General features: G+C 63.7%; 115 protein-coding genes, 1 tRNA gene and 1 pseudogene (2 of these 117 cut by a window edge). 47 read left to right on the top strand and 70 right to left on the bottom strand.

Annotation, left to right across the window (positions count from 1 at the left end):
• Window positions 1-521, bottom strand: the 5' portion of a protein-coding gene (locus AC097O_RS14095) for a methyl-accepting chemotaxis protein (RefSeq protein WP_479593427.1). Its footprint begins 1,264 nt before the window's first position; only the first 521 of its 1,785 coding nucleotides appear in the window; its start codon is at window positions 519-521; its stop codon lies off the left edge, out of view.
• A gap of 239 nt (window positions 522-760) precedes the next feature.
• Between AC097O_RS14095 and AC097O_RS14100 the strand changes: the two genes are divergently transcribed.
• A complete protein-coding gene (locus tag AC097O_RS14100) occupies window positions 761-952 on the top strand; it encodes a hypothetical protein (protein WP_315188557.1) in 192 nt (63 codons plus the stop codon).
• Window positions 953-1,033: 81 nt separating this feature from the next.
• Here AC097O_RS14100 and AC097O_RS14105 read toward each other — a convergent pair whose 3' ends face one another.
• The 3 genes from AC097O_RS14105 to pyrF all read right to left on the bottom strand — a co-directional run bounded on the left by AC097O_RS14105 (window position 1,034) and on the right by pyrF (window position 5,435).
• Window positions 1,034-2,467 carry a DUF1501 domain-containing protein gene (locus tag AC097O_RS14105; protein WP_479593428.1) on the bottom strand — a complete coding sequence of 478 codons (1,434 nt, stop codon included), beginning with the start codon at window positions 2,465-2,467 and terminating at the stop codon, window positions 1,034-1,036.
• A gap of 10 nt (window positions 2,468-2,477) precedes the next feature.
• Window positions 2,478-4,475, bottom strand: a complete 1,998-nt coding sequence (locus tag AC097O_RS14110) for a DUF1800 domain-containing protein (protein WP_479593429.1) — start codon at window positions 4,473-4,475, stop codon at window positions 2,478-2,480.
• Window positions 4,476-4,607: 132 nt separating this feature from the next.
• On the bottom strand, window positions 4,608-5,435 hold the full coding sequence (pyrF, locus tag AC097O_RS14115) for an orotidine-5'-phosphate decarboxylase (protein WP_479593430.1): 828 nt from the start codon (window positions 5,433-5,435) through the stop codon (window positions 4,608-4,610).
• 83 nt (window positions 5,436-5,518) lie between these two features.
• Between pyrF and AC097O_RS14120 the strand changes: the two genes are divergently transcribed.
• On the top strand, window positions 5,519-6,544 hold the full coding sequence (locus tag AC097O_RS14120) for a pirin family protein (protein ID WP_479593431.1): 1,026 nt from the start codon (window positions 5,519-5,521) through the stop codon (window positions 6,542-6,544).
• Here AC097O_RS14120 and AC097O_RS14125 read toward each other — a convergent pair.
• Both AC097O_RS14125 and AC097O_RS14130 read right to left on the bottom strand, forming a co-directional pair.
• Entirely contained in the window at window positions 6,533-6,934 is a 402-nt protein-coding gene (locus AC097O_RS14125; RefSeq protein ID WP_479593432.1) for a Fic family protein, read from the bottom strand. The two genes, AC097O_RS14120 and AC097O_RS14125, sit on opposite strands and share 12 nt — an antisense overlap.
• 207 nt (window positions 6,935-7,141) lie before the next feature.
• The gene (locus AC097O_RS14130) at window positions 7,142-7,471 is read right to left on the bottom strand and encodes an antitoxin VbhA family protein (protein ID WP_479593433.1); all 330 of its coding nucleotides are present in this window, start codon (window positions 7,469-7,471) and stop codon (window positions 7,142-7,144) included.
• Window positions 7,472-7,586: 115 nt separating this feature from the next.
• Here AC097O_RS14130 and AC097O_RS14135 point away from each other — a divergent pair, with 115 nt between their 5' ends.
• The 4 genes from AC097O_RS14135 to slmA all read left to right on the top strand — a co-directional run bounded on the left by AC097O_RS14135 (window position 7,587) and on the right by slmA (window position 11,554).
• Entirely contained in the window at window positions 7,587-9,422 is a 1,836-nt protein-coding gene (locus AC097O_RS14135) for a DEAD/DEAH box helicase (protein ID WP_479593434.1), read from the top strand.
• Between the two features lie 125 nt (window positions 9,423-9,547).
• The gene (locus AC097O_RS14140) at window positions 9,548-10,024 is read left to right on the top strand and encodes a peptidylprolyl isomerase (protein WP_315225635.1); all 477 of its coding nucleotides are present in this window, start codon (window positions 9,548-9,550) and stop codon (window positions 10,022-10,024) included.
• Between the two features lie 18 nt (window positions 10,025-10,042).
• A complete protein-coding gene (gene argB, locus AC097O_RS14145; protein ID WP_479593435.1) occupies window positions 10,043-10,927 on the top strand; it encodes an acetylglutamate kinase in 885 nt (294 codons plus the stop codon).
• A 6-nt stretch (window positions 10,928-10,933) separates the two neighbouring features.
• Entirely contained in the window at window positions 10,934-11,554 is a 621-nt protein-coding gene (slmA, locus tag AC097O_RS14150) for a nucleoid occlusion factor SlmA (protein ID WP_479593436.1), read from the top strand.
• A gap of 45 nt (window positions 11,555-11,599) precedes the next feature.
• On the opposite strand, the gene AC097O_RS14155 is transcribed toward slmA, so the two are convergent.
• Window positions 11,600-12,016 carry a hypothetical protein gene (locus AC097O_RS14155; RefSeq protein ID WP_315188540.1) on the bottom strand — a complete coding sequence of 139 codons (417 nt, stop codon included), beginning with the start codon at window positions 12,014-12,016 and terminating at the stop codon, window positions 11,600-11,602.
• 160 nt (window positions 12,017-12,176) lie between these two features.
• Here AC097O_RS14155 and dbpA point away from each other — a divergent pair, with 160 nt between their 5' ends.
• Complete coding sequence (dbpA, locus tag AC097O_RS14160; RefSeq protein WP_479593437.1) at window positions 12,177-13,592, top strand: ATP-dependent RNA helicase DbpA; 1,416 nt, start codon at window positions 12,177-12,179, stop codon at window positions 13,590-13,592.
• A 171-nt stretch (window positions 13,593-13,763) separates the two neighbouring features.
• Here dbpA and AC097O_RS14165 read toward each other — a convergent pair whose 3' ends face one another.
• Window positions 13,764-14,291, bottom strand: a complete 528-nt coding sequence (locus tag AC097O_RS14165) for a hypothetical protein (protein ID WP_479593438.1) — start codon at window positions 14,289-14,291, stop codon at window positions 13,764-13,766.
• Between the two features lie 328 nt (window positions 14,292-14,619).
• A complete protein-coding gene (locus tag AC097O_RS14170; protein WP_479593439.1) occupies window positions 14,620-14,793 on the bottom strand; it encodes a GNAT family N-acetyltransferase in 174 nt (57 codons plus the stop codon).
• A gap of 36 nt (window positions 14,794-14,829) precedes the next feature.
• Between AC097O_RS14170 and AC097O_RS14175 the strand changes: the two are divergent.
• Window positions 14,830-15,366, top strand: a pseudogene (locus AC097O_RS14175) (DbpA RNA binding domain-containing protein); the annotation flags it as partial.
• Window positions 15,367-15,412: 46 nt separating this feature from the next.
• Here AC097O_RS14175 and AC097O_RS14180 read toward each other — a convergent pair.
• From AC097O_RS14180 to AC097O_RS14255, 16 genes are all read right to left on the bottom strand, one after another.
• A complete protein-coding gene (locus tag AC097O_RS14180; RefSeq protein WP_479593440.1) occupies window positions 15,413-15,829 on the bottom strand; it encodes a hypothetical protein in 417 nt (138 codons plus the stop codon).
• A gap of 21 nt (window positions 15,830-15,850) precedes the next feature.
• Complete coding sequence (locus AC097O_RS14185; RefSeq protein ID WP_479593441.1) at window positions 15,851-16,315, bottom strand: GNAT family N-acetyltransferase; 465 nt, start codon at window positions 16,313-16,315, stop codon at window positions 15,851-15,853.
• Window positions 16,316-16,443: 128 nt separating this feature from the next.
• A complete protein-coding gene (gene htpX / locus AC097O_RS14190; protein ID WP_479593442.1) occupies window positions 16,444-17,316 on the bottom strand; it encodes a protease HtpX in 873 nt (290 codons plus the stop codon).
• Between the two features lie 52 nt (window positions 17,317-17,368).
• Entirely contained in the window at window positions 17,369-18,112 is a 744-nt protein-coding gene (locus AC097O_RS14195) for a DUF3025 domain-containing protein (protein ID WP_479593443.1), read from the bottom strand.
• Window positions 18,109-18,924 carry an NYN domain-containing protein gene (locus AC097O_RS14200; RefSeq protein WP_479593444.1) on the bottom strand — a complete coding sequence of 272 codons (816 nt, stop codon included), beginning with the start codon at window positions 18,922-18,924 and terminating at the stop codon, window positions 18,109-18,111. Before AC097O_RS14200 ends, AC097O_RS14195 begins: the two co-directional genes overlap by 4 nt.
• An 18-nt stretch (window positions 18,925-18,942) precedes the next feature.
• Window positions 18,943-19,986, bottom strand: a complete 1,044-nt coding sequence (gene pyrC / locus AC097O_RS14205; protein ID WP_479593445.1) for a dihydroorotase — start codon at window positions 19,984-19,986, stop codon at window positions 18,943-18,945.
• Window positions 19,987-20,074: 88 nt separating this feature from the next.
• The gene (locus AC097O_RS14210; RefSeq protein WP_315188527.1) at window positions 20,075-20,812 is read right to left on the bottom strand and encodes an amino acid ABC transporter ATP-binding protein; all 738 of its coding nucleotides are present in this window, start codon (window positions 20,810-20,812) and stop codon (window positions 20,075-20,077) included.
• Between the two features lie 32 nt (window positions 20,813-20,844).
• A complete protein-coding gene (locus AC097O_RS14215) occupies window positions 20,845-21,513 on the bottom strand; it encodes an ABC transporter permease subunit (protein ID WP_315188525.1) in 669 nt (222 codons plus the stop codon).
• A gap of 1 nt (window position 21,514) precedes the next feature.
• On the bottom strand, window positions 21,515-22,231 hold the full coding sequence (locus AC097O_RS14220; protein WP_479593446.1) for an amino acid ABC transporter permease: 717 nt from the start codon (window positions 22,229-22,231) through the stop codon (window positions 21,515-21,517).
• Between the two features lie 130 nt (window positions 22,232-22,361).
• Window positions 22,362-23,261, bottom strand: a complete 900-nt coding sequence (locus tag AC097O_RS14225; RefSeq protein WP_315245587.1) for a transporter substrate-binding domain-containing protein — start codon at window positions 23,259-23,261, stop codon at window positions 22,362-22,364.
• 156 nt (window positions 23,262-23,417) lie between these two features.
• The gene (locus AC097O_RS14230) at window positions 23,418-24,311 is read right to left on the bottom strand and encodes an amino acid ABC transporter substrate-binding protein (protein ID WP_479593447.1); all 894 of its coding nucleotides are present in this window, start codon (window positions 24,309-24,311) and stop codon (window positions 23,418-23,420) included.
• Between the two features lie 11 nt (window positions 24,312-24,322).
• Complete coding sequence (locus tag AC097O_RS14235; RefSeq protein WP_479593448.1) at window positions 24,323-25,618, bottom strand: dicarboxylate/amino acid:cation symporter; 1,296 nt, start codon at window positions 25,616-25,618, stop codon at window positions 24,323-24,325.
• 128 nt (window positions 25,619-25,746) lie between these two features.
• On the bottom strand, window positions 25,747-27,165 hold the full coding sequence (locus AC097O_RS14240) for an aspartate ammonia-lyase (RefSeq protein WP_479593449.1): 1,419 nt from the start codon (window positions 27,163-27,165) through the stop codon (window positions 25,747-25,749).
• 141 nt (window positions 27,166-27,306) lie between these two features.
• Window positions 27,307-28,239: a LysR substrate-binding domain-containing protein gene (locus AC097O_RS14245; RefSeq protein WP_479593450.1), complete on the bottom strand. Its 933-nt coding sequence runs from the start codon at window positions 28,237-28,239 to the stop codon at window positions 27,307-27,309.
• A gap of 20 nt (window positions 28,240-28,259) precedes the next feature.
• Window positions 28,260-29,201 carry a 2-hydroxyacid dehydrogenase gene (locus AC097O_RS14250; protein ID WP_479589510.1) on the bottom strand — a complete coding sequence of 314 codons (942 nt, stop codon included), beginning with the start codon at window positions 29,199-29,201 and terminating at the stop codon, window positions 28,260-28,262.
• A gap of 82 nt (window positions 29,202-29,283) precedes the next feature.
• Window positions 29,284-31,122, bottom strand: coding sequence for an ABCB family ABC transporter ATP-binding protein/permease (locus AC097O_RS14255; RefSeq protein WP_479593451.1), 1,839 nt, complete (start codon window positions 31,120-31,122; stop codon window positions 29,284-29,286).
• Between the two features lie 38 nt (window positions 31,123-31,160).
• Here AC097O_RS14255 and AC097O_RS14260 point away from each other — a divergent pair, with 38 nt between their 5' ends.
• Together AC097O_RS14260 and AC097O_RS14265 are read left to right on the top strand one after the other, a co-directional pair.
• Entirely contained in the window at window positions 31,161-31,571 is a 411-nt protein-coding gene (locus AC097O_RS14260) for an acyl-CoA thioesterase (RefSeq protein WP_479593452.1), read from the top strand.
• Between the two features lie 9 nt (window positions 31,572-31,580).
• The gene (locus AC097O_RS14265; protein ID WP_479593453.1) at window positions 31,581-31,997 is read left to right on the top strand and encodes a hypothetical protein; all 417 of its coding nucleotides are present in this window, start codon (window positions 31,581-31,583) and stop codon (window positions 31,995-31,997) included.
• 143 nt (window positions 31,998-32,140) lie between these two features.
• Here AC097O_RS14265 and AC097O_RS14270 read toward each other — a convergent pair whose 3' ends face one another.
• Both AC097O_RS14270 and AC097O_RS14275 read right to left on the bottom strand, forming a co-directional pair.
• Complete coding sequence (locus AC097O_RS14270) at window positions 32,141-33,097, bottom strand: chemotaxis protein (RefSeq protein ID WP_479593454.1); 957 nt, start codon at window positions 33,095-33,097, stop codon at window positions 32,141-32,143.
• A 155-nt stretch (window positions 33,098-33,252) separates the two neighbouring features.
• Entirely contained in the window at window positions 33,253-33,837 is a 585-nt protein-coding gene (locus AC097O_RS14275; protein WP_479593455.1) for a chalcone isomerase family protein, read from the bottom strand.
• Between the two features lie 341 nt (window positions 33,838-34,178).
• Between AC097O_RS14275 and trpE the strand changes: the two genes are divergently transcribed.
• The 7 genes from trpE to AC097O_RS14310 all read left to right on the top strand — a co-directional run bounded on the left by trpE (window position 34,179) and on the right by AC097O_RS14310 (window position 40,599).
• Window positions 34,179-35,681, top strand: a complete 1,503-nt coding sequence (gene trpE / locus AC097O_RS14280) for an anthranilate synthase component I (protein WP_479593456.1) — start codon at window positions 34,179-34,181, stop codon at window positions 35,679-35,681.
• A 2-nt stretch (window positions 35,682-35,683) separates the two neighbouring features.
• Window positions 35,684-36,259: an aminodeoxychorismate/anthranilate synthase component II gene (locus AC097O_RS14285; protein WP_479593457.1), complete on the top strand. Its 576-nt coding sequence runs from the start codon at window positions 35,684-35,686 to the stop codon at window positions 36,257-36,259.
• Window positions 36,259-36,927 (top strand): LysE family translocator, encoded by a 669-nt coding sequence (locus tag AC097O_RS14290; protein WP_479593458.1) that lies wholly within the window; start codon window positions 36,259-36,261, stop codon window positions 36,925-36,927. The genes AC097O_RS14285 and AC097O_RS14290 overlap by 1 nt, the downstream gene beginning before the upstream one ends.
• Before the next feature lie 14 nt (window positions 36,928-36,941).
• Complete coding sequence (gene trpD / locus AC097O_RS14295) at window positions 36,942-37,973, top strand: anthranilate phosphoribosyltransferase (protein WP_479593459.1); 1,032 nt, start codon at window positions 36,942-36,944, stop codon at window positions 37,971-37,973.
• A gap of 122 nt (window positions 37,974-38,095) precedes the next feature.
• On the top strand, window positions 38,096-38,476 hold the full coding sequence (locus tag AC097O_RS14300) for a PIN domain-containing protein (protein WP_479593570.1): 381 nt from the start codon (window positions 38,096-38,098) through the stop codon (window positions 38,474-38,476).
• On the top strand, window positions 38,473-38,697 hold the full coding sequence (locus AC097O_RS14305) for a toxin-antitoxin system HicB family antitoxin (protein ID WP_479593460.1): 225 nt from the start codon (window positions 38,473-38,475) through the stop codon (window positions 38,695-38,697). The genes AC097O_RS14300 and AC097O_RS14305 overlap by 4 nt, the downstream gene beginning before the upstream one ends.
• Window positions 38,698-39,027: 330 nt before the next feature.
• Window positions 39,028-40,599 (top strand): methyl-accepting chemotaxis protein, encoded by a 1,572-nt coding sequence (locus AC097O_RS14310; RefSeq protein WP_479593461.1) that lies wholly within the window; start codon window positions 39,028-39,030, stop codon window positions 40,597-40,599.
• Between the two features lie 91 nt (window positions 40,600-40,690).
• Here the strand turns inward: AC097O_RS14310 and AC097O_RS14315 are convergent, their stop codons facing one another.
• The 8 genes from AC097O_RS14315 to AC097O_RS14350 form a co-directional block, all read right to left on the bottom strand.
• Complete coding sequence (locus tag AC097O_RS14315) at window positions 40,691-41,536, bottom strand: DUF2189 domain-containing protein (RefSeq protein WP_479593462.1); 846 nt, start codon at window positions 41,534-41,536, stop codon at window positions 40,691-40,693.
• Window positions 41,537-41,594: 58 nt separating this feature from the next.
• Window positions 41,595-42,071 carry a DoxX family protein gene (locus AC097O_RS14320; protein ID WP_479593463.1) on the bottom strand — a complete coding sequence of 159 codons (477 nt, stop codon included), beginning with the start codon at window positions 42,069-42,071 and terminating at the stop codon, window positions 41,595-41,597.
• Between the two features lie 4 nt (window positions 42,072-42,075).
• Complete coding sequence (locus AC097O_RS14325; protein WP_479593464.1) at window positions 42,076-42,822, bottom strand: HvfC/BufC N-terminal domain-containing protein; 747 nt, start codon at window positions 42,820-42,822, stop codon at window positions 42,076-42,078.
• The gene (bufB, locus tag AC097O_RS14330) at window positions 42,819-43,655 is read right to left on the bottom strand and encodes an MNIO family bufferin maturase (protein WP_479593465.1); all 837 of its coding nucleotides are present in this window, start codon (window positions 43,653-43,655) and stop codon (window positions 42,819-42,821) included. The genes AC097O_RS14325 and bufB overlap by 4 nt, the downstream gene beginning before the upstream one ends.
• An 8-nt stretch (window positions 43,656-43,663) precedes the next feature.
• Window positions 43,664-43,963 carry a BufA1 family periplasmic bufferin-type metallophore gene (locus AC097O_RS14335; RefSeq protein ID WP_479593466.1) on the bottom strand — a complete coding sequence of 100 codons (300 nt, stop codon included), beginning with the start codon at window positions 43,961-43,963 and terminating at the stop codon, window positions 43,664-43,666.
• Between the two features lie 106 nt (window positions 43,964-44,069).
• Window positions 44,070-47,312: an efflux RND transporter permease subunit gene (locus tag AC097O_RS14340; RefSeq protein ID WP_479593467.1), complete on the bottom strand. Its 3,243-nt coding sequence runs from the start codon at window positions 47,310-47,312 to the stop codon at window positions 44,070-44,072.
• Entirely contained in the window at window positions 47,309-47,950 is a 642-nt protein-coding gene (locus AC097O_RS14345; protein WP_479593468.1) for a permuted SH3 domain-containing protein, read from the bottom strand. Before AC097O_RS14345 ends, AC097O_RS14340 begins: the two co-directional genes overlap by 4 nt.
• A 90-nt stretch (window positions 47,951-48,040) precedes the next feature.
• Complete coding sequence (locus AC097O_RS14350; RefSeq protein WP_479593469.1) at window positions 48,041-48,433, bottom strand: hypothetical protein; 393 nt, start codon at window positions 48,431-48,433, stop codon at window positions 48,041-48,043.
• A 74-nt stretch (window positions 48,434-48,507) separates the two neighbouring features.
• Here AC097O_RS14350 and AC097O_RS14355 point away from each other — a divergent pair, with 74 nt between their 5' ends.
• From AC097O_RS14355 to AC097O_RS14370, 4 genes are all read left to right on the top strand, one after another.
• The gene (locus tag AC097O_RS14355) at window positions 48,508-49,539 is read left to right on the top strand and encodes an NAD(P)H-dependent flavin oxidoreductase (protein WP_479593470.1); all 1,032 of its coding nucleotides are present in this window, start codon (window positions 48,508-48,510) and stop codon (window positions 49,537-49,539) included.
• A 175-nt stretch (window positions 49,540-49,714) separates the two neighbouring features.
• Complete coding sequence (locus AC097O_RS14360; protein ID WP_479593471.1) at window positions 49,715-52,846, top strand: glycoside hydrolase family 3 protein; 3,132 nt, start codon at window positions 49,715-49,717, stop codon at window positions 52,844-52,846.
• Window positions 52,847-52,864: 18 nt separating this feature from the next.
• Window positions 52,865-53,530 (top strand): PEP-CTERM sorting domain-containing protein, encoded by a 666-nt coding sequence (locus tag AC097O_RS14365; protein ID WP_479589099.1) that lies wholly within the window; start codon window positions 52,865-52,867, stop codon window positions 53,528-53,530.
• Between the two features lie 71 nt (window positions 53,531-53,601).
• Window positions 53,602-54,600, top strand: a complete 999-nt coding sequence (locus AC097O_RS14370) for a LacI family DNA-binding transcriptional regulator (protein WP_479593472.1) — start codon at window positions 53,602-53,604, stop codon at window positions 54,598-54,600.
• Here the strand turns inward: AC097O_RS14370 and AC097O_RS14375 are convergent.
• From AC097O_RS14375 to AC097O_RS14400, 6 genes are all read right to left on the bottom strand, one after another.
• Window positions 54,597-55,793, bottom strand: coding sequence for a patatin-like phospholipase family protein (locus AC097O_RS14375; protein WP_479593473.1), 1,197 nt, complete (start codon window positions 55,791-55,793; stop codon window positions 54,597-54,599). The genes AC097O_RS14370 and AC097O_RS14375 overlap by 4 nt on opposite strands.
• 150 nt (window positions 55,794-55,943) lie before the next feature.
• Window positions 55,944-56,483: a pseudouridine synthase gene (locus tag AC097O_RS14380; protein WP_479593474.1), complete on the bottom strand. Its 540-nt coding sequence runs from the start codon at window positions 56,481-56,483 to the stop codon at window positions 55,944-55,946.
• Between the two features lie 98 nt (window positions 56,484-56,581).
• Complete coding sequence (locus AC097O_RS14385) at window positions 56,582-57,829, bottom strand: enolase C-terminal domain-like protein (RefSeq protein WP_479593475.1); 1,248 nt, start codon at window positions 57,827-57,829, stop codon at window positions 56,582-56,584.
• A 29-nt stretch (window positions 57,830-57,858) separates the two neighbouring features.
• Window positions 57,859-58,827, bottom strand: a complete 969-nt coding sequence (locus AC097O_RS14390) for a tripartite tricarboxylate transporter substrate binding protein (RefSeq protein ID WP_479593476.1) — start codon at window positions 58,825-58,827, stop codon at window positions 57,859-57,861.
• 45 nt (window positions 58,828-58,872) lie between these two features.
• A complete protein-coding gene (locus AC097O_RS14395) occupies window positions 58,873-59,796 on the bottom strand; it encodes a sugar kinase (RefSeq protein WP_479593477.1) in 924 nt (307 codons plus the stop codon).
• Window positions 59,796-60,566 carry an SDR family oxidoreductase gene (locus AC097O_RS14400; protein ID WP_479593478.1) on the bottom strand — a complete coding sequence of 257 codons (771 nt, stop codon included), beginning with the start codon at window positions 60,564-60,566 and terminating at the stop codon, window positions 59,796-59,798. The genes AC097O_RS14395 and AC097O_RS14400 overlap by 1 nt, the downstream gene beginning before the upstream one ends.
• Window positions 60,567-60,851: 285 nt before the next feature.
• Here AC097O_RS14400 and AC097O_RS14405 point away from each other — a divergent pair, with 285 nt between their 5' ends.
• On the top strand, window positions 60,852-61,649 hold the full coding sequence (locus tag AC097O_RS14405; protein ID WP_479593479.1) for a GntR family transcriptional regulator: 798 nt from the start codon (window positions 60,852-60,854) through the stop codon (window positions 61,647-61,649).
• Between the two features lie 15 nt (window positions 61,650-61,664).
• Here AC097O_RS14405 and AC097O_RS14410 read toward each other — a convergent pair whose 3' ends face one another.
• The 5 genes from AC097O_RS14410 to AC097O_RS14430 all read right to left on the bottom strand — a co-directional run bounded on the left by AC097O_RS14410 (window position 61,665) and on the right by AC097O_RS14430 (window position 68,575).
• Window positions 61,665-64,646 (bottom strand): L-glutamate gamma-semialdehyde dehydrogenase, encoded by a 2,982-nt coding sequence (locus AC097O_RS14410; protein ID WP_479593480.1) that lies wholly within the window; start codon window positions 64,644-64,646, stop codon window positions 61,665-61,667.
• Between the two features lie 109 nt (window positions 64,647-64,755).
• Window positions 64,756-65,361, bottom strand: a complete 606-nt coding sequence (locus AC097O_RS14415) for a MarC family protein (protein ID WP_479593481.1) — start codon at window positions 65,359-65,361, stop codon at window positions 64,756-64,758.
• Window positions 65,351-66,289: an arginase gene (gene rocF, locus AC097O_RS14420; RefSeq protein WP_479593482.1), complete on the bottom strand. Its 939-nt coding sequence runs from the start codon at window positions 66,287-66,289 to the stop codon at window positions 65,351-65,353. Before rocF ends, AC097O_RS14415 begins: the two co-directional genes overlap by 11 nt.
• Complete coding sequence (locus tag AC097O_RS14425) at window positions 66,286-67,374, bottom strand: ornithine cyclodeaminase (protein ID WP_479593483.1); 1,089 nt, start codon at window positions 67,372-67,374, stop codon at window positions 66,286-66,288. Before AC097O_RS14425 ends, rocF begins: the two co-directional genes overlap by 4 nt.
• Before the next feature lie 205 nt (window positions 67,375-67,579).
• Window positions 67,580-68,575: a porin gene (locus tag AC097O_RS14430; RefSeq protein WP_479593484.1), complete on the bottom strand. Its 996-nt coding sequence runs from the start codon at window positions 68,573-68,575 to the stop codon at window positions 67,580-67,582.
• A gap of 202 nt (window positions 68,576-68,777) precedes the next feature.
• Here AC097O_RS14430 and AC097O_RS14435 point away from each other — a divergent pair, with 202 nt between their 5' ends.
• The 5 genes from AC097O_RS14435 to yfiB are packed head-to-tail and all read left to right on the top strand — an operon-like array spanning window position 68,778 to window position 72,099.
• The gene (locus AC097O_RS14435; protein WP_315188452.1) at window positions 68,778-69,203 is read left to right on the top strand and encodes an Lrp/AsnC family transcriptional regulator; all 426 of its coding nucleotides are present in this window, start codon (window positions 68,778-68,780) and stop codon (window positions 69,201-69,203) included.
• A gap of 31 nt (window positions 69,204-69,234) precedes the next feature.
• Window positions 69,235-69,699, top strand: a complete 465-nt coding sequence (locus AC097O_RS14440; protein ID WP_315188616.1) for an Lrp/AsnC ligand binding domain-containing protein — start codon at window positions 69,235-69,237, stop codon at window positions 69,697-69,699.
• Entirely contained in the window at window positions 69,696-70,271 is a 576-nt protein-coding gene (yfiR, locus tag AC097O_RS14445) for a regulatory sequestration protein YfiR (protein WP_479593485.1), read from the top strand. The genes AC097O_RS14440 and yfiR overlap by 4 nt, the downstream gene beginning before the upstream one ends.
• Window positions 70,268-71,566 carry a diguanylate cyclase DgcN/YfiN gene (gene dgcN / locus AC097O_RS14450; protein WP_479593486.1) on the top strand — a complete coding sequence of 433 codons (1,299 nt, stop codon included), beginning with the start codon at window positions 70,268-70,270 and terminating at the stop codon, window positions 71,564-71,566. Before yfiR ends, dgcN begins: the two co-directional genes overlap by 4 nt.
• Window positions 71,566-72,099, top strand: coding sequence for an outer membrane lipoprotein YfiB (gene yfiB / locus AC097O_RS14455; RefSeq protein ID WP_479593487.1), 534 nt, complete (start codon window positions 71,566-71,568; stop codon window positions 72,097-72,099). Before dgcN ends, yfiB begins: the two co-directional genes overlap by 1 nt.
• Window positions 72,100-72,107: 8 nt before the next feature.
• On the opposite strand, the gene AC097O_RS14460 is transcribed toward yfiB, so the two are convergent.
• A complete protein-coding gene (locus AC097O_RS14460; protein WP_479593488.1) occupies window positions 72,108-72,800 on the bottom strand; it encodes a YggS family pyridoxal phosphate-dependent enzyme in 693 nt (230 codons plus the stop codon).
• 37 nt (window positions 72,801-72,837) lie between these two features.
• Here AC097O_RS14460 and AC097O_RS14465 point away from each other — a divergent pair, with 37 nt between their 5' ends.
• From AC097O_RS14465 to AC097O_RS14480, 4 genes are read left to right on the top strand one after another with little or no spacing between them, the layout of a single operon-like run.
• On the top strand, window positions 72,838-73,881 hold the full coding sequence (locus tag AC097O_RS14465) for a type IV pilus twitching motility protein PilT (protein ID WP_315188442.1): 1,044 nt from the start codon (window positions 72,838-72,840) through the stop codon (window positions 73,879-73,881).
• Between the two features lie 25 nt (window positions 73,882-73,906).
• On the top strand, window positions 73,907-74,539 hold the full coding sequence (locus AC097O_RS14470) for a cyclic nucleotide-binding domain-containing protein (RefSeq protein WP_315188440.1): 633 nt from the start codon (window positions 73,907-73,909) through the stop codon (window positions 74,537-74,539).
• 10 nt (window positions 74,540-74,549) lie between these two features.
• Window positions 74,550-75,686, top strand: coding sequence for a PilT/PilU family type 4a pilus ATPase (locus AC097O_RS14475; RefSeq protein WP_479593489.1), 1,137 nt, complete (start codon window positions 74,550-74,552; stop codon window positions 75,684-75,686).
• Between the two features lie 22 nt (window positions 75,687-75,708).
• Window positions 75,709-76,623 carry an NAD(P)-dependent oxidoreductase gene (locus AC097O_RS14480; protein WP_479589296.1) on the top strand — a complete coding sequence of 305 codons (915 nt, stop codon included), beginning with the start codon at window positions 75,709-75,711 and terminating at the stop codon, window positions 76,621-76,623.
• A gap of 135 nt (window positions 76,624-76,758) precedes the next feature.
• Here the strand turns inward: AC097O_RS14480 and AC097O_RS14485 are convergent, their stop codons facing one another.
• From AC097O_RS14485 to AC097O_RS14495, 3 genes are read right to left on the bottom strand one after another with little or no spacing between them, the layout of a single operon-like run.
• On the bottom strand, window positions 76,759-77,367 hold the full coding sequence (locus AC097O_RS14485; protein ID WP_479593490.1) for a BON domain-containing protein: 609 nt from the start codon (window positions 77,365-77,367) through the stop codon (window positions 76,759-76,761).
• A gap of 18 nt (window positions 77,368-77,385) precedes the next feature.
• Complete coding sequence (locus AC097O_RS14490; protein WP_479593491.1) at window positions 77,386-77,985, bottom strand: phosphoheptose isomerase; 600 nt, start codon at window positions 77,983-77,985, stop codon at window positions 77,386-77,388.
• A gap of 48 nt (window positions 77,986-78,033) precedes the next feature.
• A complete protein-coding gene (locus AC097O_RS14495; RefSeq protein ID WP_479593492.1) occupies window positions 78,034-78,426 on the bottom strand; it encodes a YraN family protein in 393 nt (130 codons plus the stop codon).
• Between AC097O_RS14495 and rsmI the strand changes: the two genes are divergently transcribed.
• Window positions 78,426-79,340, top strand: coding sequence for a 16S rRNA (cytidine(1402)-2'-O)-methyltransferase (rsmI, locus tag AC097O_RS14500; RefSeq protein ID WP_479593493.1), 915 nt, complete (start codon window positions 78,426-78,428; stop codon window positions 79,338-79,340). The genes AC097O_RS14495 and rsmI overlap by 1 nt on opposite strands.
• Before the next feature lie 45 nt (window positions 79,341-79,385).
• Here rsmI and AC097O_RS14505 read toward each other — a convergent pair whose 3' ends face one another.
• Window positions 79,386-81,362, bottom strand: coding sequence for a site-specific recombinase (locus tag AC097O_RS14505; protein WP_479593494.1), 1,977 nt, complete (start codon window positions 81,360-81,362; stop codon window positions 79,386-79,388).
• Between the two features lie 140 nt (window positions 81,363-81,502).
• Here AC097O_RS14505 and AC097O_RS14510 point away from each other — a divergent pair, with 140 nt between their 5' ends.
• Both AC097O_RS14510 and AC097O_RS14515 read left to right on the top strand, forming a co-directional pair.
• Window positions 81,503-81,799: a type II toxin-antitoxin system TacA family antitoxin gene (locus AC097O_RS14510; protein WP_479593495.1), complete on the top strand. Its 297-nt coding sequence runs from the start codon at window positions 81,503-81,505 to the stop codon at window positions 81,797-81,799.
• A gap of 2 nt (window positions 81,800-81,801) precedes the next feature.
• Window positions 81,802-82,308: a GNAT family N-acetyltransferase gene (locus tag AC097O_RS14515; protein ID WP_479593496.1), complete on the top strand. Its 507-nt coding sequence runs from the start codon at window positions 81,802-81,804 to the stop codon at window positions 82,306-82,308.
• Between the two features lie 26 nt (window positions 82,309-82,334).
• Here the strand turns inward: AC097O_RS14515 and AC097O_RS14520 are convergent.
• Window positions 82,335-82,410: transfer RNA gene (locus AC097O_RS14520), tRNA-Arg, on the bottom strand.
• A gap of 198 nt (window positions 82,411-82,608) precedes the next feature.
• Between AC097O_RS14520 and AC097O_RS14525 the strand changes: the two genes are divergently transcribed.
• Window positions 82,609-83,193, top strand: a complete 585-nt coding sequence (locus AC097O_RS14525; RefSeq protein WP_479593497.1) for a c-type cytochrome — start codon at window positions 82,609-82,611, stop codon at window positions 83,191-83,193.
• 92 nt (window positions 83,194-83,285) lie between these two features.
• Here AC097O_RS14525 and AC097O_RS14530 read toward each other — a convergent pair whose 3' ends face one another.
• Genes AC097O_RS14530 through AC097O_RS14540 form a run of 3 tightly spaced genes read right to left on the bottom strand, consistent with a single transcriptional unit; the run spans window position 83,286 to window position 85,322 of the window.
• On the bottom strand, window positions 83,286-83,828 hold the full coding sequence (locus tag AC097O_RS14530) for a DUF2946 family protein (protein WP_479593498.1): 543 nt from the start codon (window positions 83,826-83,828) through the stop codon (window positions 83,286-83,288).
• A gap of 6 nt (window positions 83,829-83,834) precedes the next feature.
• Window positions 83,835-84,830, bottom strand: a complete 996-nt coding sequence (locus tag AC097O_RS14535; RefSeq protein WP_479593499.1) for a YheT family hydrolase — start codon at window positions 84,828-84,830, stop codon at window positions 83,835-83,837.
• A 42-nt stretch (window positions 84,831-84,872) separates the two neighbouring features.
• Entirely contained in the window at window positions 84,873-85,322 is a 450-nt protein-coding gene (locus AC097O_RS14540; protein WP_315188413.1) for a YybH family protein, read from the bottom strand.
• 131 nt (window positions 85,323-85,453) lie between these two features.
• On the opposite strand from AC097O_RS14540, the gene AC097O_RS14545 reads away from it, so the two are divergent.
• From AC097O_RS14545 to AC097O_RS14555, 3 genes are read left to right on the top strand one after another with little or no spacing between them, the layout of a single operon-like run.
• Window positions 85,454-86,038 (top strand): LemA family protein, encoded by a 585-nt coding sequence (locus tag AC097O_RS14545; protein WP_479593500.1) that lies wholly within the window; start codon window positions 85,454-85,456, stop codon window positions 86,036-86,038.
• Window positions 86,039-86,944 carry a TPM domain-containing protein gene (locus AC097O_RS14550; protein ID WP_479593501.1) on the top strand — a complete coding sequence of 302 codons (906 nt, stop codon included), beginning with the start codon at window positions 86,039-86,041 and terminating at the stop codon, window positions 86,942-86,944.
• An 11-nt stretch (window positions 86,945-86,955) separates the two neighbouring features.
• Entirely contained in the window at window positions 86,956-87,462 is a 507-nt protein-coding gene (locus AC097O_RS14555) for a TPM domain-containing protein (protein WP_479589121.1), read from the top strand.
• Between the two features lie 174 nt (window positions 87,463-87,636).
• Here AC097O_RS14555 and AC097O_RS14560 read toward each other — a convergent pair whose 3' ends face one another.
• From AC097O_RS14560 to AC097O_RS14600, 9 genes are all read right to left on the bottom strand, one after another.
• Window positions 87,637-88,053, bottom strand: coding sequence for a F0F1 ATP synthase subunit epsilon (locus AC097O_RS14560; protein ID WP_315188406.1), 417 nt, complete (start codon window positions 88,051-88,053; stop codon window positions 87,637-87,639).
• A gap of 88 nt (window positions 88,054-88,141) precedes the next feature.
• A complete protein-coding gene (atpD, locus tag AC097O_RS14565; RefSeq protein ID WP_479593502.1) occupies window positions 88,142-89,569 on the bottom strand; it encodes a F0F1 ATP synthase subunit beta in 1,428 nt (475 codons plus the stop codon).
• A gap of 57 nt (window positions 89,570-89,626) precedes the next feature.
• Window positions 89,627-90,505, bottom strand: coding sequence for a F0F1 ATP synthase subunit gamma (atpG, locus tag AC097O_RS14570; protein WP_315188402.1), 879 nt, complete (start codon window positions 90,503-90,505; stop codon window positions 89,627-89,629).
• Between the two features lie 20 nt (window positions 90,506-90,525).
• Window positions 90,526-92,079, bottom strand: a complete 1,554-nt coding sequence (gene atpA, locus AC097O_RS14575) for a F0F1 ATP synthase subunit alpha (protein WP_479593503.1) — start codon at window positions 92,077-92,079, stop codon at window positions 90,526-90,528.
• 87 nt (window positions 92,080-92,166) lie between these two features.
• A complete protein-coding gene (locus AC097O_RS14580) occupies window positions 92,167-92,697 on the bottom strand; it encodes a F0F1 ATP synthase subunit delta (protein WP_315188398.1) in 531 nt (176 codons plus the stop codon).
• Between the two features lie 14 nt (window positions 92,698-92,711).
• Window positions 92,712-93,182 (bottom strand): F0F1 ATP synthase subunit B, encoded by a 471-nt coding sequence (locus AC097O_RS14585; protein ID WP_315188396.1) that lies wholly within the window; start codon window positions 93,180-93,182, stop codon window positions 92,712-92,714.
• Between the two features lie 38 nt (window positions 93,183-93,220).
• Complete coding sequence (gene atpE / locus AC097O_RS14590) at window positions 93,221-93,466, bottom strand: F0F1 ATP synthase subunit C (protein WP_076196444.1); 246 nt, start codon at window positions 93,464-93,466, stop codon at window positions 93,221-93,223.
• Between the two features lie 90 nt (window positions 93,467-93,556).
• Entirely contained in the window at window positions 93,557-94,468 is a 912-nt protein-coding gene (atpB, locus tag AC097O_RS14595; RefSeq protein ID WP_315188392.1) for a F0F1 ATP synthase subunit A, read from the bottom strand.
• 20 nt (window positions 94,469-94,488) lie between these two features.
• The gene (locus AC097O_RS14600; protein WP_479593571.1) at window positions 94,489-94,977 is read right to left on the bottom strand and encodes an ATP synthase subunit I; all 489 of its coding nucleotides are present in this window, start codon (window positions 94,975-94,977) and stop codon (window positions 94,489-94,491) included.
• Between the two features lie 237 nt (window positions 94,978-95,214).
• On the opposite strand from AC097O_RS14600, the gene AC097O_RS14605 reads away from it, so the two are divergent.
• The 4 genes from AC097O_RS14605 (at window position 95,215) to lipB (ending at window position 98,105) form a co-directional block, all read left to right on the top strand.
• Window positions 95,215-96,216 carry an MBL fold metallo-hydrolase gene (locus tag AC097O_RS14605; RefSeq protein ID WP_479593504.1) on the top strand — a complete coding sequence of 334 codons (1,002 nt, stop codon included), beginning with the start codon at window positions 95,215-95,217 and terminating at the stop codon, window positions 96,214-96,216.
• A 4-nt stretch (window positions 96,217-96,220) separates the two neighbouring features.
• Complete coding sequence (locus tag AC097O_RS14610; protein WP_479593505.1) at window positions 96,221-97,111, top strand: D-amino acid aminotransferase; 891 nt, start codon at window positions 96,221-96,223, stop codon at window positions 97,109-97,111.
• Between the two features lie 5 nt (window positions 97,112-97,116).
• Entirely contained in the window at window positions 97,117-97,410 is a 294-nt protein-coding gene (locus AC097O_RS14615; RefSeq protein ID WP_479593506.1) for a YbeD family protein, read from the top strand.
• 68 nt (window positions 97,411-97,478) lie between these two features.
• Window positions 97,479-98,105, top strand: coding sequence for a lipoyl(octanoyl) transferase LipB (gene lipB, locus AC097O_RS14620; protein WP_479593572.1), 627 nt, complete (start codon window positions 97,479-97,481; stop codon window positions 98,103-98,105).
• On the opposite strand, the gene AC097O_RS14625 is transcribed toward lipB, so the two are convergent.
• Window positions 98,090-98,665 carry a restriction endonuclease gene (locus AC097O_RS14625; RefSeq protein ID WP_479593507.1) on the bottom strand — a complete coding sequence of 192 codons (576 nt, stop codon included), beginning with the start codon at window positions 98,663-98,665 and terminating at the stop codon, window positions 98,090-98,092. The two genes, lipB and AC097O_RS14625, sit on opposite strands and share 16 nt — an antisense overlap.
• 20 nt (window positions 98,666-98,685) lie before the next feature.
• Window positions 98,686-99,276 (bottom strand): 3'-5' exonuclease, encoded by a 591-nt coding sequence (locus tag AC097O_RS14630; protein WP_479593508.1) that lies wholly within the window; start codon window positions 99,274-99,276, stop codon window positions 98,686-98,688.
• Window positions 99,277-99,357: 81 nt separating this feature from the next.
• On the opposite strand from AC097O_RS14630, the gene chvE reads away from it, so the two are divergent.
• The 3 genes from chvE (at window position 99,358) to AC097O_RS14645 (ending at window position 101,080) form a co-directional block, all read left to right on the top strand.
• A complete protein-coding gene (gene chvE / locus AC097O_RS14635) occupies window positions 99,358-100,434 on the top strand; it encodes a multiple monosaccharide ABC transporter substrate-binding protein (RefSeq protein WP_479593509.1) in 1,077 nt (358 codons plus the stop codon).
• Window positions 100,435-100,496: 62 nt separating this feature from the next.
• Window positions 100,497-100,706: a type II toxin-antitoxin system VapB family antitoxin gene (locus AC097O_RS14640; protein ID WP_479593510.1), complete on the top strand. Its 210-nt coding sequence runs from the start codon at window positions 100,497-100,499 to the stop codon at window positions 100,704-100,706.
• 5 nt (window positions 100,707-100,711) lie between these two features.
• Window positions 100,712-101,080, top strand: coding sequence for a type II toxin-antitoxin system VapC family toxin (locus AC097O_RS14645; RefSeq protein WP_479593511.1), 369 nt, complete (start codon window positions 100,712-100,714; stop codon window positions 101,078-101,080).
• A 302-nt stretch (window positions 101,081-101,382) separates the two neighbouring features.
• On the opposite strand, the gene AC097O_RS14650 is transcribed toward AC097O_RS14645, so the two are convergent.
• The 4 genes from AC097O_RS14650 to phaP form a co-directional block, all read right to left on the bottom strand.
• Window positions 101,383-104,091, bottom strand: coding sequence for an Hsp70 family protein (locus tag AC097O_RS14650; protein ID WP_479593512.1), 2,709 nt, complete (start codon window positions 104,089-104,091; stop codon window positions 101,383-101,385).
• A 58-nt stretch (window positions 104,092-104,149) separates the two neighbouring features.
• Window positions 104,150-105,973, bottom strand: coding sequence for an Hsp70 family protein (locus AC097O_RS14655; protein WP_479593513.1), 1,824 nt, complete (start codon window positions 105,971-105,973; stop codon window positions 104,150-104,152).
• The gene (locus AC097O_RS14660; protein ID WP_479593514.1) at window positions 105,970-106,509 is read right to left on the bottom strand and encodes a DUF2760 domain-containing protein; all 540 of its coding nucleotides are present in this window, start codon (window positions 106,507-106,509) and stop codon (window positions 105,970-105,972) included. Before AC097O_RS14660 ends, AC097O_RS14655 begins: the two co-directional genes overlap by 4 nt.
• A 211-nt stretch (window positions 106,510-106,720) precedes the next feature.
• The gene (phaP, locus tag AC097O_RS14665) at window positions 106,721-107,233 is read right to left on the bottom strand and encodes a TIGR01841 family phasin (protein ID WP_479593515.1); all 513 of its coding nucleotides are present in this window, start codon (window positions 107,231-107,233) and stop codon (window positions 106,721-106,723) included.
• Window positions 107,234-107,414: 181 nt separating this feature from the next.
• Here phaP and lipA point away from each other — a divergent pair, with 181 nt between their 5' ends.
• Together lipA and AC097O_RS14675 are read left to right on the top strand one after the other, a co-directional pair.
• Entirely contained in the window at window positions 107,415-108,413 is a 999-nt protein-coding gene (gene lipA / locus AC097O_RS14670) for a lipoyl synthase (protein WP_479593516.1), read from the top strand.
• Window positions 108,414-110,249, top strand: partial view of a DEAD/DEAH box helicase gene (locus AC097O_RS14675; RefSeq protein WP_479593517.1) — the 5' portion only. Its footprint extends 1,578 nt past the window's final position; the window shows 1,836 of its 3,414 coding nt (coding positions 1-1,836); the start codon lies at window positions 108,414-108,416; its stop codon lies off the right edge, out of view.

Below are 110,249 nucleotides of genomic sequence, written 5' to 3' on the forward strand. Positions count from 1 at the left end.
TCGCTGGCCAACAGGAAGTCGTCGGTGACTTTCAACAGCGCGGCCAGCAGGGGGCGGCAGTCCTGGTTGATTTTGGCAATGGCTTCGTCTTTTTTGCCGTCCAACGCCATCTGCACAATGGACAAGGCCACCGGGCCATACAGGGACTCGATGCGGTTGATCTCCGCCAGCATGATCCGGTCTTCGGCGTTGAGCGACCTGCTGGCCGCCGCATTGAGCTTGGCTAGACTGTCCTGGGTGTCTTTGTGGGCCCGCACCACCGCGGCATTTTCAGCATCCCGGTCGGCAGGCGTGCCCGCCTGCACCAGATTGCGCGCGGCAATCGCCCGGCGGTTCACCGCGCTCCGCACCGCGACCACCCGCCTTTCCTGGGCCACGTCTACGTCGTTGAAGTGCACGAAATCATCGTGTGCTTCATTCAGTGCGCTGATACCCACGGAGGACACCACCAACACCAAGGCCACCAACAGGCCAAAGGCCCATGTCAACTGGCTTCTCACCGTCATTTTTTTCAAGTTCATGGCGCGTTACCTGGTGGTTGAATCAAAAGATAAGAGAGGCGGAGTCGCTCACGCGCCACAGAACCTCATTCTGTAAATAAGTGTAAATTGGCAACCGATAATTGACTAGTCGGATTTTCCTTGCGCGCCAGGACGGCAGGCAGGGCCGCTAGAAATCCCCTCGCAGCGCCACTACACTGCGTTAAAGCGTATCTGCGGTCTCTTGGGGATTGCGGTCACGTTCTTACAAGGTGCGCACCATGAAAAAGCAACAGCCGGAACGGTTTTGGGAAGTCGACCTGGGCGCGCTGCTGCTGCTCTGGTGGAATGACATTTCCACGTTCGTCAAAACGGCCGTGATGTTTTGCGCCCTGTCGCTGCCGGTGGTGATTCCGGCGTTGATCATGTGGTTCATGCTGGTCAACAACATCAGCTTCGAGACAGTACCTTAGCGGCTGGCCACCCACCCATTCAAGGCAAAAACGCCTGTAGCGCTTATTCCACAAGCGTAACAAGCTACGCAATCTATAGCATCACGCCATAAATCCCAGGTTCACCGGATAGTCCGCCCGACCGGCTGCTGCGCCAAAGTGGGCGAGATTGGGCAAGATGCCCGCCAGCTCATTGGGCGCTACGCCAAACCAGGTGGCCAAGGTGGCGGCGTACTGGTCCACCGAGGTACTGGGTAGCAAGCGGCCTTGCCCCACGTGCCATTGGTCGTCAGCCGCGGCGGTGTCGCCCACGCTGATGGGCGGCGGCGACCCGTAAAACGCCTGGCCTTGCACCGCGCCGCCCACGATGAAGTGGTGGCTGCCCCAGCCGTGGTCCGAACCATTGCCGTTGCTCGTCAGGGTGCGGCCAAAGTCGGACGCGGTAAATGCCGTCACTTTGTCCGCCACGCCCAGCTCCACCGTCGCGGCGTAAAACGAAGCCAGGGCATCGCTGACCCGCCCCAGGAGCGTGGGATGCTGGGCGACCAGGTTGTCGTGCAGGTCAAACCCGCCCATGGACACAAAAAATACCTGCCGGGTGGTGCCCAGCGTGCCGCGCGCAGCCACCAGCCGGGCCACCATTTGCAGCTGGTCGGCCAGCGGATTGCCACTGGTGAAGGGCGTGGCCAGCGTGGCCCCGGCCAGCGCAGCGTTGATACGCGACTCGGCCCCCACGGCGCGCAAGGTCATGGCGGTGTAGGCGTTCTCCAGCAGGTGGCTGCGCGGTTGCTGGGTCAGCGTGGCCAGCGCCGTCTGCACCGCGCTGGAGCCATATACCCGTGCACCGATGCCGTTGATGGGCACGGCCCCGCCGGTGCTGACCTGGTATTGCAAGGCGGTGTCGCCCGACAAAAAAACCGTATTCCCCGACACCGACATACAGGAGAACAAGCTGTTGCCGTTGCCCGCCAGCGCCAGGTCGCCCAGGTTGCCCCCCCAGCCCACGGTGGAGCCCTCGGGCGAAGACGATTGCCAGATCGACTGCTGGTCGTTGTGCGAAAACAGCCGGGGCGGCACGGGGTACAGCGTGCGGCTGCCGCTGTCGTACTGGGTGCGCGTCAAGGGCACCACCAGCGGCCCCACGTTCAACTGCACCGCTGCTTTGCCCGCATTGAACAAACCCGCCAAGCCGGTCATGGCCGGGTGCAGCGCGTACTGGCGGCCCCCGGCCAGGGGCGTGCGGGGGGTGAGCCGCGTGGCCACCAGCGCGCTGTGGTCCAGCGCGATGCTGCTGCGCAGGGAGCTGTAGCGGCCATACTGCGCGCCGTCGTAGGGCACCACCGTGTTGGCATGGTCGTTGCCACCGTGCATGAACAGACACACCAGGGCTTTGTAGTCGGTGGCGTTGAAGGCGGCAGCTTCGCCCATCGCCGCCAGGTTCAGCGCCACCGGCAACGCCGTACCCGCCAATGCCAGCTGGCCCGAGCGGCGCAAAAAGGCCCGGCGGGAGTGTTTTTGAAGGTCCAGTAGGTGCATGGCAGGCCCCTTATTTTTGTACCAGGTATTCACTGGAGGCCATCACCAGCAGCACGGCGGCGGCCACCCGGTCGCGCCGGACACTGTCACTGCTGCTGGCGGTGACGGGGGTGGCGTTCAGCGCGTTGACCACCAGCGTCTGCGTGGCGGCGCTGAGCTGTCCGGCGCACAGCAGCAGGTTGAGCCGTGCGACCAGGGCGTTGGCATCGGCGGCCAGCGCCAGCTCGGCGGTGTAGCGGGCGGCGATGTCATAGCCGTTGGTGGCGCTATTGCTGGCCTCCTGCGGTTGCTCGGGTGCCTTGACGTAAATGCCCTTGCGCACGACCTCTTGCAAGTAGTTCAGATAGCCGCCCACACTGCTCTCATTCACCAGCTGAAACTCTGGCGCGACCGCACCGCTGGCGGCCAAAGGCGTGGCCGGGGGCACGTAACCGGGCCGAAAAAAGTTGAACACCGAGGGCGAGCGCAGCGGGCTTTGGCCTAGCTGGCTGGCCGGGTCAGTCAGCTCCCCGATCTTCCAGCTACCACGCGCCGATGCGATGCCAAACGTGCGCCCCCATTGCACCAGCCGCAGCATGGGCTCGCGCAGCTTGCCAAAGCCAGGGGCCGTCAAGCCCGCCGCGCCACGGGCTTCGTCGTCCAGCAAGATGGCCGACCACACGGCCCGCAGGTCGCCACGTACCCCGGCGGCATTCTGGTTGAAGGCTGCCGCCACCCGCGCCACATAGGCCGGACTGGGGTTGCTGGTGACCAGGCGCTGGATCATCTGGCGGCCAAAGAACGGGCCGACGTTGGGGTGGTTAAACAAGGTGTCCAGCGCGGTCTTCAGGGCCGGGGCCGCGCCGGTGTTGGCAGGCACCGTCACACCCAGAAACGTGGCGGCCAGCTCCGAATGGCGGCCGGGGATCTGCACCATGGGCTTGCGCGCATAGGCGTTGTTGCCCATCGTGCGGCTGGAGCCGGGCAGCGTCACCACCACGTCCTGGCTCTGGTCCAGGTCGTAGCCGGTAAAGACCCGCGCCAGATTGCTGACATCGGACTGGCTGTAGGTGGGAATGTCCTTGCCATTGGCATCCTTTTTCGGGCTTCCATCGGGGTTGAGCTGGACCAGGCCGATGGTCATCAACTGCATTACCTCGCGGGCGTAGTTCTCGTCCGGCTGGCGGCCGGTGCTGGTATTTTCCTTCTGGTTGCCACAGGTGTTGAGGTACATGCCCATCGCCGGGTTCAGGGTCACCGCCTCCAGCAGGCTGCGGAAGTTGCCAAATGCCTGCGCGGTCAGCAAATCCCAGTAGCTCGCTATCGCGTACGGCGACCAGAACAAGCCCAGCCCCGTGAGCGACACCACAAAGACCTCGCTCAAGGCCAGGGCCATGCGCTGGCGCATGCCGTCCGGTGCCGTCATGAGCTGGTTCCAAACCATGTAGTCGCCGGGGTAGCTGGCGTCGTAGAACCGGGTGGCGGTGCTGATGCTGTTGTAACCCCGGCTGTTCAGCCAGTTCCAGCCGGTAGGGCCGGGCGCGGTGGCATATTGGGTGGCCAGCCAGTCGGCGGCACCCGCTGCGCGGACTGCAGCCATCTCGGCATCCGATGCCGAGAGTTGGGCTTGCAGCAGAAACCGGGCGGCCTGGGTGTCGCTCAGCGGGATCGGTGCGGGGTTGGAAACCGACGCGCTATCGCCACTACCGCTACCACCGCTACCACTGGTGCCGCTAGTGCTGGTGCTAGTGGTGCCACCGCTGGTACCACTAGTGCCGGTGCCGGTGCCGGTGCCGGTGCCGGTGCCGGTGCTAGTGCCAGTGCTGGTGCTGGTGCTGGTGCTGGTGCTGGTGCTGGTGGTGCCAGTGTTGGTGGTGGTACCCCCGCTAATGCCACTGCTGCTATCGCTACCACCACCGCAAGCCACCAGCGTGCTGGCCGCAACCAGAGCCGCCAGCGAAGGTAATGCCACAGGGGCGGAGGTAGGGACCGTGGCGGGGACGGAACAGTCCAGGGCGGTGGCATCCATAGCGGGTTCCTGCGAACAGAAAGATCCACCCAGTGTAGCCACCCGCATCCCGCTGGCGGGCCACATCTCTGTATACAAAAATAGGCCCTAGCGCTCACCCTTCCTGCGCAAGAAGCTATCCAATTTATAGCACTAGAGCGTCCGGGCGGCCTGCAAGGTATCGCGCGTTTCCAGGGCCACGCGGCGGGCCGCATCGGCAAAGTCGTCGCCGCTGGAGGCATACAGAATCGCCCGCGACGAATTCACGACCAGCGGGCCGTTGGCCGTCCACCCGGCCTGCACCGTGGCGCGGGCATCGCCGCCTTGCGCACCCACGCCGGGCACCAGCAGCGGCACGGTGGGGGCCAGGGCGCGCACCCGGGCGATTTCTGCCGGGTAGGTGGCACCGACGACCAGGCCGAGCTGGCCATTCAGGTTCCACGGGCCCTGGGTGAGCTGGGCAATGTGTTCAAACAGCCGGGGTTGGCCGGGCACATCGGCCAGGCGCTGGGGCTGCAGGTCGTCACCGCCGGGGTTGGAGGTACGGCACAGCAAAAACGCGCCTTTGCCGGGGTACTTAAGATACGGCTGCACCGAGTCAAAGCCCATGAAGGGCGAGAGGGTGACGGCATCGGCCTGGTAGCGCTCGAATGCCTCGACGGCGTACTGCTCGGCGGTGGAGCCGATATCTCCACGCTTGGCATCCAGGATGATGGGCACGTGGGGCGCGACGCGGCGGATGTGGGCCACGATGCGCTCCAGCTGGTCCTCGGCGCGGTGGGCGGCAAAGTAGGCGATTTGCGGCTTGAAGGCGATGGCCAGGTCGGCCGTGGCATCGACGATGCGGGCACAGAAGTCGGCAATCTTGCTGCCATCACCGCGCCATGCGCCTGGGAATCGGGCCGGATCGGGGTCGAGCCCGACGCAGAGCATGGAGGCATTGCGCTGCCCGGCGGTGTGGAGCATGTCTAAAAAGGTCATGGGGCCAGATTTTACGGGCCGGGGTTGGTTGGCTTGCACAATGCGCAGCAGCCCCCATTTGTTGCTTTTACAGAAAGCCCCCTATGTCCGCCATCTTGCAAGTCCAGCCCCTGGGTTTCCCGTGGGCCACCATCGACCCGTTTTTGTTCTGCGCCTACCACGACGATGCCTACCCCCAAGCCAATGCGCAGATGGGCCCGGCCACCTCGCTGGCGGGCCGCGCCATCGGCCAGGACTTCAGCCGCAAGGACGGCTGGAGCATGTACCACGGCGACACCGTGCCCGGCTTTCCGCCGCATCCGCACCGGGGCTTTGAGACCGTCACCATCGTCCGCAAAGGCCTGGTGGACCACGCCGATTCGCTGGGGGCCCGCGCCCGCTACGGCGCAGGCGACGTGCAGTGGCTGACCACCGGGGCGGGCATCGTGCACGCCGAGATGTTTCCGCTGCTCCGCGAAAATGAGGCCAACCCCCTGGAACTGTTCCAGATCTGGCTCAACCTGCCCGCGCGCAACAAGATGGTGGAGCCGCACTTCACCATGTTCTGGCAGCACGAGGTGCCACGCACCACCTTCACCGACGCAGCGGGCCTGACCACCGAGGTGCTGGTCACAGCAGGTCGCCTGGCAGAAGCCACGCCCCCGGCCCCGCCGCCCGACTCCTGGGCCGCCCAGCCCGAGGCCGATGTCGCCATCTGGACCATCACCATGGCCCCCGGTGCCCGTTGGACCCTGCCTGCGGCCCTGGGAGCCGACACGCAGCGCCAGCTGTATTTCTTTAAAGGCCCGTCGGTGGTGGTGGACGGCCAAGCCGTGTCCAGCCACGCCGCCATTACCCTGGATGCCGGGGCGGACGTGGAGCTGGTCAACGGCCCGCTGGCGAGCGAATTCCTGCTGCTGCAAGGCCGCCCGCTGAACGAGCCCGTGGCCCAGTACGGCCCGTTCGTGATGAACACCCGCGCCGAAATCGAGCAGGCCATGGCCGACTACCGCCGCACCCAGTTCGGCGGCTGGCCCTGGGGCGATGCCGAGCCGGTGCACGGCAAAGACCCGGCGCGGTTTACGCAAATGGTGGGCGGTGAAAAGGTGTTGGCGGACTCAGCTGGCTAGCAGCGCAGGCAGGTCTTTGTAGACCTTCAGCGCGGCCAGGCTGGCGGCCACCCGGCGCATCGTTTGCTCCTGCTGGATCTGCGGCTGGGCGATGCGGTTGACGCTGATGTCGCGGGCGATATAAAGCGCATCGCGGTCAGCGGGGCTGTGGCTGAAGCGCTCCCAGTTGAGCACGCCCCCTGCCATTCGGGCCAGTTGCCGGGTGTAGGTGCGCAGGGTGCGGCTGTTGCCATCGCTGAATGGGTGGGCGTAATCCATGTCGGCATACAGCTGGGCGATGCAGGCGATGAACATGGCCGTATCCAAGCCCCGCAGGCGGTCGGGATGGGCGGCCTTCAAAGCCGCGTCCATCCCCGCCTGGGCCACCGCATCCATGCGCGAATAGGCCACGTACGCCCCTCTGGCACCTGGGGGCGGTAGCGGCCGGGCGTGACATCTGCGCACCCCACCCCGGGCAGGTCCTGGAAGATGCGCCGGTTGATTTCCCGCAAATGCGCCGCATCGAAGTCGCCGCGTACCGGGTCCAGCTCCAGCTCGACGATCCGGCGTTCGGTGTAAAAGCCTTCGAGTGCCTGGCGCTGCTCCGCCGGGTAGGGGCTACTGCCCGTGGACATCTTGGAAACGGGGGGCCAGGTAGGCCTGCAGATCGATTTCGCCGTTGATGAAGCGCTGCGCATGGGCCTGGGCTTCGGCACTGGGTGCAAATCCCTCCAACCCCACCGAGGCACGCGCAAACCGCACGGCATCGGCACGCGCCTGCTGGGTATCGGTAGAGATAGCTGCAGGCGGCAATCGCGCCTGGCCCACGTACGCACGCATCAACTCCCGCAGTACCTGGGCTGCAGGCCGGTGGTCCAGCTCGGCCGCTGCGGTGAAGCGGGCCCGCAGATCGGACTCCACCCGGAACGTCATTTGCACTTCTTTCATGGCCGCGCTTCTCGCTTCGATGGGGTAGGATGAATTGTATGTACATTGCGTAGGCAATGGCTGCTCCGTTCAGACTACGCCCCTTGGCCCAACCATCCTTATCCACCACCCGCCCATGGCCACCCTCATCCCCGCGCTCAGCACCTGCGTGGCCCGCATGACTTCGGGCGAGCGGCGGCTGGCCGAGCGGCTGGAGGCCAAGCTGGATGCCGACTACCTGCTGTGGTTTGACGTGCCCGTGGGGCCACGGCAAAGCCACCCCGACTTCGTGGTGCTGCACCCCCGGCGCGGCCTGCTCATTCTGGAGGTAAAAGACTGGCGGCTGGCCACCATAGCCCGGGCCGACAAGTCCACCTGGGACATCCTTCCCGGCGGCGAACCCAAAACCGTGGACAACCCCGCCGAGCAGGCCCGCCACTACGCGCTGCAGGTGGTCGATGCCTTGAAGCGCGACCCGCAACTGGTGCAACCCGATGGCCGCCACCAGGGCAAGCTGCGCTTTCCGTGGAGCCATGGCGTGGTGTTCAGCCACATCACGCGCAAGCAGTTCACCGATGCCGGGCTGGACCAGGCCATCGCCCCCAGCCGGGTGGTGTGCTCTGATGAGATGACCGAGGGCGTGGATCCGGAAGAATTCCAAAGCCGCCTGTGGGACATGTTTCCGTACGACATGCTGGGCGGCGTGCTGTCGCTGCCGCAGATCGACCGGGTGCGCTGGATTCTGTTCCCCGAGGTGCGCGTGCCAGCCCAGGGCACGCTCTTTGCCGACGACGATGCCGACCTGCCCGGCATCATGCGGGTGATGGACATCCAGCAAGAGCAGTTGGCCCGCAGCCTGGGCGACGGCCACCGGGTGATCCACGGCGTAGCGGGCTCGGGCAAAACCATGATTCTGGGCTACCGCGCCGAGTACCTGGCCCGCGCCGAAGCCGAGGGCAAGCCGGTGCTGGTGCTGTGCTACAACGAGCCGCTGGCGGGCAAGCTGGCCGCCGCCATGGAGGCCAAAGGCATTGCCGACCGGGTGCATGCCCGCCACTTCCACAAATGGTGCCGCGACCAGCTGGTGGCCTATGGCCAAAGCCTGCCGCAAGACGGCACCGGCTTCTCGGACGAGCTGGTGGACAAGCTCATCCGCGCGGTAGACCGCAAGCAAATCCCCGGCGGCCAGTACCGCGCCATCCTGATCGACGAGGGCCACGACTTCAAACCGGCATGGTTCAAGCTGGTCACCCAGATGGTGGACCCGCGCAGCAACAGCCTGCTGGTGCTGTACGACGACGCGCAAAACATCTACGAGCGCGCAAGCTCACGCGATGGCATCAAGAAGTTCAGCTTCAAAAGCGTGGGCATCCAGGCGCAGGGCCGCACCACGGTGCTGAAGATCAACTACCGCAACACCCAGCAAATCCTGCAGACCGCCAGCCTGATCGCCGTCGAGCTACTGTCCGCCCAGGACATGGACGACGACGGCATTCCCCTGGTGCGCCCGGTCAGCTGCGGGCGCGAAGGGCCGCCGCCGCAGATCATCCGCCTGCCCAGCCTGCGCGACGAGGCCTCGGCCATCGCCGACCAGCTCAGCGCCGCCCACCAGGAGGGCCACGCCTGGGGCGACATGGCGATTTTTTGCCGCCACCACTGGATGCTGGACGAACTGGCCCGCCCGCTCAAAATGCGCAAGCTGCCCTACCAGGTGCGCCGCGGCACCGGGCCGGGCAACTTCAACCCGCTGGCCGACAGCATCAAGCTGATGACCATGCACGCCTGCAAGGGGCTGGAATTTGCCGTGGTGGCCCTGCCCGGCATCGGCCAGATGCCCATGCGCAGCGCCGACGAAAGCGCCGAAGCCCGGCTGTTTTACGTGGCCGCCACCCGGGCCACGCAGCGGCTGGTGGTGACCGTGAGCGGCGAAGGCAGCTTTGGCCACCGGCTGGCTCCGGTAGACCCGCAATAGTTTTGATAGCTGCTCGTGCTTATCCCATAAGCGCTAGAGGCCGATTTGGCTTAAATGGATAGCCAGACACGCGGGTGCGCGAAAATACGCTCTACCTCTCCTCCCATGCCCTGACCGACTCCAATATGAAAATCGAAAAAAACACCGCCGTCACCCTGCGCTACAAGGTGGCGGATGCCAAAGGCCTGCTGATCGAAGCACCCAAAGACCCCATGGTCTACCTGCACGGCGGCTACAACAACACCCTGCCCAAAATCGAAGCCGCACTCGATGGCCGCGTGGCGGGCTACTCGGTCACGCTGGACCTGCAGCCCGAAGATGCGTTCGGCCTGCGCGACGAATCGCTGGCGCGCAGCATTCCCAAGAGCGAATTTCCGCCCGGCGTGAAGGTGGGCGGCCAGCTCAAGGGCATCAACGACAACGGTAGTGAGCAAATCTACAACGTCGTCAAGATCAAGGGCGACCAGGTGCTGCTGGACGGCAACCACGCGCTGGCGGGCAAGGCGCTGCGCTTTACCGTCACCGTCACCGGCGTGCGCGCGGCATCCGAAGAAGAAATCACCCACGGCCATGTCCATGGCGAGCACGGCCACCACCACTAAACCCCTAGGAATCCACCCATGACCAACCCCATCGCCCCCCGCGACAAGGCCGACATCCTGGCCCAGGCCCTGCCCTACATCCGCAAGTTCCATGGCAAGACCATGGTCATCAAGTACGGCGGCAACGCCATGACCGACCCGGCGCTGCAGCAGGCCTTTGCCGAAGACGTGGTGCTGCTCAAGCTGGTGGGCATCAACCCGGTGGTGGTGCACGGCGGCGGCCCGCAGATCGAGGCGGCACTGGGGCGGCTGGGCAAAAAGGGCCAGTTCATCCAGGGCATGCGCGTCACCGATGCCGAGACCATGGAAGTGGTGGAATGGGTGCTGGCCGGCCAGGTGCAGCAGGACATCGTGGGCCTGATCAACCAGGCCGGCGGCAAGGCCGTGGGCCTGACCGGGCGCGACGGCGGCATGATCCGCGCCAAGCAACTGCGCATGGCCGACAACACCGACCCCAGCGTGTTCCACGACATCGGCCAGGTGGGCGACATCGAAAGCATCGACCCCAGCGTGGTCAAGGCACTGCAAGACGATGCCTTCATCCCGGTGGTCAGCCCCATCGGCTTTGGCACCGACAACACCAGCTACAACATCAACGCCGACGTGGTGGCGGGCCGCCTGGCCATCGAGCTGCAGGCCGAAAAGCTGCTGATGCTGAGCAACATCCCCGGTGTGCTCAACAAGGCGGGCGAGCTGCTGCCCGACCTGACCGCCACCGACATCGACGCCCTGTTTGCCGACGGCACCCTGTCCGGCGGCATGCTGCCCAAGATCGCCGGTGCGCTGGATGCCGCCAAGAGCGGCGTGAAGGCGGTGCACATCATCGATGGCCGGGTGCCGCACGCGCTGCTGCTGGAGATCCTGACCGAGCAGGCCTTTGGCACCATGATCCGGTCGAGCTAAATGGCCATGGAGTCGCCAGAAGAGTTATCTGTAGAAGCCCCGCGCAAACGCCCCAAGCCGGGCGAGCGCCGGGTGCAGATTCTGCAGGCCCTGGCCACCATGCTGGAGCAGCCGGGCTCCGAGCGCATCACCACCGCCGCGCTGGCCGCCAGGCTGGAGGTGAGCGAGGCCGCGCTGTACCGGCACTTTGCCAGCAAGGCGCAGATGTTCGAGGGGCTGATCGAGTTCATCGAGCAGTCGGTGTTCTCGCTGGTAAACCAGATCGTGGCCACGGCGGGCGACGCACCGGGCCCGCTGCAGGCGCGCCGCATCGTCTCGGTGCTGCTGCAGTTTGGCGAAAAAAACCCGGGCATGGCCCGGGTGATGGTGGGCGATGCCCTGGTGTTTGAAAACGAGCGCCTGCAGCAGCGCATGAACCTGTTTTTCGACAAGATCGAAGCCACCCTGCGCCAGTGCCTGCGCCACAGCGACCCGGCCAGTGACACCCCCACGGTAGACGCGCAGGTGCAGGCGGCGGTGATTACGGCGTTTGCCGCGGGCAGCCTGCAGCGCTTTACCCGCTCGGGCTTCAAGCGGCTTCCCACGGAACAGCTGGAAGCCAGTTTGCGCGGCTTGCTATTTAAATAGTAGCTGCTCGTGCTTAACCCATAAGCACGAGAGACCGATTTGGCTCTAAACCGCGGCAGCCGCCTTGTACGGCTTGGGTTTATTGAACGGGCTGGTGTAAGGCTTGGTGTTGAACTTGCCGTGCGGCAGGCTGGCCAGGCGGGTGAACAGGCGGCTGCAGTAGCCGTCGATCCCCAGGCATTTGTTCAGCTCGTCCACCGGCAGCGGGCCGGAGACCACCACGATGTCGTTGGCATAGTCTTGCGCCCCGGCGGCCCGCAGCTTGCGCCGTGCGCCCATGGCCCAGGACTGGATGCGGGTGGGGTTGCCGTGCTGGTGCAGCTCGCCGGTGCTGATGTCAAACGCAATCGCCACCGTGTCGGTCTTCAAACGAAAGCGACGCTCCCCCGTGACCGCGCTCGGAGGCGTGTCCATGTCGTACAGGTAGTAGCTGCCGCCTTTGAGTTGGTATTGCAGTTCCATAGCAGTCGCCATTGTGGATGATATTTTTCACACCCAACGCATAAATTAGCCGCCAATCGCGGGTTAACTCGCTGCCCATGCGGGCTTTTACCGGCAGTTACAAGCAAGCCTGGCCCAGGCTCAAAAGCCCCGGCAACACCCGGCCCCCGATAATCGGGGGATGACTACACCGAATACGAACCCTTCTGCTACCGATTTCAGCAGCCTGCCCCTGGCCCCCGCCATGCTGGCCAACCTCACGCAGCTCGGCTATTTGCAGATGACCCCCATCCAGGCCGCCAGCCTGCCGCTGGCCTTGCTGGGGCAGGATTTGATCGCCCAGGCCATGACCGGCAGCGGCAAAACCGCCGCCTTCGCCCTGGCCCTGCTGGCCAACCTGAACGCCCGCCGCTTTGCCGTGCAGGCCATGGTGCTGTGCCCCACGCGCGAGCTGGCCGACCAGGTGAGCACCGAGATCCGCCGCCTGGCCCGCGCCGAAGAAAACATCAAGGTGGTGACCCTGTGCGGCGGCGTGGCCCTGCGCGGGCAGAACGCCAGCCTGGAGCACGGCGCGCACATCGTGGTGGGCACGCCGGGCCGCATCATGGACCACCTGGAACGCGGCCACCTGGACCTGTCGGCCCTGAACACCCTGGTGCTGGACGAGGCCGACCGCATGCTGGACATGGGCTTTTTTGAAGACATGGCCACCGTCATCAAGCAGTGCCCCAAAGAGCGCCAGACCCTGCTGTTCTCGGCCACCTACCCCGAGGGCATCGAGAAGCTGAGCCAGCAGTTCATGCGCCAGCCCAAGACCATCACCGTGCAGGCCCAGCACGCCACCAACAAAATCGCCCAGCGCTGGTACCAAGTGGAAAAGTCCGAGCGCCTGGCTACCGTGGGCCGGCTGCTGAACCACTTCCGCCCGGCCAGCACGCTGGCGTTTTGCAACACCAAGCTGCAATGCCGCGCCCTGGTCGCCGCCCTGCAGGCCGAAGGCTTCAGTGCGCTGGCGCTGTACGGCGAGCTGGAGCAGCGCGAGCGCGACCAGGTGCTGGTGCAGTTTGCCAACCGCAGTTGCAGCGTGCTGGTGGCCACCGACGTGGCCGCGCGCGGGCTGGACATTGCCGACCTGGCCGCCGTGATCAATGTGGACGTAACACCGGATTCCGAGGTGCACATCCACCGCATTGGCCGCACCGGCCGCGCCGGGGCCGAGGGCCTGGCCTTGAATCTGGCATCGATGAACGAGATGGGCTTTGTGGGCAAGATCGAGGTGCTGCAAAACCGCGAATCCGAATGGCACAAGCTCGAAGAGCTGACCCCCACCAGCAAAGAGCCGCTGCGTCCGCCCATGATGACGCTGCAAATTACCGGTGGCCGCAAGGAGAAGATCCGTGCAGGCGACGTGCTGGGCGCGCTGACCGGCGACGCAGGCTACACCCGCGAGCAAATCGGCAAGATCAATGTGAACGAATACTCGACCTACGTAGCGGTAGACCGCCGCATCGCCCATGAGGCCGAACGCAAGCTGAACGCGGGCAAGATCAAGGGCAAGAGCGTGCGGGTGCGCCTGATGACGGGCGAAGAGTTTTAAGCATCGAATAGGCTACCTGCGCATATTGAATAAGCGCTAGTAGCTATTAAATTTGAATTAATTTTCAGCACTACCGTACAGCACCGCCCCAGCAGTCCACCGAGCTATCGGAGTTATGTTCGGGTACGGACAGCGTAGATGCGTAGGGGTTTACTCAAACGCAACCCGCCGTTAAAGCCATCCAGCACTCTTTAGCTCTGCAGTTAGAGTATTTACAAATTTCTCAAGCAGGATTTCGTTTTTTTCCCCAATAGGACCAAATGCGTTGATGGTGACCGACCAAAGCTCGTTACCACCAACACTATCCTTGATGGCAGCGCGAACAATCAAACCGCGACCGCCATTGATAAATACGTTAGCAGTTGTTGGTTTTATTTCGAGAAATACACCTGACCCTACCGCAACATTATTTTGCATAAGTTGCCCTGTAACTTGTTGTGAGGCATTTTTGCGAAATACGACAAGCAAGTTATTGACGACCATATGCGCATAGGCTTTATCTGAGCCTTCGTTGATCGGTTGAGGCCCTTGTTTTGAAATCTTGTACGGCAACGACGGGCTATCAACCCAAGCGACCGTGGCGGACGTGAGTCGATAAGGTGCTTGAGTAGTTTTCTCTCGAGAAACCACAAATGTTCCCGCACAACCAACCAGCAGTAACCCCATAAGGGTGAAAAACAGCAATTTCAAACACTTCATGTTCCACTCCAATTTATTACAACGAAATACTCACGATACTTAGGAAATGATACTTCCCAGCAAATAGCGTTAATTCGCCGCAGCGAACGAATCACACCAATTACTCGACCAAGTACGGGAGTAGGTTCCTTATTTGCACCATAGCGTGCGCCACCACGATAGCCAGCACGCAGCATCTCCACGTGCGAAATGCCGTCTTCCAGGTACACATCCGACACCGTTACAAAACCACAGCCCTGGTAAAACTTCAGCAGGTATTCCTGGGCGCTGATGCGGTTGGGGCGGACCAGGTAGCCGCATAGCGCGCCAAGGCCTGGGCCAGCGGCAACTAGCCCGAGCCCTGGCCCCGAAAGTCGGGGGCAGCGAGCACCCGGCCCAGCGAGAGATCGGGGTATTTGCTGCAGAGGTCGATCAAGCGCAGGTAAGCCGCGAACTGGTCGTATCCATCGGCATCCGGATAGAGGCAGTTTTTCTCCACCACAAACACCGCCACGCGCTGCACTAGGCGGCTTGGACGTCTGGCACGCTCAAGTCCCCCAGGTTTGCCAACCGCAGTTGCAGCGTACTGGTGGCCACCGACGTGGCCGCGCGCGGGCTGGACATTGCCGACCTGGCCGCGGTGATCAACGTGGACGTGACACCCGATTCGGAAGTGCATATCCACCGCATTGGCCGCACGGGCCGCGCCGGGGCCGAGGGCCTGGCGTTGAACCTGGCATCGATGAACGAGATGGGTTTTGTGGGCAAGATCGAGGTGCTACAAAACCGCGAATCCGAGTGGCACAAGCTGGAAGAGCTCACCCCCACCAGCAAAGAGCCGCTGCGCCCGCCCATGATGACGCTGCAAATCACCGGCGGCCGCAAGGAAAAGATCCGCGCGGGCGACGTGCTGGGCGCGCTGACCGGCGATGCAGGCTATACCCGCGAGCAGATCGGCAAGATCAATGTGAACGAATACTCCACCTACGTGGCGGTAGACCGCCGCATCGCCCATGAGGCCGAGCGCAAGCTGAACGCGGGCAAGATCAAGGGCAAGAGCGTGCGTGTGCGCCTGATGACGGGCGAGGAGATTTAAGCATCAAATCGGCTTCCTGCGCTTATGAGATAAGCGTGGGCAGCTATCAAATTTGAGATTGCTTATCCGCACTGTCGGCTTGCGCCGGGGGTGCGACCATCCCTTGCAGCACGCCCCGAACGATCAGCGCGTACATGCCGTTGACCAAAGGGAACCCAAAGGCCGCCAAAAAAACAAAGTTCTCCTTTGGCCCCCAGAACAAAAGGGTCAACCACAGGAGGAAAAGAAAAGCCAAGGTACCCCAGCGCAGGCACTGCACTAAGGTATCCGCGCCCACGGCATCACGGGCTTTTTGCAACAACGCACGTTGCTCGTTGGGCGGCAGACGCGCAACTTCCGGACTGCGATAGGGGAATGGCACGCCGCGCGCGGCTACCTTGCGAATCAATGAGCCCGCTGTGCGTGCGCGCTCTTGCGCAATCAGTGCGTCTGCGGCTTGTTCCGAACTGTGTGTGATAGCCATGTCAACCTCCCGGTCAAGCCACTATAACGCCACCAGCCGCAGCATTTCCACGTGCGGAATGTCGTCTTCCAGGTACACCCCAGACACCGGCTCAAAGCCAAAGCCTTGGTAGAACTTCAGCAGGTACTGCTGGGCGCTGATGCGGTTGGGCTGGCCGGGCCAGGTGGCCGCACAGCGCACCAGAGCCTCGGCCAGCAGCAACTGCCCCAGACCCTGGCCCCGGAACGCGGGCGCGGTGAGTACCCGACCCAGCGAGGGCTCGGGGTATTTGCTGCCGGGGTCCGTCACCCGCAGGTAGGCGGCAAGCTGGTCACCCGACCAGGCCAGCAGGTGCCAGCATTGCAGGTCGTAAGCATCGGCATCCGGGTAGACGCAGTTTTGCTCGATCACAAACACCGATTCGCGCTGCACCATGGCGGCGTGGAAGTCTGGCGCGCTCAAATCCCCCAACCGCGCCCACTGGAAGCGCAACTTAACGGAAGGCATGGGCCACCAACTCAGTTTCAGCCCGAACGCACGCGCTCAGAGATACCGTGGAACCGGCTTTGCCGGGCCACTGGTATCGCCCCCTGCAAGGGGGTTGGCGTAGCGAAGCGCAGCCTGGGGGTGAGCCCTTATTTCGCATTCTGCAGGGCTGCGATGCGTTGCTCGATCGGTGGGTGGGTCGAGAACAACTGGCCAATGCCACCGGCAATGCCGAAAGCGGCCACGCTCTTGGGCAGCTCGCCCGTGTGCAGGCCGCCCAGGCGGGCCAGGGCGTTGATCATCGGCTGCTTGCGGCCCATCAGCTGCGAGGCACCGGCATCGGCGCGGTACTCGCGGTGGCGCGAAAACCAGGCCACGACGATGGCGGCGGCAAAGCCCAGCACGATGTCGAGCACGATGGTGGTGATCATGTAGCCAATGCCGGGGCCGCTGCTGCGGTCGTCGCCCTTGCGCAGGAAGCTGTCGACCGCGTAGCCGATCACGCGGCTCAGGAACACCACAAAAGTGTTCATCACGCCCTGGATCAGGGTCATGGTGACCATGTCGCCGTTGGCCACGTGGGCCACTTCGTGGGCCAGCACGGCTTCGATTTCTTCGTGCGTCATGCCTTGCAGCAGGCCGGTGGACACCGCTACCAGCGACGAGTTCTTGAACGCGCCAGTGGCAAAGGCGTTGGGGCCGCCTTCAAAGATGCCGACTTCGGGCATGCCGATTTTTGCCTTGTCGGCTAGGCGGCGCACGGTTTCCACGATCCAGGCCTCATCCGCGTTTTGCGGCTGGTCGATGACGCGCACGCCCGAGGTCCACTTGGCCATGGGCTTGCTGATCAGCAGCGAAATGATCGCGCCGCCAAAGCCCATGATCAGCGCAAAACCCAGCAGCGAGCCGAGGTTGAGGCCGTTGGGCGTGAGGTAGCGGTTGACCCCCAGCAGGCTGGCGACCACGCCCAACACGGCGACGACCATCACGTTGGTCAGGATGAAGAGAAGAATGCGTTTCATGGGGCTTTCCTGGGAATGAACTGGGGGTTAGATGGGGCGCGTGTAAAGAAGTTCAAGCCACAACCGTCCTAGAACGCGGTGGGCGGAAGACCTGGGTGTCAGCATAAAAGTCGGGATCGGCATTGTCGGCGCACCAGCCCGGCACGCCCAGCACCGGCAAAGGCAAAAAAGGTTTGCTGCCAAGGTAGTCGGCGCTGAGCTGCCCGGCGATGGCCGCATCCATGTTTACTACAGAATTAATAGCTACTTGCGCTGAGTAAATATGGGCTGTGATCGGTTTTCGCGGGTAAACCAGCTTTTCCAGCAATGCATGGCCAAACAACACCAGTTGGGCCTGCACCCACAGGGGCCGCAAGGTGACGAACAGCCGCTGCCAGTCCTGCGCCCGCAAGGCCTCCCACAGCGCAGGCGGTGCGATCAAAAAAGCCGCGTTCTCGTCAAACACCGTCAGCGCATCGCGCACCGGCCCGCGCAGGGACTGCACGCCATCGGCGGCAATCTGCGCCGCCTGCAGCTGGTTGAGCCGGGTTTTGGTCTGCGGAAAATGGTGCCAGCACAGGCCGTTGAAAAAGTCGTGCAGGTTGTCACGGCTGGGGCACTGGCGGGTGTGGAAGATGAAGTGCTCATACGCCTCGCCGGGCGGCAATGCGGACTGGGGTACGAACTGCACCGGGGCGGGCGCGGCAGCGTTCAGGGCGGCGGCAATGCCCCGGTGGGCCTGCGCCGCCACCGCCTGGCCCACCGTGCGGTACGGAGCCAGCCAGGGGGCGGACCAGTCAATATCCTGCAGGCTCATCCCGCCAGAAAGCGCAGCCGGGTGGGCTGGGTCTCGGGGCTGAGTTCAAAGTGTGCGGCGTATTTCTTGAAGAACTTGATGGAGGAGCCGTTTTTGCCGATCAGCTTGGCATCGTGCAGCAGCTTGACGGCATCGTTCAGGGCCACGGTTTGGCCGTCTTGCAAGCCTGGCACAACGGCCAGGATGGCAGCGACAGCCTCTGCCAGCGCGGGTTGGGCGGAGGATGCAACCGGTGCAGCAGCGGGTGTGGTCACTGGGGCAGGAGTGGGCGGGCGGGCCTTCGGCGCCGCTTTGGCACGCGGGGCCGTTTTTTTGGCAGCTGGAGCCTTGGCTTTGGCCTTGGGTGCGGGCTCCGTATCCGCGGCACTCTTGGCGCGCACGATGAACACCTGCTCGTAATAGGCGCGGATGTCGGGTGAGAGCTTGGTTTTTTGCGAGAAGCAGATCAGCCGCACGCCGCGTTCGCGCAGGCGCAGGGCCAGCGGGGCAAAGTCGGCATCGCCGGTGCCGATGGCGATCACCGCAGGGGCATATTCGTACCAAAGGTCGAGCGCATCCACGGCCAGCAGCATGTCGGTGGTGTTCTTGGTCAGCGGGTCGTGCACGACGGGGCGGATGGCCAGCTCCCGCATCACCGTGGCCAGGCCCTTGAGGTTGTCGGCACTGCCGTAGGCGCGGCGTATCGCCACCGGGCCGACCAGCTCGGTCAGGCGGCGCAAGGCCTCTTCCACCGATTCGGGCGAAGACAGGTTGTCGGCATCGATCAGCAGCGCAACGCCGCCACGGCCTTGCAGGGAAGAGCTTGCTTGCATGTTGAAAACTCCCGTGGGTTAAGCAACCAGCTTCCACGGCAAGGCTTCGCCCGCGCGCAGGGGTTTGAGTTGCGCCTCGCCAAAAGCAAAACTGTCCGGCGGCGTCCAGCTCTCGCGGGCCAGGATGATGGTGCCGGTGTTGCGCGGTAGGCTGTAGAAGGCGGGGCCGTTGAAGCTGGCGAAGGCTTCCAGCTTGTCTAAAGCACCGGCGTTGTCGAAAACTTCGGCGTACATCTCGATGGCGGCGTGCGCCGTGTAGCAACCGGCGCAGCCCGTGGCGTGCTCTTTGAGGTGGGTGGCGTGGGGGGCGCTGTCGGTACCCAGGAAGAACTTGGCACTGCCGCTGGTGGCCGCTTCGACCAGCGCCTGGCGGTGGGTTTCGCGTTTCAGCACCGGCAGGCAGTAGTAGTGCGGACGGATGCCACCGGTGAAGATGGCGTTGCGGTTGTACAGCAGGTGCTGGGCGGTGAGCGTGGCGGCGGTGAATGCATCGGCATCGCGCACGTACTGGGCGGCTTCGCGCGTGGTGATGTGCTCGAACACGATTTTCAGTTCGGGGAAGTCGCGGCGCAGCGGAATCAGGTGCTGGTCGATGAAGACGGCTTCGCGGTCGAACAGGTCGATGTCGGCACTGGTGACTTCTCCGTGCACCAGCAGCAGCATGTCGGCGCGCTGCATGGCTTCCAGCGTCTTGTAGATCTTGCGCAGATCGGTCACGCCTGCGTCGCTGTTGGTGGTGGCACCGGCGGGGTAGAGCTTGGCGGCGACGATGCCAGCGGCCTTGGCGCGGGCGATCTCGTCGGGGGGCAGGCTGTCGGTGAGGTAGAGGGTCATCAGCGGGTCAAAGGCCACACCCTCGGGCACTGCCGCCAGGATACGGTCGCGGTAGGCTAGCGCCTGGGCGGTGCTGGTGACCGGCGGACGCAGGTTGGGCATGATGACGGCGCGGCCAAACTGGGCGGCGGTGTGCGGCACCACGGTGTGCAGGGCCTCGCCGTCGCGCACGTGCAGGTGCCAGTCGTCGGGGCGGGTGATCGTGAGGGTGTTGGTGGCGGAGGTCATAGGCGGAATTGTCGCATTGCAGGTTTAGGGCAAAAAAAATCCCCCGAAACCGGCGATGGTTTCGGGGGATTCACAGGTGAGGCAGTGTTTAGTGCGCCAGGATCTTGTTCAGGAAATCTTTGGTGCGCGGCTGGCGGTTCTCGGGGTGGGTGAAGAACTCCTCCTTGGAGCAGTCTTCCAGAATCTTGCCGCCCACGTCGATGAAGATCACGCGGCTGGCCACCTTGCGGGCAAAGCCCATTTCGTGGGTCACGCACATCATGGTCATGCCTTCCTTGGCCAGGGTCACCATCACGTCCAGCACTTCGCCGACCATTTCGGGGTCGAGTGCCGAGGTGGGTTCGTCGAACAACATGACCATCGGGTCCATGCTCAGCGCCCGGGCAATCGCCACCCGCTGCTGCTGGCCGCCGGAGAGCTGGCCGGGGAACTTGTCCTTGTGCGCCATCAGGCCCACGCGGTCCAGCATCTTCAGGCCGCGCACCTTGGCATCGTCCGGGGTGCGGTTCAGCACCTTGATCTGGGCCAGGGTCAGGTTTTCGGTGACCGACAGGTGCGGGAACAGCTCAAAGTGCTGGAACACCATGCCGACGCGACTGCGCAGCTTGGGCAGGTCGGTCTTGGGGTCGTGCAGGGCAATGCCGTCCACAAACAGCTCGCCTTTCTGGAACGGCTCCAGCGCGTTGACGGTCTTGATCAGGGTGGATTTGCCCGAGCCCGACGGGCCGCACACCACCACTACATCGCCCTTTTTGATGCTGACGGTGCAGTTGTTCAGCACCTGCACAGGGCCATACCACTTGGATACGTTTTTAATTTCAATCATGTTTTAGTCCTCGGCTCGAATGACGGTGCGTGTTAGCGAATGATGGCAATCTTGGCTTGCAGCTTTTTGACCAGGTACGACAGGCCAAAACACAGGATGAAGTACACCACGGCGGCCAGCAGATAGGCTTCTTCCGGGCGGCCATAGATCTTGCCTGCGGTGGTGAAGCCCTTGAGCAGGTCGTAGGCGCCAATGGCGTACACCAGCGACGTATCCTGGAACAAGATGATGGTCTGGGTCAGCAGAATCGGCAACATGTTGCGAAACGCCTGCGGCAAGATGACCAGCTTCATGTTCTGCGCGTAGGTCATGCCCACGGCCTGGCCCGCATGCACCTGGCCACGCGGGATGGACTGGATACCAGCCCGCATGATCTCGCTGAAATACGCCGCTTCAAACGCGATGAACGTGATGATGGCCGACAGCTCCGCGCCGATGGGTCGCCCGATCATGAACGGAATCAGCAGGAAGAAGCCCAAAATCACCATCACCAGTGGCAGCGAACGCATGCCGTTGACGTAGAAGGTGGCTGGAATCATCAACACCTTGCGGCCCGACAGGCGCATCAGTGCCAGCAGGGTGCCGAAGAAAATGCCGCCCAAGGTGGCAATCGCCGTCAGCTGGATACTGAAGATGAAACCTTGCCGAACAAACTTGCTGACGATTTCCCAGTTGAAAAAACTTAAGTCTAGTCCGCCCATATCAATGCCCTCCGCCTGTTCCACCGGCCACTACAAAGCCGGGGATCTGGATTTTTTTCTCGATAAACGCCATGACACGGTTCACCGCAAAAGCCGATGCCGCATACAGAATACACACGGCGATATACACCACGATGGGCTGCGATGTTTCTTCGCCCACCTGGGTAAAGTAGAAGGTCAGCTCGGGTATGGACACCGCAAACGCCACCGAAGAGTTCTTCAGCAGGTTCATGGATTCACTGGTCAGCGGCGGGAAAATGATGCGCACCGCCATGGGCAAGATCACGTAGCGGTAGGTTTGCGCCGTGGTAAAGCCCACCGCCATGCCCGCATAGCGCTGGCCTTTGGGCAGCGCCTGGATACCGGCACGTACCTGCTCGGCAATCCGTGCCGAAGTAAAGAAGCCCAGTGCCAGCACCACCAGCACAAAGCCGGGAATCTGCTGCATCGGCGGGACGATCTTGGGTAGCACAAAGTACCAAATAAAGATCTGCACCAGCAAAGGCACGTTGCGGAACAGCTCGACCCAGACGTTGGCGAAGCGCACCAGCCAGGGGCTGTTGGGCAAGGTGCGCAGCGTGCCCATGAAAGCCCCCACCACGACGGCCACCACCCACGAGCTACCCGCGACCGCCAGGGTCCAGCGCCAGGCCTCCATCAGCCATTGCAGATAGGTGCGCCCACTGCCGTCATCGTTGAAAAATACCTGCCAATCCATAACTCTCTCCATCCTGGTGTTGCTTGCCCGCCGCCGCCTGCGTTGTTACGCAGATGCCTTAAAGCAAAAACCCTGCCCCCAAACTGTGTGGGCAGGGTGGTGTACCGCCAATTTTCAAATACGCGGCGCTTTACTTCTTGGCGTAGTCTTCAGCGGGCTTGTCGCTCAGGTTGGCCCAGGCGGCCTTGGTGGCATCGCTGGCGGGCAGGCCGACCTTGGCGTTCTTGGGAGGAATGGGCTGCATGAACCACTTGTCGTACAGCTTGGCCATTTCGCCCGACTTGACCATGGCGGCAACCGTGTCGTCGGCCAGCTTCTTGAAGGCCGGGTCGTCCTTGCGCATCATGATGGCGATGGGTTCCACGCTCAGCACTTCGCCCACGATCTTGTAGTCGGCGGGGTTTTTGGCGGTGGAGATATTGCCCGCCAGGATTTGGCCGTCCATCACAAACGCGTCGGCGCGGCCCGATTCCAGCAACAGGAAGCTGTCGGCGTGGTCCTTGCCGAAGACTTCCTTGAAGTCGATACCGGTGGCACGCTCGTTCTTGCGCAGCAGCTGCACAGAAGTCGTACCGGTGGTGGTGGCGACGTTCTTGCCATTCAACTGGGCAATGGAGGTAATGCCGGAATTGGCCTTGACCGCGATGCGCACTTCTTCCACGTACACGGTGTTGACAAAAGCCACGTCTTTCTGGCGGGTGGCGTTGTTGGTGGTGGAGCCACATTCGATGTCCACCGTGCCGTTTTGCACCAGGGGGATACGGTTCTGCGAGGTCACCAACTGGTACTTCACATCCAGCTTTTTACCAATGGCTTTTTCCAGATTGGCAATGATGTGCTGGCAAATTTCATAGTGGTAGCCCGCATATTTACCGTCGCCCAAGGTGAAGGCGAGTGAGCCCGAAGAGTCACGCACACCTTGTGTAAAGACGCCCGATGCCTTGGCTTTGGCGATGGTGTCGTTTGCCTGTGCAAATGCGCCACCAGCGGCTAAAGCGAGTACCGCGAGGGCGAGCAAATGTTTCTTCATGAAAACTCCAAGTAAATGATAAGAACTACACAACGCAAATTTTAAAGAAACAGGTGCAAGGGATTACCCTCGCGCCCACTCTTGGTGCATGCAGAGCGATCGAAAACAATCGACTTCTGCACAGTATGCAGACTTTGTGCCTGCATGGAAAACAGGCTATTCCGGCCTCACCACCATAGCCTGGAAAATGGTGACCAACTGCGGACTCATGGGCAGATTGATGCTGTCGCCCGAGGGCAAGCGGCGCAGAAACCAACGGGTATAGAAGCGGCCTAAATCGCCCTCCTCTGCCAGTGTGGCGAACGTCTTTGTCACGACCTCCGCCAAGGGCGCATCGCCCTTGCGGTACATGATGCCGTAAGGCTCGTACGACAGAAACTCACCCACTACACCATAGTCAGCCTGCGCCTTGTTCTGCGCCAAAAGCCCGTAGAGCAACACGTCATCCGTGGCGAACGCCTCCACCTTGCCGGATGCCAATTGGGCAAACGACTCGGCATGGTCTCGCGACACTACCAGTTGTAGATTGAGTTTGAACTTCTCGGACAGTTCGCGCAGCGTTTTTTCGTTGGTAGTGCCCGCCGTTACGCCGACACGCTTGCCGACCAGGTCACGGAACGACTTGACCGGCGAGCCGTTCTTGACCAGCAGCTTGGTGCCGGACACAAATGTCGTGGGCGAAAAGCCCACCAGTTTTTGCCGCTCCAGGTTGCTGGTGGTAGAGCCGCATTCCAGGTCCACCTGGCCCGAGGTGACCGCATTGAAGCGAGTCTCGGATGTGACAAGCTGCCATTTGACCAGCAGCTCACGGTCAATTTCCTGGCCAATGGCATCCACCAGTGCCCGGCAGATGTCAATCGCATAGCCGATGGGCTCACCACGCTTCGACAGGTAGGAAAAAGGAATCGACGCATCGCGGAAACCGATGGTCACTGCGCCGGTTTCATGGGCTTTTTTCAGCAGGCCCGTCAAGGCCTGGGCATGGGCAGTACACGCCAGCAGCAGGGACAAGAGTCCGACTGCAAATGGCTTGGTCCAAGGGGTGCGCATGGTCACTGGCTTCAGGCGCGGGCCGAGGCGGTCAAAGCGGCATCCATGGCGCGGGCATTCACTTCAGCGGCGTCTTCGGGGATCAGTTCACCCTCCCACTTGGCGACCACCGCCGTGGCGATGGAGTTGCCCACCGCGTTGGTGGCAGAGCGGCCCATGTCCAGGAAGGTGTCCACGCCCAGAATCAGCAGCAAACCGGCTTCGGGAATGTTGAACTGGTTCAGCGTGGCGGCAATCACCACCAGCGAAGCGCGGGGTACACCGGCCATGCCTTTGGAGGTCAGCATCAGAATCAAGAGCATGGTGATCTGGGTGGACATGGGCAGATCGATGCCGTAGGCCTGGGCAATAAACAGCGTGGCGAAGGTGCAATACATCATGGAGCCGTCCAGATTGAACGAATAGCCCATGGGCATCACGAAGCTGGAGATCTTGCGCTTGACACCAAAACGGTCCAGTGCATCCAGAATCTTGGGGTAGGCCGCCTCGGAGCTGGCGGTGGCAAAAGACAGCAGGAAAGCTTCCTTGATCAGCACCAGCAGCTTGAACACCCGTGGTCCCAGGAACACATAGCCTGCAAAAATCAGCACGCCCCACAGCAGGAACAAGCCCAGGTAGAAGTCGCCCATGAAGACGGCAAACTTCAGCAAAATGCCCAGGCCGTTGACCGCTACCGTGGCGGCCATGGCGGCCAGCACGGCCAGGGGGGCCATCTTCATCACGTAGCCGGTGATCTTCAACATCACGTGTGCCAGCTCGTCGATGGCGCTGACCAGCACCTTGGCCTTGTCGCCCAGCGATGCCATGGCCACCCCAAAGAACATGGAAAACACCACGATCTGCAGGATTTCGTTGTTGGCCATGGCTTCGGCAAACGATTTGGGCACCAGGTGGCTGACAAAGTCTTTCAGCGTGAACTTGGAGGTGGCCAAACCGGCCGATGCACCAATATCAGGCAGGGGCAGGCCCAGGTTCTCGCCGGGCTTCAACAGGTTGGCCATGACCAGACCCAACACCAACGAAATCAGCGAAGCCGTTACAAACCAGCCCAGCGCCTTGCCAAACACGCGACCGACCGACGCGGCATCGCCCATGTGCGCAATGCCCACCACCAGGGTGGAAAACACCAACGGCGCAATCAGCATCTTGATCAGGCGCAGAAAAATGTCCGAGATGATGGAGATGTAACCAGCGATTTCACTGGCGGCTTTTTTGTCCGGGAAACTGGTGAACACCATGTAACCCAACAGGATACCCAGCACCATGGCTAGCAGAATGGTGACTGCCGCTGGCATTTTTTTCTTCATGTCTCTTCCTCTTGAAATGTGGTGCCCGCCAAGGGCAAGCCCCGAAAACTATATACAAAACTTCATACGACGGAACATTGAATTCGAAATATTTAGCAAGGATATAGAAAGCACTTTGTATGCCATCCTTAGCGGATGCTGCGCACCAGGGCCATCGGTTGGGTCAGCTTCTCGGGCACCAGCAGGGCTTCGAGCTCGGCGCGGGTCATGATGCCCAGCGACTCGGCCACTTCGCCGATGGGCGCGCCGGTCTTCATGGCGGTTTTGGCAATCAGGGCCGATTTTTCGTAGCCGATCAAGGGGTTCAAAGCGGTGACCAGCGTGACCGATTCGCGCACGCGCTTGGCCAGCAGTTCGCGGTTGGGTTCGATACCGGCCACGCAGTTGGTCTGCAGGGTGCGGCAGGCCTGGCTCAGGTGTTCGATGCTTTTGAACAAGCTCCATCCCATGATGGGCTCAAACGCATTGAGCTGCAACTGGCCAGCTTCCGAGGCCATGGTCACCGTCATGTCGTTGCCGATGACTTCAAACGCCACCTGGTTCATCACCTCGGGGATCACCGGATTCACCTTGCCCGGCATGATGCTGGACCCTGCCTGGCGGGCGGGCAGACGGATGTCGCCAAACCCGGCCTGCGGGCCGCTGGAGAGCAGGCGCAGGTCGTTGCAGATTTTGCTGAGCTTGCAGGCCACGCGCTTGAGCACACCCGACAGCTGCACAAACGCGCCGGTGTCCTGCGTGGCTTCGATCAGGTTGCTGGCTTTTTCTACTGGCACGCCGCTGATTTCGGCCAGCAGCTGGCAGGCCCGGTCTGAATAACCGCCGGGGGCATTGATGCCGGTGCCGATGGCGGTGGCACCGAGGTTGATTTCCTGGATCAGCGCGCGGGCCTCGCGCATGCGGGCCTCGTCTTCGCCGATCATGACGGCGTAGGTCAGGAACTCCTGGCCCAGGGTCATGGGCACGGCATCCTGCAACTGGGTGCGTCCAATCTTGAGGATGTCTTTGAACTCTTCCGCCTTGGCCTCGAAACCTTCGCGCAGAAACGCCATGGAAGCCAGCAGCCGCTCGATGCCCAGCCACAGCGCGATGCGCACGGCGGTGGGGTAGACATCGTTGGTGCTTTGCGAGGCATTGACGTGGTCGTTGGGGTGCAGCACGTCGTAGCGGCCTTTGTCCAGGCCCATTTTTTCCAGGGCCAGGTTGGCGATGACCTCGTTGGCATTCATGTTGGTCGAGGTACCCGCGCCGCCCTGGATCACGTCCACCACAAACTCGGCGTGCAGCTTGCCCGCCACCAGATCGTTGCAGGCCAGCACGATGGCATCGGCCAGCTTGGCATCCAGCACGCCCAGCTCCACATTGGTGCGGGCGGCGGCGGTCTTGACATAGGCCAGCGCACGGATCAGGTCCGGCATGGCCGAAATGCGGGTGCCCGAGATGTGAAAGTTGTCTACCGCGCGGGCGGTATGCACGCCCCAGTAGGCGACTGTTGGAATCTGCTTTTCACCCAAAAAATCATGTTCGATGCGAAAGTTGGTAGACATACGGCGCCAGGGCAGTGGTAGAGGTGGCGAACTGTAAGGGCGCGCTTATCCAAACACCAATGCCGTTTGCATGCAGGCTTATGCATGGCTGTCATAGATCTGTCATGGCCGCCATGCCGCCATGGCATGGATGCGTTCCGGCTACTTCGCAGGCTTTTGCGAGGCCAGGTAGGTCCACAAGGCCTGCGCCGTGCCCTTGGCCGCCGCCGGGCCGCTGGGCTTTTCGCGGTAGGCGCGCACGTCCATGGTCATCTCCAGTCCGGTCAGGCCGGGTGGGGCGGCGCTGACCAGCTTGCGGGCGCGCAGTTCTTTTTTGACGGCGCTATAGGGCAGGAAGGCGATGCCGTGGCCTTCCAACGCCATGGCTTTGAGGCCTTCGGCCATGTCGGTCTCGTAGACCCGGTCCAGGTGGATGGGCGTGGCCGACTGCTTGAGGATCATGTCCACCGTCTGGCCCAGGTAGGCACCCGGTGCGTAACCCAGGTACGGCAGCAACTGGCCCGGACGGCCCGGCAACTGGAACAGCGGCGCGCCATCGGCATCGGCCTTGACATAAGGCGCAATCACCTCCTGCCCCAGGCTGACCATCTCGTAGCGGTCGGCCGCCAGCTGAAAAGGCTGCGAGGTGTGGTGGTAGGCAATCAGCAGGTCGCAGCTGCCCTCGACCAGGCGCATCACTGCGTCGTGCACGTTCAGGGCGATCAAGCGGCTTTTGATGGGGCCAAACTTCTCGCGCAGCAGCGACACCCAGGCCGGGAAAAAGGTGAAGGCCAGCGTATGCGGCACCGCAAATTCGATCACGTCCTGCCCGGCCGAGTGGTGGCCGCGCAGCATGGCGCGGGTGCTTTGCAACGCCTGCAGCACCTCCAGCGACTGGGCGTAGAGTGTTTCGCCCGCCGGGGTCAGGCGCGTGGGGTAGGAGCTGCGGTCCACCAGGTCGGTACCCGCCCAGCCCTCCAGCGCCTGGATGCGCCGCGAGAACGCCGGTTGGGTCACGTGCCGCAACTGGGCCGACCGGCTGAAGCTGCGGGTTTCAGCCAAGCTGACAAAATCTTCAAGCCATTTGGTTTCCATGGCTGGATTATGGCCGCGGCTTAGATGGGGGACACCACGGGTTGCCCCGCAAAGTGCCGCGTCGCGTTCTCGATAAAGCGCTGCACCGAAGCTTCAATCGCCTGGGGCGACCAGCCGCCCACGTGCGGCGTGAGCACTACGGCATCCAGGTCCAGCAGCGCGGCGGGGGGTTGGGGCTCGCTCTCGTACACGTCCAGGCCCGCACCGGCGATGCGGCTTGCGCGCAGGGCCTCGGCCAGCGCCGCGGTATCCACCACGCTGCCGCGCGACACATTCACCAGATAACCGCCCTCGCCTAGCGCCGCCAGCACCTCAGCACCGACCAGGTGGCGGGTGGCCGGGCCGCCGGGCGTGGCCACCACCAGAAAGTCGGCCCAGGCGGCCAGCGCCACCAGATCGGCAAAGTAGGTATGCGCCACCCCGGCTTGCGGCTTGCGCCCGTGGTAGCCGATCTGCATGCCGAATCCCAGCGCGCGCTGCGCCACCTTGTGGCCAATGCCTCCCAGGCCGACGATGCCCATGCGGCGGTTCGACACGCTGGCAGGCAGGGGCAACACATCACGCCACAGGCCCTGGCGGCATTGCGCATCCAGCCGCGGCACGTTGCGCACCACGGCCAACAGCAGGGCGAAGGCATGGTCGGCCACGCAGTCGTCGTTGGTACCCGCGCCGTTGGCCAGCGCCAGGCCGCGTGCACGGGCGTGGGGGATGTCGATGTTCTCAAAACCCACGCCCAGCGCGCAGACCAGTTCCAGTGCGGGCAAGGCATCCATCTCGGTGGCCGTCAGGCCCACGCTGCCGATGGTCAGCACCGCGCGGATGGTGGCGGCATCGGCGGCGATATGGGCGGCCCGCAGCGCGTCGGTGGGGGCGTAGATCACCTCGAAATGCGGCTCCAGCAGCGCCTGGTGGTGCGGGGCCATGAAGTTCAAAACGAGCACCTGGGGGCGTGGCAAGGACATCTTGGAATTTCTCAATTACTATTAAATTTATAGCTTGTTGCGCTTATGGAATAAGCGCCAGAGGCCTATTTGGCTTAAAAATCTATTCTGCACTCTGCTGCAAGGCCCACATGGCGGCATAGCGCCCGTTGGCCACCAGCAGCGCGGCATGGGTGCCGCGCTCCAGGATGCGGCCCGCGTCCATCACCAGAATCTCGTGCGCGTCCACCACGGTGGACAGGCGGTGGGCGATGACCAGCGTGGTCTTGTTGCGGGCGGCGGTTTGCAGCTCGGTCTGGATGGCGCGCTCGTTGGCCGAGTCCAACGCCGAGGTAGCCTCGTCAAAAATCAGGATGGGCGGGTTCTTCAGCAGCGTGCGGGCAATGGCCACGCGCTGCTTCTCACCGCCCGACAATTTGAGCCCGCGCTCGCCCACCATGGTGTTGTAGCCCTTGGGCGTGGAACTGATGAAACCGTGGATGCGCGCCGCCCGGGCCGCCTCTTCCACCTGGGCGCGGCTGGCACCGGGCTGGCCGTAGGCGATGTTGTATTCCACCGTGTCGTTGAACAGCACGGTGTCTTGCGGCACGATGCCGATGGCCTGGCGCACGCTGGCCTGGGTGACCGTCTGGATGTTCTGCCCGGCAATCAGAATCTCGCCCTGCTGCACGTCGTAGAAGCGAAACAACAGGCGCGCCAGCGTGGACTTGCCCGAGCCCGACGGCCCGACCACCGCCACGGTTTTGCCCGCCGGGATGTGCAGGCTGATGTCTTGCAGAATGGGCCGCGCCGGGTCGTAGGCGAAGAACACGTGGTCAAAGCGCACATCGACCTGGCCGTCATGCAACACAATGGGCTTTGCCGCTGGCTGGTCGGCGATTTCGCGCTCTTTTTCCAATAGCGCGAACATCTTTTCCAGATCGGTCAGGCTCTGCTTGATCTCGCGGTAGATCACGCCCAGAAAACCCAGCGGAATGTAGAGCTGGATCATGAAGGCGTTGACCATCACCAAGTCGCCCAGGGTCATGCGCCCGTCCACCACGCCCTGGGTGGCGCGCCACAGCATGGCGACCAGGCCCACGGCAATGATGAGCTGCTGGCCGGTGTTGAGCAGGCTCAGGGTGCGCTGGCTTTTGACCGACGCGCGCCGGTAGCTTTCCAGGTTCTCGTCGTAGCGCCTGGCTTCAAAGGCCTCGTTGTTGAAGTATTTGACGGTCTCGAAGTTCAGCAGCGAATCGATGGCGCGGCTTTGGGCGTGCGAATCCAGCGCGTTCATCTCTTTACGGAACTGGGTGCGCCATTCGGTCACCGTGACCGTAAAGGCGATGTAGGCCACCAGCGCAATCAGCGTGATCCAGGCAAACCAAATGTCGAACTTGACGGCCAGCAGGGTCAGCACAAAGCCGACTTCGATCAGCGTGGGGATGATGCTGTAGAGCGAGTACGAGATCAGCGAATTCACCGCCCGGGTGCCGCGCTCGATATCGCGCGTCATGCCGCCGGTCTGGCGCTCCAGGTGGAAGCGGAGGCTCAGCGCATGCAGATGCTGGAACACCTCCAGCGAAATCCGCCGCGACGCGCCCGCGGTAGCCTTGGCAAACACCAGCTCGCGCAGCTCGGTGAACAGCGAGGTGGACAGGCGCAGCAGCCCATAGGCCACCAGCAGCGCCACCGGCACCACGATCAACGCGGGAAGGGAGTCGCTGCTGAGCTTGCCGCCCGTGGGGCTCATGGCATCCACCAACTGCTTCAGCAGCAGCGGCACGCTGACGCTGGCTGCCTTGGCCCCCACCATGAAGGTCAGCGCGGCGATGACACGCCATTTGTACTCCCACAGGTAGGGAAACAGGCGGCGCAGCGTGCGCCAATCGGATTGCGGCGGCGCAGCATGGGGCAGCACCGGCATGGAAGCAGGGGGGGCGGTTTCGCCGTAGCGGCGCATGGGGGACAATCTCAGTTATTTGCTTTGGATTGTCCCTGATGTCTACAAACTCCGATGCCCCCGTTTCCTTGCCCACCGACATGGAGCTGGTACTCAAGGTCGTTCCCATGCCCGGCGACTGCAATGCCAGCGGCGATATTTTTGGCGGCTGGGTGATGGCGCAGGTGGATCTGGCGGGGTCGGTGATACCCGCACGCTACGCCAAGGGGCGCGTGGCCACAGTGGCGGTGAAGGAATTCATCTTCAAGCAGCCCGTGCGGGTGGGGGATATCTTGACGTTCTACGCCTCCCTGGTCCGGCTGGGCCGCACCTCGGTCACCGTCCGGGTGGAGGTGTTTGCCGAGCGCCTGTACCTCCAGGGCCAGTACATCAAGGTCACCGAGGCCACGCTGACCTACGTGGCCATCACCGAGCAAGGTGAACCCCGCGCCCTGCCCGTTTCCCACTGATACCAACCCATGCCCCACAACACCGCCGCCCTGAGCCTCGAATGGACCACCCTGCAAAACAACTACGAACAGGCCGAACGCAACGCGCTGCTGGTCAAGCTGGCCGCTGTCGTGCTGTGTGTGGCGGGTTACGCGCTGGGCGTGCCGTATGAACTGATTGGCGGCACGGCGCTGCTGCTGTGGGTGCAGGAAAGCCTGTGCCGCACCTCCCAGGCCCGCCTGGGCGAGCGCATCGTGCGGGTGGAGGCACTGGTGAAAAACGCGGCCCCGGCCAGTGCGGCCTGCCAGTTGCACACCGAGTGGCTGGCCAGCCGCCAGGGCAGCGCCGGTTTGCTGGGCGAGTACGCGGCCCATGCGCTACGGCCTACGGTGGCGTTTCCGTATGCCGTGCTGCTGGTGGCCGCGCTGGTGGCCTATTCAGGCTAAGCCCGACCAACAATCACCACGGAGCAAAAGGCACACCTTCCAGAAACACCGCAGAACTGGCTTTGCCAGGCTGCTGGTGTTGCCCCCTGCAAGGGGGTTGGCGGAAAGTGCGCAGCACTGTAGCCTGGGGGTGTGCTTATTCTTTAGTGCTTGAGCACTTTGCGGATGGTGGCGGCCAGTTCTTCGGCTACAAACTTGCCCACGTAGGCATCGGCCCCCACGCTCTTCACGTGCACCTCGTTGGCCGAGCCGGACAGCGATGAGTGAATGATCACCGGCACGCCCTTGAAGCGGCCATCCTGCTTGATCTTGCGGGTCAGGGTGAAGCCGTCCATCTCCGGCATTTCCAGATCGGTGAGCACCAGGGCGACCTTGTCTTCAATGGCCTTGCCTTCGGCAGCCGCCGCGTCCGACATGGTTTGCAAACGCTCCCATGCTTCCTTGCCGGTTTTGCACATAACGAAGGGCACACCCAGTGCCACCAGCCCCTGCTCGATCAGGGTACGGGCCAGCATCGAGTCGTCTGCCGCCAGCACCACCGCGCCCGGGCGCAGCTTGACCGTGGGGCCAATGCTGGCCGCATCGACATCGGGGGCCGTTGGCGGCATCACATTGCGCAGAATCTGCTCCACATCCAGCACCTGGGCCAGACGGGTGTTGTCCACATCGCCGTCCAGGCGGGCGATGCTGGTGATCATGCCGCCCTGGGTGTTGGACTCGGCCGACAGCACCTGGCTCCAGTCCAGGCGCACGATCTGGTCCACTTCTTCCACCGCAAACGCCTGGGTTGAGCGGGCGTATTCGGTGACCATCAGGATGTTCAGGCCATTTTTGGGCAGGCAACCTACAGCGCCCGCCAAGTCGATCACCGGGATCACCTGGCCGCGGATATTGGTCATGCCCAGCATGTGTTTGGTGGACCCGGCGACGGCGGTAATGGTGGGCATCACCATGATCTCGCGCACCTTGAAAACATTGATCCCGAACAGCTCGCGCTGGCTCGAATGGGCGGCTTCCCCCAGGCGAAACAGCAACAGTTCAAACTTGTTGCTGCTGGTGAGATTGGTACGTTCGTCTACCTCTTGCTGGACTGTCGCCATGGATTTCCCCTTAGATGCACGCCATTAGATCTGGATTTGGATTTTTTACAAGTTCTCACACTTGCACGCGCATCGGAGCAGGATAAAGCCCATCTGCGGTCGCCTTGCCCTCAGAATGTAACAGCATGCTTCATTGCGGCCGGAGCCGCAGGCGCTCACCCCGCCTTGCCCAGCAGCGCGTCCTTGAGTTTCCAATCCGCCGGGCTGGTGCCCAGCCAGATGCGCAGCAAGGCGTTGAAAAACTCGGCTTCGGGGAAGGGCTCGCCCTCTGGCTTGCCTTTGACCCGCAGCACTGTGCCCACGCCGGGTGTCCAGTCGAGTTCAAAGGTGTCGCCGGGCAGCAGCTTTTTGTAATCCGCAAACACCTGGCCCATGCGGTACAGGCTGGGCACCAGCTTGGACAGCTCGCTGCGGCCGGTGTTGTCTTCCACGCCCCGGGTGAACAGCTTGCCCAGCGCATTGGCATCGATCTCGCGCAGCATGGTGATGCTGATGCGTTTGGGCCCGGGCATGGCCATCACCTCCTCGGGGGTGCTGGCCTTTTGGGGCAGGTACAGGCCTGCGGTATAGACCTTGAACACCGCCTTGTAGCGCACACCCGCGCCGTTGAGTTGCAACACGGTGCCGCGCTGGTCCACGCTGTCGGCATAGGCCACCCCCACCACCGTCGCGGCCCGGGCCGGGGCCGTGGCGGCCAGCAGACCCAGCCAGAGGGCCGCACACACGCAAAGTAACTTCATTCGAACCAACCTGTTGAAGTGGGGCATCTGCCGCCGAGGGCTGTATTTTGACGTGCTCACGCAACGGTGTACAAAACCGCACTGCGAGGTGCCCAAGCCCTGCCGCGTGTTTGCTACACTTTGCGCATGTCCATTCCACGCACGATCATTGCAGGCTGCCCCGGCCAGGGAGCCTGGTCTTGGCGCAAGCCAATTTCTGCGCGCACCTGAATTGCACGGCGCTGCCGTGCGCCCCACGCCTCACCCCCGAGGCTGAATCGACATACAGCACACCGTGCTGTGCCCCAGGCCCATTCATAGCATCTATAGAACGGGCCCGGAATCTCTCACAAAGGCAACCCGTGATTACCGAACTTGAATTCAAAAGCCTGGCCCAGGACGGGTACAACCGCATCCCCTTGATGTTGGAGGCATTTGCCGACCTGGAAACCCCGCTCTCGCTCTACCTCAAGCTGGCCCACACCCGCAATAACGGCGCCTACAGCTTTCTGCTGGAGTCGGTGGTGGGTGGCGAACGCTTTGGCCGCTACAGCTTTATCGGCCTGCCTGCCCGCAGCTTTCTGCGCGCCAGCGGCTTTGGCGCTGAGGCCAAAACCGAAGTGGTGCGCGACGGCGTGGTGGTGGAAACCCACCAGGGCAACCCGCTGGACTTCATCGAGGCCTACCAGAAGCGCTTCAAGGTGGCCCTGCGCCCTGGCCTGCCACGCTTCTGCGGCGGCCTGGCGGGCTACTTTGGCTACGACGCGGTGCGCTACATCGAGAAAAAGCTCGAAGCCAGCTGCCCGCCCGACACCCTGGGCTGCCCCGACATCATGCTGCTGCAGTGCGAAGAGCTGGCGGTGATCGACAACCTGTCGGGCAAGCTCTACCTCATCGTCTACGCCGACCCGACCCAGCCCGAGGCCTATTCCACCGCCAAGAGGCGGCTGCGCGAACTGAAAGAGCAGCTCAAGTACTCGGTCAGCGCGCCCATCGTCAAGCCCACCCAAAGCCACCCCACCGAACGCGAATTTGCCAAAGCCGACTACATCGCTGCCGTAGAGCGCGCCAAGGAGCTGATTGCAGGCGGCGACTTCATGCAGGTACAGGTGGGCCAGCGCATCAAGAAGCGCTACACCGAATCCCCGCTGTCGCTGTACCGTGCGCTGCGGGCGCTGAACCCCTCGCCCTACATGTTTTTCTACAACATGGGCGACTTCCATGTGGTGGCCGCCTCGCCCGAAATCCTGGTGCGCCAGGAATCCATGGCCAACGGCGAGCAAAAGGTCACCATCCGCCCCCTGGCAGGCACCCGCCCCCGCGCCTCCTCGCCCGAGCAGGACAAGGCCGTCGAAGCCGAGCTGATTGCCGACCCCAAGGAACGCGCCGAGCACGTGATGCTGATCGACCTGGCCCGCAACGACATTGGCCGCATCGCCAAGATCGGCACCGTCAAGGTCACTGAAGCCTTTGCGGTAGAGCGCTACAGCCATGTGATGCACATCGTCAGCAACGTGGAAGGCACCTTGCTCGACGGCATGAGCGCCATCGACGTGCTCAAAGCCACCTTCCCCGCGGGCACGCTGACCGGCGCGCCCAAGGTCCACGCCATGGAGCTGATCGACCAGCTGGAGCCCACCAAGCGCGGCCTGTACGGCGGTGCCTGCGGCTACATCAGCTATGCGGGCGACATGGACGTGGCCATCACCATCCGCACCGGCATCATCAAGAACCAGACCCTGTACGTGCAGGCCGCCGCCGGGGTGGTGGCCGACTCGGTGCCCGAACTCGAATGGAAAGAAACCGAAGCCAAAGCCCGCGCCCTGCTGCGCGCCAGCGAACTTGTTGAAGAAGGTTTGGAGTGACCATGAAACTGCTGATGATCGACAACTACGACAGCTTTACCTACAACATCGTCCAGTACTTCGGCGAACTGGGCGCGGATGTGGAGGTGGTGCGCAATGACGAAATCACCCTGGAAGAAATCGCCGCCCGCGCCCCGGACCGGCTGGTGATCTCCCCCGGCCCGTGCTCGCCCAAGGAGGCGGGCATTTCGGTGGCCGCCATCCAGCACTTTGCGGGCAAGCTGCCGATTCTGGGCGTGTGCCTGGGGCACCAGGCGATTGGCGCGGCTTTTGGCGGCAGCATCATCCGGGCGCAGCAGCTGATGCACGGCAAGACCAGCGTCATCACCACCACGCAGCAAGGCGTGTTTGCCGGGCTGCCGGAGCAGTTCACGGTGAACCGCTACCACTCGCTGTCCATCGAGCGCAGCAGCTGCCCGGCTGATTTGGAAATCACCGCCTGGACGGATGACGGCGAAATCATGGGCGTGCGCCACAAGACGCTGGCCATCGAGGGCGTGCAGTTCCACCCCGAATCCATCCTCACCGAGCATGGCCACGCCATGCTGAAGAACTTCCTGGACCAAGGCGCGCGGTAATGCTGGACGGTTTGGGCATCAACCACCTGCCGCTGTTCATCTTGTCGGGCTGGCTGCTGAACCTGACCCCGGGGCCGGACGTGTTCTACATCCTCACGAACGGCCTGCGTGGCGGCTGGCGCGCAGGCGTGGTGGCAGCCTTAGGCATCACCGCAGGCTGCTTCGTGCACATCTTTGCCGCCGCCGTGGGAGTCAGCGCGCTGATCACCGCGTCGGCCACGGCCTTCACCGTGCTCAAGTGGCTGGGTGCGGCCTACCTGGTGTGGGTGGGCATACAGATGCTGCGCTCGCCTGCACCGGCAGTCGCTACAGATTCAGTAGCTGCTCACGCTGATGGAATAAGCGCTAGCGGCCTAAAAAGCTTAAAGACCGTGTTTATCCAAGGCTTCTGGACCAATGCGCTGAACCCCAAGGTGGCGCTGTTTTTTCTGGCCTTCTTACCCCAGTTCATCACCCCTGGCGCGGCGCAGCCCACGCTGGCTTTTGTGCTGCTGGGCCTGCTGTTCAACCTGAATGCCGTACCCATCAACCTGGGCTATGCCCTGCTGGCGGCCTGGGCTGCCCGCCGCATGGGCGCGGTGCGCCGCGGCATGCACTGGCTGGAACGCTGCGCGGGCGCGCTGTTTGTCGGTTTTGGTATCAAACTGGCCTTGTCGGCCAAACCCTGAAAGCGAGTCACCCCATGATCACCCCCCAAGAAGCCCTGCAGCGCACCATCGAACACCGCGAAATCTTCCACGACGAGATGCTGCACATCATGCGGCTCATCATGCGCGGCGAAATGTCGCCGGTGATGATGGCCGCGCTGATCACTGGCCTGCGCGTGAAGAAGGAAACCATCGGCGAAATCACCGCCGCCGCCCAGGTGATGCGCGAATACTCCACCAAGGTCTTTGTTGCCGACAAAACGCATCTGGTGGACATCGTCGGCACCGGGGGTGACGGCTCGCACACCTTCAACATCTCCACCTGCTCCATGTTTGTGGCAGCCGCCGCCGGGGCCAAGGTCAGCAAGCACGGCGGGCGCAGCGTCAGCAGCAAAAGCGGCAGCGCCGACGTGCTGGAGAGCCTGGGCGTCAACATCAACCTCTCGCCGGAGTGCATTGCCCAGTGCATCGCCGACGTGGGCGTGGGTTTCATGTTCGCCCCCAACCACCACCCGGCCATGAAAAACGTGGCCCCGGTGCGCAAGGAGCTGGGCGTGCGCACCATCTTCAACATCCTCGGCCCCCTGACCAACCCGGCCGGCGCACCCAACATCCTGATGGGCGTGTTCCACCCCGACCTGGTCGGCATCCAGGTACGCGCCCTGCAACGCCTGGGCGCCGAGCACGCGCTGGTGGTTTACGGCAAGGACGGCATGGACGAAGTGAGCCTGGGTGCCGCCACCGTGGTGGGCGAGCTCAAAAACGGCGAGATCAGCGAGTTTGAGATCCACCCCGAAGATTTCGGCATGACCATGGCCAGCCACCGCAACCTGCGCGTAGAAACCCCCGAGCAGTCCAAAGCCATGCTGCTGGGCGTGCTGGACAACGACCACGGCGCGGCCCGCGACATCGTCATCCTGAACGCCGGTGCCACGCTGTACGCGGCGAATGTGGCGGACTCCATGGCTGAGGGCCTGGTGCTGGCGCGCAAGGCGATTGAATCGGGGGCGGCGCGGGCGAAGTTGGGGGAACTGGTGGCGGCTAGTCAGGCCAACTTGTCGGCGTAACGGATAACGATTGCGCATCCACACAAGCGCTACGGTTTAAATAGCTGCTAGCGCTCATTCCATAAGCGCTAGCGGCCTATTTCTCTTTTAGATTCAACTACTGGGCTCCTGTAGGTGCCTGCCTGGGAACAGGAGCATCCAGCAAAGTGGTCGCCATGTGCCTGGAAGGGCGGATACAAGCGCTCATGGGTGCCGCCTTGATGGCTGAGTACGAAGACGTTTTGGGACGAGCGCCCCTGTTCCAGGATTGCCGCCTCAACGCTGCCGAGCGGGCAGAGTTGCTGGATATTTTTATCGCCCAGACCCAATGGGTCCGGGTCTACTTCGGCTTGCGACCCAACTTGCGCGATGAAGGCGATAACCACTTGGTTGAGCTGGCCGTGGCGGGCGGTGCAAACTACATCGTCACCCGCAATATCCGGGATTTCGCAGGCATGGACCTCCACTTTCCTGGCTTGCGCATCTGCACACCGGAAGACTTTTTGAAGGAGCAAACACCATGAGCGCCCTCACCGTCCGCCTCTCAGACGACAAGCACCTGCGCCTGCGCCAACTGGCAAAAGCCCGTGCCACCACCATCAATGGATTGCTGGACGAGACCGTGACCTTGCTGCTGGCCGAGTTTGATGCCGAGGTGCACTACCGTGCGCGGGCGCTGCGCGGGGCGGGGCAGCAGGCACGCGGGTTGGCGTTGCTGGCCAAGGCGGCAGGAACGGGCGCATAGCCCGCACCATCAAACGCTATATTTAATATAGCTTCTCGCGCTTATGCAATAAGCGTCAGCGGCCTATTCCACTTAAATTCCCCCAGCGCCGCACGCTTCACGCGGCGATGGAAACTTTGCCAGGCTCCTGCGCCACCGGAGACCGCAGCAACCAGAGCCAAATTGCAGGCATTGATGGCGGCCAGGGCGAATGAGAAACCAGGGTCGGTGGGGTGGGTTAAGGGGCTCACAAATGAAACACACTGTTACCATGAGCCCCCCTTCGCAAGGACTTTGCATTTCGCTCTACAGCCCGGCAACCCCACGCCCACCACCCCTAAGGATCCTGAGATGAACGCAATCCGCAACCTCCGCATCGGCCAGCGCCTGACGCTTGCTTTTGGGGTGATTCTGCTCATTCTGGCCACCAGCGCCGGGGTGGGCGTTTGGCGCCTGCAAGAGCTGGCAGAGACGACCCGCGCCATGGGCACGACCGAGAACGAGAAGCTCAAACTGGCGGTGCAATGGCGCCAGACCATCGACCTGAACTGGATCCGCACCCGCGCCAGCATGCTGGATTCAGACACCAGCCACATCGGCACCTGGCAGGCCGAGATGGACAAAACCTCGGAAGTCACTCTGGCCTCGCGCAAGCGGTTGCTGGAACTGGTCCAGTCCGACGAAGGCAAGCGGCTGATCGCCGACATTGATGCCGCCCGCGAAGCCTACCGCACGCCGCGCGCAGAGCTCCTGAAGCGCAAGCTGGCGGGCGAAAACGTCATGGAAGCCGTGGAAAAAAACCTGCAACCGCTGGCACTCAACTACCTCGACACCATCTCCAAACTGGAAAAACGCCAGCAGAACATCTATGACGCCGCCCTCATGCAGGCAGAGCACAACGCCGCCCAGGGCCAGACCATCCTGGTCGTCGGCGGTGTAGCCTCGCTGCTGCTGGGTGCGTACTTCGCGTTTGTCCTGTCGCGCTCGATCGTGGCACCGATCCAGCAGGCATCGACCAGCGCGCGCCTGATTGCCGACGGCGACCTGACCGAAAACGTGCACATCGAAGGCAAGGACGAGGCCGCCGACCTGCTGCATGCCTTGAAGGCGATGCAAAACAACCTGTCGCGGGTGGTCTCGGGCGTGCGCGGCAACGCCGAGAGCGTGGCCTCGGCCAGCGCCCAGATCGCCCAGGGCAACCATGACCTGAGCGCCCGCACCGAAAGCCAGGCCAGCGCGCTGGAACAAACCGCGGCCTCGATGGAAGAGCTCAGCTCCACCGTCAAGCAGAATGCCGACAACGCCCGCCAGGCCAACCAGCTGGCGATGAGCGCCTCCACCGTGGCCATGCAAGGCGGCGAGGTGGTGAGCCGCGTGGTGGAAACCATGAAGGGCATCAACGACAGCAGCAAGAAGATTGCCGACATCATCAGCGTGATCGACGGTATCGCCTTCCAAACCAATATCCTGGCGCTGAACGCCGCCGTCGAAGCCGCTCGGGCGGGCGAACAGGGCCGCGGCTTTGCCGTGGTGGCCAGTGAAGTGCGCAGCCTGGCGCAGCGCAGTGCCGCTGCCGCCAAAGAGATCAAGACGCTGATCGACAACAGCGTCGCCCAGGTCGGCCAGGGCACGAACCTGGTGGACCAGGCGGGCAGCACCATGACCGAGGTGGTCAACTCGATCCGCCGTGTCACCGACATCATGGGCGAAATCAGCGCCGCCAGTACCGAGCAAAGCCTGGGCGTGGCCCAGGTGGGCGAGGCGGTGACGCAGATGGACCAGGCCACCCAGCAAAACGCGGCGCTGGTGGAAGAATCGGCCGCCGCCGCAGGCAGCCTGCAGACCCAGGCCCAGCAGTTGGTGCAGGCCGTGTCGGTGTTTCAACTGAACGGTGCCCCGTCTTCGGCCCGGTTGTTGCGCTAAAAAAGCCACCCCCAAGGCCTGTATTTTTTAAGGAAAATACGGCCTTGGCGCTTATTGCAAGGGCGTAACGAGCTATTATTTATATAGCACCTCAAGCACCCACGGGCGCGGGTTCGGCCCAGCGCACGGCGCGCCGGTAGGCATGCCAACTCGCATGCCCCAGCCAGGGCCCCACCGCCAGCAGCCCCAGACTCCAGGGCAGCAGCATGGCCCCAAGCAGCAGCAAGGTGATGAGCAGGCCCCAGAACAGCATGGTCAGCGGGTTCGAGGTGACCACCTGGAAGCTGGTGATGGCGGCGGTCACGGCGTCGGTATCGCGGTCCAGCACCATGGGGATGGACACCACGCAAAAGGCGTACACCAGTCCGGCAAATACGCTACCCACCACCAGGTACGTCGCCAGGAACTTCCAGTTGTCGGGGCTGAAAACGGCCTGCAGCACGCTGGCCGTAGACGGCATGCCGGTTTTGAAGAACACCGCAAACACCACCAGCGAGGCCCGGCCCCACAGCAGCTCCAGCACCATCAGCACCAGGACCAGCATGGCCATGCTGCTAATGTGCGTGTCCCAGCAGGTGATGGATGCGCCCAGCTCGGGCACCAGGCCCACCTCGCGGCGGCGGCTGACCTCGTACAAGCCCATGGCCAAAAAAGGCCCCACCAGAAAACAGCCGGAGACGATGGACATGGTGTATTCGGGCTGGTGCCGGAACACCGCAGCCAGTACCACCGCCATCAGCCAGAAGCACAGGCCGTAAAACAGCGCAATGCCCTTGGCCGCCAACAGGTCGCGCCCGCCTGCGGCCAGCCAGCGCAGCGGGTCGGCCAGGCCCAGCGCCACGATGTCGCGGCGGGGCGCGGTGCTGGGCGGCGGCACGTAGGGCACATAAGCGGTGGGCGGCGGGGTGGCGGATTCGGTATCGGGCAAGGGTTGCATCGCGTGGGCTCGGCCAGTAGAAAAACCGAGCCAGTATGGGCAGCCGCGACCGCCCCCGTCAATCCGGGCTTGCGTGGGCCTGGCGGTGGTGCCGGGCGATCCAGTGGTCCAGCGAGAACCTGCCTGGTCCCTGCGCCACCAGGTACAGCAGCAGCGCCGCCCAGGTGCCGTGGGTGGCGTAGGCACCGGGGTAAACGAATAGCTGGATAGTCAGCGTCATGCCCAGCAGGGCCAGGGCGGCGAAGCGGGTGCCCAGGCCGAAGAGCAGCAGCAGCGGAAACAGGTGCTCGGCACCGGCGGCCAGCGGAGCCATCAGCTCCGGCAGCGGCAGGCGGTATTCGTCGCGGAACAGGTCTACCGCCGTGTCGGACAGGCGCGGCCAGCCCAGCTGGAAGCTGCCGCTGACGATGTCCAGCGCAAAGCCTTGCACCTTGGTTTGGCCGGACTGCCAGAACACGGCGGCGATGGAGAAGCGGGCCAGCAAGGCGATGAAGCTGTGGGGGATGCGGCTGCACAGGGCAATCAAAGTGTTCATGGTGTCATGCCTCAAAAGCAAGGTGGGTGATGCACTGCTGGCGAATCAGCAGGGCCAGGGTGGCGGGTAGATCCAAGGCGGCATCGGCACTGGCAGCTGCCAGCAAGGTGTCGCCGTTTTGCAGCGCGGTGATGAACCGCCCGGCAGCAGCGGGGATACACAGAATTTCGACCTCCAGCCCGCAGCGCAGCACCAAGGCGGTTTGGGGCTGGTCCACATCGGCCACTGGCTCCCCACCGTGGTGGGCCGCCCACAGCGAGAACACGGCATACGCCGAATCCACCACCTGCACAGACGGGTGCAGGCCCAGGCACAGCGTGGCCAGTTGGTCGGGGGCTGCCAGGGCGGCTTGCAAGGCTGCGGGGGCGATGGCGGGCCCATCGGCGGCGTGGTAGGCCTGCACCTGGCTGCGCTCCAGCCGGGCCACATCGGCCAGGTAGGGCACGCTGGCGGCGGGCTCGAACGATTCAATGAAAGCGGGCAACTCGGTCCCGTACCAGGCCATCACCCGCGAACGCGGCGGGTGGGCCTGCACGTACAGACGCGCCATGGCCCGGAAAAAGTCCACGCCCACCAGCGCCTGCACCACCGGGTAGGTGGCCGCCAGCGCGTCGATGAGCGAGACCACCACGTTGTTGCGGTAGACGGCAAAGCGCACGGCGGGGTCGGAGCCGTTCCACACCCGCAGGCCGGGGGGCGCGGGGAGCGTGGGGTCGAGCAGCGCGGCGGCGAAGGCGGTTTGCGAGTTCATGCCAACGCCTGCAAATAGCTTTGGGCGGCCCGTGCCTCGGCCAGCAATACGGGCAGCGCAGGCACGTCGTTGTCGCGCTCGACCAGGGTGGGCACGGGGCCGGTCAGGCGCAGCGCAAAGGCATATAAGTCCCACACGGCCTGGGCTACGGGTGCGCCGTGGCTGTCGATCAGCAGCGGGTCGCCTGCGCCGTCTTGCGCCTCGGCAAAACCGGCCAGATGGATCTCGCCCACGGCCTGCAGCGGCAGGGCCTGCAGGTAGGCTTGCGGGTCGAAGTCGTGGTTCACGCTGCTGACATATACGTTGTTCACGTCCAGCAGCAGGCCGCAGCCGGTGCGGCGCAGCACCTCGCGGATGAAGGCGGCCTCGCTCCAGGTGGAGGCCGTAAATTCCACATAGGTGGCGGGGTTCTCCAGCAGCATGCGGCGCTGCAGGCGGGTCTGCACCTGGTCGATGTGGTCGCACACGCGTTGCAAGGTGGCGGCGGTGTAGGGCAGCGGCAGCAGGTCGTTCAGGAACACATCGCCGTGGGTGGACCAGGCCAGGTGCTCAGAAAAGGATTGGGGGGCGTAACGGTCGAGCAGCACGGCCAGCGCGTCCAGGTGGGCGGTGTCCAGCGGTGCATCGGCCCCGATGGACAGGCCTACGCCGTGGATGGACAGCGGGTAGCGCTCGCGGATACGGCTCAGATAGTGGTGCGACGGGCCGCCGGCCACGAAGTAGTTTTCAGCGTGGATTTCGAAGAAACCCAAGTCCGGCGCGGTATCCAGAATCTCCCGGATATGGCCGGACTTGAGGCCGATGCCCACACCGGGCGGCAAGGATGTGGGCATGGCGGACATTACATTTTTGCGGTGAAAGCCATCTTCTGGCCCATGCCGGTGGGCGAGGTGGCGGACTTCATGGTCTCGCAGGTGCCAGCGGGCACGTATTTCCAGGCATTGGCTTGGAAGTCCGTCTTGGAGGTGCCTGCACAGGTGGTGCCCGCACCGGCGGCGCAGTCGTTCTTGGCGGCCATCGCCACACCGTAGCAGCGCTCTTTGTCGGCAGCGGCAGCAGGTGCGGCGGCCATCGCCAGGGCAGAGCCCAGAGCCAGGGCCAGCACAGCGGTGGAAGCGAAGGATTTGTTGGAAGCGGTCATGGAAATCTCCGGTTGGTAAAAGCACGTGGGGTTGAAGGTCAGCAGGGTGTTTTGCCTTGCTGTGGAGTAGTCGGGGGGCGCTGCAGTTTCTTACAGCTCTCTCAATTTATTTATTGCGCACCATCGCAACGCACCTCCGCCAGAAACGCCGCAGAACTGGCTCTGCCAGGCTGCTGGCGTTGCCCCCTGCAAGGGGGTTGGGGACTAGCGCTTGCGCTGTAGCCTGGGGGTGAGCGTCACGTCTGTGCATCAAAAGATAGACCGCCGGGATGACGAACATCGACAGCAGCGGCGCGGTCACCATGCCACCGACCATGGGCGCTGCTATGCGCTGCATCACCTCGGAACCCGTGCCGCTGCCCCACAAAATAGGCAGCAGGCCGCACAGAATGACGGCCACCGTCATGGCCTTGGGGCGCACGCGCTGCACGGCACCGTGCATGATGGCCGCGTGTATTTTTGTATCGAAATCAAGCTCTAGCGCAATATCTACGGGCGTAGCCTGCTTCAAATACAGGAGCATGATGACGCCAAACTCGGCCGACACCCCGGCCAGCGCAATAAAGCCCACCGCGCCTGCCACCGACAGGTTGTAGTCCAGCAAGTACAGCAGCCAGATGCCGCCCACCAGTGCAAACGGCAGGGTGGCCATGATCAACACCGCGTCGCCCACCCGCTGAAAGGTGAGGTACAGCAACACAAAGATGATCAGCAGAGTGAACGGCACCACCACTTGCAGTTTGGCCGTGGCCCGCTCCAGGTACTCGAACTGGCCCGACCACGACACGGCGTAGCCCGCAGGCAGCGCAACGCTGGCAGCCACGGCCTTTTGCATGTCCTGCACCGCAGAGCGCAAGTCGCGGCCCCGGATGTCCACATACACCCAGCCGGACAGGCGGGCGTTTTCGCTGCGCAGCATGGGCGGGCCGTCGGCAATAGCGATGTCGGCCACGTCGCCCAGCACCAGGCGCGCGCCACTCTCTGCCACGATGGGCAGGCTGCGCAACTGAGCCACCGAGTCGCGCATCTCGCGCGGGTAGCGCAGGTTGATGGGAAAGCGCTGCGTGCCATCCACCACCTCGCCGATGTTGTCGCCGCCCACGGCGGTGCCGATGATGGCCTGCACGTCGGCGATAGACATGCCGAAACGGGCGGCATCGTCGCGGCGGATGGTGATGTCTACATAGCGCCCGCCGGTCAGCCGCTCGGCCAGCGCGCTGCTGACACCGGGCACGGTTTTCAGGGTGCGCGCTATCTCGCCCGTGAGGCGGTCGATGGTGGCCAGATCGGCCCCGGCCACCTTCACGCCCACCGGGCTTTTGATGCCGGTGGCCAGCATGTCGATGCGGTTGCGGATGGGCGGCACCCAGATGTTGGCCAGGCCCGGCACCTGCACGATGCGGTCCAGCTCGGCCACCAATTGGTCTTGCGTCATGCCGGGCCGCCATTGGTCGCGGGGCTTGAACTGCACGGTGGTTTCGAACATCTCCATCGGTGCGGGGTCGGTGGCGGTGTCTGCCCGGCCCGCCTTGCCGTAGACGCGGGCCACCTCGGGCAGGGTTTTGATGAGGCGGTCGGTTTGTTGCAGCAACTCAGCCGCCTTGCCTGTGGACAGGCCGGGCAGCGCCGTCGGCATGTAGAGCAGGTCGCCCTCGTCCAGCGCGGGCATGAACTCGCCGCCGATGTGTTGTAGCGGCCACAGGCTGGCCACCAGCAGCAACGCCGCCCCCAGCAGCGTGGTACGCGGCCATTGCAGTACTTTGGCCAACAGCGGGCGGTAGGCGGCAATCAACCAGCGGTTCAACGGGTTGGCAGCCTCGCTGGGAATGCGGCCCCTAACCAAGTAACCCATCAGCACCGGAATCAGCGTGACCGACAGGCCCGCCGCCGCCGCCATGGCATAGGTTTTGGTGAAGGCCAGCGGCGCGAACAAACGGCCCTCTTGCGCCTCCAGCGTGAACACCGGGATGAACGACAGCGTAATGACCAGCAGCGAGAAAAACAGCGCTGGCCCCACCTCGGCCGCTGCGTCACCCATCACCCGCCAGCGCTCCTGGCCGTGCAGCTTTTTACCGGGGTGCGCATGGTGCCACTGCTCCAGGTGCTTGTGGGCGTTCTCCACCATCACCACCGCCGCATCGACCATCGCACCAATGGCAATCGCAATGCCGCCCAGCGACAGGATGTTGGCGTTCACCCCTTGGTAGCGCATGGCGATGAAGGCCACCAGGATGCCGATGGGCAGCGAAACGATGGCCACCAGGGCCGAACGCAGGTGGCCCAAAAACACAAAGCACACCACGGCCACCACCGCAAACTCTTCCAGCAGCTTGAAGCCCAGGTTGGCCACGGCGCGTTCGATCAGGCCCGAACGGTCGTAGGTGGGCACGATCTCTACGCCTGGGGGCAGGCTGGCTTGCAGGCTGCGCAGCCGGGTTTTGACGGCGGCAATGGTCTGCAGCGCGTTCTGGCCCGAGCGCATCACGATGACACCGCCCACGGCCTCGCCCTGCCCGTCCAGCTCGCCAATGCCCCGGCGCATTTCCGGGCCCAGCTGGATGCGGGCCACGTCGCCCAGGCGCACCACGGCACCCGCAGCGGTGGTCAGCGGCAGAGCGCGAAAGTCGTCCAGCGTTTGCAAATAGCCGCTAGCGCGCACCATGTACTCGGCCTCGCCCAGCTCCAGCACCGAGCCCCCGGCCTCCTGGTTGTTTTTTTGGACCGCCTCGGTGAGTTTGCCCAGAGGAATCCGCAAGGCCGCCAGCTTCTGCGGGTCCGCCACGATCTGGTATTGCCGCACCATGCCGCCGATGGTGGCCACCTCGGCCACGTTGGGCACGGTTTTCAGCTCCAGCTTCAAAAACCCGTCTTGCAGCGCCCGCAACTGCGATGCGTCCTGCCCGCCCGTGCGGTCTACCAGCGCGTACTGGTAGACCCAGCCCACGCCGCTGGCATCCGGCCCCAGCGTGGCTTTGGCACCGGGCGGCAGGCGCGACTGCACCTGGCCCAAAACTTCCTGCACCCGCGAACGGGCCCAGTACAGGTCGGTGCCGTCCTCAAACAGCACGTACACAAACGAGTCGCCAAAGAACGAGTAGCCGCGCACCGTCTTGGCCCCCGGCACCGACAGCATGGTGCTGGTCAGCGGGTAGGTCACCTGGTTTTCCACCAACTGCGGGGCCTGGCCGGGGTAGCTGGTGCGGATGATGACCTGCACATCGGACAGGTCGGGCAAGGCATCCAGCGGGGTGCGCTGCACACTGACCACACCCCAGGCGCTGAGGAGCAGCGTGGCCAGCAGCACCAAAAATCGGTTGGCGATGGACCAGCGGATGAGCCGGGCGATCATGGCGCGGTACCGGTGGCCATGCGTGCTTCCACACCTTTGAGGCTGGCTTCGGAGTCGATCAGGAACTGGCCCGACACCACCACCCGCTGCCCGGCTTGCAGACCGCGCAGCACCACGGTTTTGCCATCGGCTTCGGCCCCGGTTTCCACCACCACCGGGCGAAAGTGGCCTTCCGCCTCGGCCAACACCAGCACCGTGCGCCGGGCGGTAGGAATCAGCGCCTCGGTAGGCACCTGCAGACCCGCATCCACCACCACGCTGCGCACGCCCAGGTTCTGCTGCATGCGCGGGCTGACGGTGACCGTGCTGGCATCGGCTGCCGCCGCACCGTCGGCATACACCGGCACCAGCATCATGTCCATGAAGGGCGACTTGGCGGGCGCGTCGAACTTATTTCCCGGCACCATGGGGTCGTGGTAGTACAGCACCTTGCGGCCCGCGGCGGGGTCCAGGTCACCGGCTTTGATGCCGCTGGCGATATGGCGGCGGGTGGCGGCTTCGCCTTCGGCAATGCTTTGCGGCACAGCCACAGCAGCCAGTGTGGCCACGGTGGCCCCATGCTGCAAGCCCAGTTGGTACAGGCCATACCCTCCACCCAGCCCGGCCAACACACATACGGCAATGCTTGATTTTTTCATTCCAGTCTTTCCAACGTCACCTACAAGGAACGCCCAAAGCGCGCATCCATGGGACGCAGCAGCCCGAGCCCAGCGCGATGCCGGGTCGGCCTACAGACGGAAGACTTGGTTGAAAAGGTAGAGCGGCGGGCTGCCGGGTGGCCGCGCAGGGTGGACCGCCGGAGCAGCCCGCACGGCCATCGCCAGCAGCGGCAGCAGCCACCCCAGCGTCCACAGCGCCGCCCACACGGGCGATGGCAGGTCCACGCTGCTGCTCTGGTGGGCCGACTGTGGGGGGGCTTCGCCTGTGGCCTTGCACAGGTTGGGCTGCGCCGGGTCCATTTGCTCGGCGGGCATGCCTTCGCAGCCGGGCATGCTGCTGGCGACCACCGGTGTGAGCCACTGCGGGCACACATAGCCTGCGGTGGCCAACTGCGCAAACAGCACGCACGCCACCACCCACAGGGCGATCCAGAGGCGGCGTGAGGGCAGGCGCAGAAGCATGTATCCAGTTTGCCACACCAGTTTCTCGCAGCACTAAACTGGGGTTTTGCGCCACAGGCATTGCCACACCCCCCATGCATATCTCCACTCTTTTAGGCACCCAGCTGCCCCTGATCCAAGCCCCCATGGCCGGGGTCCAAGGCAGCGCGCTCGCGGTGGCCGTCAGCAACGCGGGCGGCCTGGGTTCCCTGCCCGCCGCCATGCTGGGGCTGGAGGCACTGCAGGCCGAGCTGACGCGCATCCAGGCGCAAACCACCCGGCCCTACAACGTCAACTTTTTCTGCCACACCCCGCCGCCGCCCGCCGATGAGGCACCCTGGCACGCGGCGCTGGCACCGTACTACCAGGAGATGGGGCTGGACCTGGCCAGCATCGTGCCCGGCCCGGGGCGCGCACCGTTCAGCGCCGAAGCGGCCCACCTGCTGCGCGCCTTCAAGCCGCCGGTGGTGAGCTTCCATTTCGGGCTGCCCAGCCCCGCGTTGCTGGAAGTGGTGCGCAGCTGGGGGGCTAAGGTGTTGTCATCGGCCACCACGGTGGACGAAGCGCTGTGGCTGCAGGCGCAGGGGGTGGATGCCATCATTGCCCAGGGCCTGGAGGCGGGCGGGCACCGCGGGCACTTTTTATCGGACGACCTGACGCGGCAGATGGGCAGCTTCGCCCTGCTGCCGCAGATCGTGCGGGCGGTCAATATTCCCGTGATCGCCGCCGGGGGCATTGCCGATGCACAGGGCGTGGCCGCCGCCATGGCCTTGGGTGCGGCGGGGGTGCAGATCGGCACCGCCTACCTGCTGTGCCCCGAGGCCACCACCAGCGCCATCCACCGGGCTGCGCTGCAAAGCGAGGCGGTACGGCACACGGCTTTGACGAACCTGTTCACCGGGCGGCCCGCGCGCGGCATCCTGAACCGGGTGATGCGTGAGCAAGGGCCGATCAGCGCGGCGGCCCCTGCCTTCCCCATGGCCACCGCCGCCATGGCCCCGCTGCGGGCGGCGGCAGAGCGCTTGGGGCAAGGAGACTTCTCGCCGCTGTGGTCGGGGCAGAACGCCAGCGGCTGCCAGGCGCTGCCTGCGGCGGAGCTCACCCGGCAGCTTGCCCAGGGCTTTTAACCCCCCACTCCGTTACACAAAAAAACAAACCTAACGGAGTTACATGCGATTACCGAGGGCATCTACCGATGCCGCGCCGTGGTTTGTAAAGACAATGTAACCGCTTACATTGCATGGATGGGGGTCCGCAAACACCCCATCCATGCCCGTTGTTCCACACCCCACCGGAGACACCATGCAACACCCTTTATCGACCCACCGGCGCAGAGGCCTGGCGGCGCTGTGCAGTGCCGCCTTGCTCGCAGGCTGCGGGGGCGGGTCTGACCCGACCGCGCTCACCGGCCTGCAGGCCAAGGCGGCAGCCACCACCCTGCCCCAGTACGCCGACTGGCCGCACATCACCAGCGAACTGCCCAGCAGCCCTGCGCTGGAAGCCCGCATCAAGGCCATCGTCGACGGCATGAGCCTGGCCGAAAAAGTGGGGCAGATGACGCAGCCCGAAATCAAGAGCATCACGCCCGACCAGGTGCGCCAGTTCTACATCGGCTCGGTGCTCAACGGCGGCGGCTCCTGGCCGCAGAACAACAAGCGCGCGCTCTCCAGCGACTGGGTCAAGCTGGCCGACGACTACTGGATGGCCTCGATGGCCACCGACTCCAAGGTGAAGATCCCGGTGATCTGGGGCACCGACGCGGTCCACGGCCACGGCAATGTGTTTGGTGCCACGCTGTTCCCGCACAACATCGGCCTGGGTGCCGCCAACGACCCCGCGCTGGTGCGGCGCATCGGCCAGGCGGTGGCCGTACAGGTGGCCTCCACCGGCATCGACTGGAGCTTTGCGCCCACGCTGGCAGTGGTACGAGACGACCGCTGGGGCCGCACCTACGAGGGCTATTCCGAAGACCCGCTGATCGTCAGCAAATACGGCTACGAGATGATCAAGGGCCTGCAGGGCGACTTCACCAAGCCCACCAACGTGATTGCCAGTGCCAAGCACTTCATGGGCGACGGCGGCACCGACCAGGGTAAGGACCAGGGCGTGAACATGTCCAGCAAAAACGAGATGGTCAACATCCACGGCCAGGGCTACTACACCGCCCTGGGCGCAGGGGCGCAGACGGTGATGGCATCCTTCAACAGCTGGACCAACGAGAGTCTGGGCATCACCGTGGGCAAGATGCACGGCAGCAAGGAAATGCTGACCGATGTACTGAAAACCAAAATGGGCTTTGACGGCTTTGTGATTGGCGACTGGAACGGCCACGGCCAGGTGCCCGGCTGCAGCGATGCCAGTTGCGCCCAGGCCATCAACGCCGGTGTCGACATGATCATGGTGCCCGACCAGTGGCAGGGCTTCATCACCAACACCATCGCCCAGGTGCAAAACGGCACCATCCCCATGGCCCGCATTGACGATGCCGTATCGCGCATCCTGCGGGTGAAACTGCGCGCGGGGGTCTTCACCGCCAAGCGCCCGCTGGAGCGCCTGAACGCTGGCGATGCCAACCAATTGCTGCACCGCGTGCTGGGCCGTGAAGCGGTGCGCAAATCCCTGGTGCTGCTGAAGAACGACAACCAGCTGCTGCCCCTGGTACGCGGCCAAAAGGTGCTGGTGGTGGGCAAATCGGCCGACAACCTGTCGAACCAGACCGGCGGCTGGTCGCTCACCTGGCAAGGCACTTCCAACACCAATGCCGACTTCCCCAACGCCGACAGCATTCTGGCGGGTATCAAAGCCGCCACCGGTGCGGCCAACGTCACCTACAGCGCAACCGGCGTCGGCATCAACATCAGCGACTACAAGGCGGTGATCGCCGTGATCGGTGAAACACCCTATGCCGAAGGCGTGGGCGACATCGGCAAAACCGGCACGCTGGAACATGCCCGCCGCTACCCCGAAGACCTGGCTGTGCTCAATACCGTGAGCGGCAAGGGCGTGCCTGTGGTCACCGTGCTGGTCACTGGCCGCCCCGTGCTGGTCAACAAGGAAATCAACCGCTCGAACGCCTTTGTAGTGGCCTGGCTGCCCGGCACCGAGGGCAAGGGCGTGGGCGACGTGCTCTTCCGCACCTACAACGGCAAGGTCAACTTCGACACCGTGGGTAAGCTGTCTTTCTCGTGGCCCAAGTCGGGCTGCCAGACCCCGCTGAACGTGGGTGATGCCGCCTACGACCCGCTGTTTGCCTACGGCTACGGCATGCGCTACGCCGACCAGAAAACTCTGGCCCCGCTGGACGAGACCGTGCCCACCCTGGGCTGCGGGCAAACCGCCGGTGGCGGCACTACCGACGTGGACCTGGAAATCTTCAACTCCACCGACAAGGCCCCGTTTGCACTGGGCATCGGCTCGCCCGAAAACTGGGGCGGCACCTTGCTGGGCTCGGACCTGAACGCCACCATCGCCCAGGCCACCATCAAGGCCGAAACCACCCAGGTCAACGTACAGCAAGACGGCAAAAAGCTCACCTGGACCGGCACCGGCCAGTTCTATGCGCAGCAGCCCGGCACCAGCGACCAGCAAAGCTACCTCAACTCGGACGCGGCGCTGGTGTTTGACACCATCGTGCACCAGCTGCCTGAAGGCCTGGTCAAGGTGCGCGTCGATTGCAGCTACCCCTGCATCGGCGAAGTGGATGGCACCACGCTGTTCAGCACCCTGGGGCTGAACACCAAGCGCACCGTGAAGTTGCCGCTGAGTTGCTTTGCCGCCAAGGGCACCGACTTCGCCACCATCAACACGCCGTTCCTGGTGTACACCGAGAAAGCCTTTACCGCCTCGTTTGCCAACATCCGCTGGGTGCCCGGTGCCGCCAAGGATGCCGACGCGGTGGCCTGCAGCACCCTGGTGCCGCCCGATGTCGCCCTGCCCACCCCCAAGCCCGGCCCCACCTACACCGTGTTCAACAACGGCGTGGTGTCCGATGGCTTCAAGGCCAACACCTATTCCACCAACAATGTGCATACCAGCTTCAGCGTGCTGCCCACGGGCGAGCTGGCGCTGAACTTTGCCGCCGACGGGGGCGATGGCCTGCTGTTCTTCAACGACAGCGCGCCCATCAACCTGGGTAACTTCACCGGCGGCAAGCTGCAGTTCGACATCAACGTAGGCAACTACGGCAGTAACACCGGTGGCCTGGTGGTGAAGATGGAAAGCGCGGGCACCAACTGCAACACCGGCGACGTGCTGTTTGGCCGTCCCACCGCCGGTGGCTGGCAGGCCGTGAGCATCGACATGGCCACCATCACCGCCGCCCAGTCTGCCTGCTTTGACCTGCGCCGCACCAGCGTGCCGTTTGCCATCTTTCCCAAATGGGGGGACCAGCAAGGCGTGCAGTTCCAGGTGCGCAACGTCCGATTCGTCCAATAAATTTCAACGGGAAAACACATGTTCAAAACCCAACTCCTCGCTGCCACCCTGCTCGCCTGCGGCTTGGCCACCTCGGCCCAGGCCTCGCTGATCACCTTCACCGGCGGCACGGTGACCCACAACGACGGCTCCACCGACGTCACCAACAACGCCATCAACTGGGACGATGTGCAAAGCTACGAAGAGGCGGGTTTCCGCTTCACCTTCATCGGCACCGACTCGGCTTTTTCCAGCAACGTGGGTGACTTCTACGCGGTCGGCAACGACGTGCTGCAGGGCCACTGGGCCACTGGCAACTTTGGCTACCTGACGCAGATCCGCCTGACCCGCGCCGACGGCGGGGCCTTCAGCCTGGGCGGCTTCGATATCGTCTCCAACACCGACACCGGTGGCGGCCCGGCATCGGGCAATGAGCAGGTCTTTCTGCACGCCTCGGCCGACGGCAGCAGCGACGACTTCATGCAGTTGCTGCCCAGCGAAGACTCCGACTTTCCATCCACCCCGTTCGTGCCGGGTAATCCGTTCAGCAATGTGCGGGCCATCTGGTTCGACGTGGCGGGTGCGTCCGACAGCTTCGCCATCGACAACCTGCAGGCCAACGCCGTCCCCGAGCCCGGCTCGCTGGCCTTGCTGGGCGTAGGGGCCTTCGGGCTGTGGGCCACACGGCGGCGGCAGAGCCGCTGAGGCGCATGGGCGGGCGGTAATATCTGGCCACGGAGGTATTTGACCCTCCGGCAACCTGAGTTACCCCCGCCATGTCCACCATCCACACCGTCGCCGCCCTGGCCGGTGTCTCCAGCGCCACCGTCTCCCGGGTCATGAACGACCCGCACAAAGTGCGCGAAGCCACCCGCCTGAAGGTGGAAGCCGCCATGCGCGAACTGGACTTTTCGCGCAACAGCTTTGCCGCCTCGCTGGCCTCCCGCCGCTCGGAATGCGTAGGGCTGGTGGTGCCGCATTTGTCCGGGGCGTTTTTTGCGCCGCTGGTCAATGAAGTCGAAGAAGCGGTCAGCGCCGTGGGCAGCCATCTTGTCGTCACCTGCGGCAAGAACAGCGTGGACGAGGTGGCCAACGGCCTGCAGTTTCTGCGGCAGCGGCGCTGCGATGCCATCATCTTGTACCCCGGCCAGCTGTCCGACCAGGCGCTGGCCGAGATGCTGCGCCACAACCCGCACATGGTGGTCATCCACCGCACCGTGCCGGGGTTTGAAACCCGCTGCGTGCAACTCGACAACCACACCGGCGGCCAGTTGGCGGCCCAGTACCTGCTGCGCTGCGGCCACCGCGACATCGGGGTGATTGCCGGGCCGCGCTCCAACCCCGAAAGCACACAGCGCCTGTCCGCTTTTCGCAGCACGCTGAAAACCGCCGGACTCAAGCTGCCGCCCGAGCGGGTGTGCGAGGGCGACTTCCACTTTGCTTCGGGCAGCACCTGCATGGCCGAGTTGCGGGCCCGCCAACCGGGTTTGACAGCCGTGTTTTGCCTGAACGACCAGATGGCTTTTGGCGCGCTGAATTTTTGCCGGGCTGCCGGTATCGCGGTGCCCACCGAGTTGTCGCTGATCGGCTTTGACGACGTGGAATACGCCGACCTGATCCATCCGCGCCTGACCACCGTGCGCCATCCCGTGGCCGAACTGGCCCGCACCGCCGCCCAACTGGCCTTGCGGCTGGCCGCCGGGGAAGTGTTGACCGAACCCCAGCGCCTGCTGGAGCCTACCCTGGTGGTGCGCGATTCAGTGCAAGTCGTTTAGCGCGTCTCAGGCTTGGTCAAGTCCAGCACGGTAATGCCTACCTGCGAGCGGCAACGCTCGGCCCAGCGCGGATCGGCCAGGCTGCGCTCCACGTCAGCCCGCCCGGCGGCCCAGTGCTCACGCACGGTGGCGCGGGAGAACTCGTAGTCTTTGGCCTGGGTGGCGTAGTGCTTGCTGCGGTGGATCAGGTGCACCACGGTCAGGGCGCTGGCCGATCCGGCTTTCAGCAGCGTTTGCAGGTCGGGGTCGTTGGCAAATTCGGGGGGCAGCTTGGCGGCCAGCTTTTGCGCCGCACTGGCAAGCCTTTGCTGCGTAGCCACCAGGTCGGTATTGAAGCGGGTACGGCTGGCAAACTGGATGTCCTTGCCCCGCTCGGCCACTTCGTTCAGGTTGCGCGGCAAATGGCCCCGGGCGCTGAACAGGTCCACCTGGAACACCAGCATGTCTTTGTCCGCCGGCTGGTCAATCACATACTGCAGCGGGGTGTTGGACACCAGCCCGCCGTCCCAATAGAACTCGCCGTCGATCTCCACCGGCGAAAACCCCGGCGGCAGCGCGCCGCTGGCCATGATGTGCTGCGGCCCCAGCGGTTGGGGGTGCTGCCGGTCGGCAGAATCAAAGTAGGCAAAGTTGCCGGTGGTCACATTGACCGCGCCCACCGACAGCCGCACATTGCCGTCGGGGCAGTTACGGTTGATGCGGTCAAAGTCCACCAGTTTGAGCAGCGTGGCGCGCAGCGGCTCGGTGTCGTAAATGCCCAAAGCCGCCAGCGTGCCCTGCGGCTGGTACGGCGCTGCCGGTACGCGGGGCTGGAAGAAGCCGGGCACCCCCAGCATGGACACCATGGCCGCGCTGGATTCGTTGAACAACTCGCGCGCCTGGATACCCCAGGCGGCAGGCGGTGCCGGGGCCAGCAGCTGCGACGACACGCCCTCCCAAAACGCCTTCAGCCGGGGCACCCGCAGCGGCTGGGGGTTGCCCGCGATGATGGCCGCGTTGATGGCCCCGATCGACACGCCCGCCACCCACTCGGGGCAGATGCCGTTTTCTTCCAGCGCCTCGTAGACCCCCGCCTGGTAGGCACCCAGCGCGCCCCCGCCCTGCAGCACCAGCGTGCATTGCTCGTGGTGCGGGCCGGGCAAGGCCTTTTTGGATGCCGCAGAAGAGGGGGTAGAAGAGGGGGTAGAGGCCACGTAAAACCTTTCGGACAAAGCCATGTTGCAGGCCAGTATAGGGGCGGGTTTGGCCCCACCGATGTCCGTTCCGCAAAGACACCTCGCCCCTCAAAACACTACTGAATTTATAGCTGCTACCGCCTATAGAATAAGCGCTAGAGGCACTTTTTATATAAATTCTGTCCAGGCCCCCGGCTGCAAGTCGCCCAGCCGGTACGCCCCGATCTGCACCCGCACCAGCCGCAGCGTGGGCAGCCCCACCGCCGCCGTCATGCGCCGCACCTGGCGGTTGCGCCCCTCGCAGATGCGTATCTCCAGCCAGGCGGTGGGCAGGTGGGCGCGGTAGCGTACCGGCGGCGTGCGCGGCCACAGGCCGGGCGGCTCGGTGATCTGCCGGGCCTCGGCGGGCAAGGTCATGCCGTCGTTCAACAACACGCCCTGGCGCAGTGCCTGCAAAGCCGCCTCGGTGGGCGTGCCGTCCACCTGCACCTGGTAGGTCTTGAACTGCTTTTCCTGCGGCTGGGTGATGCGCGCATTGAGCACGCCGTCGTCGGTCAGCAGCAACAGCCCCTCCGAATCCCGGTCCAGCCTCCCCGCCACGCGCAAGCTGGGGTCAGTGATGAACTGCGCCAACGTAGCCCGGTCGCCATCGGGGCGGAACTGGGTGAGGACGTTAAAGGGCTTGTTGAAGAGGATGATTTTGGGCATGGGCAAGCCCGATTCTAGCCCCCCGAAAACACAAGGATTTTATGGCTTCAGCGCTTATTCCTTCGGCGTAAGCAGCTACGCTTTCAGTAGCAAATCGCTCACGGTGTCTGCAGCGTGCCGTCGCGCAGCCGGGTCTGGGTCCAGACCGTGGTGGCATGCTCGCAAGGGTACTTTTGGGCCTCGGCCTCGTTGATGTCCACGCCCAAGCCCGGTTGGTCGTTGGCATAGACGTAGCCGTTGCGGTACACCGGCAGGCCAGGAAACACCTCCAGCAGCGCATCGCGCGGGCCTTTCAGTTCCTGGATCACAAAGTTGGGCGGCTCGGTGCCCGACCATTCCTGCACCCCAAAATTGCGCGCCGCCAGGTCGATGTGGATATTCGCCGCATGGCCCAGCGGCGACATGTCGCCCGGGCCGTGCCAAGCGGTGCGCACGCCGAACTGCTCGGCAAATATCTGCAGCTTGCGCCCGGCGGTGATGCCACCGATCTGGCTCAGGTGCACACGGATGTAGTCGATCAGTCGCTCGACGATCAGAAACTTCCATTCCGCCGGATTATTGAAAAGCTCGCCCTGCGCCAGTGGCGTGGTGGTTTTGGCGCGCAGTTGGCGCAGCCACTCGCCCTCTTCCAGCGCAATCGCGTCTTCCAGAAAGAACAGGTCATAGGGTTCCAGCGCACAGGCGAACTGGATCGCCTCACTGGGTTTGAGGCGCTCGTGCACGTCGTGGCACAGCGCCACATCAAAGCCGACCTGGCTGCGGATGCCGTCAAATAGCTTCAGGGTTTCGCGCATGTATTGCTTGCTGTCCAGGTAGATGCCGTCCAGCGCGCCCTGCGGCGCCGTGGCCGGGGCCGCGCCAAAGCCACCACCGCCGTAACCGCCGTTCTGGCAGCGGATATGGGTGATGCCCTGCGCACGGTACTTCTGGATGTTGTCGCACAGCTCGGCCAGATCGCGGCCGTCGGCATGCCGGTAGATCGGCACACCCTCGCGGCACTTGCCACCGAATAGCTGGTACAGCGGCATGTTGGCCATCTTGCCTTTGATGTCCCACAGCGCCATATCCACGCCCGAGATGGCATTGTTCTCGATAGGTCCGTTACGCCAGTAGGCGTTCTGGTGCATCAGCTGCCACAGCTCCTCGATGGCCGTGGCATCTCGGCCCAGCAACAGCGGCTTCAGGTATTGCTCCACCAGGCACTGCACGGCCAGCTGGCGGTAGGCAAAGGTGGCGCAGCCCAGGCCATACAGGCCTGGCTGGTTGGTCTCGATCCGCACCACCATGAGGTTGATGCCCTCGGGCGCGGTGAGTATGACTTTGACATCGGTGATCAGGGTGGCCATGGTGCTTCTCTCTGCTGCAGGCGGATGGCTTACTTTTGCGGGTTGATATCGCCCACCAGCTTCTTGAAGTGGGTGGAGGCGTTGTTCATGAAAACCTGGAACGCCTCACCGTCCATGTACGCAGGCTGCAGGTTGGCCCGCACCAGCGCATCGCGAAAGGCCGGGTCTTCAGCGGTCTTGCGGGCGGCTTCGCGCAAATACTGCACCACTTCGGGTGCGGTACCCAACGGCACACCCAGGCCACGCCAGGTGCCCATCACCAGATCCACACCTTTTTCCTTGAAGGTCGCCACCTTGTCGAACGGCGCGGGAAGGCGGCGCTCGGCCATGGCGACCAGCACGCGCACCTTGCCCGCCGCCACATGGCCGCCGATTTCCGCCGGGCTGACGGTGATCGCATCCACATGCCCGCCCACCAGCGCCAGCACGCTGGGGGCCGCGCCCTGGAACGGCACGTGGTTAAAGCGCACATCGGCTTTTTCTTCCACCGCCGCGGCCGCCAGGTGCCATATGGTGCCGGTACCGGCGTTGCCCATGGACACCGTGCCGGGCTGTTTGCGTGCCTGGGCCAGCAGTTCGTCGATCGACTGCCAGGGCGCGTCGCTGCGCACGGCGATCAGGCCCGGGTCGCCGTTCAGGCGGGCGATCGGGATGAAGTCCTTGGTGGTCACCTTGCTGATGCCCATGTGCGGAATGATGGCCAGCTCGGAGATCAGTACGCCGATCTTGTAGCCGTCGGGCGTGGCACGCTGCACCTCGCTCATGCCGATACCGCCGCCCGCGCCAGGCTTGTTGCTGACGATGAAGGGCTGGGGTACATACTTTTTGGCGGTGTCGGCAAACAGCCGCGCCATCACATCGGTGCCGCCCCCGGCAGAGGATGGCACCACCACCTCGATCGGTCGCGTCGGGTAGTCGGCGGCAGCCACGGTAGCCGAGAACAAGGCGGCGGCCAGGGTGGCGGCCACGGCGGAAAGGGATAAGCGCAGGAGTTTCATAACGGTCTCACAGAGTGGGTGAAAGAAAACGAACCAGACAGTGCTTCAGGCCATGGCCGCCAGCACCGCCGCCTGGTGCGGCAGCGGAGCCACGGCACCAAAACCTTGCACGGCCAGCGATGCCGCCACATTGGCGTACTGCGCGGCCTCGAACACGTCGGCACCAGCGGCCAGGCGTGCCAGCAGGTTGCCGCAAAAGCAGTCGCCCGCGCCGGTGGCATCGACCAGCGGCACCGTGCGCGCAGGTACGTGGAGGCGGCGCTGGCCGTCGCTGACCAGGCAGCCCTGCCCGCCCAACTTCAACACCACGGTGCGCACGCCCTGCTGGTGGGCCCAGTCCAGAATCGCCTCGGGGGCCATCGGTCCGAGCAGTGTGTCCATGTCTTCCTGGCTGGGCAAAAACAGGTCGCACCAGGCCAGCGCGGCAGTGATTGCGGGCAGTGCCCGCTCCAGCTGCCACAGTGTCAAGCGCAGGTTCGAATCAAAGGACACCAGCGTCTGGTGGGCACGGGCCTCTTGCATGGCGGCCAGCACCGTGTCTTCTGCGCGGGCCGAAATCGCCAGGGAAATGCCCGAAACATGGAGAATCCGCGCCTGCTGCACCACCGTGCGGGGCAGCCAGCCCGGGTCCATGGCACTGGCCGCCGACCCGGCGCGCAGGTAGCTGAACTGGTGCCCGGTGGGGCAGTGCTGCACAAAGTAAATACCGGTCGGATGGTCCGGGTCGGTCTCGACCGCCGAGGCATCGACCCCTTCGCGGGCCCAGAGGGCGCGCAGTTCGGCACCAAACCAGTCGCCGCCCAGGCGGCTCAGGTAGGCGGTGCGGGCCCCGGCGCGGGCAGCGGCAATCACTGCGTTGCTGGTGTCGCCGCCAAAACCTTGCAGGTACCGGGGCTCGCCGGGCTGGGTCTGATTGAACTCCAGCAGGGCCTCACCCAGGGCCACCACATCGAAATGCTTGCTGGACATCACAACACCGCGAGCATGCCGCCGTCCACGTAAATGATCTGCCCGTTTACATAGTCGGACGCGGACGATGCCAGGTAAATCGCCGTACCCGCCAACTCGTCCGGACGGCCCCAGCGGCGGGCCGGTGTGCGGCCCTTGACCCAGGCGTCGAACGCCGGATTTTCGATCAACGCCTGGTTCATTTCGGTGGCCATGTAGCCGGGTCCGATGGCGTTGGCCTGGATGCCATGCTCGGCCCATTCGGCTGCCATGGCACGGGTCAGCATCTTGATGCCGCCCTTGGCCGCCGTGTACGGCCCCACCGTGGCGCGCGCCGCCTCGCTGGTGAGGGAGCCGATGTTGATGACCTTGCCGCCGCGCCCGCGCGCAACCATACGGCGCGCGGCTTCGCGGCCAACCAGAAAAGCGCTGGTCAGGTTGGTGTCGATCACCCGGTTCCATTCCGCCACCGACAACTCGACCAGGGGCTTGCGCAACTGGATACCGGCGTTGTTGACCAGGATATCGACTTCGATACCGGCAGCATCGAGCCGCGCAAAAGCCGCACAGACACCGGCCTCGTCGGTCACATCGAAAGCTGCAGCTTCCACCGCGTGGCCCTTGGCACGCAAGGCGGCGGCGCTGTGCTGCAACCGCTCGGCATCCACGCCATTCAAGACCAGCCGGGCACCCGCCTGGGCCAAACCTTCGGCAATCGCATGACCCAGGCCGCGCGAGGAGCCGGTGACCAGGGCGGTACGGCCGGACAGATTGAAAAGAGGATGTGACATGGTTGAGGGTTCCTCCATACGGGCACATGGCACCGCAGACGTTGTTCAAAGAGGCTGGCGGCACCACCTGCCAGGCCGTCCATTGGAGCCAAAGAATAACGTGATATTTCACGAAACATCATAGTGAATACCCGCATGCATAGCGCCCGCCAGCATCTACCATTTCATGCAGGTCCCCTGCAAAACCGAGGCACAGGACAAGCGTCGCCGCTGAAAGACCAGGGTATGCTTGCCGTTTGCATGCAGGCCTGCTGCGCCTGCCATTGCCTCCACAGAAAGAGCACTATGGCTTCGCCCCCCGGCCCCCGTTCCCCATCGGTGGCAGCGCCCGCGCCACCGCAGGAACCACCGCGCCCCCGCAGCCAGACCAACCTGTCCGACCAGGCCTATGAGCAAATCGAAAGCTTGCTGGTGAGCTGCGAGCTCAAACCCGGGCGTTTTCTGGCTACCCACGAGCTGCAAGCCATGGTGGGCCTGGGCCGCACGCCGGTGCACCAGGCAGTGAGCCGCCTGGCCGCAGACACCCTGGTCATCGTCTCGCCGCGCCACGGCATCCAGATCGCCCCGGTGGACCTCAGCCGCGAACGCGTGCTGTTGCAACTGCGCCGGGACATGGAGCGTTTCGTGATCCGCCTGGCCACCGAGCGCTCAGGCGCGTCGCAGCGCAACCAGATGCTGCACATCCGCCGCCAGCTGATCGAGCACGGTGCCGACATGGAGATTGCGCAGTTCAACCAGGTGGACCGGCGCATCGACCAGCTATTTCTGGCCGCCGCCAACGAGCCGTTTGTGGAAAGCACGCTGCGCCCGCTGCACACCATTTTCCGGCGCATCGGCTGGATCTACCACATGCAGACCGCGCACCATGCCAACCTACGGAGCACCGTCGACGGCCATATCGCCGTGATCGATGCCGTGGCCAACGGCCATGTGGACGCGGCCATTGCCGCCTCGGATGGGCTCATGGACTTCGTGGAAAGCATGTTCGATGTGCTGGAGCGCGAAGTCGCCCCGGCCTTGCTGGACTGCAGCCTGGAGGCCATGGACCACACCTTTGCGCCGACCATGCCCGCCGAGGCGTGACGGGCACCTGGCTCGTCAGGGCATCGCCGCCAGCAGCGCCGCGTTGCCGCCCGCTGCGGTAGTGTTCACCGTCAGCGTCTGCTCGGCGCAGAAGCGCACCAGGTAGTTGGGGCCGCCTGCTTTGGGCCCCGTGCCGCTCAGGCCTTCGCCGCCGAAGGGCTGCACGCCGACCACTGCGCCAATGATGTTGCGGTTGATGTAGACGTTGCCGATGTGGGCGGCGGCGGCCAGGGCGTGCGCGCGGCTGTCGATGCGGGTCTGGATGCCCAGGGTGAGGCCGTAGCCCAGGGCGTTGATCTGCTCGACCACGGCCTGCGGGTCACCCGACCAGCGCACGATGTGCAGCACGGGGCCGAAGATTTCCTGCGCCACGTCGGCCACCTGTTTCAGCTCGAAAGCTTGTGGCGCTATTAGATTAGTAGCTGCCTGCGCTGGTGGAATAAGCGACAGCAGTGATTTTGCCGATGTATTCAAGCGCTGGATGTGTTTCTGGATGCCGTCGAAGGCTTCCTTGTCGATCACGGGGCCCACGTCGGTGGCCCACTCGGCGGTGTTGCCCAGCACCAGCTCTTTAGCCGCGCCCTGGACCATTTCGATCACATGGTCGGCAATCGCTTCGTGCACACACAGCAGGCGCAGGGCGGAGCAGCGCTGGCCCGCGCTGCGGAAGGCGCTTTGCACCACGGCATCCACCACCTGCTCGGGCAGGGCAGTGCTGTCCACCAGCATGGCGTTGATGCCGCCGGTTTCGGCGATCAGCGGGATGATGGGGCCGTCTTTGGCGGCCAGGGTGCGGTTGATGATGCGGGCCACGGGGGTGGAGCCGGTAAACACCACGCCCGCAATGCCGGGCAGCGCCACCAGGGACGCGCCCACGGTTTCGCCGGGGCCGTGCAGCAGCTGTACCGCGCCCTCGGGCACACCGGCGGCGTGCAGCAGGCGCACGGCTTCCAGGGCGACAAACGGGGTTTGCTCGGCGGGCTTGGCCAGCACGGTGTTGCCGGTAGCCAGGGCGGCGGCGACCTGGCCCATGAAGATGGCCAACGGGAAGTTCCAGGGGCTGATGCAGACCCACACGCCGCGCGCGGTCAGGCGCAGTTCGTTGGTTTCACCGGTCGGGCCGGGCAAGGCGACGGGGGCCATGATGCGTTCGGCCTCGTCGGCGTAGAAGCGCAAGAAGTCCACGGCTTCGCGCACCTCCGACACGGCATCGCCCCAGGTCTTGAAGGCTTCCTTGACCAGGATGGCGCAGAAGCGGGGCATCTGGTGTTCCAGCAAATCGGCGCTTTGGCGCAACAGGGCGGCGCGCTGGGCGGTGGGCGTTTTGCTCCAAAGTTTATAGCTACTCGCGCTGGTGGAATAAGCGCTGGCTGCCAATTTGGCATCAAACTCTGGCACGCTGGGAACCACCAGGCTGTCATACGCGGTTTGCAGTGCGGCGCGCTGGGTGGCGACTTCCAGGTCGAGCCCGGCGCTGTTTTTGCGGCCGTTGCCAAACAGCACGGGCGGCAGCACAAAGGCCGATTGCGGCTCCAGGCGCAGGGGCGAGACCAGAATTTCTTCCATGCCCACCGACTCGTCGGCCAGCTGGTGCACGAAGGACGAGTTCGCGCCGTTTTCCAGCAGGCGGCGCACCAGGTAGGCCAGCAGGTCGCGGTGCTTACCCACGGGGGCGTAGACGCGGCAGCCGATCAGCGGGTTCTTCAGCACCTCGCGGTACACGCCCTCGCCCATGCCGTGCAGGCGCTGCAGCTCGAACGGGTTGCCGCTCTTGGCGGCCAGGTGCAGGATGGCGGCGATGGTGGCCGCGTTGTGCGTGGCGAACTGGGGGTAGATGGCATCGGGCGCATCCAGCAGGGCCTTAGCGCAGGCCAGATAGGACACGTCGGTGTGGTGCTTGTGGGTGAACACGGGGTAGTGCGGCAGGCCCAGCTCCTGGGCGCGCTTGATTTCCGAATCCCAGTACGCGCCTTTCACCAAACGGCACATCAGGCGCAGCTTGTATTTGCGGCCAATGCTGGCGATGTGCTCGATGAGTTCCAGCGCCCGGGTCTGGTAGGCCTGCATGGCAAGCCCAAAGCCACGCCACTGCGGCTGGTGCTGGGCGACCAGCGCGGCCAGGGCTTCGAACACGTCGAGCGACAGCTCCAGGCGGTCGACTTCTTCGGCATCAATGGTGAGGTTGATGTTGGCGCGGGCGGCCTGCTCGCACAGAGCCCAGACGCGCGGCACCAGCTCGGCCAGCACGCGCTCGCGCTGGGTCCATTCGTAGCGCGGATGCAGGGCGCTGAGCTTGATGGAAATACCGTCGTTTTTCTCGGTAGCGCCCGTCTTATCGGCACGACCAGCTATTGATTCAATAGCGCTCTTATAGCTTTGCAGGTAGTTCAGCGCATCCGCATCGGTGCGTGCGCCCTCGCCCAGCATGTCGTAGCTGTAGGTGAGCTGGGGCTGCTTTTTGCGGGCGGATGCGGCTTCGTCCATGGCATCACCAATGGTCTGGCCCAGCACGAACTGGCGGCCCAGGAGCTGCACGGCGCGCACGGTAGCGGCCACCACGGTCTTGGCCCCCAGCTTGGTGAGCAGGCCTTGGGGGGCTTCGGCTTCGGGCAAAAACTTTTTTGACAGTGCGATGGCGCTGCTGGACAGCTTGGCCAGGGTGGAGCGGCCCAGCACCGATGCGGCACCGGTTTCGTCCATGCCGTCAAAGTCGGCGCGGCCGAGCTGGTCTGCCGTGAGGGCAATCGCCGTTTCGGCATCGGGCACGCGCAGCAGGGCTTCGGCCAGGCGCATCAGGGCCAGGCCCTCGGCGCTGGAAATGGGGTATTCGCGCAGCAGGCTTTCCATGGCCCAGAACGGCGGCGGGTTGTCGCGCACGGCCTGCACCCAGGGCCGCGCGGGGGCGGAAGCTACACCCCAGTCCAGCGCGCCCGACAGGGCGGCAAGACGGTGGGCAACGGTTTCGGACTCGGAGCGGTAGGGGCTGGGCAAACGCATGGTGGATTTCCTGGTGGGTGACTGCAATAACCGCTAGTTTGCCGGGTTAAAACAAAACAATCTCACCAAATAAATCTAACCAACTAGTGATTAATTTCGAATTTTTTGACTATCCAGAAATTATTGGGAATGCATTGCGCAGCCCCGAAATCAGCATCTGCACCGCCATGGCCGCCAGCAGCAAGCCCATCAGGCGCTCCAGCGCGATCAGGCCGGATTTGCCAATGCGCCGCGCCAGCCCGCTGGCCGACAGCAGCACCACCCACACCACCACCATGCTCAGGGTGATGGCGCCGGCCCAACTGAGCATGCGCTCGGGCTGGCGCGAGGCCAGCAGCAGCACGGTGGCCAGCGAAGACGGCCCGGCAATCATCGGAATCGCCAGCGGCACCAGCATGGGCTCGGCCTCTTGCTCGGGGCCGGAAAAGCTCACACCCATGCTCGGAAAGGCCATGCCCATGGCGATCAAAAACAGGATCACGCCGCCCGCGATTTCCAGCGAGGCATCGGTGAGGTGCATGACGTGCAGCAGCCGGTCGCCTACCAGCATGAACACCAGCAGAATCACCAGCGCAAACAGGCACTCCCGGGTGATGACCCAGAAGCGCCGTTCTTTGGGCGTGTTGCGCAGCAGGCTGAGCACGATGGGCACGTTGCCCAGCGGGTCGGTGACGATCAGCAAGACCATCAAGGCCGACAAAAAGTCATGTTGCATCCGTCACCTGGCGCATCAGCGTGCTTTTGCCAAACAGGCTTTCGACCAAATCCACCGCCAGCTCGGCGGTCTGGTTGCGCACGTCCAGCGCGGGGTTGAGCTCCACGATGTCCAGCGAGGCCAGCAGGCCGGTGTCGGCAATCATTTCCATGCACAGCTGGGCTTCGCGGTAGTTGGGGCCGCCGCGCACGGTGGTGCCCACGCCGGGGGCGATGTCGGGGTCGAGAAAGTCCACGTCCAGGCTGACATGCAAATGGGTGTTGGCATCCAGCCCGTCCAGCGCCATCTCCATGGTGTGGCGAATGCCCATCTCGTCGATAAAGCGCATGTCGAAAACTTCAATGCCTTGCTCGTGCACAAAGCGCTTTTCCCCGGCATCCACGCTGCGGATACCGATCTGGACGATCTCGCGGGCGCTGATGGCGGGCACGTGGCCGCCGATCTGCACCAGCTCCTGCGGGCCGTGGCCGCACAGGCAGGCCACCGGCATGCCGTGGATGTTGCCGCTGGGGGTGAGCGCGGCGGTGTTGAAGTCGGCATGCGCGTCCAGCCACAGCACGCGCAGCTTTTTGCCGGTGTCGCGGCAGTGGCGGGCCACGGCGCTGATGGAGCCGATGCCTAAGCAGTGGTCGCCGCCCAGCATGATGGGCAGGCGGCCAGCGCTGAGTTCTTTGTAGACCACGTTGTGCGTGAGCTCGTTCCACTGGGCTACTTCGGGCAGGTGGCGGTAGCCGTCCACCGGGGGCAGCCAGGGGTTGGCCGGGCCGCGGATGTTGCCGCAGTCGCGCACGTCCAGCCCGGCCTGCTCCAGCGCCTGGGCCAGGCCCGCGACCCGCAGGGCCTCGGGGCCCATGCGCGCGCCGCGTACGCCCGCACCGATGTCGGTGGGTACGCCAATCAGGCTCACGCCCAGGGTGGAATGGTTCATGCTGTTTGGGTGTCGGCTAGGGAAACAGGTGCCACAAAGCGCGAGGCCGTGGGTCGTACCAGACTATACAAATCTTTCGGGTCGGCGAGGTCGGGAATCAGCGCCAAACGCTGGCCCAGGCCCAGCTCGCGGGCGGTGTCGCGCATGAAGCGCAGGGCCGAATAGTCTTCCATGGCAAAGCCGACGGAATCAAAAACGGTGATCTGCGCATCGCTGGTGCGGCCCACGGCCTGGCCGCTGAGCACACGCCAGAGTTCGGTGACGGCAAAGTCGGCGGGCAGTTGCTGCAGGTCGCCTTCGATGCGGGTTTGCGGCTCGTATTCCACAAACACGCTGGCGGCGCGCAGCACGTCGGGGTGCAGCTCGGTCTTGCCAGGGCAGTCGCCACCCACGCCGTTGATGTGCATGCCGGGTTCGATCATCTCGGGCGTGAGGATGGTGGCATTGGTTTTGTCGGCAGTGACGGTGGTGACGATGTCGGCACCGCGCACGGCATCCAGGCTGTTGGTGCAGATCACCACTTTCAGGCCGGTAGCACGCAAGTTGTCGGCCAGCTTGGCAGTGGCCAGCGGGTCGGTGTCGAACAGGCGCACTTCCTCGATGCCCATCAGGTAGTGGAAGGCCAGGGCCTGGAATTCGCTTTGTGCGCCGTTGCCGATCAGCGCCATGCTGCGGCTGTTGGGGCGGGCCAGGGCGCGGGCGGCGACCACCGAGGTGGCGGCGGTGCGGATGGCGGTGGTCAGGGTCAGCTCGCTCAGCAGCTCGGGCACGCCGGTGGCCACGCTGGCCAGCACGCCAAACGCCATCACCGTGGGCAGGCCGTGCAAGGCATTGTTCTTGGGGTGGCCGTTGACGTACTTGAAGGCGTAGCTCAGGTCGTCGGCAATCGGCATCAGCTCGATCACACCGTCGGTGGAATGGCTGGCCACACGGGCGCACTTGTCAAAGGCTTCCCAGCGCAGAAAGTCGGCCTGGATGGTGTCGGCCATGCCCCGCAGGCAAGCATCCAGCCCCTTGCGTTGGACGATGGTGGCCACGTCATGGGCGCTGAGGAACGGGGTGGAAACGAGGGAGGTGGAAGTCATGGTGCAGGCCTTTGGTGGGGAATGCATCTAGTGTCGCCACACGGCATGTCAATGTAAATCGCCAATATTGCTAGCTTTATGCGTGAATATTGACGTTTTGATAGAAACTATTGACATAACAAACAATCGCCCATGAAAAAAGCCACCCGGCGAACCGGGTGGCTTTTTGTGCTTTTAAATCTCACTGGCTTACGCCAGCGTGGATTTAGAACGCGTGGCGAATGCCAACAGCGTACAGGTTGCCCTTGACCTTTTCGTCAGCAATCTTTGCTTCGGTACGGTTGTAGCCGGTGTACACCGAAGTACGCTTCGACAGGCTGTAGGAAGCGCCGATGGCGAAGCCATTGGTGGTCAGGTCAGCAAAGCCAGCAGCTTCCGACTTGGCACGGGCGTAACCGGTGGACACCACCAGGCTGGCGCCGACCGGAATGTCAACACCGATTTGCACGGTGTTTTCTTTTTCGTAGCCGGTGTCAGGGTTCTTCACATTGCGGTAGCTGGCCAGCAGCTTGGCAACGCCGAGGTCGTACGTAGCGTTCAGCAGGTTGTGCTTGGTGGTAACACCCGTGCCGCCAGTCGCTACAGCGTCAGACTTCTTGTCGTTTTGGTAAGCGTAACCAACGTACAGAGGACCTGCTGCGTACTGGACATTCAAGCCAAACACGTTCTTTGCGCTGGTGGTGGCAGTCTTGTTTTCGCCCAGAGCGTAGCTCACGGTGCCGGTCAGGCCGCCGAAGCTGGGGGAGATGTACTTGATCTGGTTCTTGGGGCTGGCGACATAACCGGCTTGGATGTAAGCGGTAGGCGACAGGATGGAGTCAAACACGGCGTTAGCGTTGCCATGGATGTCATCCAGAGGGGTCCAGGAGTTACCCAGTTGGATCTCACCGAAACCACCGGCCAGACCAACGTAGGACTGGCGGTCGAATGTGGAGCCAGAGGTACGGCTGGAGCCGTCGTCAGCGTTAAAGCCGCTTTCCAGCAGGAAGATGGCCTTCAAGCCGCCGCCCAGATCTTCAGAACCCTTCAGGCCGAAACGGCTGCCGGACACGCCGCCGCTTTCCAGCGCGGTCTGGCGAACGCCGCCGTCAACTTTGCTGGACTGCAAGTTCACGTCAACGATACCGTACAAAGTCACGGAGGACTGGGCCATAGCGCCAGTGGAAGCCAAAACGGCCAGAGCAATCAAACTCTTTTTCATATCAATGTTCCTATCGGGTTAAAAAGAAATAACGTAGGCAAGTGTGCATCAAAACCCAAAGCTACTAGCGATAACCCTATAAAAACGATCATGCTTTGTTGCTTTTAAAACACACCCCACAGCCACTTTTTTACACCTGCGCCGCATTGACTTTGTCGCGTCATAACTGGTTTTCCCCAATGAATGGCCGCAAAATGCAAGCATGGATGTGACCGACCAACAGCTGATTTCATATTTACGTAAAGATGCCCGAACCACGGTGGCGACCTTGGCGCACAAGCTCGGGGTGTCGCGCGGCACGGTTACCAACCGCATCACCAAACTGGAGGACGCGGGCGTGATCGTCGGCTATACCGTGCGGCTGCGGCCCGATGCCGAACCCCATGGCATTTCGGCCTGGATGTCGATTGCTGTCGCGGGCAACGCCACCCGTGCGGTGATTGACAGCCTGCTGGGTGAGCCCGGTGTGGCCACCTTGCACGACACCAATGGCCAATGGGACCTGCTGGCCGAACTGCGCGCCGCCCATCTGGCCGAACTTTCACAGGTATTGGAGCGTATACGATTGGTGCGCGGCATCAGCAGCACCGAAACCAGCATACATCTCGCGACCTACCGCCTTTCGTGACAATAGCGACAATACTTCTGTGATAACGCCTATTGCCGACCTAGACCGCATCGACCTGAAGATCCTGGGATTTCTGCAGGAGGATGGCCGCATTTCGAACCTGAAGCTGGCAGAAAAGGTGGCTTTGTCACCCACAGCGGTGCTGGCGCGGGTACAGCGCCTGACCAAAGACAACTACATCCTCGGATATGAGGCCCGCCTCAACCCCTTGCAGCTGGGCGCGTCGATGATGGTGTTTGTAGAAGTGCTGCTGGACCGCACCACGCCGAATGTGTTTGATGCGTTCAAGGCCGCTGTGCAGGTACGCCCCGAGATCATGGAGTGCCACATGGTGGCGGGGGGCTTCGACTACCTGCTGAAGACCCGCATGGCCGACATGCTGGCCTACCGGGAATTTGCGGGTACGGTGCTGTGGCAGCTGCCGGGCGTGCGCGAAACCCGTACCTATGCGGTGATGGAAGAGGTCAAAAACTCCACCCGGCTGCGTCTGCCATGAAGCACAACACCTCTTTATCCACCCTGCTGCGCACCGTATGGATCGGCGCCTTGTGCGCCGCGAGCAGCCTGGCGTTGGCGCAGCAGGTGGGTACGGCCCCACCGGTGGCGCCCGGACGGATCAGCGTAACCGAGACGCTGCTGGGCATCCTGGGTTATGCCCGCTGGCCCAACGAGTCCATGCCGCTGCGCGTGTGCGTCGCAGGGCGCAGCGCACATACCGACCCATGGCTGAAAAACGGCTTGGCTGCCCTGCCCCAGCGGCCCATCGTGGTGCAGGCGCTGGCACCTGACAGCGAAGCGTCCATCGCCGCCCAGTGCGACGCTTTGTATATAGGCACGCTGGACGATGCGGCTTCGCGCCGCATATTCTCCAATGTAGTGGGGTATCCGGTGCTGACGGTCAGTGAACGGATTCCACCCTGTGCAGCGGGCGCGATGGTGTGCCTGGATGCCAGCAACCCCATGGGCGTGCAATTTGAAGTCAACCTGGATGCCGTTGCCCGCAGCGGTGTGCGGGTGAATCCGCAGGTTCTGCGGCTCGGGCGGCCTGCTGGGAAGACGGCCCCATGAACCGGCATAGCCCCCACAAGCCTGCCACGGGGCGCGTCAGCCTGCTGGCCACGCTGCAACAGGCCCATTTCCGGGTGGCCACGCTGATGATGTTGGCGGTGGGTTTTGCATTGACGCTGGCGGCCTTGGTGGCCTTGCGTACCGCCGCCGACCAGAACCTGCAACTGGTGGCGCGGTCCATTGCGTATACCGCAGAGGCAGCCGTGGTGTTTCGGGACACCATTGCCATCCAGGAATCACTGGGGCTGATCGCCCGCCAGGAGTCGCTGGCCAGTGCGCAGATTGTGGATACCCGTGGCGCGCTGTTGGGGCGCTACATACGGCCTACCAACAACCTGCCCGATGTTGTAGGCGACCGCATCGTGGCGCTATTGTTGCCGCAGCCCACCATCGCCCCCGTGGTGTACCAGGGCCGCCGCATCGCCGAGGTGCGTTTGCGCGGCGACGGGGCGGGGTTTGTGGGCTTTATCTTCATGGGCCTGGCCGGTATGCTGGTGTGCCTGGCACTGGGCGCTGTGGCCGTGCGGCAACTCTCGCGGCGTATCCAGCGCGACATCCTGCAGCCGGTGCTCGCCCTGACGGCGGTGACCTACGCAGCCCGTTTTGACCGTACGACGTCGGCGCGCGCACCGGCATCGCGCATTGCCGAGTTCCACCAACTGGGCGAGGACTTCAACGCCTTGCTGATGGAAATCGAGGTGTACCAGACCCAACTGCACCAAGAGAACAAATCGCTGTCGCACCTGGCCAACCACGACAGCTTGACCGGCCTGCCCAACCGTGCCTACTTTCGACGTCGTCTCACGCGGGTGTTGCAAGACATCCAGGCCACTGGCGGCGGCCTGGCCGTGCTGTATCTGGATAACGACCACTTCAAGTCGATCAACGACCGCTATGGCCATGCCGTGGGCGATGCGCTGCTGGTCGAGGTGGCCGACCGGGTGCGGGCGCAGGTACGCGAAAACGATGTGGTGGCCCGCCTCGGCGGCGACGAATTTGCCATTCTGCTGGCCCCCTTGCACAACGTGGAAGATGCCGCCCGGATTGCCGACAAAATCATCGCCAGCATGGCCACGCCGCTGGAGATCCGGCCCCAAGACCATATCGTGCCGTCCTTGAGCATTGGCATTGCGATCTACCCGATCCACGGGCAAACTGCGGAACAGCTGCTGCGTGCTGCCGACCGGGCCATGTACCGGGTGAAAAGCCAGCAACGCGGCCAGCGCCATATTTTCAACGATCAAACGGATGGCAGTGATTCAGCGCATCCGCCCGAAAAAAGAGAAGTTCTGTAATGCAACCGCACACCCACCTGCAAATACCTGCTGGCATGCGCTCACATACGCGCCGCCACATTCTCGGATCCACCGCCGCACTCACTCTGGGCTTGCTCGTGGCCTGCCAATCTCCCCCCCCGGCCGCCCCGCCACTCGACCGCGCAACCGAACTGGAGCGCCTGGGCTTTGTGCGCACCGAAGAAGGCTGGGAGTACCCCATTTCCGGAAAAATATTGTTTGATACCGCTTCCGACGCACTGGATGCCGAAAGCCAGGCCGTAGCGGGCCGCATCGGCAGCGCCCTGGCCAAACTGGGTATCAACCGGCTACGGGTCGAAGGGCATACCGACAACGTGGGTCCGGCAGCTTTCAACCAGACCCTGTCCCTGCGCCGGGCAGAAGCCGTGGCACAGGCGCTGGCATCACAGGGCTTGTCGAAAGACGGCATGGAAGTACGCGGCTGGGGCAAGGACCGGCCCGTGGTGTCCAACGACACGCCCGCCGGACGGCTGCAGAACCGCAGGGTGTCGGTGATCGTGCCCGCGCAGTGATTTGACGGCTACCGCACGCCAAAAATAGCGGTGCCCACGCGCACCAGGGTGCTGCCCGCCGCCACAGCGGCCTCCAGATCGGCCGTCATGCCCATCGACAAGGTATCAAAATGTGGCGCGCCCGGCACGGCGGCGGCAACGATCTGGTCAAACAAGGCTTTGGCCTGGGCGCACACCGCCAGTTGCCCGGCGTAATCCGCGGCAGGCTCCGGAATCACCATCAGCCCCCGCAAACTCAGGCGCGGCAGGGTCGCCACCTGTATCGCCAAGGCCAAGGCCTGGTGCGGCGGCACGCCGGATTTATTCTCACCACCGTCCACATTCACCTGCAGGCAGACCTGCAGCGGCGGCAGGTGTGACGGGCGCTGGTCGCTCAAGCGCTGGGCGATTTTGAGCCTGTCGATGCTGTGCACCCAGTCAAAATGCGCAGCCACCAAGGCCGTTTTATTGCTTTGGATGGGGCCGATACAGTGCCATTCCAGCGGCAAATCCTGCAAAGCGGTGATTTTGGTGACGGCTTCCTGGATATAGTTTTCGCCAAACCGCGTCTGCCCCGCGGCAAAAGCCTCGCGCACCGCCTCCGGTCCCCAGGTTTTGGAAACAGCCAGCAAATCCACGCTACCTGCTGGACGCGATGCGCGGGTACAAGCTGTAACCATGCGCCCACGAACGCCTTGGAGATTGTTACTAATCGTAGTCATAATCAAACCTACAGCGTACCAAACATCAAGGGGCTCCGTGGACATTACCCAATTGCTCGCATTCAGCGTAAAAAACAAGGCCTCGGACTTGCACCTGTCGGCCGGGCTGCCGCCCATGATCCGGGTGCACGGCGATGTGCGGCGTATCAACGTCGATCCGCTGGACCACAAAACCGTGCACGCCATGGTCTACGACATCATGAGCGACAGCCAGCGCAAACAGTATGAAGAGTTTCTGGAGGTCGATTTCTCGTTCGAGATCGAAGGCCTGGCACGCTTTCGGGTCAATGCCTTCAACCACGCACGCGGAGCCGGTGCCGTGCTGCGGACCATTCCGTCCAAGATCCTCACCCTGGAGCAGCTCAACGCGCCCAAGATTTTTGGCGACCTGGCCCTCAAGCCCCGCGGCATGGTGCTGGTGACCGGGCCTACCGGCTCCGGCAAATCCACCACGCTGGCTGCCATGGTGAACCACCTCAACGAAACCGAATACGGCCACGTGCTGACGGTGGAAGACCCGATCGAGTTTGTCCACGAATCCAAGAAATGCCTGATCAACCAGCGCGAAGTCGGCCCGCACACGCTGAGCTTTGCCGCCGCCCTGCGCTCTGCCCTGCGCGAAGACCCGGACGCGATTCTGGTCGGTGAAATGCGCGACCTGGAAACCATCCGCCTGGCCATGACCGCCGCCGAAACCGGGCATCTGGTGTTCGGCACCCTGCACACCTCCAGCGCGGCCAAGACCATCGACCGGATCATTGACGTGTTTCCAGCCGAAGAAAAGGAAATGGTCCGCGCCATGCTGTCGGAGTCGCTGCAGGCGGTGATCTCGCAAACCCTGTGCAAAACCAAGGACGGCCAGGGCCGGGTGGCGGCGCACGAGATCATGCTGGGCACCAGCGCCATCCGCAACCTGATCCGCGAAGCCAAGGTGGCGCAGATGTACTCCACCATCCAGACCGGCAACAGCGTGGGCATGCAGACACTGGACCAGAACCTGACCGATCTGGTACGCCGCAATATCATCAGCCCGGGCGAAGCGCGGGGCAAAGCCAAAATTCCCGAGAACTTTCCAGGTTGAACATGACGAACGATTGGAGCACCCCATGAAGGGTATTCTGGAGTTCTTACTCCACAAGTCGGAGCCGAAACCCGAGGCGGCTCCGCACGACTCGATGCTGTTCACCACGGCATTCAATGGGCAAAATGTCGACCCCTCGATGCTGGTGCCGTGGGAGGCGCGGGCCATCGAAGTCGGTGCCAAGCGCCTGCCCACCGCGAACAGCGTGCGCACCTTGCAAGAGTTGTGGGCCAAAGACAAGAACATGGAGCAGCTCGACGCGGCCTCCATCCTGCGCATGGAGCGCTTCTTCCAGTTTGCCCTGGTGCCCGGTGGGCGCGACATCATCCGCCAGGGCGAATACGGCAACTTCATGGTGGTGCTGCTCAAAGGCACCATTGCGGTCGACCGGCTGCAGCCCTGGGGCGAGCACCTGCGGCTGGCCGAAACCAAGCCGGGTGACATCCTGGGGGAAATGTCGCTGCTCGACAGCGGCATCCGCTTCTCGGCCTGCACCACCCTGGACGACTGCGAAATCGCCGCACTCAGCGCCGAATCGATGGACGACATGATGAACACCGACCCCCGGTTGGCCGCCTGCCTGATAGCCCTGCTGGCGCGCAAACTCTCGCTGCGGCTGCGTGCCATCAGCGCCCGGTTCAGCGACCGTCCCAACTAAGGCCCCCACGATGGAACGCGACCAAGCCAGCAAGTTCATCAACGATCTTTTGAAACTCATGGTCAGCCGCAACGGCAGCGACCTGTTCATCACGTCCGAATTTCCGCCCGGCATCAAGGTCGATGGCAAGGTCACCAAAGTCTCGCCCCAGCCGCTCACGGCCAGCCACACGCTGGCCCTGGCCCGTTCGGTGATGAACGACAAGCAGGCCGCCGAGTTTGAGCGCACCAAAGAATGCAATTTCGCAATCTCACCGGCGGGCATTGGCCGGTTCCGCGTGAACGCCTTTGTACAGCAGGGCAAAGTCGGCATGGTGCTGCGGGTGATTCCGGTCAGCATCCCCACGGTGGATGGCCTGGGCATGCCGCAGGTGCTGAAAGATGTGGCCATGACCAAGCGTGGTCTGTGCATCCTGGTCGGCGGTACGGGCTGTGGCAAGTCCACCACCCTGGCCGCCATGGTCGATTGGCGCAACGAGCACTCATACGGCCACATCATCACCATCGAAGACCCGGTGGAATTTGTGCACCCGCATAAAAACTGCGTCGTCACCCAGCGCGAAGTGGGCCTGGACACCGACAGCTGGGACTCCGCCCTGAAAAATTCGCTGCGCCAGGCCCCCGATGTGATCCTGATGGGGGAAATCCGCGACCGCGTCACCATGGAACACGCCATCGCCTTTGCCGAAACCGGCCATTTGTGCCTGGCCACACTGCACGCCAACAACGCCAACCAGGCGCTGGACCGCATCCTGAACTTCTTCCCCGAAGAACGCCGTGCCCAGCTGCTGATGGATTTGTCGCTGAACCTGCGCAGCGTGGTGTCGCAGCGCCTGATTCCCCGCCAGGACGGCAAGGGCCGGGCCGCCGCGGTGGAGATTTTGCTCAACACCCCGCTGATCGCCGACCTGATCTTCAAGGGCGAAGTCACCGAAATCAAAGAGATCATGAAGAAGAGCCGCAATCTGGGCATGCAGACCTTTGACCAGGCCCTATTCGATGCCTTTGAGAGCCAGTACATCAGCTACGAAGATGCCCTGCGCCACGCCGACTCACTCAACGACCTGCGTTTGCAGATCAAGCTCAACAGCCAGCGCGCCAAGACCCAGGATCTGGCCGCCGGGACTGAGCATTTCGCGATCGTCTGACACCCTCCCCCTCTTGATTCCTATGCCAAGCACCAACCCCAAAACCTACACTTCCGTTCCTCCTAAAAAAGTCGCATTTCTCGGCCTGGGTGTCATGGGCTACCCGATGGCGGCGCACCTGGCGCTGGCGGGGCACTCGGTGACCGTCTACAACCGCACCGCTACTAAATCCATAGCTTTCTGCGCTGAATACATAAGCGCTGGAGCCCCAAAACATGCTGAAACCCCGCGCCTGGCTGCACGGGGGGCCGACATCGTGTTTTGCTGCGTGGGCAACGATACCGACCTGCGCTCGGTCACGCTGGGGGCCGACGGGGCTTTTGCGGGCATGGAGCCGGGCGCAATTTTTGTGGACCACACCACGGCCTCGGCCGAGGTCGCCCGTGAGCTGGATGGAGCGGCACGCACCCTGGGCCTGCGCTTCATCGACGCGCCGGTATCGGGCGGCCAGGCGGGCGCGCAAAACGGCTTGCTGACGGTGATGTGTGGCGGCGATGCGGCGGCCTTCGATGCGATCGCCCCCACGGCCATGGCGTTCTCAAAGGCCTGCACCCGGGTGGGCGACAGCGGCGCAGGCCAGTTGGCCAAGATGGTGAACCAGATCTGCATCGCCGGGCTGGTGCAAGGCCTGAGCGAAGCCGTGGCCTTTGGCCAGCGCGCCGGGCTGGACATCGTGCAGGTGCTGGAAGTGATTGGCAAGGGCGCGGCCCAAAGCTGGCAGATGGACAACCGCGGCAAAACCATGGTGGCCGACCAGTTCGACTTTGGCTTTGCCGTGGACTGGATGCGCAAAGACCTGGGCCTGGTGCTGGACGAGGCCAAGCGCAACGGTGCGCGCCTGCCGGTCACCGCCCTGGTAGACCAGTTTTATGCCGACGTGCAGCAAATGGGCGGCCAGCGCTGGGACACCTCCAGCCTGATCAAGCGACTCCGCTAAGTCACCACCACCCCACGTTCAAAACACCCCTCTTTTCCAGAAACACCGCAGAACTGGCTTTGCCAGGCTGCTGGTGTTGCCCCCTTGCCAAGGGGGTTGGCGGAAAGCGCTTGCGCTGTAGCCTGGGGGTGAGCCCTATTTCACGGTGGAGAGGCTTTTCAGCTCTTCCTCGCTCAGAATGTCAAACACCCGCACCACCCTTTGCACGCCGCTGACGCTGCGGGCCAGGTCGGTGACGCGGTTGGCTTCGCGCATCGAGACGCGACCCATCAGGTAGACCGTGCCGCGCTCGGTGATCACCTTGAAGGTATTGGACTGCACATCCTTGGCATCCACCAGCGTGGCCTTGACCTTGCCGGTCACCAGGGTGTCGGACGAGCGCTGCGACAGCGACGACGGGCCGAGCACCGCCACCTCGTTCACCACCGAGCGCACGTTCTCCACCTTCAGCACCAGCTCTTGCAGCTTTTGCTGGTCGGCAGCGGTGGGCACTTCGCCCGTCAGCAGCACCTGGCGGTTGTAGCTGGTGACGTTGACGTGGGCGCTCTCGCCCATGCTCTGGCCGATGCGGTTGTTGGCGCGCAGCTCGATGCCTTCATCTTCCAGCTGGGCCCCGGAGGTGCGCCGGTCGGTGGCCATGAACGCACCGCCCACCGCCGCACCGCCCACCACCAAAGGTACGCAGGCCGACAGGCTGGTACCCAGAACAACAGCCGCCGCAGCGGTGAGTAGAAAACGGTGCATGGAGTCTTTCAAAAAAAGTTAAAGCGGGGGTTCAATATCGCCCAGCAACTGGGAATCCACGCCGTCGCACAGGCAGTGCAGTACCAGCAAATGGACTTCCTGGATGCGCGCGGTACGGTCGTGCGGCACGCAGATGTGCACATCGGTTTCGCGCAGCGCCGCACCCATCTTGCCGCCGCCCTTGCCGGTCATGGCCACCACGGTCATCTCGCGCTCGTGGGCGGCCTGGATGGCCAGCAGCACGTTGGCCGAGTTGCCGCTGGTGGTGATGGCCAGCAGCACGTCGCCGGGCTGGCCCAGAGCGCGCACCTGCTTGGCGAAGATCACGTCGAAGTTGTAGTCGTTGCCTATTGCCGTAATGATGGAGCTGTCGGTGGTGAGCGCAATCGCACCCAGCTCGGGCCGCTCGCGCTCAAACCGGCCCACGAACTCGGCCGCAAAGTGCTGCGCATCCGCCGCCGAGCCGCCGTTACCGCAGGCCAGCACTTTGCCGCCGCTGGTCACAGCCGCCAGCATGGCCTGGATGCCCGCCGCAATGGGTTTGCTGAGTGGCTGCGCCGACTGGTACTTCAGGTCGGCGCTGTCGATGAAATGTTGCTGAATGCGTTGTTCAATCATGGTGCGGAATGATAACTGTGCTGTAGGAGCGGGTTTGTAAATGAAAGTTCAGCTTGCATCGAAGGCCGCCTGCAGCCATTGGATGCCGGAATACTCGACCAGCACCACATCAAACCGGCATGGCGGCGGGGTGCGCAGGCGCATCAAATAGCTGCGGGCAGCGAACACGATACGCCTTTGCTTGGTGGCGCTGATGCTGGCCGCCGCGCCGCCAAACGCCGCGGTGGCCCGCTGGCGCACCTCGACAAACACCACCGTGCCGTCGGGCGCACGCATCACCAGGTCGATTTCGCCGCCGCCGCGCCCCGGGGTCCGATAATTGCGCTCCAGCAGACGCAGGCCCTGGGCCTGCAAATGCGCCAGCGCCCGGTCTTCACCCGCATCACCGACCTGTTTGGTCGTGCCCGGTAAGGCCACACCGATTTTTTTGAGGAAACCCATTGAGCGCTTCTTTTGCTTCCGCCTTGAAAGCCGCCCAGGAGGCAGCCGCTTCGCAGCATTATCCGGCGGGCACGCTGTACATCGTGGCCACGCCCATCGGCAACTTGTGCGACATCAGCCTGCGGGCGCTGCACGTGCTGGGTTTGGTGGATGCCATCGCCTGCGAGGACACGCGCCACACCCAGGCCCTGCTGCGCGCCTACGGCATCGACAAGTCCAGCGCCCAGCTGCTGGCGGTGCACCAGCACAACGAGACCGAGGCCGCGCAGAACGTGGTGCGGCGGCTGCAGCAGGGTGAACGCATTGCCTACGCCAGCGACGCAGGCACCCCGGCCATCAGCGACCCCGGCGCGCGGGTGGTGGCGGCCGCGCGGGCCGTGGGCATTGCGGTGGTGCCTCTGCCTGGCGCCAGCAGCATCACGGCGGCGCTGAGTGCGGCGGGCATCGTGCAGGACACGGGTTTTGTGTTTACCGGCTTCTTGCCTAGCAAGGCCACCGAGCGCGACAACGCCGCCCTGGCGCTGCTGGCCGAGCCGCGCGCTGTGGTGCTGCTGGAAGCCCCGCACCGCATCGAGGCGCTGGCCCGCAGCCTGGCCTGCCTGGGCGCACGGCCCGTAACGCTGGCGCGCGAGATCACCAAGCAGTTTGAAGAAATTGCCACCGTGCCCGCGCAAGACCTGGTGGCCTGGCTGGCGGCCCAGCCGTCGCGCACGCGGGGGGAGTTTGTGCTGGTCATCCACCCGGCTCCACCGTCGGAAGCCCCGGCGCAGGACCTGCGGGTGCTGAAGCTGCTGCTGGCCGAGCTACCCCTGAAAACCGCCGTGCAACTCTGCGCCGACATCACCGGCCAGCCGCGCAAAGGCCTGTACAGCGCGGCGCTGGAACTCAAGGCGGACACGGACGAAGACTCCTGAATAAATAGCTGCTCACGCTTATGGAATAAGCGCTAGAGGCTCATTTCATTCAGATTTTGGCGGCCACAGGAAACTCAAGGGGTGCTGGCGCAGGCGGCGCAGCACGGCGTAGCGCAGGCGCTGGCGGTCCAGCCCGGTCACGCTGTGCGCCCCCAGGGCCAGTTGCAGCGCCAGGAAGAAGCTGACCGTCAGGTTGAGCACGCCGATCAGCGGAATCGCCGCCACACACCACCAGAACACCGGCATGGTCCACACCAGATTGCCGTAGGCGGCAGCCGCCGCAGACAACTGGCCGGTGGACAGCGTCACGTGGCGGGCCTCCAGCCCCAGGCCCACAAAGGCCAGCACCGGCGGCAGCAGGCCGAGCATGAAGCCCAGCGAGATGTTCGACGCAAAGCCCGAAATATGCTCGCGCATGAAACGCGCCCAGCGGTCGGCGCGCGCCCCGCCCAGCACCCGGGTGATGCGCGGGTTGTAGCGCAGGGCCGAATCCAGCTGGTGCAGCACAAACCAGTTTTCCACCGCGCCCGCAATCAGGCTGGAGGTAAACAACAGCACGCCGGTAAACGCCGCAAACAGCAGCGTGCTGGGGCTCAGCAGGTTCAGGGTGTGGAACACGTGGTCGGCCTCGGCCTGGCTGATCATGTGCTTGCCGCTGCCCCAGAACATCGCATAGCTGATCAGCAGCACGCAGGGCGTGACCATGCCCACATTGCCCAGCACCGCCGCCACCTGCGAACGCACCAGGTGGGTGACTTCGTCGACAAAGTCTTCGATCGCCCGGCTGTTGCCCAGGTCTTTGAGCTTGGCGGCCATGGCGGGGGCGGTCATGGCCGGCTGCTTGGTGGCCAGAGTCCAGTGCAGCAGCTGGATCATCACAAAGCTGGCGGCGTACATCACGCCCGACCACATGCCCGCCCAAAAGGCCGTCAGGCCCACCGCGCCGATCAGAAACTTCAGCAAGGTGGTCAGCGACGTGGCCGCACCGCCGCCTGCCGCCTTGATCAGCATGCCACGGTACTCGGCCCGGTCGCGGGTGATGTAGTGCTCGCCGGTTTCGGCGCTGCGCTCGGTCACCTTGGCGGCCAGCATCGAGGCGTTGCCACGCACCAGCGCCCGCAGGCTGCGGCGTTCCTGCCCGGCATAAGTGAGGCGCACCACCAGGCGGCTGGCGCTGGCATCGGGCGTGGGCGAGAGCAGGCAATCCATCAGATCGCGCACCCGCAGCAGGCGTTCGCGCAACTGGCGCAGCATGAACACCAGGTTGACCGAGATGCCGTGGTCGTTCAGGTGCGGGTACACGCTGGCGGCGGCCTGGCGGCATAGCTCCAGCCGCTCGCGCAGGCGCTGGGCGGCGGCCTCCAGCTCGGGCAGCTCGCGCGGCGTGGCAATGAAAGCCCGGCGCAAGGCATCCACCTCGGCCGACAGGCTGTTGAACGGCTCATCATGCCGGGCGGCAGCGCTCATGCGCAAGCGCAACTCCGATGCCACGCCGGTGGCCATGATCTGGTTGCTGCAAAAAGTAATGGCCTGCAGCAGCTCGTCTTGCCACAGCGTGATGCCCGGCGTGCGCGATGGCGACGACAGCAAATGGCCAATGCGCGCCAGCGTGGGCGCATCCAGCGCCGCCAGCCAGGCGGCATCCAGCGTGTTGGGCAGCACCAGGCTGAAAAGCTCGGCCGCGTCGGTGGTCTCGGGCGTGCTGGGCAGCAGCTTGCAGCGCAGACGGTAACCCAGCTCGCTGAAAAACGCGGTGCGCGGCGAAAACCCGTAGTCGGACAACACCATGGTGCTGTCCACCGTATCGGCCAGCACCTGCCACCAGGTCCGCAGGCGCACCTGCAGCTCGGGCCGGGCATCCACCGCATCCAGAAAGCGCTGCACCCGGCTCACCGAGTCGTCGGGCGCGCGGTTGTCGCCGCGTATCCATTCCAGCAGGCCAATCAGCCACAGATGGCGCCGCGCCAAGGGCGCATTGGCATCCAGCGTATCGAGGAGCGAGGTGAGGGTGTGTGTGGTCAATGCGATGGAGGCTCTTAGGGTTTAGGAGCGGTCCATTCTAGAGAATATGCTGTGTCTGGCGGACATATGCCCTGTTACATACAACGTTATACGGACAATAGCCGTACAATCGCAGCATTATCCCGTGATGGAGATACCCCATGGAAGCCACCACTACCAGCTTGCGCCAGGCGCGCATGGAATTCAAAACCACCGCCGACATGAAAGACCTGCTCAACCAGGCCGCCGCCTTGGACGGGCTGGACCTGACCTCGTTCGTGCTGGGCTCCGCCATTGAAAAAGCCCGCAAGGTGCTGAGTGAACACGCCAGCATCCGCCTGGCCCAGCAGGGGCAAGCCGCACTGGCGCAGTTGCTCCACATGCCACCCGCACCCACCCCCGCCATGCAGGATTTGATGGCCCTGCCAGACTTGCCCACACGCACCGTGGCCGGTTGAGCATGGCGGTTGCGCTTTCGCTGTACGCCCCGGCGCTGGTGTACTCGGGGCAAAAGCAGTTTGACTGCGGCCATGCCGTCATCAACGCCTTTGTGCACAACAGCCTGAAACCCCAGGCCAGGAAAAACCTGAGCGTGGCCTATGTGCTGACGGACAGCGCGCACGGCGAGCGTTTTGTGGGCTTCTACACCATCGCCCAGCACATGGTGGATGTGTCTTTGCTCTCGGCACTGCAACTGGGCTCCCTGCCGCGCAAAATTCCTTGCTCGCGCCTGGTCATGCTGGGCATCGACCAGCGCTACAAAGGCCAGCAACTCGGCTCACGGTTGATGCGGCACGCCCTGCTGCTCACGCAACAGGTGGCACAGCAAATAGGCAGTTTCGGGATGTACCTGGATGCCGATCCCCTGGCCGTGGCGTTCTACCAAAATCTGGGATTTACGCTGCTGGAGGGCGACAAAAGCCCGGCGCCATCGCCGATGTTTTTACCGCTGAGCGCGATCGGCTGAAGAAGCTGGCGGGGGAATGAAGAAGTTGGTGCGGCTGGCGGGGATCGAACCCACGACCCTTGGCTTCGGAGGCCAATACTCTATCCACTGAGCTACAGCCGCAACGTGGGCGATTGTAGCCGCTGGCTGTGTGGGCCAAAAACCGCTACCTCTCAAGGCCTGTAAAGGGGCGACGGTTATACTCGCGGGCTGATTAGAGCCCACTAACTTTTATGGACTCGGGTGCAGAGCACCCCGAGCCATAAAAGTTGCTTCAGGTTAATAGAGCCCCCGATTTGACCCCGATGTTTTGAGGACACCATGAGCGCCAACCCCCATGACCACGCAGCAGAAGAAGACCACACCGGTCCCATCAAAAATCCCAAGCAACTGCTGCTGGCGGTGTTTTTCTCATTCGTGATCCCCATTTTTGCCATCATCGGCCTGGTGTATTACGTGGTGTCGGATGCCAAACCGGCGGGCACCAACTCGGTGGACACCATGACGCTGGGCGGCATGACAGAGCAATCGCAAAGCCAGGCGCTGGCTGCGCGCATCCAGAAGATCGGTGCCGTGGAAATCCGCGATGCCAACCGCGAACTCAAATCCGGCGAAGACGTGTTCAAGGCGCAATGTGCCAGCTGCCACGCCACGGGTCTGGCGGGTTCGCCCAAGTTTGGCGATGCAGGGGCCTGGGGTCCACGCATCAAGACCGGCTATGAAGCGCTGCTGAACTCCGCCATCGCCGGCAAGGGTGCCATGGGCGCGCAAAGCGGTGGCGACTTTGACGACACCGAAATCGCCCGCGCGGTGGTCTACATGGCCAATGGCGGTGGGGCCAGCTTCCCGGTGCCGCAAAAGCCCGCTGCTGCTGCACCCGAAGGCGCAGCGTCTGCCGCACCGTAAGCACACCATGCTCCCCGAAAAGGCCGGTTCTTCCGGCCTTTTTTATGCATGAAATCAGGCCCTGGCGCTTATTCAACAAGCACGGGCAGCTATTATTTTGGTAGTAACTGGGGGCTGGGCACGTAGCCGAAGCGCTCGGGCAGGCGGGCGGCCTCCTCGGGCTGGGGCACCCACAGGCCTTGCTCCACCGCGTCGGCGGCATGGCCCATGTCCAGGGTGTGCACCAGGCCAAAGCCCAGGTCGGTGTCCAGGTACAGGTGGCCCTGTTCGTCCAGCACGCAGCGCTGCACCCGCGCGGTCTGGCCGGTGTGGGCCAGCACCGTGAAGTCGGGCTGTACGCGCCACACATACGGCGTGCGCTCCAGCTCCACATAGACCCGCTGCGGCCCGTTCTGGAAGAACCAGCGGCCCTGGCGGTCGCTCTCGTAGTTGCGCTGGATGAAGTCGATCAGCTTTTCGTGCAGCAGGCGCGAGCCCTTGCTCTGCGCGGTGGCCCCGGTGCCCGCAAACGGCCCTGCCGCCTGCGCCGGGTCGTCGCGCATGTACCAGTTGCCGCGCGCGTCCAGGCCCAGCCAGCCGTAGCAGTCGGGCACGTTGGGCCATTTGGCGATGGCTTGTTTGACGATGTCGTCCATAGCGTCCTATTTGATGGCCTGCAACAGCCAGCCGCCCACCGCATCAGGCATGCTGCGCACGTGGCCGGGGATGGGGCCCTGGGGAAAGCCGACATGGCCTCCGTGGCTGGGCTGCCACAGGGTGACGTGCCGACCCACCTCGTCCTGGTGCGGCAGGCTCCAGGCGGGCACAAAAGGGTCGTTGCGGGCGTGCACCACCAGCGCGGGGATGCGGATCTGCGCCAGGTGCGGCTTGGCCGAGGCGCGGGCCCAGTAGTCTTCGGTGCTGTTATAGCCGTGCAGCGGGGCGGTGAAGATGTTGTCGAACTCGTACAGGTCGCGCGCGGCCATCAGCGCCTCGCGGTCGAACAGGCCGGGGTGCTGGTCGAGCTTGCGCAGGGCCTTGGGCTTCATGCTGCGCAGGAACATGCGGGTGTAGATCTGCCGGTTCATGCCGCGCCCGATGGCCCAGCCGCTGGCGGCCAGGTCGGTGGGGGCGCACACCGCCGCCACCGCACGCACCACCTGGCGCGCCTGGTCGCCCATTTCCTCTGCCCAGCGCAGCAAGGCGTTGCCGCCGAGTGAGATGCCCACAGCGATGACCTTGCCCTGGTGCCAGGCCTTGAGGCGCTTGAGCACCCAGCCGACCTCTTCAAAATCGCCCGAGTGGTAGGCGCGCGGCCCCAGGTTGAGTTCGCCGCTGCAGCCCCGAAAGTGCGGCACCACAAAGCCCATGCCGTGGGCTCGCGCGTAGTCGGCAAAGGCCTCGGCGTAGTGGCTGCCCGACGAGCCCTCCAGCCCGTGGAACAGCACCAGCAGGGGCCGCCCGGCCTCGCTGGCCGCCGGGTCGGCGATGTGGGCGGCCGGGTCGCAGAAATCCACGTCGATGAAGTCCAGGTCCGGCGTGATCCAGCGCTCACGCCGGAACTGCGGCCGGGGCCCGAAGGCGCGGCGCGAGTACAGGGCGGGCCAGATGGTTTGCGCATGGCCGCCGGGTAGCCACCAGGGCGCTACATAGTTCATAGCTGGTTGTGCTGATGGAATGGGCACGGAAGGCAAATTTGACTAATGGAGCAGCGCCGACGCGCCACCCGACTCCTGCAGATCACGGCCGGTGCCGGGGCTGGCGTGGTGGGCCACCATGCGCCAGCCTTGGGCCGTCTTGTGGTAGACGTTGGTGGCGATGGCAAAGGCCTCGCGCGGGCCGTCGGGGGCCATCACCTCGATGCGCTCCACCAGGGTGTGTACGGCGCTGGCCAAGGCATCGATGCGGCGCACATGCTCGGGCCAGGCGCGGATGCGGCCCTGGCCGAACATGGCCTCGAAGCTGGCACGGATGGCGGCGATGCCCACCACGCGCGCGCCACCGGGGTGGACGCAGACCACATCGTCCTCGTCGGCCCAGCAGGCCACCAGCTTGTCGATGTCGCCATTTTGTAAGGCATCGTAAAAGGCGGCTTCGGTGTCGTCGGCAGTGCCGCCCACGGTGGCGGCCTGGAGTTTGGCTTTGGGCATGGCTTACACGGGGGTTGGGCAAAATGGAAGTGGCTTTGATTTTGCCTTGCTTTGGAGGGCTGCCCGGGCCGCATGTGCTAAGGTCAAACGCTATAGGAGCCCGCATGCGGCCCGCCATTGGAGGAATTCACATGAAACGCTGGTTACCCGCCCTACTGCTCGCATCCGCCCTGACCGGCTGCGGCTATAACGATTTCCAACGCCTGGACGAGCAAAGCAAGGCCGCCTGGAGCGAGGTGCTGAACCAGTACCAGCGCCGTGCCGACCTGGTGCCCAACATCGTGGCCACCGTCAAGGGCGAAGCCGCGTTTGAGCAAGACACGCTGACCAAGGTGGTGGAGGCCCGCGCCAAGGCCACGTCCATCCAGGTCACGCCCGAAACGCTGAACAACCCCGAAGCCTTCGCCAAGTTCCAGGCCGCCCAGGGCGAGCTGGGCAGCGCCCTGAGCCGCCTGATGGTGACGGTCGAAAAGTACCCCGACCTGAAGGCCAACAAGGGCTTTAGCGACCTGCGGGTGCAGCTGGAAGGCACCGAAAACCGCATCACCGTGGCCCGCAACCGCTTCATCGGCACGGTACAGGAGTACAACGTGCTGGCCCGCAGCTTCCCCAGCAACCTGACGGCCAAGGTGATGGGCTACGAGCCCAAACCGAGCTTCACGGTGCAGAACGAAGCCCAGATCTCGGCCCCGCCGGTGGTGGATTTCAAGAAATAAATGCCCGTGCTGCTGCGCCTGCTGCTTGCGTGCTGGCTGGTCCTGCTGGCCCTGGGCGGCCACGCCCAAAGCGTACTGCCGGTACCGGCGCTGACCGGGCACGTGATCGACACCACGGCCACCCTGGGCGCGGCGCAGCTGCAGGCGCTGGAAGCCAAGCTGACCGCGTTCGAGGGCAGCACCGGCGCGCAGGTGGTGGTGCTGATGGTGCCCACCACCCAACCTGAAGACATCTCTAGCTACGCCAACCGCGTGGGCAACGCCTGGAAGATTGGCCGCAAAGAGGTGGGCGACGGGCTGATCCTGCTGGTGGCCAAGAACGACCGCAAGCTGCGCATCGAGGTGGCCAAGACGCTGGAGGGTGCGATTCCCGACCTGGCGGCCAGCAACATCATCAACGATGCCATCACACCACGCTTCAAGCAGGGCGACTTTGCCGGGGGCGTGGATGCCGGGGTCAACCAGATCATGGCCCTGGTCAAGGGCGAGGCCCTGCCCGCGCCCACTGCCCGTGCCCAGCAGGAGGCCGAAGGGTTTGACTGGCAGGAACTGCTGATCTTTGCCGTGTTTGCCGTGCCGATTGCCGGTGCCATTGCCCGCAGCATCTTCGGGGCCAAGCTGGGCTCGCTGGTGACGGGCGCGGGCGTGGGAGCACTGGCCTGGTTCGTCTCGGCCAGCCTGCTGATTGCGGGCGCGGCGGGAGTGGCGGCACTGCTGTTCACGCTGGTGTCGCGGGCCGGGTCGTCGTCTTTGGGCGGCGCACTGGGCGGTGGCATGGGTGGTGGCCGGGGTGGTGGATTTGGCGGCGGCGGTTTCGGCTCGGGTGGCCGCAGCGGTGGCGGCGGCGGCTTCAGCTCGGGCGGTGGTGGCAATTTTGGCGGCGGCGGCGCGTCCGGGGGATGGTAATGGGCCTGTGGATGCACCTACAACGGCTGGTAAAACACTGCTGGCAAGATGCTTCGGATGTGCGCCGCGCGGTGCCCGCCGAGCTAGTAGAGCAACTGGCGCGCCGGGTCAGCGCCAGCGAGCAGCGCCACACCGGCGAGATCCGCATCTGCATCGAAGGCGGCCTGCCGCTGAGCTACCTGCGGCGCAAGGCTTCGGCGCGCGAACGGGCGGTGATGCTGTTTGGCAAGCTGCGCGTCTGGGACACTGAACACAACAACGGCGTGCTGATCTACCTGCTGCTGGCCGACCACGCCATCGAGCTGGTGGCCGACCGAGGCCTGAACGCCCGGGTATCGCCCGCCGAGTGGCAAGAGATGGTGGCCCACCTGGGCACGGCCTTGCAGGCGGGCTTGTATGAGCAAGGCCTGACGACGGCGCTGGAGGAGGTGTCTGCCGTGCTGGTGCAGCATTTCCCGCTGGCCCCTGACAGCATGCGGCGCGACGAGCTGCCGAACGCACCGGTGCTGCTCCTGTAAGCCCATATCTGAAATTCAGGGCCTTTTTTAGCATCGAAATCAAGGTCCAGCGCTTATTTTATAAGCGCAAGCAGCTCCTATTTTTAACATTAAAAACAGTAGCAACCATCCCCAGATTACGCCCACAAAAAAAAAGCCGCTCAAGAGCGGCTTTTTGGGGAGTGTCAGCGCAGATTAGCGGTTGCGGCGGAACTTGCGCAGAGCCGAAATCTGGGCGGCCATCATGGCCAGCTCGGATTGGGCCTTGGCGATGTCCAGCTGGCCCTTGGCGTTGCGCAGGGCTTCTTCGGCACGGGCCTTGGCGGCATTGGCTTTTTCTTCGTCCAGGTCCTTGCCGCGGATGGCCGTGTCAGACAACACGGTAACGCAGTCGGGTTGGACTTCCAGAATGCCACCGGCCACGAAGATGAACTCTTCGTTGCCGTCGGCCTTTTCAATACGCACCGAACCCGGCTTGATACGGGTGATCAAGGGGGTGTGGCGCGGATAAATGCCCAGCTCGCCCGCTTCGCCCGGCAAAGCCACAAACTTGGCTTGGCCCGAGAAGATGGATTCTTCGGCACTGACAACATTCACGAGAATGGTGGTCATAGGTTTCCTTTGGGTCCAGCGTGGTGAAGTGCAGAGCGCGACCTAGGCCGCACTCTACCGAAGGGGATTTAACACCCCTCGAAGGGGTTTAGACCTTCTTGGCCTTCTCGATGGCTTCGTCGATGGAGCCGACCATGTAGAACGCTTGTTCTGGCATGTGGTCGCATTCACCGCTGACGATCATCTTGAAACCGCGGATGGTTTCCGACAGGGGCACGTACTTGCCGGGCGAACCGGTAAACACTTCGGCCACGTGGAAAGGCTGGCTCAGGAAACGCTGGATCTTGCGGGCACGGGCCACGGCCAGCTTGTCGTCGGGCGCCAAGTCGTCCATACCCATGATCGCGATGATGTCGCGCAGCTCGCGGTAGCGCTGCAGCGTGCCTTGCACGGCGCGGGCGGTGTTGTAGTGGTCTTCACCGACGACCAGCGGGTCCAGCTGGCGGCTGGTGGAGTCGAGTGGATCGACCGCAGGGTAGATACCCAGCGAAGCGATGTCACGGCTCAACACCACGGTGGAGTCCAAGTGGGCGAAGGTGGTGGCAGGCGATGGGTCGGTCAAGTCATCCGCTGGCACGTACACGGCCTGGATGGAGGTGATCGAGCCCACCTTGGTGGAGGTAATACGCTCTTGCAGGCGGCCCATTTCTTCGGCCAGGGTAGGCTGGTAGCCCACGGCGGAAGGCATACGGCCCAGCAGTGCGGACACTTCGGTACCGGCCAGGGTGTAGCGGTAGATGTTGTCCACGAAGAACAGCACGTCACGGCCTTCGTCACGGAAAGATTCCGCAATGGTCAGACCGGTCAGGGCCACGCGCAGACGGTTGCCTGGAGGCTCGTTCATCTGGCCGTAAACCATGGCCACTTTGGACTCTTCGAGGTTCTCGAGGTTCACCACGCCGGAGTCGGCCATCTCGTGGTAGAAGTCGTTCCCTTCACGGGTACGCTCACCCACACCGGCAAACACGGACAAGCCGCTGTGTGCCTTGGCGATGTTGTTGATCAGCTCCATCATGTTCACGGTCTTGCCCACACCGGCACCACCGAACAGGCCGACCTTGCCGCCCTTGGCGAACGGGCAGATCAAGTCAATCACCTTGATGCCGGTTTCCAGCAGTTCTTGCGAAGGGCTGAGTTCGTCGTACGCGGGGGCTTTGCGGTGGATGGTGGCGGTCAGATCCTGGCTGACGGGACCACGTTCGTCGATGGGCGAACCCAGCACGTCCATGATGCGGCCCAGGGTGGCCTTGCCCACGGGCACGGTGATACCGGCGCCGGTGTTGTAGACCATCAGACCACGGCGCAGGCCGTCGGAAGAGCCCAGCGCGATGGTACGGACAATGCCGTCGCCCAGCTGCTGCTGCACTTCCAGGGTCAGCACGGAGCCGTCCATCTTCAGCGCATCGTAAATGCGGGGCATGCTGTTGCGGGGGAACTCAACGTCCACCACGGCACCAATACACTGGACAATTTTTCCCTGAACGCGGGCGTTCACTTCTGCATTTTCTTGAGCCATTTTTGCTCCAATAAATTGAGTCTTGAAATCGGTGACGGACTGGGACAGTGGCGCAGCTTAAACAGCCGCCGCACCTGCCACAATTTCCGACAATTCTTTGGTGATCGCAGCCTGGCGGGTCTTGTTATAGATCAGCTTGAGCTCGGCAATCACGCTACCCGCGTTGTCGGTAGCAGCCTTCATGGCGACCATGCGCGCGGCATGCTCGGAGGCCATGTTTTCCGCGACCGCCTGGTAGGCCAGCGCTTCCACGTAGCGGATCAACAAATTGTCGATCACCGACTGCGCATCGGGCTCATAGATGTAGTCCCAGGTGTTGGCCTTGCCGGTTGCCTTGGTTTCCGCCTGCATCTTGGCCGACGACAAGGGCAACAGCTGCTCCACCACAGGCTCTTGCTTCATGGTGCTGACAAACTTGTTGTAGACCATGTAGACAGCGCTGATTTCACCCTTTTCGTAGGCATCCAGCAGCACCTTGAGCGGGCCGATCAGCTTGTCCAGGTGCGGTTTGTCACCCAGATGGGTCACGTGCGCTACCACCTGGGCACCGGTACGGTTCAAAAATCCGAGACCTTTGCCGCCCACCGCCACCGTCTTTGCGCTCAAACCTGCAGCCTGCGCAGCGCGCAGTTTCAGGGTCAATGCGCGAAACAGGTTGGTGTTCAAACCGCCACACAAACCCTTGTCGGTGGTCACCACCACGAAACCTTCGGTCTTGGCACCGTTGGGTTTCATGAAGCTGTGCACGTACTCGGGATTCGCCTGGCCCAGATTGGCTGCGATGTCGCGGATCTTGTCGCTGTACGGGCGGGCTGCCTTCATCCGCTCCTGTGCTTTACGCATCTTGGAGACGGAAATCATTTCCATCGCCTTGGTGATCTTCTTGGTGTTTTCCACCGATTTGATCTTGGTGCGTAGTTCCTTGCCTGCTGCCATGAATGGCTCCTAGTTGGGGATTAAGCGAACGTTTTTTTGAACGCGGTCACAGCAGCGTGCAACTCAGCTTCCGCTTCCTTGTCCAGTGCTTTCGAGGCTTCAATCTTGGCCAACAAAGCCGCGCTCTTGTCCTTGAGGTAGCCGTGCAGGCCGTGCTCAAAAGCCAGGATCTTCTTGACTTCGATGTCGTCCATGAAGCCCTTGTTCACTGCGAACAACGTGGCACCCATCAGGGACACGGACAAGGGGCTGTACTGGGCTTGCTTGAGCAGTTCGGTCACGCGGGCACCACGGTCCAGCTGCTTGCGGGTCGCTTCGTCCAGGTCCGATGCGAACTGGGCGAAAGCCGCCAATTCACGGTACTGCGCCAAGTCGGTACGGATACCGCCAGACTGGCTCTTGATGATCTTGGTCTGTGCGGCGCTACCGACGCGAGACACCGAGATACCGGCGTTGATCGCAGGGCGGATGCCGGCGTTGAACAGCGAGGTTTCCAAGAAGATCTGGCCGTCGGTGATCGAGATCACGTTGGTGGGCACGAAGGCAGACACGTCACCGGCTTGCGTTTCAATGATAGGCAGAGCCGTCAAAGAACCGGTCTTGCCCTTGACTTCACCCTTGGTGAAGGCTTCGACATAGTCGGCATTCACGCGGGCGGCGCGTTCGAGCAGGCGGCTGTGCAGATAGAACACGTCGCCAGGGTAGGCTTCACGGCCTGGTGGACGGCGCAGCAGCAAGGAAACCTGGCGGTAGGCCACGGCTTGCTTGGACAAATCGTCGTACACGATCAGCGCGTCTTGGCCGCGATCGCGGAAGTATTCGCCCATGGTGCAGCCGGAGTAGGCCGAAACGTACTGCATGGCAGCCGATTCAGATGCCGAAGCCGCCACCACAATGGTGTATTCCATCGCGCCAGCCTGTTCCAGGGCACGCACCACGTTTTTGATCGACGAGGCCTTTTGGCCAATCGCGACGTACACGCAGAACATGTTCTGGCCCTTTTGGTTGATGATGGCGTCAATCGCGACAGCGGTTTTACCCGTCTGGCGGTCGCCAATGATCAACTCGCGCTGGCCACGGCCGACGGGCACCATGGCATCGATCGACTTCAAGCCGGTCTGCATGGGTTGGTCCACCGATTTACGGGCAATCACGCCGGGCGCGACTTTTTCGATCACGTCGGTCATCTTGGCGTTGATCGGACCCTTGCCGTCGATCGGCTGGCCCAGTGCGTTCACCACGCGACCGAGCAGCTCGGGACCAACCGGCACTTCCAGAATGCGGCCCGTGCACTTCACGATGTCGCCTTCGGAGATGTGTTCGTATTCGCCCAAAATCACGGAGCCGACCGAATCGCGCTCCAGATTCAGTGCCAGGCCGTAGGTGGGCTGGCCATCGCTACCGGCGGGGAACTCCAACATTTCGCCCTGCATCACGTCGGACAGGCCGTGCAAACGGCAGATACCGTCGGTCACGGACACCACGGTGCCCTGGTTGCGGATATCGGTTTGGGCCGTCAGGCCTTCGATGCGGCTCTTGATCAGCTCAGAAATTTCTGCGGGATTGAGTTGCATGACTCTTTCCTTCTCTTTCTTTAGTTAGCAAACAACCGGAGCCATGGGCTCTGGCCGAAAACGCTGGCACAGACCTTAACCAGAAGGTTAAGCAGTCAGGGCCAATTTCATATGTTCCAGGCGGGCTTTGATCGAGGTGTCCAACACCTCGTCACCCACCACGACGCGAATTCCGCCAATCAACTCCGGCTGCAAAGCCACTGTGAGATTGAGCTTGCGTCCAAAACGCTTTTCCAGCGCCGACGAGACGTTGGCCAGGGCTTCTGCGTCGATCGCAAAAGCACTGAACACGGTCGCGTCAGAGGTGCCGGTCCGGGCATTTTTCAATGCACGGAACTGGGCAGCAATCTCGGGAAGAGCGGCCAGGCGCCCGTTCTCGATGACCATGCGCAAAAAGTTTTTTGCAGCATCTGGCAGGGCCGACTTGGCCACACCGGCTACCACCTCAAACACCTGGTTCACCTCAACCTTGGGGTTATCGGCGAACTGGAGCAACTGGGGGTTGGCTGCAATCGCGGCCAATTCATCGACCCATCCGGCGGTGCCGTCCAGGTCAGACGCAGTGGCCTTGAACAGCGCTTCGGCGTAAGGACGGGCAATGGTTGCTATTTCAGCCATGGTCGTTCTGCCGCTCAGAGTTCTGTTTGAAGACGGTTCAGCAAGTCCGCGTGGACACCGGCATTGACTTCCTTGCGGAGAATCTGCTCGGCACCCTTCACAGCCAATGCAGCCACTTGCTCACGCAGGGCCTCACGGGCTTTGACGGTTTGCTGCTCGGCTTCGGCACGGGCTGCGGCGACGATCTTGTTGCCCTCTTCCGTGGCGCGGGCCTTGGCCTCTTCCACGATAGTTTGGGCACGGCGATCGGCATCCGCCAAACGCGATGCGGTCTCGGTGCGCGACTTGGCCAGTTCGGCTTCCACGCGCTGGTTGGCGCTGGTGAGTTCGGACTTGGCTTTGTCGGCGGCAGCAAGGCCGTCAGAGATTTTCTGCACCCGCTCGTCCAGGGCCTTGGTGATGGGAGGCCACACGAATTTCATCGTGAACCACACCAAGATCGCAAAGACGATGGCCTGCAGAAACAGGGTTGAATTAATGTTCACGGCTTAATTCCTTTCGGTCGTGAAAGGTCGGCCAAAAATTAAATCGCGAAAGGCTTGGCGAATGCGAACAGCAGTGCAATAGCCACGCCGATCAGGAAAGCCGCGTCGATCAGACCGGCCAAGATGAACATCTTGGTTTGCAGTTCGTTCATCAGTTCAGGCTGGCGTGCCGACGATTCGAGGAACTTGCCGCCCATCAAAGCGATACCGATGGAGGCACCCATAGCGCCCAAGCCAACGATCAAACCACAAGCCAGAGCGACGAGACCGAGAATGTTTTCCATGATTAATCCTAAAAAGTACAGGTAAAAGAAAGAGAAAAGCGAAAACTAACCTTAACGCCCGCGTTGGATCAAATTGACCCAACAGCGAAGTTAATGCGACTCGTGAGACTGGCCCACATAAATCAGCGTCAACATCATGAAGATGAAGGCCTGCAAGGTGATCACCAGAATGTGGAAGATGCTCCACGCCGTACCGGCAATCACATGCCCAACACCTAGCCAGAACATGCCCGAAACGGGATTGAACTGCCAGGCCCACGCGCCACCCATCAGGGCGATCAACATGAAAACCAATTCACCAGCAAACATATTGCCAAACAACCGCATGCCGTGCGAGACCGTCTTGGCCAGGTACTCGATCATTTGCATCAAGAAATTGATGGGGTACAGAAACCAGTGGTCGCCAAACGGTGCGGCCACCAATTCGTGCGCCCAGCCGCCCAGACCTTTGATCTTGATGTTGTAGACCAGGCAGACAAACAAAACGCTGACCGACAGGCCCAAGGTGGTGGACAGATCGGCGGTAGGCACGACGCGCATGTAAGCGTGGTGCGGGTCGCCGCCGGTAGATGCGTAGTAGTGTTCCCAGATCTTGGGCAAGATGTCGACGGGCAGCATGTCCATGCCGTTCATCAAGAAGATCCAGACAAACACCGTCAAAGCCAGTGGAGCCACCAGCTTGCGGCTCTGGGCGTTGTGGATCACGCCCTTGGCTTGGCTGTCGACCATTTCAGACAAGATTTCGACGGCCGCCTGGAAGCGGCCCGGCACGCCCGATGTCGCCTTGCGCGCAGCGCGCCACAAAAAGAAGCAACCCACAATGCCCAGGATCACCGAATACAGCACGGAGTCCAGATTGAACAGGCTGAAATCCACGATGCTGGTTTGCTTGACGCTCTCAAAGGAGAAGTCTTTTTGCAAATGCTGCAAGTGGTGAACGATGTAATCGCCCGCCTTGGGGCCTTCCGTAGCAGCGTGTTCAGCAGCGTTTTCAGTCGACATATTTAAGTCCATCAATCCTGTTAAGCCGTACGTTGGCGTTTGGCGCGAAACATCAGCGCAATCCAAACCACCTTCATGGTCACTACAAAGCCGACCAATAAGGCCAGCCAATTCAACTCAGGAACCAACCGAGGTGCCGCAAACAGCATGGCTACTGTGACGACAATCTTGACCAGTTCCCACACAAAAAATCCTGCCATGGCCGCACCCGGAATAGCCCGGGCCAGCTTGCCAGTGACACCGCGCGCAAACAGCGCTGCAGGCACCACCACCGCAATGGCTCCATACCCCGCCGACCAGCCCATCGCGGGCTTGCCGGTCACCAACCATGCGGCCACTGCCACCAGACAGCCCGTTGCCAACTGGCCCCACACAATCGCCCATATGGACATCATGGGAGTCTGCTGGCGCCAGGCCTGCGCTTGCGCAGCCGTCAGGGGCTTGAAATCATCCTCAGCCACCTCATCTTCCAGATTCGCAAGTGCTCTTGGTTGAGCTTTCGGGGGCATTCCTGGCGACATGATTGACTGACTGTATGACACCTGATTGACACCCTACTTACACACTGAAAAGTTTAGTAAAGCCCACTATTATACGAATATTCCCTTGACACCCGCAAGCGCTTTGGCGTGCATACAACTGTAACGCTTTGGGACGCGTGTTTGCGTGCTGGGCCGTGCCGGATCGGGTAGTAACCCCAAGGCGCTGCATTGTGGCATTACTTCCTTGACCGTCTTTTTTTGCCCATGCAGCACCACACCGCCACCGGCTTCAAAAACAACTATACCGATGCCGTTCCCGGCTCCACCCGCGACCTGCTGCGCTGGCAGTGGAACGCCCGGCGCAAAAACCTGCCGCCACCGCCGCAAACCCCCACCCCGGTGGTCGCGCCCAACCTGGCCGCCATCCACGCCAACGCCGGGGCCGCCATGCAGCCCGCCATCACCTGGGTGGGCCACGCCACCATGTTGGTGCAGGCCAGCGGGCTGAACGTGCTGACCGACCCGGTGTTCAGCGAGCGCGCCTCGCCGGTGCAGTGGAGCGGCCCGCAACGCGCCCAGCCGCCGGGTGTGGCCCTGGCCGACCTGCCCCCCATCGACGTAGTGGTCATCTCGCACAACCACTACGACCATTTGGATACAAATGCGGTACTAGCGCTCAATAGACGGGCGCAAGGTGCTACGCTTTTTATAGTGCCGCTGCGCCTCAAGGCCTGGTTTACCCGCCAGGGCATCCACAACGTGGTGGAGCTGGACTGGTGGCAACAGCACTCGGTGCGGGGCGTGGAATTCCACCTCACCCCCGTGCAGCACTGGACGGCCCGTGCCCTGGGCGACCGTTTCCAGACCCTGTGGGGCGGCTGGGCCGTGTTCGGGGCCGACTTCCACTGGTACTTCAGTGGCGACACCGGCTACAGCCAGGACTTCAAGGACACCCGTGCGCATTTTCAGGACCGCAGCCCCGACGGCTTTGACATCGCCCTGATCGCCGTGGGTGCCTACGAACCCCGCTGGTTCATGCAAAACCAGCATGTCAACCCGGCCGAAGCCGTGCAAATCCACCGCGACCTGCACGCCAAACGCAGCGTGGGCGTGCACTGGGGCACCTTCAACCTGACCGACGAACCACTCGACCAGCCCCCGGCCGACCTGGCAGCGGCCCGCATCGCCCAGGGCGTGTCCGAGGACGACTTCTTCCTGCTGAAAATTGGCGAAACCCGCGCCCTGCCCGCCCGCAGTCCAAAATAGCGTTATGTACTCTTTGCCCGACTACCCCTGCTACCTCAACGGTGCCTACACCCCCCTGTGCGACGCGAAAATCAGCGTCATGGACCGGGGCTTCATCTTTGGCGACGGCATCTACGAAGTGGTGCCGGTCTACGCAGGCCGCTTGTTCCGGTTTGAACAGCACATGGCCCGGCTCGACCGCAGCCTGGCCGAGCTGCGCATCGCCAACCCGCGCACGCGGGATCAGTGGCGCGAGATTGCTACAACATTAGTAGCTAGTCACGCCCACCACACCAGCGCCAACGGCCAAAAATACTCAAATCCCAACCACCTGGTCTACATCCAGATCACCCGCGGCGTAGCCCTGCGTGACCACGCCATGCCGAAAGACACCACACCCACCGTGTTCGCCATGGCCACCCAGATGAACCTGCCCAGCGCCACCCAGCGCAGCCAGGGCGTGGCCTGTGTCACCGCCGACGACTTCCGCTGGGAAAAAGCCCACATCAAAAGCACCAGCCTGCTGGGTGCGGTGTTTGCGCGGCAGATCGGCGTGGACGCGGGCGCGACGGAAACCGTGATGTTCCGCAACGGCCATCTCAGCGAAGCCGCCAGCAGCAACGTCTGGCTGGTCAAGGACGGCACCCTCATCGGCCCGCCCAAAGACCACCTGGTGCTCGAAGGCATACGCTTCGGCCTGATGGAAGACATCTGCCACGCCCAGGGCATCCCCTTCCAACTGCGCCGCATCACCCGCGAAGAGGTGCTGCACGCCGACGAACTGCTGCTCACTAGCGCCACCAAAGAGGTGCTGGCCATCACCACCCTGGACGGCCAGCCCGTAGGCAACGGCCTGCCCGGCCCCGTCTACACCCGGCTCTACGCGGGCTACTGCGCCGCCACCCAATCCCTCTGAACACCATGACCACACCCACCACCGACCCCACCGATCCCCGCAAAGACTCGCTGATCGAGTACCCCTCGCTCTTCCCCATCAAGGTGATGGGCGAAAAAGTCGACGGCTTCGTGCACGCCATGACCGCCATCGCCGCCCAGTTCGACCCCACGTTCGACGCCAGCGCGATCGAGCTGCGCGAAAGCAAGGGCGGCAAGTACCTCGGCATCACCCTCCCCATCACCGCCACCAGCCGCGAGCAGCTCGACGAGCTGTACCGCACTCTGAGTACCCACCCGATGGTGAAGATGGCGCTGTGACCGCGACGCTGGTGCTGCCCACCACCCACCTCCTCGGCCGCGTGGACTACCTGCCCACGGTGGAAAAAATGCAGGAATTCACCCTCAAGCGCACAGCGGATGAGCGTGACCAGCTATGGATTTGTGAGCATCCGCCAGTGTTCACCCAGGGGCTGGCGGGAAAGGCCGAGCACCTGCTGCTGCCAGGTGACATTCCGGTGGTGCAGGCCAACCGGGGTGGTCAGGTGACCTACCACGGGCCGGGGCAGGTGGTGGCATATCCGCTGCTGGATTTGAAGCGCGCGGGCTATTTCGTCAAGGAATACGTGTACCGGCTGGAAGAGGCCGTCGTGCAAACCCTGGCCCATTTCGGCATCACCGGCCTGCGCGTACCGGGTGCACCAGGCATCTACGTGCGCCTGCAAGACCCGTTTGGCCACGCCCGGCTGGAGGCGGGCTTCACGTCCCAACAATTGGAGTCTGACCCCTATTACCTGGGCAAGATTGCCGCGCTAGGCATCAAGGTCAGCCGCCACTGCACCTACCACGGGGTGGCGCTGAACGTGGCTATGGACCTGGAGCCCTTCCAGCGCATCAACCCCTGCGGCTATGCCGGGCTGCAAACCGTGGACATGGCCAGCCTGGGCGTGGAGGTGGCCTGGGCCGAGGCCGCGCAGGTGTTTGCGCTGAAGCTGGAACGTTATTTAGCTGCTTGAAGCATGAGTTGCGCCAGCGCCACGTCGGCCACCAGGGTGATGCCTTGGGCTTTGGCAAACTGCTCGGCGGTGTCGGTAACGCCCGCAATGCTGACGTAGATACAGGCGCTTGCGTCCTGGGCTTCCTTGGCGGCGGCCAGATCGCGCAGCGCTTCCACCCCGTGGATGGCGGCCTTCCAGCGCTTGGCGGCCACCAGGGTGGTACGGCCGTCTTTGAGCAACTGCAGATCCGCCGCCTTGCCGTTCAAACGCGTCACGGTGTAGCCATTGGCGCGGTAGGCCGCGTCCAGCGCATCGGCGAAATCGCGCCAGGGCATGGCGTTGGCGCGGCCCAGGGTGTCGGTCACGCGCTGCGGGCTGGGCAGACTCCACTGCCGTTTGGCGGCCACCACGCTGATCACCAGAAACGGCAGCACGCCGATCATGCCGAACACGATGTATTCCCTGGGCAGTATGGCCGTGACCGCCAGCCCGTAAACCAACACCAACAGCATGCTGATCCACCACGGCGAGCGCAGCAAGATTGCGAAAAGAGAGTTTTTGGCCAGTTTGAATTTCATGGCCCGAAGTGTACGGGTGGCTAGAGCGCCTCCAAGGCCTCATACACCTTCAGCGCCGCATAGGCATCGTTGGCCGCATACAGCATCTGCGTAGGCGACAGTTGCGCCACCGCCCAGTTCGAGGTGGTAGTCTTTTTGGACTTGTGGAACCGCTGGCGCAGCACCACGCCCACGGCGGCACGCACGCCCATCGAGGTGCCAAACCCGTCCTTGCGGAAAATTACGTTCAGGTCCAGCACGGCCCGCAGGGTGACCCCGAACTTAGCGTGGATCTGCCCCCGGTCCTGCTCCAGGCCAAAGCCTACCTTGCGTACCGCGTCCGACTGCAATATCTCCAGCAGGCAGGGGCGGCAGTCGGGCCGGTGCATCTGGAACAAATAGGCCTTGGAGGGCAGCGCAAACTGCACCACGTGCGGCCCGTCGCTCACCTCGCCGGGCGCAAACGTGGGCTTGGCCTCGGTGTCAAAACCCACCGCGCCCGCCGCCAGTATCTCGGCCGTGGCAGCGGCAAATTCGGCCTGCGTGGCGGGCACGAAGATGCGGTCCAGCGCCAAACCCTGCAGGGGCGGCAGCAGCGCGGTTTGGGCTTTGGTGGGGGCGGTGTTTTTCATGGAGGGTGGACAGTGGAGAAGATCGCGGCACAGCCTGCCTGCTACGATCGTGTAACAAAAAACACATTGAGAGACAACAACATGCAATCCGACCGCAGACGGCTGGTAGGTGGCTTGTTCGGCAGCCTGTTCGCGCTGACAGCCTGGGCCCAGGCAAACAGCAAAAATGAAAAAAAGGTGATCGGCATCGCCCTGCCCACCATCACCTCGCTACGCTGGGTGATCGAGGGCCTGGCCATGACCCGGTCGCTGGACAAACTGGGCTACCGCGCCATTTTGCAGTATGCCAACGACGACATTCCCACCCAGACCGCCCAGATCACCGACATGCTGGCCCAGGGTGCCACCGTGCTGGTCATCAGCGCGATCGACGGCACCCAGCTGGCCCCGGTGCTCAAAGCCGCCGCCGACAAGGGGGTCAAGGTCATCGCCTACGACCGGCTGATCCGCGGCAGCCCCCACGTGGACTACTACACCAGTTTCGACAACTTCCAGGTCGGCGTGCTGCAGGGCAGCGACATCGCCAACCGCCTGGGTCTGGCGGCGGGCAAAGGGCCGCTGCGCATCGAGCTGTTTGCCGGCTCGCCCGACGACAACAATGCGCACTTTTTCTACAACGGTGCCATGTCCGTGCTCAAACCTTACATCGACAAAGGCCAGTTAGTGGTGGGCTCGGGCCAGATCGGCATGGACAAGGTCTCCACCCTGCGCTGGAGCGGCTCGGTCGCCCGCGCGCGGCTGGCGAGCATCCTGGACAAGCACTACGCCAAGCAGCACCTGGATGCCATCCTGTCGCCCTACGACGGCATCAGCATCGACCTGATCGAGGCGCTGAAAAAAGCCGGGTATGGCCCGGGCGGCCAGGCTTTACCGGTCATCACCGGGCAAGATGCAGAGCTGCCCTCGGTCCGCTCCATCGTGCGCGGCGAGCAAACCTCTACCGTATTCAAAGACAACCGCGACCTGGCCCAGGTCACCGCCACCCTGGTCGATGCCCTGCTGACCGGCAAAAAGCCCAGCACCAACGACGAGAAGACCTACAACAACGGCGAAAAAATCGTGCCCGCGTTTTTGCTCAAGCCGGTGCTGGTGGATGCGAAGAACTGGCGGGCTACGCTGGTGGACAGCGGGTTTTACAAGTCGGAGCAATTCCGGTAGTCCAGGCATAAAATAAGGCATCATTTGATGCCGCATTCCGTGCGGCACACCGGAGACCCTCCATGCGCACCACCCTGACTTTGGACGATGACCTGCTGGCCCAGGCCGAAAAATACACCGGCCTGACCGAACGCACTGCGCTTATCCGCGAGGCGCTCACCGCCTTGATCCAGCGCGAAAGCGCCCGCCGCCTGGCCCTGCTGGGCGGCACCCTGCCCGACCTGGAAATTGCGCCACGGCGGCGGCAACCCAGCCACCGCACGGCGAACTGAACGCCATGGTCCTGGTCGACACATCCGTCTGGGTCAACCACTTTCGCACCCGCGATCCCGTGCTGTTCAGCCTGCTGCAACAGGGGCAGGTATGCACCCATGCTTTCGTGCTGGGCGAACTGGCGCTGGGCAATCTGCGGCAAACCGATGCGGCATTTGAAGATTTGTGCCACCTGCCGCGGCTGGACACGGCCTTGGACGAGGAAGTGCTGACCCTGATCGACCGCCAGAATCTCGCAGGCCGGGGCATAGGTTATGTCGATGCGCACCTGATCACCAGCGTGTTTTTGGCCCCGGGCTATACGCTATGGAGCCAAGACAAGCGCCTGCAACAGGTGGCGCAGGACTTGGGGCGGGCGGTAGCGGTGCATTGAAAGCCCAGCCTACCGAGCTCTAGCGGCTGCCAACTTCTGTTCTAGCCGTGCAATGACCGCATCCGCGTCCAGATAATTGTTTGCTTTTTGGGCCTCATACAACCTGACCATTGCGAGGGAGATGAACGTGGGCGGGATGGGTTCTGGGGGCAACATCACGGCACCGGCCGGGGGTATGGCGGCCCCATGCGCTGAGACTGATGGTTTTGTTTTCATGGTGTCAACATCGTGCACCTCAAGTACATTTTTGGCACCTCGTGCTTACCCCACCAGCACAAGCAGCTACGTAAACAATAGCACCCTCAATCCACCAACTTCAACCCCACCGGCAGCGACTCGCCAAACACGCGTTTGGTGTCGGCTGCGTCCAGTGCGGTCACCTCGCGCACCATGGCGATCCAGCCGGGTGCTGCGCGGGCGGCGGTAAGGCGGTCCAGCACCTGCTGGCGCAGGGCCTCAGGGATGTCGCGGGCGCGGTCGCCGGTGGCGCGGGCGATCTGGGTGGCGGCGAAGGCTGCCGGTTCGGCCTGGGACCAGTCGGCGGCCAGCAGGGCTTGCAGCCATTCCACGGCGATGTCGGGGGGCACCACGTGGTGCAGGCTGGCGTACAGCGGCTGGCGGGCCCCGATGCGGCCCAGGGCCCACCAGGTTTGCGGGTTCTCGCCGGGTTTTTGCAGACGTTGCAGCAACCAGGTGCCCAGCTGCACCTTGTTGGCTACCGACAGGCGCTCGAACGACGCGGCCATGCGCAGCATGTCGTCCAGGCCCTGCATGCGGGGGCCGTCGGGCGTGGGCACGTCCTGCCCGCCCACGGGCTGCAGATAGAAGGCGATGGCCTCGAACACCATGTCCTGCTGCTCGGCCGTGAGCCCCCCGGCAATGCGCCGCCACAGCGTCCACCATTCGGACCACTGCTGCGGCTCATGGCTGTGGGCGATGCCGGGCGCGAACAGCTCCCACATCTGCTGCACCCGCCAGTCGTCCAGCGGGTGGCCGAAGCCGGGGCGCAGGGCGTAGCCGGTCAGGTTGAACCACTGGCGCTCGTGCTGGGCGGTGCGGCGGCGGCGTTTCGCGCTGTCGAGCAGTTGGGCGAACAAGGTGCGCAGCAGCGGTGTGTCCCAGCCCTCGCGGCTGCCCAGCAGGCGCTCCAGGGTGGCGCGGAGTTGTCTGACCTCTTTGGCCTCCACGCCCTGGCTGCGGTCGCCGAAGACGCGGGCGATGGCGACGCTGGCATCGGCCAGGCGGGGGTGCGGCGCGGCTTCCACCACCGCAGGGGCATCTCCGCGCAACTGGAATTCAAGTTGCCACCGCTGCGCCGGTTCGTCCACTTTGACGCAATGCATCTCCAGCGTGCCGACCTCGGTGAGGGCGGTGCTGAGCTGCACCAGTACTTCGCGGGCTTGGCTGTCGGTCTGAACGACGGTGGAAATGGGCGGCAGGCGCACGAAGCCGCCCGTGGACAAATCGACCAATTCGCCCGGCTGCGAGCGGGTGTCGGTGACGCTGCTGGCCAGGTAAAAGCGCACCGGGCGGGCCAGGCGCAGGGCGAAGGTGCGGTCGGCCAGGGTGATGGCTTTGCCCTCTTCGGCGCCAAAAGGCAGCACGCAGATGCCGCGCTGGCTGGTGATGCCGTCGTCCAACACCAAAAAGTAGCTGCGCGCCGAGCCACCGCCGATGCGCGGGGCCTTGCCTGCACGGGCCAGCGCGTAGGCCACGGCACCGCGGGTCACGGCGGCATCCAGGTGCGGGTTGTGCAGCAGCTGCAGCGGCGCGGTCGCCCAGCTGTTGAGCGTGTCATGCAGGCGCTGCACCAGGGATTCCGCATGGAATACACCGCCGTTGAGCAGCAAGGCGTCGGGCATCTGGCCAGAATGGCGCTGCAAAAAGGCGGCGACGTGCCGGGTGATGGCGGCATCGCTGGCATACGGAAGGCCAAAGGCCACCAAGCCGCTGCGGGCGCGCTGGGGCTGGGCATCGGCGGCAACAGAAGGAAAGAAGCCTTCCACCAAAATGCTATCCAAATCAGAGCGCGACAGACTGGCGGAGCGCGCGCTACCGACCAGTTTTCGTCCGCTGCCCAGCAGCGTGACGGTGGTGGATTCCGGCGCGCCGGGGCTCCACAGCAGTTCTTTGGCGGCGCGGCAGCGCTGGGTGAGCTGGGCGAGTTGGGCGGCAGACAGGCGCTCGGACTCACCCAGGCGGGATTCCACCAGATGGGCCAGCGCCAGGTCCATGTTGTCGCCGCCCAGCACCAGGTGGTCGCCCACGCCGGTGCGGGTGAGCTTGGGTTCGCCGTCCGCCAGATCCACGTCGATCAGCGTCAGGTCGGTGGTGCCGCCGCCCACGTCCACCACCAGCACGCGGCGGGTGGCCTGCAGATCGACGGCCAGGGTGCTGCGGTGGCTGTAAACCCAGTCGTAAAAGGCGGCCTGGGGCTCTTCAATCAGGCGCACCTTGGGCAAACCCGCCAATTGGGCGGCTTGCAGCGTGAGGGCGCGTGCACCTTCGTCAAACGACGCAGGCACGGTGAGCACGATGTCCTGGTATTCCAGCGGGGGGTGCTGGGCGTTCCACGCGGCGCGCACGTGGGCCAAGGTGCTGGCGCTGGCGGCCAGGGGCGAGACTTTGCCGACCTCGTCGGGTGCGCCCCAGGGGAGGATAGGCGCGGTGCGGTCCACCGCCGTGTGCGACAACCAGCTTTTGGCGCTAGCCACCAGGCGGCCCGGCACTTGCGCGCCCAGCGCCAGGGCGAAACGGCCCAGCACGGCAGATTCGGCCGACGGCCAGGGCAATTGCACATCCGCCGCCAGCAACGTGCCCGGCGCAGGGTGGAAACGCACCGACGGCAGCAGCGGCAGCGCAGCCACTTCGCCCGCCGCCACCAGCTGGGGGATGGCGAAGATCTGGATCTTGGCCGCCCCGCGCGCCGCGGTGCTGGCGTAGGCCACCACGGTGTGGGTGGTGCCCAGGTCGATACCGACGGTGAAGGCGGGTTTTGCTACTTTATTCATAGCTTGTCACGCCGATGGAATGGGCGCTGGATGCCGATTTGACTCCACAATTCCGCCATCAGCCTTCGCGCACCTCGAACTCCACTTTCCAGCCTTCGCCACCGCTGCGCGGCACGGCCAGCAGCTCCAGCGTGCCGATCTCGGACACGCGGGCGTGCAGCTTCACGGGCACGACCTCGCCGACCGCCCGGCCCTCGGCGGGCAGGGTGGCTTCGATCTCGGCCAGCTCTTGCAGCTCCTCAGAAGTCCAGAAGTCCAGCATCTGGCCCACGGTGTCATCGCGGCGCACGCTGGAGCCAAAGAAACGAAAACGCACGGCTTCGCCCACCACCAGGCCGAATTCCTGCGGAGGCAGAGCGGCTTCGGTGCCCTCTTCCATGCCGAACGGGGCCACGCACAGGGCTTGCACCGGCGGCTCCAGCCCCGGCACGGCGGGCATGGCGGATTCCACGCCCACGTAGTAGGCCATGGCCGTGCCGCCGCGGATACGGATGCCCTGGCCGCCGCGCACGGTGCCGTAGTAGGCAGCACCCCGGGCCACGGCGAAGTCCAGGTCGGCACCGTCCAGCAGGCGGGCCTCGGGTGCGCCCTCGGCCTGCAGCCAGCCGTTCAGCGTGGCCAGGGTGCGCTGCACCAGCAGGTCCGACTTGAACACGCCGCCGTTGAACAGCACGGCAGTGGGGTGCAGAAAGCTCGCGTCCTGCTGCGCCGCAAAGCCGTCCAGTGCGGCAGTGGCCCCGACCTGGCGGCCCAGCAGCGCGGCCAGGTGGCGGGTGACGGCGGCATCCTGCGCATACGGCAGGCCCAGTTGCGTCAAGCCCGCACGGGCGCGGCTGACGGGGCGGGCGTGGCTCTCCACCTGGGGGAAGAAGCCTTCCAGGATGGTGGCGGTGAGCGCGTCGCGGGTCAGCTCGGCGTTGATCGAGCCGCCGATCAGGCGTGCGCCCCGGCTAGGGATGAGCAGCGGCACGGTGTGCACGTCTGCGTCGGTGAGCAGCTTTTCCTTGGCCAGGCGGCAGGCGTAGGTGAGTGCCCGCATCTGCCACGGGTCCAGCGCTTTGCCCTCCGATGCCAACTGGCGGGCCACGCCATGGGCCAGGGCCAGGTCCATGTTGTCGCCGCCGAGCAGGATGTGCTCGCCCACGGCCACGCGGTGCAGTTGCAGGTTGCCGTCTTGCTCGACCACGGCGATCAGCGAGAAGTCGCTGGTGCCGCCGCCCACGTCCACCACCAGAATCACGTCGCCCACCTTGACCTGCTTGCGCCAGCCGCCACCGCTCTGGGCGATCCAGCTGTACAGGGCGGCCTGGGGTTCTTCCAGCAGGGTCACGCCGGTGTAGCCCGCGGCCTGGGCGGCTTCTGCCGTCAGCTCGCGCGCGGCGGGGTCGAAGGACGCGGGGATGGTCACCGTCAGCGCCTGCTCACCAAACGGCGCGTCGGGGTGGGTGTGGTTCCAGGCATCGCGCAGGTGCGCCAGGTAGCGGGTGCTGGCTTCCAGCGGGGAGATGCGGGCGACTTCTTCGGGGGCATCGTTCGGCAGAATCGCGCCGCGGCGGTCCACCCCGGCGTGGCAGAGCCAGCTTTTGGCGCTGGACACCAGGCGGATGGGGGTTTGCGCGCCGTGGCTGCGGGCCCATTCACCGACGACGGCATCCGACGGGCTGTGCCAGGGCAGAGCCAGGTCGCCGTCGGCAAACTCGCTGGCATGCGGCAAATAAATAAAGGATGGCAGCAGCGCGTAGTCCTGCACCGCGCCGGGGGCGCTTTGCTGGGCGATGGGCAGGATCTGCGGAGGGGCTTCGGGGTTGGCCAGGTCAACATACGACAGCGCGCAGTGCGTGGTGCCCAGGTCGATGCCGATAGCAAAACGGGGGCCGCTCACAGTTCCACCTCGGCGGCGGCGATGACGCGCGGGTCGTGGCCTTCGGTGGTGCGGGGCAGGCGCACATCGGTGGCCTTCCAGCCCGGGTGGCGCAGGGTGCCACGGAACGGGGCGTTGCCTACCACGTTGCCGGTCAAACGCACGGTGCCCACATCAAAGCCCGCTTCCAACACGACGCGGCTGCCTTCGGCCTCGGGGCGCGCCGGGGCCAGGGTAAAGTGTTCTTGCAAGACCTTGCGGCAGCCGGTGTGCACCAGGCGGGCGGCGCCGCCAATGTCGGCATCCGAATACGCAGCCACGTCTTCCTGGATGAAGTCCACAAACCGGGCTTCGCGCTGCAGCAGGCCCAGCAATTGCAGGGCGGCATCGGGGGTGGCGACTTTCAATACCGGGGCCGGCGGGGGCGCGGGAGGTGCAGGCGGAGCGGCAGGCACCACGCCATTGCGTGCATCCTGCACCTTGGCCGCCAGCGTGCTGTCGCCCAAAACTGCAAAAGCGAGCGACAGACGGGCGAAAAATGAGGGGGCGTTGTTCATATTGGTTCTCCACAAAGACAAACGGCCCGGTAAAAACCAGGCCGTAGGGCGATATTGTCCGCGATGTGCGGTTAGGACCGCGCCCAGGCTTCAAGCAGAACGCATCCCCGCCAAGGATGCCGTGGAACCGGCTTTGCCGGGCCACCAGCATCGCCCCCTGCAAGGGGGTTGGCGAAAAGCGCTTGCGCTGTAGCCTGGGGGTGAGCCAAATTTAAGCCTTGGCTTCCAGTTGGGCCGCCACGGCTTCAACAGCCTTGTCGGTGGCTTCTTTGGCGGAAGCTTGTGCGGTTTCGAACGCGGTGGTGGCAGCGGCCACAGCCGACTTCACCAGGGCCACAGCGTTTTCGCTGCCAGCGGGGGCGTTCTTCACAGCGGCATCCACCAGGGTGGACAGCTCGGCCTTGGCACCGGCAGTGGCGGTTTCCACATAGGTGCGCACTTCGGTGCTGCTGGTGGTGGCAATGGCTTGCACGTGGCGCAGGTAGGAAGCAGCCTTTTCAGGAGCAGCCTTGGCAACCTTGGTGACCAGCTCGACCAGTTCCTTGGGGTCTTTGATCGAAGCAGCGGTCAAAGCGACTTCTTCGGTTTCTTGCAGCGAGGTCTTGGCGGCTTGCAGGTTCAGCTTGACCAGGGCTTGCGTGCTGTCAAACAGGGAGTTGGACAGGGCGAACAGGCTGGCAACAGCGGATTTTTGGTTGGCGGTGATTTGTTCAAAGTTCAGCATGGTGTTTCCAATCAATAAAAGTAAGGGTGGGCAGTACAAGGTTTTATGTTGCACTGCAACATGGACTGAACTATAACGCGCCAACTGTGACCGCGCCAAGACAGGAAGCTCTAATCTCGCACGTTGATTTTTGGCAACAGCGATAATCACCACCCCGGCCCAACTGACAAAGAAACCGCCCATGAGCACCACCGAAGTCGTCCGCGACGCGCAATCTGTAGAGTCGTACAACCCGCTTGCCAAGCAAAAGGCCGGTGCCAAGCTGTCGCGCATCCCCGTCAAGGTCATCCAGGGCGAAGTGCTGAAAAAGCCCGAGTGGATCCGCGTCAAGGCCGGTTCGCCCAGCACCCGCTTTAACGAGATCAAGCAAATCCTGCGCGAGAACAACCTGCACACGGTGTGCGAGGAAGCCAGTTGCCCCAACATCGGCGAATGCTTTGGCAAGGGCACGGCCACCTTCATGATCATGGGCGACAAGTGCACCCGCCGCTGCCCGTTTTGCGACGTAGGCCATGGCCGCCCCGACCCGCTGGACGCCGACGAGCCGCTGAACCTGGCCAAGACCATCGCCAAGCTCAAGCTGAAATACGTGGTGATCACCAGCGTGGACCGCGACGACCTGCGCGACGGCGGTGCCGGGCATTTTGTGAGCTGCATCCAGCACATCCGCGAACTCTCGCCCACCACGCAAATCGAGGTGCTGGTGCCCGATTTCCGGGGCCGCGACGACCGCGCACTGGAGATTCTGAAGCTGGCCCCGCCCGACGTGATGAACCACAATTTAGAAACCGCGCCGCGCCTGTACAAAGAAGCCCGCCCCGGCTCGGACTACCTGTTCAGCCTGAACCTGCTGAAGAAGTTCAAGGCCCTGCACCCCAATGTGCCCACCAAGAGCGGCATCATGGTCGGCCTGGGCGAGACCGACGAAGAAATTCTGCAAATCATGCAGGACATGCGCGACCACAACATCGACATGCTGACCATCGGCCAGTACCTGTCGCCCAGCAACAGCCACCTGCCGGTGAAGCGCTACGTGCACCCCGACACCTTCAAGATGTTCGAAACCAAGGCTTACGAAATGGGCTTCAGCCACGCCGCCGTGGGCGCCATGGTGCGCAGCAGCTACCACGCCGACCAGCAGGCCGAACACGCCCTGGCCCACGCTGCCCCCACTCTGTAAATGGCGACGGTCGGCGGCCTCTGGTTCAACCCCCGCAATCTCGGTAACTACGTCTCGGATGCCGTCCTGGAACGGGGCTTGACCCTGTACCGGGGCCAGAAGGTACTGGACATCGAAGTCCGGGCCATCGACAACGGCCGCTGGCAGCTCACCGGCAGCGTGCAGGGCAGCGAACGCACCCCGTACAAACAAAGCATCCGCCTGCACATCAACGTACACGGCATGCTGACGCACTGGGATGCCGACTGCACCTGCCCGGTGGGTGTGGACTGCAAGCACGCCGTAGCCCTGTCGCTCAAGGCCGCCTACCGCACCCAGGCCACGGTCAACGCCACGCCGCCCAAGCCGCCCACCGATGCCGAGCTGGCCGCCGCCCGCTTAGCTGCAGAGCAGCGCACCCGCGATGCTGCCGCCCTCAAGGTGCGCCAATGGCTGGCCCAGTTTGACGCGCTGGACCGGCGCAGCAGCCCCCAGCCCGACAGCGCACAGGCCGAGAGCTTCGTCTACACCCTGTGCCCCGGCACCACGCAGCAAAAAACCCAGCTGCTGCAACTGCAGTTGCAAAAAACCTACCTGAAGAAAAACGGCGAGTGGGCCAAGCCCAAGAACATCCTCACGCCGCCCTACCCCGGCCAGCCGCTGTTTGACGCGGCCAGCCCCGCCGAGCAAGAGCTGCTGCGCATGCTCAAAGGCCTGGCCAGCGGCTCCAACCACTACGCCTACGCCCTCACCCACTGCGCCGTGCTGGAAGGTGCCGCCGGGCTGCTGGCGCTGCAAATGGCCTCCGACACCGAACGCTTGTTCACCGTGGCCGACGGCGGCTTTCTGGGCGCACCGCTGCGCCTGAGCACGCCCATGGAACTGGGCTGGACCTGGAAAGAAGCCACGGAGCGCGTAGGCGGAGAACCCGTGTGGACCCTGCAAACCCAAACCAGGAGCCCCACGGCCCTGATTTACGCCAACCACCCACCCTTGTACCTGGATGCCGCCCAAGGCACCTGCGGCCTGGCCCAAACCCAGGGCATCGCCCCCGAGCAACTGCCGCTGCTGCTGAACGCCCCGCCCATGCCGCAATCGGCCATCGAACCGCTGCAGTTGCCGCTGACCCGCCGCCTGGCCGCCGTAGCCATGCCGCCCACGCTCAAGCCCCTGCCCACCGTGCAAGGCGTGGTGCCTACGGGCCATCTGCACCTGGTGCCGGTGGGCAAAAAGGACGAACCCACCTACGGACTGCTATGGGCACGGCTGGAATTCGACTACGCCGGGCTGCGCGGTGGCTGGGACAATTCAGATGCCAGCGTGATCGTCTCGCACCTGGGCCAGCGCACCCTGCTGGTCCGCGATCTGCCCACTGAGCAAGCCCTGGATGCCCGGCTGGTGGCCCTGGGCCTGCTGGGCAAGCCCGATGCAGGCTATTTTTTGCCCGGCCCGCAGAGCCAACAAACCTGGCTGGACTGGACCGACACCGACTTTGCCGCCTTCCGCGCCGACGGCTTTACCGTGACACGCGACGACGCACTCACCGACTGGCTGCAGCGCGCCGATGCGCTCGACGTGCAAATGCAGGCACAGAACGCCAACGACCCGGATGCCTCCCCCTGGTTCGACCTGTCCCTGGGCATGGAAATCAACGGCGAGCGCCACAACATCCTGCCCTGGCTGCCCAGCCTGCTGAACCAGCTGGCCAACGCCCCGGCGGACGAGGCCACCGGCGAACGCGTACTGCCGCCGTTTGTCTACATGCGCAAGCCCGACGACAGCTTCATCCGCGTGCCCACCGAACCCCTGCGTCCCTGGCTGGCCGCCCTGCTGGAGCTGGTAGGCGACCGCCAGCAC

It is taken from the genome of Rhodoferax sp. LS1P39, from assembly GCF_056521425.1.

Coding starts and splice junctions, on each gene's coding strand:
- AC097O_RS14100 (WP_315188557.1), top strand. CDS start 761: ATGAAAAAGCAACAGCCGGAACGGTTTTGGGAAGTCGACCTGGGCGCG.
- AC097O_RS14105 (WP_479593428.1), bottom strand. CDS start 2,467: ATGCACCTACTGGACCTTCAAAAACACTCCCGCCGGGCCTTTTTGCGC.
- AC097O_RS14110 (WP_479593429.1), bottom strand. CDS start 4,475: ATGGATGCCACCGCCCTGGACTGTTCCGTCCCCGCCACGGTCCCTACC.
- pyrF (WP_479593430.1), bottom strand. CDS start 5,435: ATGACCTTTTTAGACATGCTCCACACCGCCGGGCAGCGCAATGCCTCC.
- AC097O_RS14120 (WP_479593431.1), top strand. CDS start 5,519: ATGTCCGCCATCTTGCAAGTCCAGCCCCTGGGTTTCCCGTGGGCCACC.
- AC097O_RS14130 (WP_479593433.1), bottom strand. CDS start 7,471: ATGAAAGAAGTGCAAATGACGTTCCGGGTGGAGTCCGATCTGCGGGCC.
- AC097O_RS14135 (WP_479593434.1), top strand. CDS start 7,587: ATGGCCACCCTCATCCCCGCGCTCAGCACCTGCGTGGCCCGCATGACT.
- AC097O_RS14140 (WP_315225635.1), top strand. CDS start 9,548: ATGAAAATCGAAAAAAACACCGCCGTCACCCTGCGCTACAAGGTGGCG.
- argB (WP_479593435.1), top strand. CDS start 10,043: ATGACCAACCCCATCGCCCCCCGCGACAAGGCCGACATCCTGGCCCAG.
- slmA (WP_479593436.1), top strand. CDS start 10,934: ATGGAGTCGCCAGAAGAGTTATCTGTAGAAGCCCCGCGCAAACGCCCC.
- AC097O_RS14155 (WP_315188540.1), bottom strand. CDS start 12,016: ATGGAACTGCAATACCAACTCAAAGGCGGCAGCTACTACCTGTACGAC.
- dbpA (WP_479593437.1), top strand. CDS start 12,177: ATGACTACACCGAATACGAACCCTTCTGCTACCGATTTCAGCAGCCTG.
- AC097O_RS14165 (WP_479593438.1), bottom strand. CDS start 14,291: ATGAAGTGTTTGAAATTGCTGTTTTTCACCCTTATGGGGTTACTGCTG.
- AC097O_RS14180 (WP_479593440.1), bottom strand. CDS start 15,829: ATGGCTATCACACACAGTTCGGAACAAGCCGCAGACGCACTGATTGCG.
- AC097O_RS14185 (WP_479593441.1), bottom strand. CDS start 16,315: ATGCCTTCCGTTAAGTTGCGCTTCCAGTGGGCGCGGTTGGGGGATTTG.
- htpX (WP_479593442.1), bottom strand. CDS start 17,316: ATGAAACGCATTCTTCTCTTCATCCTGACCAACGTGATGGTCGTCGCC.
- AC097O_RS14195 (WP_479593443.1), bottom strand. CDS start 18,112: ATGAGCCTGCAGGATATTGACTGGTCCGCCCCCTGGCTGGCTCCGTAC.
- AC097O_RS14200 (WP_479593444.1), bottom strand. CDS start 18,924: ATGCAAGCAAGCTCTTCCCTGCAAGGCCGTGGCGGCGTTGCGCTGCTG.
- pyrC (WP_479593445.1), bottom strand. CDS start 19,986: ATGACCTCCGCCACCAACACCCTCACGATCACCCGCCCCGACGACTGG.
- AC097O_RS14210 (WP_315188527.1), bottom strand. CDS start 20,812: ATGATTGAAATTAAAAACGTATCCAAGTGGTATGGCCCTGTGCAGGTG.
- AC097O_RS14215 (WP_315188525.1), bottom strand. CDS start 21,513: ATGGGCGGACTAGACTTAAGTTTTTTCAACTGGGAAATCGTCAGCAAG.
- AC097O_RS14220 (WP_479593446.1), bottom strand. CDS start 22,231: ATGGATTGGCAGGTATTTTTCAACGATGACGGCAGTGGGCGCACCTAT.
- AC097O_RS14225 (WP_315245587.1), bottom strand. CDS start 23,261: ATGAAGAAACATTTGCTCGCCCTCGCGGTACTCGCTTTAGCCGCTGGT.
- AC097O_RS14230 (WP_479593447.1), bottom strand. CDS start 24,311: ATGCGCACCCCTTGGACCAAGCCATTTGCAGTCGGACTCTTGTCCCTG.
- AC097O_RS14235 (WP_479593448.1), bottom strand. CDS start 25,618: ATGAAGAAAAAAATGCCAGCGGCAGTCACCATTCTGCTAGCCATGGTG.
- AC097O_RS14240 (WP_479593449.1), bottom strand. CDS start 27,165: ATGTCTACCAACTTTCGCATCGAACATGATTTTTTGGGTGAAAAGCAG.
- AC097O_RS14245 (WP_479593450.1), bottom strand. CDS start 28,239: ATGGAAACCAAATGGCTTGAAGATTTTGTCAGCTTGGCTGAAACCCGC.
- AC097O_RS14250 (WP_479589510.1), bottom strand. CDS start 29,201: ATGTCCTTGCCACGCCCCCAGGTGCTCGTTTTGAACTTCATGGCCCCG.
- AC097O_RS14255 (WP_479593451.1), bottom strand. CDS start 31,122: ATGCGCCGCTACGGCGAAACCGCCCCCCCTGCTTCCATGCCGGTGCTG.
- AC097O_RS14260 (WP_479593452.1), top strand. CDS start 31,161: ATGTCTACAAACTCCGATGCCCCCGTTTCCTTGCCCACCGACATGGAG.
- AC097O_RS14265 (WP_479593453.1), top strand. CDS start 31,581: ATGCCCCACAACACCGCCGCCCTGAGCCTCGAATGGACCACCCTGCAA.
- AC097O_RS14270 (WP_479593454.1), bottom strand. CDS start 33,097: ATGGCGACAGTCCAGCAAGAGGTAGACGAACGTACCAATCTCACCAGC.
- AC097O_RS14275 (WP_479593455.1), bottom strand. CDS start 33,837: ATGAAGTTACTTTGCGTGTGTGCGGCCCTCTGGCTGGGTCTGCTGGCC.
- AC097O_RS14285 (WP_479593457.1), top strand. CDS start 35,684: ATGAAACTGCTGATGATCGACAACTACGACAGCTTTACCTACAACATC.
- AC097O_RS14290 (WP_479593458.1), top strand. CDS start 36,259: ATGCTGGACGGTTTGGGCATCAACCACCTGCCGCTGTTCATCTTGTCG.
- trpD (WP_479593459.1), top strand. CDS start 36,942: ATGATCACCCCCCAAGAAGCCCTGCAGCGCACCATCGAACACCGCGAA.
- AC097O_RS14305 (WP_479593460.1), top strand. CDS start 38,473: ATGAGCGCCCTCACCGTCCGCCTCTCAGACGACAAGCACCTGCGCCTG.
- AC097O_RS14310 (WP_479593461.1), top strand. CDS start 39,028: ATGAACGCAATCCGCAACCTCCGCATCGGCCAGCGCCTGACGCTTGCT.
- AC097O_RS14315 (WP_479593462.1), bottom strand. CDS start 41,536: ATGCAACCCTTGCCCGATACCGAATCCGCCACCCCGCCGCCCACCGCT.
- AC097O_RS14320 (WP_479593463.1), bottom strand. CDS start 42,071: ATGAACACTTTGATTGCCCTGTGCAGCCGCATCCCCCACAGCTTCATC.
- AC097O_RS14325 (WP_479593464.1), bottom strand. CDS start 42,822: ATGAACTCGCAAACCGCCTTCGCCGCCGCGCTGCTCGACCCCACGCTC.
- bufB (WP_479593465.1), bottom strand. CDS start 43,655: ATGCCCACATCCTTGCCGCCCGGTGTGGGCATCGGCCTCAAGTCCGGC.
- AC097O_RS14335 (WP_479593466.1), bottom strand. CDS start 43,963: ATGACCGCTTCCAACAAATCCTTCGCTTCCACCGCTGTGCTGGCCCTG.
- AC097O_RS14340 (WP_479593467.1), bottom strand. CDS start 47,312: ATGATCGCCCGGCTCATCCGCTGGTCCATCGCCAACCGATTTTTGGTG.
- AC097O_RS14345 (WP_479593468.1), bottom strand. CDS start 47,950: ATGAAAAAATCAAGCATTGCCGTATGTGTGTTGGCCGGGCTGGGTGGA.
- AC097O_RS14350 (WP_479593469.1), bottom strand. CDS start 48,433: ATGCTTCTGCGCCTGCCCTCACGCCGCCTCTGGATCGCCCTGTGGGTG.
- AC097O_RS14355 (WP_479593470.1), top strand. CDS start 48,508: ATGCATATCTCCACTCTTTTAGGCACCCAGCTGCCCCTGATCCAAGCC.
- AC097O_RS14360 (WP_479593471.1), top strand. CDS start 49,715: ATGCAACACCCTTTATCGACCCACCGGCGCAGAGGCCTGGCGGCGCTG.
- AC097O_RS14365 (WP_479589099.1), top strand. CDS start 52,865: ATGTTCAAAACCCAACTCCTCGCTGCCACCCTGCTCGCCTGCGGCTTG.
- AC097O_RS14370 (WP_479593472.1), top strand. CDS start 53,602: ATGTCCACCATCCACACCGTCGCCGCCCTGGCCGGTGTCTCCAGCGCC.
- AC097O_RS14380 (WP_479593474.1), bottom strand. CDS start 56,483: ATGCCCAAAATCATCCTCTTCAACAAGCCCTTTAACGTCCTCACCCAG.
- AC097O_RS14385 (WP_479593475.1), bottom strand. CDS start 57,829: ATGGCCACCCTGATCACCGATGTCAAAGTCATACTCACCGCGCCCGAG.
- AC097O_RS14390 (WP_479593476.1), bottom strand. CDS start 58,827: ATGAAACTCCTGCGCTTATCCCTTTCCGCCGTGGCCGCCACCCTGGCC.
- AC097O_RS14395 (WP_479593477.1), bottom strand. CDS start 59,796: ATGTCCAGCAAGCATTTCGATGTGGTGGCCCTGGGTGAGGCCCTGCTG.
- AC097O_RS14400 (WP_479593478.1), bottom strand. CDS start 60,566: ATGTCACATCCTCTTTTCAATCTGTCCGGCCGTACCGCCCTGGTCACC.
- AC097O_RS14405 (WP_479593479.1), top strand. CDS start 60,852: ATGGCTTCGCCCCCCGGCCCCCGTTCCCCATCGGTGGCAGCGCCCGCG.
- AC097O_RS14410 (WP_479593480.1), bottom strand. CDS start 64,646: ATGCGTTTGCCCAGCCCCTACCGCTCCGAGTCCGAAACCGTTGCCCAC.
- AC097O_RS14415 (WP_479593481.1), bottom strand. CDS start 65,361: ATGCAACATGACTTTTTGTCGGCCTTGATGGTCTTGCTGATCGTCACC.
- rocF (WP_479593482.1), bottom strand. CDS start 66,289: ATGAACCATTCCACCCTGGGCGTGAGCCTGATTGGCGTACCCACCGAC.
- AC097O_RS14425 (WP_479593483.1), bottom strand. CDS start 67,374: ATGACTTCCACCTCCCTCGTTTCCACCCCGTTCCTCAGCGCCCATGAC.
- AC097O_RS14430 (WP_479593484.1), bottom strand. CDS start 68,575: ATGAAAAAGAGTTTGATTGCTCTGGCCGTTTTGGCTTCCACTGGCGCT.
- AC097O_RS14435 (WP_315188452.1), top strand. CDS start 68,778: ATGGATGTGACCGACCAACAGCTGATTTCATATTTACGTAAAGATGCC.
- yfiR (WP_479593485.1), top strand. CDS start 69,696: ATGAAGCACAACACCTCTTTATCCACCCTGCTGCGCACCGTATGGATC.
- dgcN (WP_479593486.1), top strand. CDS start 70,268: ATGAACCGGCATAGCCCCCACAAGCCTGCCACGGGGCGCGTCAGCCTG.
- yfiB (WP_479593487.1), top strand. CDS start 71,566: ATGCAACCGCACACCCACCTGCAAATACCTGCTGGCATGCGCTCACAT.
- AC097O_RS14460 (WP_479593488.1), bottom strand. CDS start 72,800: ATGACTACGATTAGTAACAATCTCCAAGGCGTTCGTGGGCGCATGGTT.
- AC097O_RS14470 (WP_315188440.1), top strand. CDS start 73,907: ATGAAGGGTATTCTGGAGTTCTTACTCCACAAGTCGGAGCCGAAACCC.
- AC097O_RS14475 (WP_479593489.1), top strand. CDS start 74,550: ATGGAACGCGACCAAGCCAGCAAGTTCATCAACGATCTTTTGAAACTC.
- AC097O_RS14480 (WP_479589296.1), top strand. CDS start 75,709: ATGCCAAGCACCAACCCCAAAACCTACACTTCCGTTCCTCCTAAAAAA.
- AC097O_RS14485 (WP_479593490.1), bottom strand. CDS start 77,367: ATGCACCGTTTTCTACTCACCGCTGCGGCGGCTGTTGTTCTGGGTACC.
- AC097O_RS14490 (WP_479593491.1), bottom strand. CDS start 77,985: ATGATTGAACAACGCATTCAGCAACATTTCATCGACAGCGCCGACCTG.
- AC097O_RS14495 (WP_479593492.1), bottom strand. CDS start 78,426: ATGGGTTTCCTCAAAAAAATCGGTGTGGCCTTACCGGGCACGACCAAA.
- AC097O_RS14510 (WP_479593495.1), top strand. CDS start 81,503: ATGGAAGCCACCACTACCAGCTTGCGCCAGGCGCGCATGGAATTCAAA.
- AC097O_RS14515 (WP_479593496.1), top strand. CDS start 81,802: ATGGCGGTTGCGCTTTCGCTGTACGCCCCGGCGCTGGTGTACTCGGGG.
- AC097O_RS14525 (WP_479593497.1), top strand. CDS start 82,609: ATGAGCGCCAACCCCCATGACCACGCAGCAGAAGAAGACCACACCGGT.
- AC097O_RS14530 (WP_479593498.1), bottom strand. CDS start 83,828: ATGGACGACATCGTCAAACAAGCCATCGCCAAATGGCCCAACGTGCCC.
- AC097O_RS14535 (WP_479593499.1), bottom strand. CDS start 84,830: ATGAACTATGTAGCGCCCTGGTGGCTACCCGGCGGCCATGCGCAAACC.
- AC097O_RS14540 (WP_315188413.1), bottom strand. CDS start 85,322: ATGCCCAAAGCCAAACTCCAGGCCGCCACCGTGGGCGGCACTGCCGAC.
- AC097O_RS14545 (WP_479593500.1), top strand. CDS start 85,454: ATGAAACGCTGGTTACCCGCCCTACTGCTCGCATCCGCCCTGACCGGC.
- AC097O_RS14550 (WP_479593501.1), top strand. CDS start 86,039: ATGCCCGTGCTGCTGCGCCTGCTGCTTGCGTGCTGGCTGGTCCTGCTG.
- AC097O_RS14555 (WP_479589121.1), top strand. CDS start 86,956: ATGCACCTACAACGGCTGGTAAAACACTGCTGGCAAGATGCTTCGGAT.
- AC097O_RS14560 (WP_315188406.1), bottom strand. CDS start 88,053: ATGACCACCATTCTCGTGAATGTTGTCAGTGCCGAAGAATCCATCTTC.
- atpD (WP_479593502.1), bottom strand. CDS start 89,569: ATGGCTCAAGAAAATGCAGAAGTGAACGCCCGCGTTCAGGGAAAAATT.
- atpG (WP_315188402.1), bottom strand. CDS start 90,505: ATGGCAGCAGGCAAGGAACTACGCACCAAGATCAAATCGGTGGAAAAC.
- atpA (WP_479593503.1), bottom strand. CDS start 92,079: ATGCAACTCAATCCCGCAGAAATTTCTGAGCTGATCAAGAGCCGCATC.
- AC097O_RS14580 (WP_315188398.1), bottom strand. CDS start 92,697: ATGGCTGAAATAGCAACCATTGCCCGTCCTTACGCCGAAGCGCTGTTC.
- atpE (WP_076196444.1), bottom strand. CDS start 93,466: ATGGAAAACATTCTCGGTCTCGTCGCTCTGGCTTGTGGTTTGATCGTT.
- atpB (WP_315188392.1), bottom strand. CDS start 94,468: ATGTCGACTGAAAACGCTGCTGAACACGCTGCTACGGAAGGCCCCAAG.
- AC097O_RS14600 (WP_479593571.1), bottom strand. CDS start 94,977: ATGCCCCCGAAAGCTCAACCAAGAGCACTTGCGAATCTGGAAGATGAG.
- AC097O_RS14605 (WP_479593504.1), top strand. CDS start 95,215: ATGCAGCACCACACCGCCACCGGCTTCAAAAACAACTATACCGATGCC.
- AC097O_RS14610 (WP_479593505.1), top strand. CDS start 96,221: ATGTACTCTTTGCCCGACTACCCCTGCTACCTCAACGGTGCCTACACC.
- AC097O_RS14615 (WP_479593506.1), top strand. CDS start 97,117: ATGACCACACCCACCACCGACCCCACCGATCCCCGCAAAGACTCGCTG.
- lipB (WP_479593572.1), top strand. CDS start 97,479: ATGCAGGAATTCACCCTCAAGCGCACAGCGGATGAGCGTGACCAGCTA.
- AC097O_RS14625 (WP_479593507.1), bottom strand. CDS start 98,665: ATGAAATTCAAACTGGCCAAAAACTCTCTTTTCGCAATCTTGCTGCGC.
- AC097O_RS14630 (WP_479593508.1), bottom strand. CDS start 99,276: ATGAAAAACACCGCCCCCACCAAAGCCCAAACCGCGCTGCTGCCGCCC.
- chvE (WP_479593509.1), top strand. CDS start 99,358: ATGCAATCCGACCGCAGACGGCTGGTAGGTGGCTTGTTCGGCAGCCTG.
- AC097O_RS14640 (WP_479593510.1), top strand. CDS start 100,497: ATGCGCACCACCCTGACTTTGGACGATGACCTGCTGGCCCAGGCCGAA.
- AC097O_RS14645 (WP_479593511.1), top strand. CDS start 100,712: ATGGTCCTGGTCGACACATCCGTCTGGGTCAACCACTTTCGCACCCGC.
- AC097O_RS14650 (WP_479593512.1), bottom strand. CDS start 104,091: ATGAATAAAGTAGCAAAACCCGCCTTCACCGTCGGTATCGACCTGGGC.
- AC097O_RS14660 (WP_479593514.1), bottom strand. CDS start 106,509: ATGAACAACGCCCCCTCATTTTTCGCCCGTCTGTCGCTCGCTTTTGCA.
- phaP (WP_479593515.1), bottom strand. CDS start 107,233: ATGCTGAACTTTGAACAAATCACCGCCAACCAAAAATCCGCTGTTGCC.
- lipA (WP_479593516.1), top strand. CDS start 107,415: ATGAGCACCACCGAAGTCGTCCGCGACGCGCAATCTGTAGAGTCGTAC.